Source organism: Bifidobacterium vansinderenii, assembly GCF_002234915.1.
In the GTDB taxonomy this organism is placed as follows: Bacteria; Actinomycetota; Actinomycetes; order Actinomycetales; family Bifidobacteriaceae; genus Galliscardovia; species Galliscardovia vansinderenii.
The window spans coordinates 173,015-284,302 of record NZ_NEWD01000004.1 but is presented as its reverse complement, the minus strand read 5'-3'; the positions used below and the strand labels follow the sequence as shown (position 1 = coordinate 284,302).

121 protein-coding genes and 3 tRNA genes (1 of these 124 running past the window's edge) are annotated in these 111,288 nt (G+C 62.4%); 79 read left to right on the top strand and 45 right to left on the bottom strand.

Going from position 1 to position 111,288, the window contains the following annotated elements; translation table 11 throughout:
- The 30 genes from Tam10B_RS02375 to Tam10B_RS02260 form a co-directional block, all read right to left on the bottom strand.
- A protein-coding gene (locus Tam10B_RS02375; RefSeq protein WP_158214105.1) for a phage portal protein crosses the window boundary here: on the bottom strand, positions 1–112 show its 5' portion. Its footprint begins 1,391 nt before the window's first position; the window shows 112 of its 1,503 coding nt (coding positions 1–112); the start codon lies at positions 110–112; its stop codon lies beyond the left edge, outside the window.
- Positions 96–764 carry a terminase gene (locus tag Tam10B_RS02370; protein WP_093959658.1) on the bottom strand — a complete coding sequence of 223 codons (669 nt, stop codon included), beginning with the start codon at positions 762–764 and terminating at the stop codon, positions 96–98. Before Tam10B_RS02370 ends, Tam10B_RS02375 begins: the two co-directional genes overlap by 17 nt.
- On the bottom strand, positions 739–1,866 hold the full coding sequence (locus tag Tam10B_RS02365; RefSeq protein WP_093959657.1) for a terminase: 1,128 nt from the start codon (positions 1,864–1,866) through the stop codon (positions 739–741). The genes Tam10B_RS02370 and Tam10B_RS02365 overlap by 26 nt, the downstream gene beginning before the upstream one ends.
- Complete coding sequence (locus Tam10B_RS02360; RefSeq protein ID WP_093959656.1) at positions 1,863–2,318, bottom strand: hypothetical protein; 456 nt, start codon at positions 2,316–2,318, stop codon at positions 1,863–1,865. Before Tam10B_RS02360 ends, Tam10B_RS02365 begins: the two co-directional genes overlap by 4 nt.
- Positions 2,319–2,691: 373 nt before the next feature.
- Positions 2,692–3,084, bottom strand: a complete 393-nt coding sequence (locus Tam10B_RS02355; RefSeq protein WP_093959655.1) for a hypothetical protein — start codon at positions 3,082–3,084, stop codon at positions 2,692–2,694.
- A 21-nt stretch (positions 3,085–3,105) separates the two neighbouring features.
- Positions 3,106–3,192, bottom strand: a tRNA-Ser gene (locus tag Tam10B_RS02350).
- Between the two features lie 153 nt (positions 3,193–3,345).
- Positions 3,346–4,137 carry a hypothetical protein gene (locus Tam10B_RS02345; RefSeq protein WP_143248503.1) on the bottom strand — a complete coding sequence of 264 codons (792 nt, stop codon included), beginning with the start codon at positions 4,135–4,137 and terminating at the stop codon, positions 3,346–3,348.
- A gap of 215 nt (positions 4,138–4,352) precedes the next feature.
- Positions 4,353–4,544, bottom strand: a complete 192-nt coding sequence (locus tag Tam10B_RS02340; protein WP_093959653.1) for a hypothetical protein — start codon at positions 4,542–4,544, stop codon at positions 4,353–4,355.
- Complete coding sequence (locus Tam10B_RS02335; RefSeq protein WP_093959652.1) at positions 4,541–4,732, bottom strand: hypothetical protein; 192 nt, start codon at positions 4,730–4,732, stop codon at positions 4,541–4,543. Before Tam10B_RS02335 ends, Tam10B_RS02340 begins: the two co-directional genes overlap by 4 nt.
- 22 nt (positions 4,733–4,754) lie before the next feature.
- Positions 4,755–4,976 (bottom strand): hypothetical protein, encoded by a 222-nt coding sequence (locus Tam10B_RS02330; RefSeq protein WP_093959651.1) that lies wholly within the window; start codon positions 4,974–4,976, stop codon positions 4,755–4,757.
- The gene (locus Tam10B_RS13195) at positions 4,976–5,128 is read right to left on the bottom strand and encodes a hypothetical protein (RefSeq protein WP_158214104.1); all 153 of its coding nucleotides are present in this window, start codon (positions 5,126–5,128) and stop codon (positions 4,976–4,978) included. The genes Tam10B_RS02330 and Tam10B_RS13195 overlap by 1 nt, the downstream gene beginning before the upstream one ends.
- Positions 5,122–5,379: a hypothetical protein gene (locus Tam10B_RS02325; protein WP_093959650.1), complete on the bottom strand. Its 258-nt coding sequence runs from the start codon at positions 5,377–5,379 to the stop codon at positions 5,122–5,124. Before Tam10B_RS02325 ends, Tam10B_RS13195 begins: the two co-directional genes overlap by 7 nt.
- Positions 5,376–5,579 (bottom strand): hypothetical protein, encoded by a 204-nt coding sequence (locus Tam10B_RS02320; protein WP_093959649.1) that lies wholly within the window; start codon positions 5,577–5,579, stop codon positions 5,376–5,378. Before Tam10B_RS02320 ends, Tam10B_RS02325 begins: the two co-directional genes overlap by 4 nt.
- The gene (locus Tam10B_RS13190) at positions 5,576–5,725 is read right to left on the bottom strand and encodes a hypothetical protein (protein ID WP_158214103.1); all 150 of its coding nucleotides are present in this window, start codon (positions 5,723–5,725) and stop codon (positions 5,576–5,578) included. The genes Tam10B_RS02320 and Tam10B_RS13190 overlap by 4 nt, the downstream gene beginning before the upstream one ends.
- Positions 5,722–5,925 carry a hypothetical protein gene (locus Tam10B_RS02315; protein ID WP_093959648.1) on the bottom strand — a complete coding sequence of 68 codons (204 nt, stop codon included), beginning with the start codon at positions 5,923–5,925 and terminating at the stop codon, positions 5,722–5,724. Before Tam10B_RS02315 ends, Tam10B_RS13190 begins: the two co-directional genes overlap by 4 nt.
- Positions 5,922–6,191, bottom strand: coding sequence for a hypothetical protein (locus tag Tam10B_RS02310; RefSeq protein ID WP_093959647.1), 270 nt, complete (start codon positions 6,189–6,191; stop codon positions 5,922–5,924). The genes Tam10B_RS02315 and Tam10B_RS02310 overlap by 4 nt, the downstream gene beginning before the upstream one ends.
- On the bottom strand, positions 6,188–6,343 hold the full coding sequence (locus Tam10B_RS13185; protein WP_158214102.1) for a hypothetical protein: 156 nt from the start codon (positions 6,341–6,343) through the stop codon (positions 6,188–6,190). The genes Tam10B_RS02310 and Tam10B_RS13185 overlap by 4 nt, the downstream gene beginning before the upstream one ends.
- A complete protein-coding gene (locus tag Tam10B_RS02305; protein ID WP_093959646.1) occupies positions 6,340–6,603 on the bottom strand; it encodes a hypothetical protein in 264 nt (87 codons plus the stop codon). The genes Tam10B_RS13185 and Tam10B_RS02305 overlap by 4 nt, the downstream gene beginning before the upstream one ends.
- A complete protein-coding gene (locus Tam10B_RS02300) occupies positions 6,600–6,797 on the bottom strand; it encodes a hypothetical protein (protein ID WP_093959645.1) in 198 nt (65 codons plus the stop codon). The genes Tam10B_RS02305 and Tam10B_RS02300 overlap by 4 nt, the downstream gene beginning before the upstream one ends.
- Entirely contained in the window at positions 6,788–7,393 is a 606-nt protein-coding gene (locus Tam10B_RS02295; protein ID WP_093959644.1) for a 3'-5' exonuclease family protein, read from the bottom strand. Before Tam10B_RS02295 ends, Tam10B_RS02300 begins: the two co-directional genes overlap by 10 nt.
- Before the next feature lie 16 nt (positions 7,394–7,409).
- Positions 7,410–8,564, bottom strand: a complete 1,155-nt coding sequence (locus tag Tam10B_RS02290) for a helix-turn-helix domain-containing protein (RefSeq protein WP_093959643.1) — start codon at positions 8,562–8,564, stop codon at positions 7,410–7,412.
- Complete coding sequence (locus tag Tam10B_RS02285; protein WP_198947498.1) at positions 8,561–8,917, bottom strand: hypothetical protein; 357 nt, start codon at positions 8,915–8,917, stop codon at positions 8,561–8,563. Before Tam10B_RS02285 ends, Tam10B_RS02290 begins: the two co-directional genes overlap by 4 nt.
- Positions 8,914–9,072: a hypothetical protein gene (locus tag Tam10B_RS13180; RefSeq protein ID WP_158214101.1), complete on the bottom strand. Its 159-nt coding sequence runs from the start codon at positions 9,070–9,072 to the stop codon at positions 8,914–8,916. The genes Tam10B_RS02285 and Tam10B_RS13180 overlap by 4 nt, the downstream gene beginning before the upstream one ends.
- On the bottom strand, positions 9,069–9,371 hold the full coding sequence (locus tag Tam10B_RS02280; RefSeq protein ID WP_093959642.1) for a hypothetical protein: 303 nt from the start codon (positions 9,369–9,371) through the stop codon (positions 9,069–9,071). The genes Tam10B_RS13180 and Tam10B_RS02280 overlap by 4 nt, the downstream gene beginning before the upstream one ends.
- A complete protein-coding gene (ssb, locus tag Tam10B_RS02275; protein WP_093959641.1) occupies positions 9,371–9,922 on the bottom strand; it encodes a single-stranded DNA-binding protein in 552 nt (183 codons plus the stop codon). The genes Tam10B_RS02280 and ssb overlap by 1 nt, the downstream gene beginning before the upstream one ends.
- Positions 9,923–9,924: 2 nt before the next feature.
- Positions 9,925–10,077, bottom strand: coding sequence for a hypothetical protein (locus tag Tam10B_RS13175; RefSeq protein WP_158214100.1), 153 nt, complete (start codon positions 10,075–10,077; stop codon positions 9,925–9,927).
- On the bottom strand, positions 10,074–10,247 hold the full coding sequence (locus Tam10B_RS13170) for a hypothetical protein (protein ID WP_158214099.1): 174 nt from the start codon (positions 10,245–10,247) through the stop codon (positions 10,074–10,076). The genes Tam10B_RS13175 and Tam10B_RS13170 overlap by 4 nt, the downstream gene beginning before the upstream one ends.
- Before the next feature lie 81 nt (positions 10,248–10,328).
- Positions 10,329–10,565 carry a helix-turn-helix domain-containing protein gene (locus Tam10B_RS02270; RefSeq protein WP_093959640.1) on the bottom strand — a complete coding sequence of 79 codons (237 nt, stop codon included), beginning with the start codon at positions 10,563–10,565 and terminating at the stop codon, positions 10,329–10,331.
- Positions 10,562–10,831, bottom strand: a complete 270-nt coding sequence (locus Tam10B_RS02265) for a hypothetical protein (RefSeq protein WP_093959639.1) — start codon at positions 10,829–10,831, stop codon at positions 10,562–10,564. Before Tam10B_RS02265 ends, Tam10B_RS02270 begins: the two co-directional genes overlap by 4 nt.
- Complete coding sequence (locus Tam10B_RS02260) at positions 10,828–11,148, bottom strand: hypothetical protein (RefSeq protein ID WP_143248502.1); 321 nt, start codon at positions 11,146–11,148, stop codon at positions 10,828–10,830. The genes Tam10B_RS02265 and Tam10B_RS02260 overlap by 4 nt, the downstream gene beginning before the upstream one ends.
- 69 nt (positions 11,149–11,217) lie before the next feature.
- Between Tam10B_RS02260 and Tam10B_RS02255 the strand changes: the two genes are divergently transcribed.
- The 3 genes from Tam10B_RS02255 to Tam10B_RS02245 are packed head-to-tail and all read left to right on the top strand — an operon-like array spanning position 11,218 to position 12,607.
- Positions 11,218–11,547: a hypothetical protein gene (locus Tam10B_RS02255; RefSeq protein WP_143248501.1), complete on the top strand. Its 330-nt coding sequence runs from the start codon at positions 11,218–11,220 to the stop codon at positions 11,545–11,547.
- 40 nt (positions 11,548–11,587) lie between these two features.
- Positions 11,588–12,154: a hypothetical protein gene (locus Tam10B_RS02250; protein ID WP_093959636.1), complete on the top strand. Its 567-nt coding sequence runs from the start codon at positions 11,588–11,590 to the stop codon at positions 12,152–12,154.
- A 48-nt stretch (positions 12,155–12,202) separates the two neighbouring features.
- Entirely contained in the window at positions 12,203–12,607 is a 405-nt protein-coding gene (locus tag Tam10B_RS02245; RefSeq protein WP_093959635.1) for an ImmA/IrrE family metallo-endopeptidase, read from the top strand.
- A 43-nt stretch (positions 12,608–12,650) separates the two neighbouring features.
- Here the strand turns inward: Tam10B_RS02245 and Tam10B_RS02240 are convergent, their stop codons facing one another.
- Both Tam10B_RS02240 and Tam10B_RS13165 read right to left on the bottom strand, forming a co-directional pair.
- Positions 12,651–13,202, bottom strand: a complete 552-nt coding sequence (locus Tam10B_RS02240) for a GNAT family N-acetyltransferase (RefSeq protein WP_233133542.1) — start codon at positions 13,200–13,202, stop codon at positions 12,651–12,653.
- On the bottom strand, positions 13,199–13,357 hold the full coding sequence (locus Tam10B_RS13165) for a hypothetical protein (RefSeq protein WP_158214098.1): 159 nt from the start codon (positions 13,355–13,357) through the stop codon (positions 13,199–13,201). Before Tam10B_RS13165 ends, Tam10B_RS02240 begins: the two co-directional genes overlap by 4 nt.
- Positions 13,358–13,749: 392 nt before the next feature.
- Here Tam10B_RS13165 and Tam10B_RS13160 point away from each other — a divergent pair, with 392 nt between their 5' ends.
- Entirely contained in the window at positions 13,750–13,896 is a 147-nt protein-coding gene (locus tag Tam10B_RS13160; protein WP_158214097.1) for a hypothetical protein, read from the top strand.
- Complete coding sequence (locus Tam10B_RS02235; protein ID WP_408606622.1) at positions 13,893–14,075, top strand: helix-turn-helix transcriptional regulator; 183 nt, start codon at positions 13,893–13,895, stop codon at positions 14,073–14,075. The genes Tam10B_RS13160 and Tam10B_RS02235 overlap by 4 nt, the downstream gene beginning before the upstream one ends.
- Positions 14,076–14,104: 29 nt before the next feature.
- Here Tam10B_RS02235 and Tam10B_RS02230 read toward each other — a convergent pair whose 3' ends face one another.
- Positions 14,105–15,517 (bottom strand): tyrosine-type recombinase/integrase, encoded by a 1,413-nt coding sequence (locus tag Tam10B_RS02230; RefSeq protein WP_093959633.1) that lies wholly within the window; start codon positions 15,515–15,517, stop codon positions 14,105–14,107.
- Positions 15,518–15,718: 201 nt separating this feature from the next.
- Positions 15,719–15,805, bottom strand: a tRNA-Ser gene (locus Tam10B_RS02225).
- A gap of 769 nt (positions 15,806–16,574) precedes the next feature.
- On the opposite strand from Tam10B_RS02225, the gene Tam10B_RS02220 reads away from it, so the two are divergent.
- The 7 genes from Tam10B_RS02220 to rpsI all read left to right on the top strand — a co-directional run bounded on the left by Tam10B_RS02220 (position 16,575) and on the right by rpsI (position 23,010).
- Positions 16,575–17,561, top strand: a complete 987-nt coding sequence (locus Tam10B_RS02220; protein WP_158214096.1) for an NAD(P)-dependent oxidoreductase — start codon at positions 16,575–16,577, stop codon at positions 17,559–17,561.
- A 122-nt stretch (positions 17,562–17,683) separates the two neighbouring features.
- On the top strand, positions 17,684–18,328 hold the full coding sequence (locus tag Tam10B_RS02215; RefSeq protein ID WP_093959631.1) for an IMPACT family protein: 645 nt from the start codon (positions 17,684–17,686) through the stop codon (positions 18,326–18,328).
- 5 nt (positions 18,329–18,333) lie between these two features.
- On the top strand, positions 18,334–19,011 hold the full coding sequence (locus Tam10B_RS02210; protein WP_093959630.1) for an AbrB family transcriptional regulator: 678 nt from the start codon (positions 18,334–18,336) through the stop codon (positions 19,009–19,011).
- A gap of 108 nt (positions 19,012–19,119) precedes the next feature.
- Positions 19,120–21,291 carry a 4-alpha-glucanotransferase gene (gene malQ / locus Tam10B_RS02205; protein ID WP_093959629.1) on the top strand — a complete coding sequence of 724 codons (2,172 nt, stop codon included), beginning with the start codon at positions 19,120–19,122 and terminating at the stop codon, positions 21,289–21,291.
- 125 nt (positions 21,292–21,416) lie between these two features.
- Entirely contained in the window at positions 21,417–21,860 is a 444-nt protein-coding gene (locus Tam10B_RS02200; protein ID WP_269843559.1) for a very short patch repair endonuclease, read from the top strand.
- A 185-nt stretch (positions 21,861–22,045) separates the two neighbouring features.
- Positions 22,046–22,495 carry a 50S ribosomal protein L13 gene (gene rplM / locus Tam10B_RS02195; RefSeq protein WP_093959627.1) on the top strand — a complete coding sequence of 150 codons (450 nt, stop codon included), beginning with the start codon at positions 22,046–22,048 and terminating at the stop codon, positions 22,493–22,495.
- Positions 22,496–22,524: 29 nt separating this feature from the next.
- Entirely contained in the window at positions 22,525–23,010 is a 486-nt protein-coding gene (gene rpsI / locus Tam10B_RS02190) for a 30S ribosomal protein S9 (RefSeq protein ID WP_093959626.1), read from the top strand.
- Between the two features lie 127 nt (positions 23,011–23,137).
- Here the strand turns inward: rpsI and glgX are convergent, their stop codons facing one another.
- Complete coding sequence (gene glgX, locus Tam10B_RS02185) at positions 23,138–25,747, bottom strand: glycogen debranching protein GlgX (protein WP_093959625.1); 2,610 nt, start codon at positions 25,745–25,747, stop codon at positions 23,138–23,140.
- Between the two features lie 452 nt (positions 25,748–26,199).
- Between glgX and adhE the strand changes: the two genes are divergently transcribed.
- Together adhE and Tam10B_RS02175 are read left to right on the top strand one after the other, a co-directional pair.
- Positions 26,200–28,878, top strand: a complete 2,679-nt coding sequence (gene adhE / locus Tam10B_RS02180) for a bifunctional acetaldehyde-CoA/alcohol dehydrogenase (protein ID WP_233133547.1) — start codon at positions 26,200–26,202, stop codon at positions 28,876–28,878.
- 385 nt (positions 28,879–29,263) lie between these two features.
- On the top strand, positions 29,264–30,124 hold the full coding sequence (locus tag Tam10B_RS02175; protein ID WP_093959623.1) for a GRP family sugar transporter: 861 nt from the start codon (positions 29,264–29,266) through the stop codon (positions 30,122–30,124).
- 161 nt (positions 30,125–30,285) lie between these two features.
- On the opposite strand, the gene budA is transcribed toward Tam10B_RS02175, so the two are convergent.
- Entirely contained in the window at positions 30,286–31,053 is a 768-nt protein-coding gene (budA, locus tag Tam10B_RS02170) for an acetolactate decarboxylase (protein ID WP_093959622.1), read from the bottom strand.
- Between the two features lie 126 nt (positions 31,054–31,179).
- Positions 31,180–32,115, bottom strand: coding sequence for a YwiC-like family protein (locus tag Tam10B_RS02165; protein WP_233133541.1), 936 nt, complete (start codon positions 32,113–32,115; stop codon positions 31,180–31,182).
- A 492-nt stretch (positions 32,116–32,607) separates the two neighbouring features.
- Between Tam10B_RS02165 and rpsJ the strand changes: the two genes are divergently transcribed.
- The 36 genes from rpsJ (at position 32,608) to Tam10B_RS01985 (ending at position 58,760) form a co-directional block, all read left to right on the top strand.
- Positions 32,608–32,916 (top strand): 30S ribosomal protein S10, encoded by a 309-nt coding sequence (gene rpsJ, locus Tam10B_RS02160; protein WP_006288664.1) that lies wholly within the window; start codon positions 32,608–32,610, stop codon positions 32,914–32,916.
- Positions 32,917–32,933: 17 nt separating this feature from the next.
- On the top strand, positions 32,934–33,581 hold the full coding sequence (gene rplC / locus Tam10B_RS02155) for a 50S ribosomal protein L3 (protein WP_093959621.1): 648 nt from the start codon (positions 32,934–32,936) through the stop codon (positions 33,579–33,581).
- Positions 33,582–33,586: 5 nt separating this feature from the next.
- Positions 33,587–34,246: a 50S ribosomal protein L4 gene (rplD, locus tag Tam10B_RS02150; RefSeq protein ID WP_217625577.1), complete on the top strand. Its 660-nt coding sequence runs from the start codon at positions 33,587–33,589 to the stop codon at positions 34,244–34,246.
- Positions 34,247–34,251: 5 nt separating this feature from the next.
- Positions 34,252–34,548, top strand: a complete 297-nt coding sequence (gene rplW / locus Tam10B_RS02145) for a 50S ribosomal protein L23 (RefSeq protein WP_093959619.1) — start codon at positions 34,252–34,254, stop codon at positions 34,546–34,548.
- A gap of 30 nt (positions 34,549–34,578) precedes the next feature.
- Positions 34,579–35,409 (top strand): 50S ribosomal protein L2, encoded by an 831-nt coding sequence (gene rplB, locus Tam10B_RS02140; RefSeq protein WP_093959618.1) that lies wholly within the window; start codon positions 34,579–34,581, stop codon positions 35,407–35,409.
- 15 nt (positions 35,410–35,424) lie between these two features.
- Complete coding sequence (rpsS, locus tag Tam10B_RS02135; RefSeq protein ID WP_033490666.1) at positions 35,425–35,703, top strand: 30S ribosomal protein S19; 279 nt, start codon at positions 35,425–35,427, stop codon at positions 35,701–35,703.
- Positions 35,704–35,725: 22 nt separating this feature from the next.
- Complete coding sequence (gene rplV, locus Tam10B_RS02130; RefSeq protein WP_093959617.1) at positions 35,726–36,085, top strand: 50S ribosomal protein L22; 360 nt, start codon at positions 35,726–35,728, stop codon at positions 36,083–36,085.
- Positions 36,085–36,882: a 30S ribosomal protein S3 gene (rpsC, locus tag Tam10B_RS02125; protein WP_093959616.1), complete on the top strand. Its 798-nt coding sequence runs from the start codon at positions 36,085–36,087 to the stop codon at positions 36,880–36,882. The genes rplV and rpsC overlap by 1 nt, the downstream gene beginning before the upstream one ends.
- Before the next feature lie 5 nt (positions 36,883–36,887).
- Positions 36,888–37,307, top strand: coding sequence for a 50S ribosomal protein L16 (rplP, locus tag Tam10B_RS02120; RefSeq protein WP_093959615.1), 420 nt, complete (start codon positions 36,888–36,890; stop codon positions 37,305–37,307).
- Positions 37,307–37,561: a 50S ribosomal protein L29 gene (gene rpmC / locus Tam10B_RS02115; protein WP_093959614.1), complete on the top strand. Its 255-nt coding sequence runs from the start codon at positions 37,307–37,309 to the stop codon at positions 37,559–37,561. Before rplP ends, rpmC begins: the two co-directional genes overlap by 1 nt.
- Before the next feature lie 2 nt (positions 37,562–37,563).
- Positions 37,564–37,824, top strand: a complete 261-nt coding sequence (gene rpsQ / locus Tam10B_RS02110) for a 30S ribosomal protein S17 (protein WP_093959613.1) — start codon at positions 37,564–37,566, stop codon at positions 37,822–37,824.
- A 91-nt stretch (positions 37,825–37,915) separates the two neighbouring features.
- Positions 37,916–38,284, top strand: a complete 369-nt coding sequence (rplN, locus tag Tam10B_RS02105; protein WP_093959612.1) for a 50S ribosomal protein L14 — start codon at positions 37,916–37,918, stop codon at positions 38,282–38,284.
- Complete coding sequence (rplX, locus tag Tam10B_RS02100; protein WP_093959611.1) at positions 38,285–38,620, top strand: 50S ribosomal protein L24; 336 nt, start codon at positions 38,285–38,287, stop codon at positions 38,618–38,620.
- The gene (gene rplE / locus Tam10B_RS02095) at positions 38,617–39,189 is read left to right on the top strand and encodes a 50S ribosomal protein L5 (protein ID WP_093959610.1); all 573 of its coding nucleotides are present in this window, start codon (positions 38,617–38,619) and stop codon (positions 39,187–39,189) included. The genes rplX and rplE overlap by 4 nt, the downstream gene beginning before the upstream one ends.
- A gap of 1 nt (position 39,190) precedes the next feature.
- A complete protein-coding gene (locus tag Tam10B_RS02090) occupies positions 39,191–39,376 on the top strand; it encodes a type Z 30S ribosomal protein S14 (protein ID WP_033493929.1) in 186 nt (61 codons plus the stop codon).
- An 81-nt stretch (positions 39,377–39,457) separates the two neighbouring features.
- Positions 39,458–39,856: a 30S ribosomal protein S8 gene (rpsH, locus tag Tam10B_RS02085; protein WP_093959609.1), complete on the top strand. Its 399-nt coding sequence runs from the start codon at positions 39,458–39,460 to the stop codon at positions 39,854–39,856.
- 17 nt (positions 39,857–39,873) lie between these two features.
- Positions 39,874–40,413 (top strand): 50S ribosomal protein L6, encoded by a 540-nt coding sequence (gene rplF, locus Tam10B_RS02080; RefSeq protein WP_093959608.1) that lies wholly within the window; start codon positions 39,874–39,876, stop codon positions 40,411–40,413.
- A gap of 1 nt (position 40,414) precedes the next feature.
- Positions 40,415–40,786, top strand: a complete 372-nt coding sequence (gene rplR, locus Tam10B_RS02075; RefSeq protein ID WP_093959607.1) for a 50S ribosomal protein L18 — start codon at positions 40,415–40,417, stop codon at positions 40,784–40,786.
- Positions 40,783–41,514, top strand: a complete 732-nt coding sequence (gene rpsE / locus Tam10B_RS02070; RefSeq protein WP_093959606.1) for a 30S ribosomal protein S5 — start codon at positions 40,783–40,785, stop codon at positions 41,512–41,514. Before rplR ends, rpsE begins: the two co-directional genes overlap by 4 nt.
- A complete protein-coding gene (gene rpmD, locus Tam10B_RS02065; protein ID WP_093959605.1) occupies positions 41,514–41,696 on the top strand; it encodes a 50S ribosomal protein L30 in 183 nt (60 codons plus the stop codon). The genes rpsE and rpmD overlap by 1 nt, the downstream gene beginning before the upstream one ends.
- A gap of 2 nt (positions 41,697–41,698) precedes the next feature.
- The gene (gene rplO, locus Tam10B_RS02060) at positions 41,699–42,163 is read left to right on the top strand and encodes a 50S ribosomal protein L15 (RefSeq protein WP_093959604.1); all 465 of its coding nucleotides are present in this window, start codon (positions 41,699–41,701) and stop codon (positions 42,161–42,163) included.
- A 129-nt stretch (positions 42,164–42,292) separates the two neighbouring features.
- The gene (gene secY, locus Tam10B_RS02055; protein ID WP_093959603.1) at positions 42,293–43,630 is read left to right on the top strand and encodes a preprotein translocase subunit SecY; all 1,338 of its coding nucleotides are present in this window, start codon (positions 42,293–42,295) and stop codon (positions 43,628–43,630) included.
- A gap of 1 nt (position 43,631) precedes the next feature.
- A complete protein-coding gene (locus Tam10B_RS02050) occupies positions 43,632–44,198 on the top strand; it encodes an adenylate kinase (protein ID WP_093959602.1) in 567 nt (188 codons plus the stop codon).
- Between the two features lie 282 nt (positions 44,199–44,480).
- Positions 44,481–45,527, top strand: coding sequence for a LacI family DNA-binding transcriptional regulator (locus tag Tam10B_RS02045; protein WP_093959601.1), 1,047 nt, complete (start codon positions 44,481–44,483; stop codon positions 45,525–45,527).
- Positions 45,528–45,882: 355 nt separating this feature from the next.
- Positions 45,883–49,332, top strand: coding sequence for a glycoside hydrolase family 2 protein (locus tag Tam10B_RS02040; protein ID WP_158214095.1), 3,450 nt, complete (start codon positions 45,883–45,885; stop codon positions 49,330–49,332).
- Between the two features lie 96 nt (positions 49,333–49,428).
- The gene (locus Tam10B_RS02035; RefSeq protein WP_093959599.1) at positions 49,429–50,886 is read left to right on the top strand and encodes an MFS transporter; all 1,458 of its coding nucleotides are present in this window, start codon (positions 49,429–49,431) and stop codon (positions 50,884–50,886) included.
- A 251-nt stretch (positions 50,887–51,137) separates the two neighbouring features.
- Positions 51,138–51,356 carry a translation initiation factor IF-1 gene (gene infA, locus Tam10B_RS02030; protein ID WP_004268611.1) on the top strand — a complete coding sequence of 73 codons (219 nt, stop codon included), beginning with the start codon at positions 51,138–51,140 and terminating at the stop codon, positions 51,354–51,356.
- 10 nt (positions 51,357–51,366) lie between these two features.
- Positions 51,367–51,480 carry a 50S ribosomal protein L36 gene (gene rpmJ / locus Tam10B_RS02025; protein WP_093959598.1) on the top strand — a complete coding sequence of 38 codons (114 nt, stop codon included), beginning with the start codon at positions 51,367–51,369 and terminating at the stop codon, positions 51,478–51,480.
- Positions 51,481–51,621: 141 nt separating this feature from the next.
- Positions 51,622–51,993, top strand: coding sequence for a 30S ribosomal protein S13 (gene rpsM / locus Tam10B_RS02020; protein WP_093959597.1), 372 nt, complete (start codon positions 51,622–51,624; stop codon positions 51,991–51,993).
- A gap of 89 nt (positions 51,994–52,082) precedes the next feature.
- A complete protein-coding gene (rpsK, locus tag Tam10B_RS02015) occupies positions 52,083–52,481 on the top strand; it encodes a 30S ribosomal protein S11 (RefSeq protein ID WP_093959596.1) in 399 nt (132 codons plus the stop codon).
- Positions 52,482–52,560: 79 nt separating this feature from the next.
- Entirely contained in the window at positions 52,561–53,556 is a 996-nt protein-coding gene (locus tag Tam10B_RS02010) for a DNA-directed RNA polymerase subunit alpha (protein ID WP_093959595.1), read from the top strand.
- Between the two features lie 122 nt (positions 53,557–53,678).
- Positions 53,679–54,191 (top strand): 50S ribosomal protein L17, encoded by a 513-nt coding sequence (gene rplQ / locus Tam10B_RS02005; protein ID WP_093959594.1) that lies wholly within the window; start codon positions 53,679–53,681, stop codon positions 54,189–54,191.
- Between the two features lie 151 nt (positions 54,192–54,342).
- The gene (truA, locus tag Tam10B_RS02000) at positions 54,343–55,257 is read left to right on the top strand and encodes a tRNA pseudouridine(38-40) synthase TruA (protein ID WP_093959593.1); all 915 of its coding nucleotides are present in this window, start codon (positions 54,343–54,345) and stop codon (positions 55,255–55,257) included.
- 174 nt (positions 55,258–55,431) lie between these two features.
- Positions 55,432–57,594 (top strand): circularly permuted type 2 ATP-grasp protein, encoded by a 2,163-nt coding sequence (locus tag Tam10B_RS01995; RefSeq protein ID WP_093959592.1) that lies wholly within the window; start codon positions 55,432–55,434, stop codon positions 57,592–57,594.
- A gap of 183 nt (positions 57,595–57,777) precedes the next feature.
- The gene (locus Tam10B_RS01990; RefSeq protein WP_093959591.1) at positions 57,778–58,584 is read left to right on the top strand and encodes a transglutaminase family protein; all 807 of its coding nucleotides are present in this window, start codon (positions 57,778–57,780) and stop codon (positions 58,582–58,584) included.
- Between the two features lie 87 nt (positions 58,585–58,671).
- Positions 58,672–58,760, top strand: a tRNA-Ser gene (locus tag Tam10B_RS01985).
- Between the two features lie 67 nt (positions 58,761–58,827).
- Here the strand turns inward: Tam10B_RS01985 and Tam10B_RS01980 are convergent.
- On the bottom strand, positions 58,828–59,700 hold the full coding sequence (locus tag Tam10B_RS01980) for a hypothetical protein (protein ID WP_143248500.1): 873 nt from the start codon (positions 59,698–59,700) through the stop codon (positions 58,828–58,830).
- A gap of 265 nt (positions 59,701–59,965) precedes the next feature.
- Here Tam10B_RS01980 and nusA point away from each other — a divergent pair, with 265 nt between their 5' ends.
- The 7 genes from nusA to Tam10B_RS01940 all read left to right on the top strand — a co-directional run bounded on the left by nusA (position 59,966) and on the right by Tam10B_RS01940 (position 70,832).
- Positions 59,966–60,994 (top strand): transcription termination factor NusA, encoded by a 1,029-nt coding sequence (nusA, locus tag Tam10B_RS01975; RefSeq protein ID WP_093959589.1) that lies wholly within the window; start codon positions 59,966–59,968, stop codon positions 60,992–60,994.
- Positions 60,995–61,297: 303 nt separating this feature from the next.
- On the top strand, positions 61,298–64,183 hold the full coding sequence (gene infB, locus Tam10B_RS01970; protein ID WP_093959588.1) for a translation initiation factor IF-2: 2,886 nt from the start codon (positions 61,298–61,300) through the stop codon (positions 64,181–64,183).
- Between the two features lie 172 nt (positions 64,184–64,355).
- Positions 64,356–64,889 carry a 30S ribosome-binding factor RbfA gene (gene rbfA / locus Tam10B_RS01965; protein WP_093959587.1) on the top strand — a complete coding sequence of 178 codons (534 nt, stop codon included), beginning with the start codon at positions 64,356–64,358 and terminating at the stop codon, positions 64,887–64,889.
- A gap of 70 nt (positions 64,890–64,959) precedes the next feature.
- A complete protein-coding gene (locus Tam10B_RS13475) occupies positions 64,960–66,402 on the top strand; it encodes a tRNA pseudouridine synthase B (protein ID WP_408606621.1) in 1,443 nt (480 codons plus the stop codon).
- A gap of 151 nt (positions 66,403–66,553) precedes the next feature.
- Positions 66,554–67,726, top strand: a complete 1,173-nt coding sequence (locus Tam10B_RS01950) for a riboflavin kinase (protein ID WP_093959586.1) — start codon at positions 66,554–66,556, stop codon at positions 67,724–67,726.
- Between the two features lie 182 nt (positions 67,727–67,908).
- A complete protein-coding gene (locus Tam10B_RS01945; RefSeq protein ID WP_158214094.1) occupies positions 67,909–68,778 on the top strand; it encodes an SDR family NAD(P)-dependent oxidoreductase in 870 nt (289 codons plus the stop codon).
- A gap of 341 nt (positions 68,779–69,119) precedes the next feature.
- A complete protein-coding gene (locus tag Tam10B_RS01940) occupies positions 69,120–70,832 on the top strand; it encodes a hypothetical protein (RefSeq protein ID WP_093959584.1) in 1,713 nt (570 codons plus the stop codon).
- A gap of 132 nt (positions 70,833–70,964) precedes the next feature.
- On the opposite strand, the gene Tam10B_RS01935 is transcribed toward Tam10B_RS01940, so the two are convergent.
- Entirely contained in the window at positions 70,965–71,531 is a 567-nt protein-coding gene (locus Tam10B_RS01935; RefSeq protein ID WP_093959583.1) for a hypothetical protein, read from the bottom strand.
- 455 nt (positions 71,532–71,986) lie between these two features.
- Here Tam10B_RS01935 and Tam10B_RS01930 point away from each other — a divergent pair, with 455 nt between their 5' ends.
- The 4 genes from Tam10B_RS01930 to Tam10B_RS01915 all read left to right on the top strand — a co-directional run bounded on the left by Tam10B_RS01930 (position 71,987) and on the right by Tam10B_RS01915 (position 78,006).
- On the top strand, positions 71,987–73,213 hold the full coding sequence (locus Tam10B_RS01930; protein ID WP_093959582.1) for an aspartate aminotransferase family protein: 1,227 nt from the start codon (positions 71,987–71,989) through the stop codon (positions 73,211–73,213).
- A 188-nt stretch (positions 73,214–73,401) separates the two neighbouring features.
- Positions 73,402–74,544: an iron-containing alcohol dehydrogenase family protein gene (locus tag Tam10B_RS01925; protein ID WP_093959581.1), complete on the top strand. Its 1,143-nt coding sequence runs from the start codon at positions 73,402–73,404 to the stop codon at positions 74,542–74,544.
- Between the two features lie 68 nt (positions 74,545–74,612).
- Positions 74,613–76,070, top strand: coding sequence for a DEAD/DEAH box helicase (locus Tam10B_RS01920; protein ID WP_093959580.1), 1,458 nt, complete (start codon positions 74,613–74,615; stop codon positions 76,068–76,070).
- 418 nt (positions 76,071–76,488) lie between these two features.
- Entirely contained in the window at positions 76,489–78,006 is a 1,518-nt protein-coding gene (locus Tam10B_RS01915) for a polysaccharide deacetylase family protein (RefSeq protein WP_093959579.1), read from the top strand.
- Positions 78,007–78,154: 148 nt separating this feature from the next.
- Here Tam10B_RS01915 and Tam10B_RS01910 read toward each other — a convergent pair whose 3' ends face one another.
- A complete protein-coding gene (locus tag Tam10B_RS01910; RefSeq protein WP_093959578.1) occupies positions 78,155–80,044 on the bottom strand; it encodes an SCO7613 C-terminal domain-containing membrane protein in 1,890 nt (629 codons plus the stop codon).
- Positions 80,045–80,245: 201 nt separating this feature from the next.
- On the opposite strand from Tam10B_RS01910, the gene Tam10B_RS01905 reads away from it, so the two are divergent.
- Positions 80,246–82,063, top strand: coding sequence for a proline--tRNA ligase (locus Tam10B_RS01905; RefSeq protein WP_198947497.1), 1,818 nt, complete (start codon positions 80,246–80,248; stop codon positions 82,061–82,063).
- 117 nt (positions 82,064–82,180) lie between these two features.
- Here Tam10B_RS01905 and Tam10B_RS01900 read toward each other — a convergent pair whose 3' ends face one another.
- A complete protein-coding gene (locus tag Tam10B_RS01900; RefSeq protein WP_158214093.1) occupies positions 82,181–82,846 on the bottom strand; it encodes a single-stranded DNA-binding protein in 666 nt (221 codons plus the stop codon).
- 782 nt (positions 82,847–83,628) lie between these two features.
- Positions 83,629–85,701: a M13 family metallopeptidase gene (locus tag Tam10B_RS01895; RefSeq protein WP_093959575.1), complete on the bottom strand. Its 2,073-nt coding sequence runs from the start codon at positions 85,699–85,701 to the stop codon at positions 83,629–83,631.
- Between the two features lie 198 nt (positions 85,702–85,899).
- Between Tam10B_RS01895 and map the strand changes: the two genes are divergently transcribed.
- Positions 85,900–86,676 (top strand): type I methionyl aminopeptidase, encoded by a 777-nt coding sequence (map, locus tag Tam10B_RS01890; RefSeq protein WP_093959574.1) that lies wholly within the window; start codon positions 85,900–85,902, stop codon positions 86,674–86,676.
- Between the two features lie 494 nt (positions 86,677–87,170).
- Positions 87,171–88,457: a citrate synthase gene (locus Tam10B_RS01885; RefSeq protein WP_093959573.1), complete on the top strand. Its 1,287-nt coding sequence runs from the start codon at positions 87,171–87,173 to the stop codon at positions 88,455–88,457.
- A gap of 656 nt (positions 88,458–89,113) precedes the next feature.
- Here the strand turns inward: Tam10B_RS01885 and dapD are convergent.
- Complete coding sequence (dapD, locus tag Tam10B_RS01880) at positions 89,114–90,097, bottom strand: 2,3,4,5-tetrahydropyridine-2,6-dicarboxylate N-succinyltransferase (RefSeq protein WP_093959572.1); 984 nt, start codon at positions 90,095–90,097, stop codon at positions 89,114–89,116.
- A gap of 217 nt (positions 90,098–90,314) precedes the next feature.
- Between dapD and Tam10B_RS13685 the strand changes: the two genes are divergently transcribed.
- The 5 genes from Tam10B_RS13685 to Tam10B_RS01860 all read left to right on the top strand — a co-directional run bounded on the left by Tam10B_RS13685 (position 90,315) and on the right by Tam10B_RS01860 (position 95,834).
- Positions 90,315–90,446, top strand: a complete 132-nt coding sequence (locus Tam10B_RS13685; protein WP_258185403.1) for a hypothetical protein — start codon at positions 90,315–90,317, stop codon at positions 90,444–90,446.
- A gap of 280 nt (positions 90,447–90,726) precedes the next feature.
- On the top strand, positions 90,727–91,857 hold the full coding sequence (prfB, locus tag Tam10B_RS01875) for a peptide chain release factor 2 (protein ID WP_093959571.1): 1,131 nt from the start codon (positions 90,727–90,729) through the stop codon (positions 91,855–91,857).
- A 119-nt stretch (positions 91,858–91,976) separates the two neighbouring features.
- Positions 91,977–93,335, top strand: a complete 1,359-nt coding sequence (ftsE, locus tag Tam10B_RS01870; protein WP_093959570.1) for a cell division ATP-binding protein FtsE — start codon at positions 91,977–91,979, stop codon at positions 93,333–93,335.
- A complete protein-coding gene (ftsX, locus tag Tam10B_RS01865; protein ID WP_093959569.1) occupies positions 93,332–94,255 on the top strand; it encodes a permease-like cell division protein FtsX in 924 nt (307 codons plus the stop codon). Before ftsE ends, ftsX begins: the two co-directional genes overlap by 4 nt.
- Before the next feature lie 70 nt (positions 94,256–94,325).
- Positions 94,326–95,834, top strand: a complete 1,509-nt coding sequence (locus Tam10B_RS01860; protein WP_233133540.1) for a CHAP domain-containing protein — start codon at positions 94,326–94,328, stop codon at positions 95,832–95,834.
- A gap of 279 nt (positions 95,835–96,113) precedes the next feature.
- Here the strand turns inward: Tam10B_RS01860 and Tam10B_RS01855 are convergent, their stop codons facing one another.
- On the bottom strand, positions 96,114–97,790 hold the full coding sequence (locus Tam10B_RS01855; RefSeq protein ID WP_158214092.1) for a DUF4153 domain-containing protein: 1,677 nt from the start codon (positions 97,788–97,790) through the stop codon (positions 96,114–96,116).
- Positions 97,791–98,822: 1,032 nt separating this feature from the next.
- Here Tam10B_RS01855 and Tam10B_RS01850 point away from each other — a divergent pair.
- The 9 genes from Tam10B_RS01850 to Tam10B_RS01810 all read left to right on the top strand — a co-directional run bounded on the left by Tam10B_RS01850 (position 98,823) and on the right by Tam10B_RS01810 (position 107,628).
- Positions 98,823–99,380, top strand: a complete 558-nt coding sequence (locus Tam10B_RS01850; protein ID WP_233133539.1) for a DUF2975 domain-containing protein — start codon at positions 98,823–98,825, stop codon at positions 99,378–99,380.
- Positions 99,381–99,587 (top strand): helix-turn-helix domain-containing protein, encoded by a 207-nt coding sequence (locus Tam10B_RS01845; protein WP_093959567.1) that lies wholly within the window; start codon positions 99,381–99,383, stop codon positions 99,585–99,587.
- A 181-nt stretch (positions 99,588–99,768) separates the two neighbouring features.
- On the top strand, positions 99,769–100,266 hold the full coding sequence (gene smpB / locus Tam10B_RS01840) for an SsrA-binding protein SmpB (RefSeq protein WP_093959566.1): 498 nt from the start codon (positions 99,769–99,771) through the stop codon (positions 100,264–100,266).
- A 92-nt stretch (positions 100,267–100,358) separates the two neighbouring features.
- Complete coding sequence (locus Tam10B_RS01835) at positions 100,359–101,273, top strand: ABC transporter substrate-binding protein (RefSeq protein ID WP_233133538.1); 915 nt, start codon at positions 100,359–100,361, stop codon at positions 101,271–101,273.
- A gap of 160 nt (positions 101,274–101,433) precedes the next feature.
- Entirely contained in the window at positions 101,434–102,381 is a 948-nt protein-coding gene (locus Tam10B_RS01830; RefSeq protein WP_093959565.1) for an ABC transporter substrate-binding protein, read from the top strand.
- A gap of 178 nt (positions 102,382–102,559) precedes the next feature.
- Complete coding sequence (locus tag Tam10B_RS01825) at positions 102,560–103,543, top strand: amino acid ABC transporter permease (RefSeq protein WP_093959564.1); 984 nt, start codon at positions 102,560–102,562, stop codon at positions 103,541–103,543.
- A 22-nt stretch (positions 103,544–103,565) separates the two neighbouring features.
- Positions 103,566–104,384 carry an amino acid ABC transporter ATP-binding protein gene (locus Tam10B_RS01820; RefSeq protein WP_093959563.1) on the top strand — a complete coding sequence of 273 codons (819 nt, stop codon included), beginning with the start codon at positions 103,566–103,568 and terminating at the stop codon, positions 104,382–104,384.
- Between the two features lie 234 nt (positions 104,385–104,618).
- On the top strand, positions 104,619–106,511 hold the full coding sequence (glmS, locus tag Tam10B_RS01815) for a glutamine--fructose-6-phosphate transaminase (isomerizing) (protein WP_093959562.1): 1,893 nt from the start codon (positions 104,619–104,621) through the stop codon (positions 106,509–106,511).
- Between the two features lie 265 nt (positions 106,512–106,776).
- On the top strand, positions 106,777–107,628 hold the full coding sequence (locus tag Tam10B_RS01810; RefSeq protein ID WP_093959561.1) for a pseudouridine synthase: 852 nt from the start codon (positions 106,777–106,779) through the stop codon (positions 107,626–107,628).
- A 245-nt stretch (positions 107,629–107,873) separates the two neighbouring features.
- On the opposite strand, the gene Tam10B_RS01805 is transcribed toward Tam10B_RS01810, so the two are convergent.
- Positions 107,874–108,896 (bottom strand): LacI family DNA-binding transcriptional regulator, encoded by a 1,023-nt coding sequence (locus Tam10B_RS01805; RefSeq protein ID WP_233133537.1) that lies wholly within the window; start codon positions 108,894–108,896, stop codon positions 107,874–107,876.
- Positions 108,897–109,140: 244 nt separating this feature from the next.
- Between Tam10B_RS01805 and Tam10B_RS01800 the strand changes: the two genes are divergently transcribed.
- Positions 109,141–111,243, top strand: a complete 2,103-nt coding sequence (locus Tam10B_RS01800) for a beta-galactosidase (RefSeq protein WP_093959559.1) — start codon at positions 109,141–109,143, stop codon at positions 111,241–111,243.
- Positions 111,244–111,288 lie beyond the last annotated feature (45 nt).

Genomic DNA, 111,288 nt, shown 5'->3' with positions numbered 1-111,288 from the left:
CGCGACGCCCTTTGACGTAGCCCATGTGCTTGTCGATGTCGGGGCGGCGCAAGGCTATCTTTCTGGCGAGCAGGTTGGTAATGGCGTTGATCTGTTCAGCGGAGTATGCCACGTGGTCTCCTTGTGCTTGATGCGCTGTAGATGAAGTTGTGCTTGCGTTCTCCCCAGCCTGCGGTTCTGGCGTCGCATGCCGCTTCATGAGCGAGGACGCTGGTCACCGCGGCGTCGATCTTTCGATCCTGTTTGGGTTTGCCGAGTCCGTAGCGTTCGAGACTTTTGCTGATCTTCCTGGCGTTGGCCATGTGGGTGGTGGTAATCGGGCAGCCGTCATGGTGGATCGTGCCGTTTGCCACATCGGCCTCGAATCTGCGCAGGGCCTCGTAGACGGCTCCGACTCGGCTGGATCCGCTCATGACCCATGGCAGGTACTTTCTGGGCCCATATCTTCGATCCCATGCTTCGATGTCGGATTCCCACGACACTTCGTCCCTGAATCCGGGATCACAGTAGGCTCGGATGATCTTGTACCGTTGGTTGATCTCCTCCCACGCGGCGTTGATCTCACCTCGGGGGATTCTTCCTCCCCAGACTTTGGGATTCCAGATGGTTGCTCTGCGGTCGTCTCCGTATCGTGGAGTGAAGATCAACCCGTTCAGGGTTTCGGCCTTGATGCATGTCCAGTCATCGTTTTCACTGCCATCGAAACCGCAGCAGATCTCGGTGCCGTCAGGGGGATTCTCAAGCCATATCTGGTGTGCCTGCATAAGCCTTTGCCCACACTCCTTCGTCAAGCCACGCTCCGGCGCCCTGGACAAGTCGGTTGCCGAAGAACCGTTCGGCCTGATTGGGATCGGTTCGCATCAGGGCGACGGCCTCGGCGTCGATCGAGTCGATACTCACCCACGGGGATCCCTCGTAGACGGTGCTGAGGATTTGACGGCGTTCGCGCTTGTTGAAGAAGCTAAACTGGCTGCCATCCTCGTGCCTGAGCCGCGGATCCAGATCCGGGTTGCGGTAGAAGATGAACACATCCTCTGCCTGCGCTTCCCAGATGCGTTGCGCATAGCTGTTTTCGCTGGGATCCCATGCGTTGGTCCACGCGTGGGTTCTCCCTCCCATACCGGCTGCGCCTCGTCGCTGGGTATCCGCGACCTTGATCATGCCGTTGGAATCGGTGTAGAGTCCGGCCTCATCCTGTTCCGCGTCACTGATCGGGTTGCCGAGTCGTGATTTCGCGGAGCTGGTCACGATATCTATACGGTCGAGGTCGAGTCCGTCGTCTTCGCCGTCGATTCCTGGTTGCAGAATCCTGATGAAATTGTCTCGGACCAGCAGCAGATGCTTCAATGGGCCGAGCTGGATCATGGCCTGCAGGGGACGGTAGGCGTTCTTGACCTGATCCTCCGAGTTGGCGGTCATCTGGATCAATGGCGATGGGTGCGGACGGCCTTTGGGTTCTCCCGCTTGGTAAGGGAATTCGAACCCGCAGGGGCATCCCCAGTCCGAACAGCGGTAGCAGTCGCCTGGCTGGGCCCATCCGTCGAAGATCACGGGGCCCTTGGCCTCGTCCGCGACGAAGGCGGCTTCGGTCGGACCCTTTCCGGTTTTCTGCGGTCCTACCGTCAACGTCTGGCGGTAGGTGAATGCCTGATTGAGCACCATCGGATTGTCGATGGTGACTTCCTCCGGAGGAACGTATTCGGCGTCGTCACGGATCCGCAGCCGATTGGCGAGGATCCAGAACTGCCAGTCCGACAGTTGGAAAGGTCGGCCTCGTAGCGGGCCGTCCGGCTGTCGGCAGTGGGCGGTGATCCAGGCATCGTTGAGATCGCCAAGAGTGGGGAAGTCGATGACGAATTCGTTCATGACGCCCTCAGACGACGTTTGCGGACGGTCATGCCGTCGCCATTTGCCTGCTGTTCCGTAATGTCGCGTTCCATTCGCCGTTGGGCGAACTCGTCCGGCGCGATTTTCCAGCCCAATGAGGCAAGCCCTGCGGCGCTCATGCCGATCCGGTCGGCGTAGCGTGGGATCAGTGCACGATCGGCGGCCTTGGCGGTCGATGTTTCACTGATGACCATCAGCCGACAGTACATGGCCACGTCGTAGACCATGTACTGGTATTGGGGCAGGCTCCACGCACATGCCTGCGAGGTTTTCCAGAGTTCCCGCCAGAGTTTCCTCTCGCGGCGTTTGAACGATTGGCTGCCTTCCTCGTCGTAGACTCGGCCGTCATCGTTGGTGACGTTTTCGATTCGATAATCAGCCAGCGGAAAGCGCGGCGGCTTGCCGTCGTATCCGCTGTTGGGCAGCGACATCAGCGTGTATCCCGCTCGTTCCGATGTCCGTGAGTTTGGATTCTTGGGAGGGCCGCTGCGAGCCCTTGCACCTCCGCTCGTCATGATCGTTCACCTCATTCGTTCGGGCCTTTCGCCCTCGCCATTGGATGATTCGGAGTGGCCGTTTCGGCCTCCTCCGAGGAATGTTTGAACGCCGCGCACCTTGGAGACACCTCACCGGCGGTCCGGCCTCCCCGAGCGTTTACCCCCACCCCCCATGGGGTGAAACCGCTGGTATTTCAACGTTTTGATTGATTTTTCCGAGGCGTTTGCTTGGTTTGTATGACGCTTCCGGTCCTGTCGTGTGCCGTGCGCGTGTGTTGTTGTTTCGGTTCGCTTTGCGCGCCTGTTGTCATTGCGCTCTGAAGCCTGAAGGACGTGTCAGGCCGGTCTTGGTGTCGTGGCATCGGGCGCACAGGCCGCGACCGTAGCGCGGATCGTTCGGGTTCAGGCCCAGCTCTATGAGCTCGGTCCTCTCGTATGGGTAATGGTCGGCCACGGTGCTGGGCCGAGCGCACATGCCGACATGCTTGCCGCAGCCGCCATGGTCCACGGCGCCGGGGCATACGCACCGGGGATCCCGTGCCAGTACCTGCCTGCGGAATCCCTGATGGCCTGCGGTATTGTATGGGTTCCTGATCCGGGTGCGGCGGCGGTCCTTCCTCCTCCGGCACTCGAGGCATTTGCTCTCGGTGTCGTCGATGATGTTCGCGCAGCCCGCTGTCGAGCAGACCTTCCATCCCATGGCTAGCCTTCCCGTGGTGTGTGGAGGATGGTGAGGGATTCGAACCCCCGGAGGATACGCCTCGCCTGTTTTCGAAACAGGTGCCTTCGACCGCTCGGCCAACCATCCGGCGTGTCGCATCCCCGCTGACTGCCGACGGGGAGGTGACACGGTGTCCAATTGAGAGAAAGGGTGCAATACGCAGAGAACCCCGGATCCACAAGGGATCTCGGGGTTCTCATACTTATCGCTGAAGCGAGTATATCACAGGTGCGTGTAGGCCTACTCCCGCTTAGAATCCATTTTCGACTCGGCGAGCTCGATCAGCCGCAGGATAGGAAACTCACGATAGCCGTTCTCGAGCCTCGGTGCCGTGATTCTGCCCGAGCGGATCCAGTTGTTGACGTCATCACGCGTGACGTCGATCCCGGTTTCCCGGCTCACCCACACGGCGGCCCCGGACGGGGTCTGCGTGGTATGCAGCGCGTCCAGTCTGGTCCGCGCCGCCCGGCGCACCGAGGGCAGATGCAGCAGACTGTCGCACCTGCCACATACCGCCCACTCCTCGCCCTGAACGGCATGGACCATCGCCCCGCACACGTCGCACACCCCGACAAGCCTGCGCAGCCGCGGCCGACGATCGGTCACCCGCTCCAGCCGCCCATTGATCCGAATGAGCCCCTCGAGATGATCCGCCGCATCGGGCAGTCCCGCCAGCGTGTGCAGATTCGCGCCCAGCCGCGGCAATGCCCGTTGCCAACGGCCGCCGGGCAGCCCGGCCACGGTGCAAATCCCATCGATCAGCCGTTCGGCCTCGGTCTCGAGATCGGCCGCGGACACGTCGATGCCCAACGGCGCGAACGAACCCCTCCCGCCGCCGCGCTCACGCAGATGCACCTCGCGGCGGATGACCAGCTGCAGGACGGTCAGGTGCTGGCGCAGGAGCGTGAGCTGCCTAGCGTAGGCGTGCATGCACTGCCGGCAGATCGTCATTCCGTCAGCGAGCGCGTTGGCGGTGCATATGGGGCAGGTGTGGTGTGTGGTGTTGATTGGGGTGGGGTGGTGTGCAGTCATGGTTGTCCCTCCCGTGCTTGTGTGTATCGGCCTCTGCCCTCGGGCGGGGCGTTTTCATATGGTCCGGATTTCGGGTGGTTGGGTTGGTGGTGGGCTGCTGGTAGTTGGTGTGGGTTGTGGTGTCTCCTGGTGTGGTGTGGGGGTGAGGGCGATGATGGTCAGGAGGATGAGGTTGATGATGAGGCTCCCGGTGCACAGGATCGTGAGGAATCGGGTCATCGTGGTTTTCTCATGCTGGCGGGTGGGCGCATTTCCTCCTCGAGCACGCGGATGATCTCGTGTCCCATGCGACGGTAGCCGACACGGGCCCGTGGATCCTCCACGTGCTCTGCTGAATCCTCGATCATCGCATTGACCTGGTCAATCACGTGCCGGTACGCGCGGTCGCGCTGCGTGATGTTCGTCATCTGCCGTCCCTCCCTTTCGGCGGGTCGTACAGGGGGCAGCCGGCCAGGTTCGAGCCGTCCTCGTCGATGAGTCGATGCAGCGCATACGACAGTCCGTCGTGCCGGCCAGTCGTGAACGCGTCGTCCGCCCCGTATTTGCTGTTCTTGAGTATTTCCCGGTACAGGGTCCTCTGCAGAAGCGTGGTCATTGGTTTCCCTTCTTGGTGGTGTTCATGCGATCAGGGTCAGGATCCATCCCGCAAGCTGATAGCAGACGTACAGGATCCCCGCGATGCCCAGCTCGGATATGGCGACGAGGATAAGCGCGGTGATCCAGTCGTCAGGCTGCGGATGCCCTGGGCATACGGCCCACAGGTTGGCGAGCAGCCGGGTCGGCAGACCGACCACGAGACAGAGCAGGACGGCGAGCAGCAGGGTAAGCAGGATGACCATCAGTCCTCCTCCGGTCGTGTGCGGTCGTACGGATTGATCGGAGGATGATAGGCGCCCATCCTGTCCGGGCCGACCATGTGTTCTGGTGTGTGTGCGTGGTATCCCTCGTCCCATGCGATGGCCATGAGGCGACGTTGCGTTTCGGTCAGCATGATTCCTCCGTGTCGGTGTCGTAGGGGTTGGCGAGTGGCTGGTCCGCGTTGCCCTGGGCCCAGCGGATGCCGGCGTTGCAGCCGATGAACCAGGCTCGGGCCATCTGCTCCCTGTCATGCTCGGCAAGCCATTGGGCGAACCGCTGGGCGCGCAGGTCGATGTCGTCAGGATCGCCGGACCATGCATGGCTGTAGTCGTGGAGGATGCTCGACAGACTGATTTCCTCGTCCTGTGTGGTGTAGATGCTCATGATTCCTCCATGCCTGCGAGCGCGGTGTGGATGGCTTCGGTGATGGCGACGAATTCCTCGTAGGTGAAGCCTTGGGGGATGAGGATGGTTCTGGTGCTGATGGGGTGGATGTCGTCGACGTCGTAGCGGAGCTTGTTTTCCGGATCTTTGAAGGCGATGTCGGTCAGGGTGCCGCGGATTACGTTTATCGGGAAGCTCATTGCTGGTCCTTTCGTGTTTCGTAGGTGCCGATCAGTTCGGCGAGCTGGTCGTGCGGGATGAACGGGATATTTTCTTGGATCTCCTGGATGGTCAGGCCTGCCCGCCACCAGCGGATGATGATGCGGGCCACGTGCTCGCCGATCATGCGTCCTCCAGCATGCTGATGTCGGTCTCCATGCCCTGCTCGTACACGCCGTCGGCGAGCGCCTGGATGGTTTCCCAGTCGGCCTCTCCGTCGTCTCGCTGGTTGGGGGTGATGGTCAGGTCGAGACGGTCGAGCGTGTCGCTGATGGCGTGGGCGAGTTCGGTTTGGGTGTAGATGCGGGCCGTCTGGTCGTTGTTCATGCGGTCTCCTCGATAATCATTGCGGTGTGGAGTGCGTTGAGCGCGTGGAGGGCCTCCTCGCGCCAGGTCTGGCGGATGGGTTCGGGCAGGCGATCCCAGTCGTCCGGGTCGCCGGGACGGTAGCGCATGCGGCTGAAGTCGGCGAGCGCGTGGGCCATGGCGTCGATCTCGGGTGGCGTGGGTGGGCGTAGGGCGCCATTGGTGTAGGCGAGACGCTGGTACGGGTCCGGGTAGAGGCGGTTGGCCTCGTCTGAGATGATGCTCATTGGTTCTCCTCTTGGTGTTGTTTTTGCCATGCGACGCCGGCGGCGAATGCCTGGGCCTGCATGACCGCGAACTCGAGCCGGCTTATCTGGATGGGCTCGTACGGGTGGTCGGGGATGGGATAGCGTTCGGTCAGGATGTCGCGCATGCTCATAGCTGCTCCCTGATGCAATCCAGATACCATGCGAATCCCTTGTGGCCGTTGACCGCGCGGTTCCACACGCGGATCCCGGTACGCAACGCTTTGTCCGTGGGGATCCGGGAGGTGGTGTGCATCGTGTAGAAGCGCACATGGCAGGACGGGCACTCGTACCGCCACTTCCACCCGTACGGGGCGGGGATGCGCGTGACACGAATCCTGGTATGGCAGAACGGGCATGGGCTCAGCCGGTGGTATTTCCTCGGGGTTGTCATTGGTTCTCCTTCCTGCGGCGTTCGCATTCGTCGAGCGCCTGATCCAACTGGTCGGCGAGCGCCTCGGCCTGTTCCGGGGTGATGCGCCAGGATGTGAGCTCCCTGGCTTTGCTGCCGCGGGAGTGGGTGAGGTCGGTTTTGAGGATGACGCAGTTGCCGTGCTGGCTGGCCTGCGCGGTGACTTTCAGCTGCATGGGGTCACCTCGTGGAATCCGAGGGGGCCGATGAGCATGGCTTGGCGCAGGAGCCTGTAGACGCTTATCTCCCTGTCGAGGCACTGGTCGCTCCTGTGATCGGTCTGGGGCGTCTGGTCGAGGATCCTCTTGGCAGTGTCGGGGGACAGGTGCTCGAGCAGTGCGAACGCGGACTGTACGTCCATCCAGTGGTAGTCCAGCAGGCCCAGGGCGTCGGGTGCCGTACGGGTGAGCCAGCGCATGTCGAACTGCGGGTTCCATCCAGCCGGACGGAGGACCGCCTCACCGGCCTGTGCGGCGATGAACGCGGTCAGACCGAGTCCCGCGAACCGGATGTCGCCCAGATGCGGGGCCACTGCGTCGACCGCCTGGATCAGCCCGTTGACGGTGTGCGTGTGGCGCCAGCCGGCGTCCATGGTCTTCAGGACCGTCTCCCAGTGCTCGGGGCGGGCCAGCACGTGATGGCGGGAGAGCTCCACGCCACTCAGGTCCGTGACCCTCACGCTCGCCTCCAGCAGGTGATCACGCACGGGGTCCAGTCCCGTGGTCTCCACGTCCACCCACAGCAGACGGACGGGCTTGTCGGTTTCATTCATTTCGTTGGTTTCCTTCCTAGGCGATCTGCATGAGCTCGTCGGGCGCCAGTCGGCCGGTCAGCACGCCGCGGATCTCGCTCGGATCCTTGCCCTCGTTGAGCATGTCCGCCGCCAGCTGGCGTGCCTGCGAGCGCGGCGAGCTGCCGAATCGGCCTCCTACGCGGTCGGTGGGGAACCGGTGTTCGATCGGCTGGATGATGGCGGTGACGTGCTGGCATCCGGCCGTGTGCTTGTGTTCGCTGGTTTCGTGGCGGGCGGGGATCGGGGTCGGCTTGTCGGGCTTGTCCGCGGGTTCGGGCCACAGGGGGCGGTCGGTCGGGTCGACGGGGCGTCTGGTCTGGGTGTCGCGGTGGTGCTGTGCGCGGATCGTGTCCCAGTTGCGGTCCAAGGCGGTCAGGCTGCGGACGGTGGACTGCCACCAGTCGTGCATGACCGCCCAGCGGGCCATGGCCTGGATGGTGTCCAGGTCCGTCCGGTCGAGCAGTCGGCGTGCGGCCTGCAGTTCCCGGCGGCGGCTTTTGGCGTTGGGCTGGATGTGCTGGCCGGCGAGCAGGGCGCTCATCCAGTCGGCGAGCATGGTCTCCGGTTTCGTGGGGTTGGTTTCGGCGGGCGGGTTCTCCCCGGCAGGGGAGATGTCCCCGTAGGGGACAGAAGGGTTATTACGTACTAGGGATGTACTGTCTGTCACCGGTGACACCTGGGTGGTGTCATGGGTGACAGGGGGTTTCCGCTTGAAACCGGGTGTCGTTTTGACAGTGGGTTTGGTGGAACCCACGTTCTTTTTGACACCGGGTTTGCGGGGTTTACCCACTGTCTTTCTGACACCGGGTTTCCTACCGCCCTTCGCCTTGTCGGGGTCGTCCCGAAGGTCCAGCTTCCGCTCGCGGGTCATGACCAGATCCCACACGACGGGACGGTGGAACTCGTCGAAATGGCTCACCAGACGCTGGTCGCCCCTACGGATCAGCCCCTCGCCCTCCAGGTACTTCATGGCGCGGCGTACCGTGGACTCGCTCATCTCGAGCCACGCGACCAGCTTCGATACCGGGGGATGCGCGTCACGGCCCTCGTCGTCCACGAGATTCGCGAGCGCGATCAGCACCAGTCTGGCGGACTGGTTGCTTCCCACGGGCGCCTTGCGCAGCGCCCAGTCAACGGCTCCGACACTCATGACTCCTCCTTGTTGCCCTCGTCGTCGAGCAGCAGTGTGTGGAAACGGTCGCCGATCCGGTATCGGACCGGTATCAGGGCGGGATCATCCCATCCATGGACGAGCCAGCCCTGTTCGTAGGATTCGGCCGGATGCGCGTGCACCCAGCCGTGACAGCCCGTCGAGCCGGATCCGCACAGGAGGATCAGATTCGACGGGCGATTCAAGAGTTTGGGGTTCGGCTGCTGGCTGCGCAGTTGCCGGTGATGCCGGCTGCCACCAGTGGCATACAAGGAAACGCCGCAGCGGACGCACGACCAGTTGTCGCGCTCGTCCACCACGGCCTTCAACCCCTCGGAGGGCTCACGGCTCATACGTGCCTCCTGGCCAGCAGATCCTCCAACCGGGACGCCTGATCTTCGGTGAGGAACAGGCTCATGTGCGAGCCCTGCTCGGCCGAGGACGTGACGAACCTCGCGTCGTCCATGTCCACCAGGATCCCGTCCGTGGTCTTCTGCACCGCGATCATCTCGCGCCTCCAATCATCGTGTCGAGTATCTGGATCGCTTCGGGGATCCACCCGTTGCCCGCGATCAGCTCCGCACGCGACAGGGATGCGGGCGTGCCGTGCTTGCCCTTGTGGTCCAGGTCACGGCCCAGCCGGTGGATGACGCTCTTCGCCACATCCGCCGCGGGCCCCGGCCTCAGCGTGCCGTTCGTCTTCCTGGCCTGAATGTCCTCGAGATCCCTGAGAGCCTCGCGGATCAGATCACGCTCCCAATCCACAAAACGACGCGACTTCCTTTGCGGTTCCGTACCGAACACCATCAGAACTCGGGCTCCTCTCCATACCCGGAGCCATACGTGGCACCGGCCGCCCACGGCTCCTGACTCTCCTCGCCAGCCGGCTGCTGCGGCTGCTGACGGTTACGCGCGGCTCCCGCGAACCCACCCTGATAGCCGGGCTGCGGGGTAGCGGATGCAGGCGCCGAGGCGTTGGATCCGCTGGTCTTCTCGCATACGGCGATCTGGTTCGACAGGTCCGGGCCAATCGCGGTCACACGCAGCTCCGTCACGGTACGGTTCGTGCCGTCCTGCGCCTGATAGGAATGCTGTCCCAGACGGCCCTGCACCACGACTCGCTGCCCCTTCGACAGGGATTGCGCGATGTTCGTGGCCAGCGTCCAGGTACGACCGTCCCACGCGCTGCAGCGCAGGAACATGGGCTCGCCGTCAACCCATTGGCCGGCACGCGCGTCCCATGTGCTGGGGGTCGATGCGACCGTGAAGTTCGCGACAACGCTGCCGCTGGGAATGGTTCTGAGCTCCGGATCGGCTGTAAGATTGCCGACCACGGTGACGATGGTCTCTCCGGCCATGGTTACTCCTCTCCAAGAAAATGAACGAGAACGATGAAATAGGCGATCATGATCAGAACGAACCCGGCGAGGACCAGCATGCCGTCAGCATTGTGGGTGCCAACGGCCAGCATGATCAGCCCGAGTACCCCGATCGGGATGGCGAGCAGGGTCACAGCGAATCCACCAGACGATCCAGCAGGCCGGACCTGTCGATGACGATCATGGCCGCGGCCAGACACAGGACCATGCTGACGGTGCAGGGGATCCCGTCCAGCAGGATCGTGGCCAAAAACAACAGTGGAGTGACACAGGCGGCGATGCCTGCAAGAATCTTGTCTCTCATGATTGGACTCCAAAAGATAGAATCCCCGCCGTCTAACCGATCAGAAGGCATTGGCAACCTCAACGGCGGGGAAGAACCGGGTTACTGGACGAGCGCCTTGACGCTCTGCGGGTTGATCATCCACTGACTACGCCTTGAGCGCTTGCTCATCCGCTTGCGGGCCTTGATGTCCCCGCAGGCGATCATGTCGTAGACGGTCTTGCGGTTACGGATGCCCAGCAGCAGCGCGGTCTCGGTGACCGAAAGACTGATCCTCCGATCGAGATCCTCGACCGTGAGCTGACGAGTCGTGTCAGTGACGTGAACTGCCGTGGTCATCGTTGGGCTCCCGATTTGTAGTCGCGCTCGTACAGCGGGTCGAGCCTGCCCTCCGTTTTGCCTTGCCGGGCCGCGGCCATGGCGCGATCCATGCCGGCCGCGACCGCCGAAGCCAGCGTCTTCTTGGACGTGGTCAGCTCCTCGGGTACCTCCACGCTCAGCAATCCCTCCCCGCCATTGACGGACAGGGTTGCCCGGATCAGAACCTCGACCTTCTCGGGACGATCCTCCCTGTAGGCGACCAGATCAAAAACGAGATCATTCATCGAATACCCTCCTTGTCAGCGAGCGCCTTTTTGTGCTGCTCGTAAGCCTCCGAGAGAATTTGAATGGGATCGACTCCGATGGCTTCGGCTGTGTCGAAAAATGCGCCGATGCGGATGTCGTCGCTTTGAAGACGTTTGGTTACGGCATCGCGTCCTACGTTTGTACGCTTTGCGATTTCATTCTTTGGCAGCCCGCTGCGAACCGATGCGGCGCGGAGGGCGTCCATGGCCTTCATGGCGATGACACTTGTAATCATGGCTATATGATTACACATGTCATCACTTGATGGCAAATGCGGTGTGTCGCTTGCTATCATTTGAGTATGCCTAGCAGAAGTTATCAATGGAGCAATCTGGACATCGCGGCCTCGGAAGCAGTCGATAGAATGATCGACTCTGCTGGGCTCAGCAACAGAGAGATCGATCGCATTACCGACGGAGGGCTCTCCTACGGGAGGGTCAGGGATATTCGCAAGAGAACTAAGGCTCCCGTCCGGTTATCTGAATTTTTCTCTTTGTCTGAACTTTGCGGAGTGGATCCGATCGCTCAGTTGAAATTAATCCGTGAAGAAGCTCGCAGGCTCGATAAGGTTGCAAGCGCGGAAGATGTTGAATCTATTGCCGATGAGATCGCGTCCAACCCCGAGGCATTCGACCTGGCCGCCGACAAGGAATCCGACAAGGAAGCCGAACGAGAAGGCGGCGACGGCCGATAACCCAACCCCTCAAAAATAGAATACAGAGAAAGGGAATTCAATGAAGAAGACCATCGCCATCATCGCGAGCGCGGCAATGCTGATCGGGCTCGCGGCATGCGGCAGCACCACCGCGTCCGAGGAGCCGACTCCGACGAAGACGCCGACCACCGCCACCCCCACCAAGACCGCGGAAAAGAACGAGCGCGGCCACCTCGTCAAGCACATCGGCGACACCGCCATGTACACCAAGTCGCAATCCTCCACCGAGCCGCTGGCCGAATGGACCGCGACCGACATCACCATCGACTACCAGTGCACTGCCGACTACTCCGAGCAATCGCACAACGGCCACTATGTCGCCGTTAACTTCGACGTGCAGACCCAGCCGGAATTCACGCAGTCAAGCCTCTATCTCGGCGCCATGGGCGGATGGAAATACATTCAGAAGGACGGCACCATGTGGAACGGCATTCCCGAAGCCGAGACCGTCTGCATGCCTCAGGAGGAACAGCTCCCCGGATCGATCGGCGCCGGGGTGAAGGCTCAGGGCAAGGTCCTCTTCGACCTGCCCACCACCGACGGATATCTCGTATACGACGACACCTGGGAGTATCCGCTGTCCTGACATGGGGCGGGGAGAGCGACGGACAATCCGGACGACAGTGAGGTTTGAATGGCGTCCATAACGATCGATGATCTCTACCGGGAGGCCGAAATGCTCGGCGTGCGCATTCGCGAGCGCAGGCTTCCGGAGCACTGGTGCGGTGCGTATGTCGATGACTATCGGCTGATAGTGCTGGATGAAACGCTGCTGGATCATCAGAGGCTGTGCACTCTGGCGCATGAGCTGGTGCACGCGCGGTATCACGATCGTTCGTGCAATCCGCTGTCGTCCGGAATGTTGGAGCGGCGAGCGCGACGGGAAAGCATGCTGAGGCTGATCGATCGGGAATCGTATCGGATGGCTGAGCGCGTGTATGACGAGGATGTCTACGCTATCGCGTGCGAGCTTGGCGTCACGGTACGTATGGTCCGCTGCTATCAGCGGTATCTCCATGATCAGGGTACCGTGGCATGAAAAAGGCCCCGGCGTTCGATATCGGGCGTCGGGGCCTTTTTTCTCAGTCGTTGAAGACCATGGAATGGTATAGTCGCAGTCTTGAGGTTTTCTCCGGGGTGAATTCCTTTGACCAGATCTCGTAATCGGGATCGTCCGGATCGGTGCCCTCGTTGACGAAACCGTGATCGGAAAACAGTTTGATGCTTGCCGTGTTCGCCGGGGCGATCTGGGTCATGACATATGGGGTGCGATCGTAGGAGGCGGCATCGTTCGCCATGTATCTTAGTGCCGCCTCCAGCATCAGCGAGCCGAGGCCCCTGCCCCGCGTGGAGAGTTCTCGCGCGATGTAGGAGATGGCGTAGGCGCCCTCCTGCTCCGGGGTCGTTTCGATGACGACGCCGAATTCGCAGAATGCCAGGATGCTGGAGGTTCCCTCGATGTCGAGGACCATTCGCGTGCACCAGTCCGGGGTTTCCCGGACGTCGATGTCGCGAATGTATCGCTGGACCTCCATCGCATACTCCGGCGATCCCGGTTCCGTGCACTGGAATCGCCGGAGCGCATGCTGGTCGTCGCTGTTGCAGAGACGGCTCTCGACCATTGCCAATCTCATGCGGCGAGGCCCTTTCGGCCCAGTCTCGATGCCTTGTTCTTGGCGGCTCTGTGGAGGCGTGCCCATTTGTCCTCGGTCTTGGTCGGAGTCCGGTCGTTGGCCGGCGGGGTGTAGGCGGGCATGCGCTTTGCCGTTGCCGTTGTCGTTGTCTTCATGGCGTCCCCTTAATTTAAGGTCTCTTTTTCTGGTTTGGGTATGACGTATCCGAGGGTTGCCATACGTGTTGTTCTGCGGGGAATGCCCTTTAATCTTACCCGGAACACGCCGGATTGGATTCCCTTTGTTTCTGATTTGCGTAAATATACATACTTTGTTATTATATAAATGTAAGGAAAACACCAAGAGAAAGGAGGAACCGGATGGAGACACTGGAGACCATCGCCCTCGTGCTCGGCATCATCGCCGACACGATCGCCATAGCCTCGGCCATCATCGTCATCGCCACCAAGCGCGACGAGAAACCGAAGCACAAGAAGTAAACAAGGGGTTCCGGCTAGACCTAGTAGCCAGAACCCCGTACCTCCAGAATACTCCACCCGGACACATCATGACCACCAGAAAACTGCTCGCCCTCGCCGGACTGGCCTTCGGCGTCGCAGGCCTCGCCATGGGCGCCGCCGACTGGCCTCTCCCCGCCGGACTGTTCGGCCTCGCCGCCGGCATCATGTGCATCGCCGCCGGATGGGCGAAATGATCCGCTACCTCAGCCTGACCGAGGTGGCGGAAAGACTCGGCATTACCAAGGGAGCCCTCGCCCGCTACCGGCTGCCCGAACCCGACGCCATGGTCGGCCGGGCGCGCGGCTGGCTCCCATCCACCATCGACGAATGGAACGCCGCTCGTCCCGGACACGGAGGACGTCCCCGAAAATGACGGGGTGGGCGCCGGCCCATCCCGTCACTCTATGAAAGCAGCGCCGTCATGGCCCGCACCTGCAGCTCGCGCGGCAGACGCGTGATGAGGCCCACAGCCTGTTCGGCCGGCATGGACTTGAGCACAAGCGTCCGGGCCTCATCGTCCATGCCGGCGAGCGCCGTGATGATCGGATCCGCGTCGGTATTGGCAGGGTTGACCATGTTGTCCGCGGCGCTTTCGTCGAGGCTGGCCGTGATGGTCCGGTCGACGCGTTGGACGACCTGTTTGGCGTGGCTGGCGGAGTGCTGCTGGTAGATGCTGACGGTCTTGATGTCGGCGTGGCCGCCCCATGCCATGAGTTCTCCGGGGCTGGCGCCGTGTTCGGCCATGCGGGTGAGGGCCGTGTGCCGTAGGTCGTGGAATGTGATGTCGTCCTGCTTGGCTTTTCTGACGGCCTTGCCGAACACGTTGCGCAGACTCTGCGGGGAGAGTATGCCGCCGCCTCGCTGCGGGGTGAAGATGAAGTCGTCGGGTTTGGGGCCGACGAAGCGGCGCAGGTGCCGTTCCAGTGGTTCGATGAGGTTGTCGAATATGGGGATGTCCCGTTTGCCCTGTTCGCTTTTGGGGTCGCCGACGATGAGTCGTCTGGGGGAGCCGGGCCTGTCGTAGACCTGCTTGACGGCGCGGCGGATGTGCAGGACGTGGTTTTCGAGGTCGATGTCCTGTCGTTGCAGTCCGCAGATCTCTCCCTCTCTGGGGTCGAGTTGTCCGGCGATCTCCACGGCGAGGGCGAGCCGTTCGGGCATCATGTCTGCGATGGCGTGGATGGTTTCGGGCTCCAGTACCTTGGGTTCGCGGCGGCGCTTGGGGTTTTTGGGGCGGAGTCGTGCCGGGTTGCGGTCGAGGAGCGTGTCTCCCTGTGGGTTGATGGGCTGTTCGGAGGCGGTGCGCAGGATCGCGTGCAGGGTGGCGTATGCGCGTCGTCGTGCGGTGGTGTTGGTCCCGTCCTCTCCGATGGGGAATGTTCGGTACCAGTTTTCCACGTCGGTGACGCTGATCGAGGTCATGGGCTTGTTGCCGAACGTGGGGTCGAGGTGGATTCGGAGGTGTTCGCGGTACTTGTTCTTGGTGGTTTCGGCGATGGGGGATCCGTCGGCCTTGAGGCGTTCGTCGATCCACCGTTCCGCATAGTCGTGGAACGTGATGGAGTCGCGCTGTCGCTGGATTTTCTTCTTGGCGGGGGATTCCCATGTGCCGAGTTCGATGGACAGTTGCGCCTGTCGGAGCCATTCCTCGAGTTCTCCGGAGCGGTCCGGCGCGACGGTCTTGGTGATGCGTTTCGGCAGTGAGTGGTCGCCGGCGAGCGCGTCTGGCGGGGTGGGGTAGGATCCTTCCAGGTACTGGCGTCCTTTTTTGGTGACTGTGCGTATTGCGCCGAAGCTGCGCCGCGTCCGTGCCATGGCTCTCCCGTCGTATGGGGGAACCGTGGCGGGGTGGTTTTCTTCCCCTGTTTGTTCCCCTGTTAGGAATGGATTATAACGGGTTTTCTCTGGATATTACTGGACAGGTCTACCGATGGAGAAATGTCGTATGAGAGCTTGAAAACACTGGCTTTTCGTTGAAAACAAAAGGCTCCCGGAATTTCTTCCGGGAGCTGCTTGCGGAGTGAGGGGGATTCGAACCCCCGAACCGCTTGCGCAGTTAACACCTTAGCAGGGTGCCCCTTTCGGCCGCTCAGGCATCACTCCGTGTTGCGTCGTTTGAGCGCAACAGATCAATACTGTACCACGACCTGCTGATTTTGCGAAATCTGGCATGTCTGCGGTGGTGTCGGGTGACGAAGCGGCGTTACGGAGCCGTGCGCCGGCCGTGTGCCAAGTGTGCGCCAGCCGTGCGCCAAAACGTGCGTCAAGCATGTGCCGGCCGTGTGTCGAATCTTGCGCCGGCCGTGCGCCCAAACTTGTGCCGACCGTGTGTCGACAAGACAGTAAATCGCGTTCAGGGATGCAGGTGTGAATGACGACGTATGCGAAAGCCGCTCGAATGAGCGGGGACGGAGGTACGCCGTTGTCCGCCCGTCTCCGCGTCTCACAATATCTCGTTTTCGCGCCGTCATGTGGACGTGATTCTTGCACGTATGTCATGCCCGAGTCCGCTGATTCATTCAAGAGAACACAATCGAACGAAGTCGCACATTTTATTGATCAATCGATTCGTCGGCATCAAGCGGATGTTATTGCTCACATGATTTTTGAAACGAACATGTCCGTCAGGGGATAATCAGTTGACGATATGGCAAACAATTTTGGATACCGTCGTGTCGTGGGCGTGTCGTCCGTACACGTCCGATCGACCGCTTTGCAAGCCCGCGTAGTTTTCCCCAAGTATCTGCGTAATATACACGAACAGGAACCCGGATGTCCTGACGGACGCGCCGGCGATACACTGGCAGCGGGTCGACAGTGGACCGGCGACGGTTGCAAGTCGCGCGAAAAGGCACATGGAAAAGGGGAGACGATGATCATCGAACGGAACATGGAACGTACCGATCTGCCTCTGGTGGTGATCCCCGCCTGCTTCCCGTCCATGGTGCCCTATCTCGAACGAGGTCTGGACGAGATCGCCGCCAAGGCGCGTGTGCGCATGCATACCGACATGACCCTCGATCGTGACGAGATCATGCGGCGTCTTGACGGCGCGAACGTGGCCATGACCACCGGCATCCATTTCACCGACGACATGCTCGACGATCTCGCCCCGACCATGCGATGCATCACATTCGGCGGCACCGGCATCGCCAATTTCGTCGGCGTCGACCATGCGCACGATCTCGACATCATGGTGTGCAACGCCGTGCATTACGGTGACAACGCCGTGGCCGAACACACGATCGCCCTGCTGTTCGAAATCACCCATAAGGCCGGACGGCTCGACGTACGCACCCGCGCCGAAGGCTGGCCGGGATCCGACATCACCGAAATCGGCGGACTGACCATGGGCATCATCGGATTCGGCGGCATCGGACGCCGCGTGGCGGAGCTCGCCCACGGTCTCGGCATGAACCTGACCGTCTGGGCGCGCCACCCCGACGACGATGCCCTGCGGAAGCTCAACGCTCGGCGCGCATCGAGCATCGACGACGTATTCTCCACGGCAGACGTGGTCAGCCCCCATCTGGCCCTCAACGACGCTACGCGAGGCATCATCACCGCGCATCATCTCGGCCTGCTTCGCCCGGGCAGCATCTTTCTCAACACGGCCCGCGCGGAACTCGTGGAACCTGGCGCTCTCGAACAGCGACTGCGCAGAGGCGACGTCTTCGCCGGACTCGATGTTTTCGCCCCCGAACCGCTGCCCGACGACGCGCCCCTGCGCGACTGCCCCAACACCGTGCTCACTCCGCATGTGGCGTGGCGCAGCGGCAAGGCTCTTGACGGCATCGTGCGGCAGAACATCCGATCCGTCATCGCATTCCTCGACGGCGAATCGTACAACGCCGTCTGAGCCGCACGACGAACCCCGCCTCGCACGACGAGAACCCAGCCCGGCAGAAACGTCCGCCCGGCAGCGACGATCCGCCCGGCCCTGCCGTATAATCCGTCCAGTTCTACCCCGAAAGCCTACCTATGCGTACGATCCTCAACACCCCCGATTCGCCGGCGCACGACTCGCTGGTGGAGAAGAAGTCCGAATTCATCGGCGATGCCTGCCACATCGATTCGCAGGACGAGGCGCTTGCGTTCGTGCAGACGATCCGTGACCAGCACCCCAAGGCCCGTCATGTGGCGTTCGCCGCCATGTGGGGTGGCTCCGACGGCCGGCTGGGGGAGCGGATGAGCGACGACGGCGAGCCGAGCGGCACCGCGGGCAAGCCCATCCTCGACGTGCTGCGTCAGGGAGGGCTGACCGACTGCGTGGTGTGCGTGACCCGATACTTCGGCGGCATCCTGCTTGGATCCGGAGGACTGATCCGTGCGTATTCGTCGGCCGCGTCGCTGGCGGTGAAGGCCGCACAGGGAGCGAACATCATCCCGTGCGTGCAGTACGAGACGGTGGTGGAATACCCGCAGCTGGCCATGATGCGCCAGCTTGTCTCCCAGCTCGACGGCACGGTGGACGACGAGGAGTTCACCGACTGCGTGACCATGCTGGTCTCCGTGCCCCAGCCGTCGGCCGACGAGTTCGAGGCGCGCGTGGTGGAGACGTTCAACGCCACGGTGCTGGTGGAGCGCCGCGGCAGCTTCAACCGGCCCATCGCGGACCGCGGCTAAGCTGGATGCCCATGACCGAAGAAACCCCGCAGCCCGCACAGTCTGAACACGCACAGTCTGGGAACGAATCCCACGCCGACCCTACCGAGCACGAGCCGCTCACCGTCACCTACGAACGTCTCCGTCACTCCGAAGATCCGAAGGAGCTCGGCGAATTCGCCCGCCGTCCACTGCCCGACCGCTCCGACGCCGCGGCGTTCTCCCGCGCCACCGCACTGCTCGAGGCCGTGGCCGGCAACCTGCACACCGATGTGTCGGACCGTGTGTTCCTCGCCGAGACCATGCCGTTCCCGAACGTGCTGGTCAAGCTCAGCGTGGATCCCGATCCGTCCGTGCGCGAGGCCGTGGCCAAGAACACGGCGGACAAGAACTGGCTGGTCGGACGCCTGACCAAGGATGACGTCGACGAGATCCGCGAGGTCGCGTTGCGCAACCCGAACACGTCGTGGAAGATGCGCATGGAAGGCGCGGAGGATCCGCGCAACAGCGCAGATATCCTCGACTACCTTTCTCGCTTCGGCGCGGACGACGATATGCCCGGACCGGCCGTGCTCACGTCGATGATCCGTCGGGCCGTGGCCCTCAACCCCAACACGAGCGCCGATACGCTCGCCCGTCTGGCGGACGATCCCTCCGACGAGGTCCGTCACGCCGTGGAACGTCGCAACGGCACCGCACAGTAAAACGACACCGCACGGTAAAACGGCGGCATACAGTAAAAAAGCCGTTTCGATAGGGTAAAAACGGAATGTCAAACGATGTAACCGGCGTTTCAGGGTTAAGCTGAAACTATGGAACAGCGAGAAGAAACCAAAGAACGCCTGTCGCGCCCGCTGATTCAGTTGGCGAAGATGAAGGGTGTGGCCACGTTCTACGTCGGCCAGCAAGGTGAATACGTCGAGATCGACGATGACGTCCTGGTCGATGTGCTGCGCAGTCTCGGCGTTGACGCTTCGAACAACGAGGCCATCCTCGATTCCCTGCGCAAGGCCGACGCCGAGCGCTACAGCCGTCTTGTGCCGGCAACGTTGCTGCACATCGCCGGTCAGGAAAGCAAGGTCAAGGTCAACAACGAGGTGTTCGACGTTCCGTCGGCCAAGCTCATTCTCGAGGACGGCACCGAATACTCCGAACCGATCAAGTGCGTGGCCGGCGACGGCGCCATGGCCAAGGCGATCGGAGACAAGTTCATCGTCAATTCCGCACTGGTGATCCCGGCGGGCGTGCCGCTCGGATACCACAAGCTGATCGTCACGGTGGGCAATCGCACCGAAGAGGCGACGCTGATCAGTGCCCCGGCGAAGATCGACCTGCTCGACCCGATGAAGAACGGTCACCTGTGGGGTTGGATGGCCCAGTTCTACTCCGTGCGCTCGCAGGACTCGTGGGGCGTCGGTGATTTCGCCGACCTCAAGACCATGCTGCGCGACGCCAAGGAGAAGACCGGCGCCGACTTCATGCTTATCAATCCGGTGCACGCCGGCGAGCCGTGCACGCCGCTGACGCCGTCGCCGTACCTGCCGATCTCGCGCAGGTTCGTCAATTTCACGTACATCAACCCGCAGAGCGTTCCCGAGTATTCGGAGCTGTCCGACGAGGCAAAGTCCGAGATCGATCGTCTGCATGAGACGGTCGGCGCGTTGAACGAGAACGCCGAGAAGATCGATCGCGACGCCATGTGGAACGCCAAGATGCCGGCCCTGTGGACGATCTTCAAGGCCGGTCGCACGCCCGAACGTCAGAAGGAGTTCGACGCGTTCAAGGCCCAGGCCGGCGAGGACCTCGAGGGTTACGCCACCTGGTGCTTGGCCTACGACAAGTGGGGCGCCCCCACCGGCGAGCCCGGATCGTGGGTGAAGACCTTCAACCGCAATTCTCCCGAGGTGGCCCAGCTGCGCAGCCAGTACCCCGATACGCTGGACTTCTATCGCTGGCTCGAATGGATCGCCGATGAACAGCTGGCCGACGCCCAGCAGACCGCCCAGGACGCGAACATGGCGATCGGCCTGATGAGCGACATGGCAGTGGGCGTGCATCCGTACGGCTCCGACGTGTGGTGGAACCCCGAGCGCTTCGCCTACGGCGCCACCGTGGGCGCCCCGCCGGACTTCTACAACCAGCAGGGTCAGAACTGGAGCCAGCCGCCGCTCAACCCGAACTATCTTGCGGCCACCGGCTACAAGGCCTACCGCGACATCGTGGCCGGCATGTTCGCCCACGCCGGCGCGGTGCGCATCGACCACGCCATCGGTCTGTTCCGTCTGTGGTGGATCCCCGAGGGACGCAGCGCCAAGAAGGGCGCCTACGTGTACTACGACTCCGCGGTCATGCTGGGCATTCTCGCCCTCGAGGCCACGCGCGCCCATGGCGTCGTGGTGGGCGAGGACCTTGGCGTGGTGCCCGAGTACATGGCCCACTCGCTGGCCGAACACGGTCTGCTCGGCTGCGCCATCGAATGGTTCGAGCAGCGCGATGGCAAGTTCCGCAGGCCGCAGGATTGGCGTCCGCTCACCCTTGCCTCGGTGACCACGCACGACATTCCGCCCACCGCTGGCTACCTCACCTATGAGCATGTGAAGCTGCGCAGCCAGCTGCATCTGCTCACCGGCAGCGAGGAGGAGTTCATGGCCGACGCCAAGCGCGAGCACGATGCGCTGCTGTCCATGCTCGCCGACGGCGGCTTCATCAAGCGCGGCTGGCTGAACAACGAGGCCGAACACGAGCAGGATCTCATCGAAGGCATGCACCGTGCGCTGTGCGCGGCCCCGTCGAAGCTGCTGTGCGCCACCATCACCGACGGTGTGGGGGAGAAGCGCACGCAGAACCAGCCGGGTACGAACAACGAGTATCCGAACTGGCGCATTCCGCTCGCCGACGGCGACGGTCACGTGGTGGGTGTGGAGAACCTGTTCTCCAACGAGCGCGTGCAGTCCCTCGCGGCCGTGATGCGCGGCGAGAAGTGAGCTCCACAGACTCCGTTCGATCGATGAAGGCGGGGACCCGCAAGGCCGCACAGGCCGGGTCTCCGCCTTCGTCCGTTCGGGCAAAACACAAATCGAAGCGTGCGGAGAAACATGCAACGAAACACGTGAAAAGGCGTGCGGACGGCCGTCCCGAGAAATACGAACGCGGCACCCGCAGTTACACGATGTCGCACATTCGCGGCAAGGACACGTCGATCGAGGTGATGGTCCGCCGGTATCTGTTCTCCCGAGGTCTGCGATTCCGCAAGAACGACAAGCGCTATCCCGGCCATCCCGACGTCGTCCTGCCGAAATGGCACGCCGTAGTGTTCGTCAACGGCTGCTTCTGGCATATGCACGAAGGCTGTTCAAAACATACGATGCCCAAGTCGAACGTGGAATTCTGGACGGCGAAGCTCACCCGCAACCGTGAGCGCGACCGTCGTCAGCACGCCGAGCTCGAGGCCATGGGATGGCGTGTGATCGTGGTGTGGGAATGCGAGCTCGGCAAGGCCGTGCGCGAGAGCCGTCTGGAGCGACTTTACGCCGAAATCACCGGCGTGTCGTGATCTTGCGCTTATTTTGACGAACGCGAAAAACGCGGTATGCTAATTGATTGTTGTGTTTCCCAGGGGTCCTTCAAAGCGCTGTCCCACTCGCCATTAGGACTTTCAGGGAGCCCACGGATAATGCGGCATGACGGATCTGACCAATCCACGACTGCCCGGAACACAATAGATAGAAAAGGTATATCGTGAAAACTTTCACTCCGAAGGCTAACGATCTGACTCACGAGTGGTACGTCATCGACGCCACCGACGTGGTGCTTGGCCGTCTCGCGACCACCGCCGCTACTCTGCTGCGCGGCAAGAACAAGCCGACGTACGCTCCGCACGCTGACGGCGGCAACTTCGTCGTCATCGTCAACGCCGAGAAGATCGCCCTGTCCGGCAACAAGCTGGGCAAGAACCTGTACACCCACTCCGGCTTCCCGGGTGGTCTGCGCGCCGATTCCTACGGCGAGCTGCTGCAGAAGGATCCGGCTCGCATGATCAAGGCCGCGGTCAAGGGCATGCTCCCGAAGAACCGCCTCGCCAAGGTGCAGCTCGATCGTCTGCGCATCTACACCGGCCCGGAGCACCCGCACGCCGGCCAGCAGCCCGTCCAGTACGAGATCTCCCAGGTCTCTCAGCAGGCTAAGTGATCTAGGACCGAAAGAAGGAGTAACCGATTATGGCTGAAAACACTTCCGCGGTCCAGGAGACCGAGACGGAGCTCACCGAGTACACTTCCGAGACCAACGCCGGCGCTGGCACCGGTACTTCCACGATCGCCCCGGGCTACGGCACCGGCCGTCGTAAGGAAGCCGTCGCCCGCGTGCGTCTGGTTCCCGGCACCGGCAAGTGGACCATCAACGGCCGCTCGCTGGAAGAGCACTTCCCGGGCAAGATCCAGCAGCGTGAGGTCAACTCTCCGATCGTGCTGCTGAAGCTCGAGGGCAAGTTCGACGTGATCGTCCTCGTTGACGGTGGCGGCACCACCGGCCAGGCCGGCGCCATCCGCCTCGGCGTGGCCCGCGCTCTGAACGCCATCGACCGCGACGCCAACCGCGCCGCCCTGAAGAAGGCTGGCTTCCTGACCCGTGACGCCCGTGCGGTGGAACGCAAGAAGGCCGGTCTGCACAAGGCTCGTCGCGCTCCGCAGTACTCCAAGCGCTAAAGCTTGCGGTATTGCATGTGTATGCTGCCTTCGGTGGTGTGCACGGCGCACAGCATACGGAAAGCCCCTGTCTCCCATGTGGAGGCAGGGGCTTTCCCTGTTTTCCCGTGTCTGCGGGGACGTTCCGTTATGCGCCGATCTGCTGGAACAGACTGATCGACAGACCGGTGACCAGCCACGGGTCGTTCTCGCGCTGGGGCTCCTGCACGCTAGATGCCTCGGGGACGCCGGCTCCGTCATTGGATTCGTTGACGGTAGCGCGCTGCGACTGTCGTCCCGCATCCTTTACCCGTTCGTTGATCGAACCATCGGAATGATCGGACATATCCCCACCGTCGGCGCCACCGTCACCATCGTCATCAAACGGATCATTGTGCTGTTGCACCAGACGCTGGATGGCCTCGGTCGGCACGGTCTGTGTCCACGTCACGATGTCGTTGTCCTCCTTCGACGCCTTGCGTGCGCGCGCCGAATACTGGTCGAATGCCTCATCCACGCCGTCGTGCTCGCTCAGATGAATCGGCGACGTGTCGTCCACCTCTCCGGAACTCCACATCATGCGCCATTCGCAGTCGGCGGGCAGCGTGAACTCGGTCTCCTCGTCCACGCCGTTGATCACGATGGCCACGTCCGGCACCTCGTCGGAGACCAGACGCATGGTGAAGCTGCGCTGCGTGTTGTTGAACCAGTCGTGTTCCATCGGCGTGGTGCCGTCGGGCAGGAACCACTGCACATGACTCGACGGTTTGGGCAGGCCAAGCATGGACAGTCTGGTGAAGAACTCCTCGTGATGGTACTGGTCGATGGACTTGCGCAGCGCTATCAGGTCGTGCGTGAGCTCCAGGCGCTTGAGCTGCGGCGTGCGCTTGGAGGAGAACAGCCAGTCCCAGTTCAGCCAGCCGATGTTGCTGTCCTGGCAGTAGGCGTTGTTGTTGCCGTGCTGGGTGTTGCGGAATTCGTCGCCGGCGAGCAGCATGGGCGTGCCGAGGCTGGTGAGCACGGTGGCGAGCAGGTTCATGGCCGCGCGTTCGCGCTTGGCCTCGATGACCGGGTCGTTGCTGGGGCCTTCCACGCCGAAGTTCACCGAGTGGTTCACGCTGGAGCCGTCGCGGTTGTCTTCGCCGTTCGCCTCGTTGTGCTTGGTGGAGTAGCGGGTGAGGTCGGTGGTGGTGAATCCGTCGTGGCAGGAGACGAAGTTGATCGACGCGATGGCGCCGCGTCCGGGTTCGGTGGCGAACAGATCGGCCGATCCGCACAGTCGGGTGGCCATCTCCTGCATGCCGATGGCGTTGCCGTGCCCACGGGAGAGGCTATCGACGTCGGTGAGCCAGAATCGTCGTGTGGAGTCGCGGAAACGATCGTTCCATTCGGCGAACGGCACGCCGAACTGTCCGGTGCGCCAGCCGCCTTCGCCGATGTCCCACGGCTCCATGATCATCTTGAGATTGCCGAGGATCAGGTCGCTGCGCAGCGCGTAGAGGAACGGATGATGACGGCTGAACGAGCCTTCGAGACGGGCCAGTGACGCGCCGAGATCGAAGCGGAATCCGTCCACGCCGATGCGCTTGGACCAGTATCGCAGCGAATCCACCGCATAGTTGATCACACGGGTGTTGGTGAAGTCGAGCGTATTGCCGCAGCCGGTGGTGTCGACGAGCATGCCGGGGTTGTCGCCTCTGCGGCAGTAGTAGCTCACGGCGTCAAGTCCGCGCCAGCTGTATGACGGTCCGTCGAGCGCGCCTTCGCACGTGTGGTTGTAGACCACGTCGAGGATCACCTCGATGCCGCCGGCGTGCAGCGCGCGCACCATGTCGATGACTTCCTGGCGGACCGCTGCCGGTCCCTTGCGCTGCGCGGCCTTGGTGGCGTATGAAGGTTCCGGTGCGAAATAGCCGAGTGTGGAGTATCCCCAGTAGTTGACGGCCCCGCGTTCGGCGAGTCCGATCTCGGTCTGCTTGGCGAAGATGGGCAGCAGCTCCACCGAGGTGATGCCGAGGTTCTGCAGATAGGCGATGGTGGTGGGGTGGGCGAGTCCTGCGTAGGTGCCGCGAAGCTCCTCGTCCATCCATGGCGCGTTTTTGGTGAAGCCCTTGACGTGCAGTTCGTAGATCACGGTCTTGCTCCACGGCACATGCGGATGCTCGGGATCGCCTTCGTGCTTGTGCGTGTCTCGGTCGTCAATGACCACTGAGCAGGGCATGTGCCCGAGCGAGTCGAGTCGGCTTGGCGGCCCGTCGTATGCGCCGTCGACGTGTCCGTTGGTCACCGTGCACTCGTAGGGGAAGATCTCCGGGCCGATGTCGACATGTCCTTCAATGCCCTTGGCGTAAGGGTCGAGCAGGAACTTGTATGGATTGAACTGCACGCCGCGGCGCGGATCCCATGCGCCGTCGGCGCGGTAGCCGTACCTCATGCCGTTGCGCACCTTGGGCAGATGCACGTACCACATGCCGTAGTTGGGGCCCTTCATGCGGAACAGGGTCTCGCGACAGTACTGCTTCTCGAGAATGCGGGAGCAGATGGGGAACTGTCGGATCTGCTCGTGGAACGGCATGGTCGAATTCTTGGGCAGCTCGGTGGCGACGTTGTAGAAGTCACTGGGCTGATCCAGGGACTCGATCACGCTGAGCCACACTTGATCGGCGGTGTCGGACCAGACCACGGCGTCTGCCCCTCCATCGTCTGTGAGAAACATGCCAGGTCGTGTGGCATAACGATGCAAAGATGTCTTTTCCATACCTCAATTATCCCCGTTTTGATTTCACCGGGGGAGTATGTGACGACACGCAGGCAAACGGCTCGTTGATGGCAATTGATCAACAATGATCCCTTATTGAAGATCATTGGAATTGCAACGATATCAAGTAATGGTCGTGGAGACTTCATCTCTTTTGGAAAATACTTTTATAAAACTTTGCGTTTTCGGTTGGCGTGTTGCCGAGGGAGGTGTTATCGTGATGTACATCACATCCCGCGGTGTGATGAATTCCGAAAACGTCCGCAAAACGAACATCATTTTTGTGATCTTTTGCGCCCTTTTTTGGATAGGTACACACGTCGGCACACGATCAGAGACTCGATTGGGTGCCACCGCACAGACACGTATTTATTTGGATACCCGATCAAGGAGGACACGTGGCAGCATCCAAGAAGGCGGAAGCCGCTCCCGCCGCAGCCCAGGTCACTGACATCAACCCTGCCGAGCAGGAGGTCGATGCCCTCGTCAAGAAGGCGCTGGTCGCGCTTGACAAGTTCGAGCAGCTCGACCAGAAGCAGGTCGATCACATCGTGGCCAAGGCCTCCATCGCCGCTCTGAACAAGCACCTGGTGCTTGCCAAGATGGCCGTAGAGGAGACCGGTCGTGGTCTGGTGGAGGACAAGGCCACCAAGAACATCTTCGCTTGTGAGCACGTCACCAACCACCTCGCCCGTCAGCGCACCGTGGGCATCATCCACGAGGACGACGTCGAGGGCATCACCGAGATCGCCGAGCCCGTCGGCGTGGTCGCCGGCGTCACCCCGGTCACCAACCCCACCTCCACCGCCATCTTCAAGTCCCTCATCGCTCTGAAGACCCGCTGCCCGATCGTCTTCGGCTTCCACCCCGGTGCGCAGAAGAGCTCCGTGGAGGCCGCCCGCATCGTGCGTGACGCCGCCATCGCGGCCGGTGCTCCCGAGGACTGCATCCAGTGGATCGAGCACCCGTCCATCGAGGCCACCGGCGCGCTCATGAAGCACCCCGGCATCGCCACCATTCTCGCCACCGGCGGCCCCGGCATGGTCAAGGCGGCGTACACCTCCGGCAAGCCCGCCCTCGGCGTGGGCGCCGGCAATGCCCCGGCCTACGTCGCCCCGGACGCCGACATCGTGCGCACCGCCAACGACCTGGTGCTTTCCAAGCACTTCGACTACGGCATGATCTGCGCCACCGAGCAGGCCGTGATCGCCGACAAGTCCGTGTACGAGCCGCTGCTCGCCGAGATGAAGCGCCGCAAGGCCTACTTCGTCAACGCCGAGGAGAAGGCCAAGCTGGAGAAGTACATGTTCGGCGTCACCGCCTACGAGTACGAGGGCCAGAAGACCAAGCTCAACTCCGTGGTGCCGGGCAAGTCCCCGCAGTTCATCGCCCACGCCGCCGGATTCGAGATCCCGGAGGACGCCACCATCCTCGCCGCCGAGTGCAAGGAAGTCGGCGAGATGGAGCCGCTGACCATGGAGAAGCTCGCCCCCGTTCAGGCCTTCCTGCGTTCCGACAACAAGGAAGAGGCCTTCGAGATGTGCGAGAAGATGCTCCTGCACGGTGCCGGCCACACCGCCGCCATCCACACCAACGATGAGGCTCTGGTCCGCGAGTACGGCAACCGCATGCACGCATGCCGCATCATCTGGAACTCCCCGAGCTCCCTCGGCGGCATCGGCGACATCTACAACGCCATCGCCCCGTCGCTGACCCTCGGCTGCGGCTCCTACGGCGGAAACTCCGTCTCCGGCAACGTCCAGGCGGTCAACCTCATCAACATCAAGCGTGTCGCTCGGAGGAACAACAACATGCAGTGGTTCAAGATCCCGGCCAAGACCTACTTCGAGCCGAACGCGATCAAGTACCTGCGCGACATGGGCGGCGTGAGCCGCGTCGTCATCGTCTGCGACAAGGTCATGCTCGACCTCGGCGTGGTGGAGAAGGCCATCCAGCAGCTGCGTCTGCGTCCGAACCACGTCGACTACCGCATCATCGACTACGTCGAGCCGGAGCCCTCCGTCGACACCGTCGAGCGTGGCGCCGCCATGATGCGCGACGAGTTCCAGCCCGACACCATCATCGCCATCGGTGGTGGTTCCCCGATGGACGCCGCCAAGATCATGTGGCTGCTCTACGAGCACCCGGAAATCGAATTCTCCGACATCCGCGAGAAGTTCTTCGATATCCGCAAGCGCGCGTTCAAGCTGCCCGAGCTGGGCAAGAAGGCCCGCCTGGTGTGCATCCCGACCTCCTCCGGTACCGGTTCCGAGGTCACGCCGTTCGCCGTGATCACCGATCACAAGACCGGCTACAAGTACCCGATCACCGACTACGCGCTGACCCCGTCCGTGGCCATCGTGGATCCGGTGCTCGCCCGCACCCAGCCGCGCAAGCTGGCCTCCGACTCCGGCTTCGACGCCCTGACCCACTCCTTCGAGGCTTACGTCTCCGTGTACGCCAACGACTTCACCGACGGCATGGCGCTGCACGCGGCCAAGCTGATCTGGGAGAACCTGGAGACCTCCGTGAAGGAAGGCCCGGCCAACCCGCTGGCCCAGGAGAAGATGCACAACGCCGCCACCATGGCCGGCATGGCATTCGGCTCCGCGTTCCTCGGCATGTGCCACGGTATGGCGCACACCATCGGCGCCCTGTGCCACATCGCACACGGTCGCACCAACTCCATCCTGCTGCCGTACGTGATCCGCTACAACGGCCAGATCCCGGACGAGCCGACCAGCTGGCCGAAGTACAACAAGTACGTGGCCCCGGAGCGCTACCAGGAGATCGCCAAGAACCTTGGCGTCGATCCCGGCCGTACCCCGGAGGAGGGCGTCGAGAACCTGGCCCGCGCCGTCGAGGACTACCGCGACAACAAGCTGGGCATGGACCGCTCCTTCAAGGCCACCGGCGTTGACGAGGAGTACTTCTGGAGCGTGCTCGACCAGATCGGCATGCGCGCCTACGAGGATCAGTGCACCCCGGCCAACCCGCGTATCCCGATGATCGAGGATATGAAGGACATCGCCATCGCCGCCTACTACGGCGTCTCGCAGGCCGAGGGCCACGCCAAGCGCGTGGAGCGCGAAGGCCTCAAGGCCGTCGAGGAAGCCTCCCAGCGCGACTAGTCCGCATCTGATCGGTTCGTCATGCGGCTGACCGATCCAACCTAACTCAGGGTCCTAGGAATCCCAAGATTCCCGGGACCCTTTTTTCGTCTCCTTCGGCTCCCCTCCCCACCGGAGGGGAGCTGTCGGCGCAGCCGACTGAGGGGAGGTGCTCAAAAAGGTCCTAGGCTCTCATTCCCCAACCCGTCTGAAGGGGGTCGTAACAGTTTCAGGGCCACCCCATCCTCATGTTTCACGTGAAACACGCTCCTTCCCAATCTGTTTCACGGCGCCATCGGCATGCAAGCCCATCTCTCTATCCATTTCTCGAGACCAAAATCTTCCATCTTCCACCCACCCCTTTAGACTCTCGTTGGAACGATCTAAAAGGAGAGGAAACACAACCATGGATCTTGTATTGGCCGCCATGCCCTCGCTGGTGTGGGGCATCTACGCGCTGATCATGCCGGTGATCGGCGGTACATCGCGGCACCAGACGTTCGGCGTCACCATCGGATGCCTGCTGTTCGCGCTGATCGCCTTCCCGTTCGTGCCGCACACCTACACGCCGCTCACGGTGCTGATCAGCTTCCTGTCCGGCATCTTCTGGACCATCGGCAACTATGGACAGATCTGCGGATTCAAGGAGATCGGCGTCTCCAGCACCATGCCGATCTCCACCGGCGAGCAGCTGGTCGGCACCAGCCTGGTCGGCGTGCTGTTCCTGGGCGACTGGGCGTCCACGCAGGCCAAGGTGCTGGGCTTCCTGGCGATCGCGCTGTTCATCGTCGGCGTGGCCTTCACGTCGTATGTGGAACGTGGCGACGGCGACGAACGGGCGAACAACATGATCACTGGTCTGACGGTCATCACGATCTCCTCGCTGGGATTCATCGCCTACGTCTCGGTCATTCAGCTGTTCTCGATCAACTCGTTCGACGCGATGCTGCCGCAGGCCGTGGGCATGTTCGTCGGCGGACTGGTCATCGGCGCGCGCGAGCCGGGCAAGTTCTCCAAGAAGACCCTGGTGCTCATGCTGCCGGGCATCCTGTGGGCCATCGGCAACCTCATTCTCATGATCTCCAACAGCCGACTTGGCGTGGCCATCAGCTTCCCGATGTCGCAGATGGGCCTCATCATCTCCACCATCGGTGGCATGGTGTTCCTCCACGAAAGCAAGACCCGCAAGGAGAAGATCTCCGTCTGCATCGGTCTGGTGTTCGTGGTCGTCGGCATCGCCCTTGTGGCCCTCACCAAGACCATGTGAGTGATTCAGCGGATCGCATGGTCTTACCGGCCACGTGATTCCATGCGACTGACCGGATGAATCCCACCAGTCAACACGGCTGTCATCCGGTCCTGCCGTCAATACGCCGCGTTGTGTGACCTCCTCCCCATCGAGGAATCACGCAACGCGGCGTATTTGTTTTAATCCTTCCGTGGCTCCCGTTCAGCCTTCGCCAGCGCCGCCGCGATCGGATCATTCGAAAAGTCGTGGCTGCGGTAATCCGGGTCGTCCACCGGCAGATGCTGCACCAACGTGTCGAACACCTGACTAAGGATGTCGCCGCGCTCCAGCACGGCGTCAAGCACATGCCCGCCGATCGTATGGTCGTCGGACAGAAAATGCTCATGGAATCCAGCCACGGCGGCCCCGTTGAACATGAGCGGCGAGAAATAGCCGAGCATCGTGCCCTTCACATCATGACCGAGGAACATGGCCTGCTGATCGGCCACCTGCTCCAGTGTGGGGTAGGGGGCCTGCTGCTTGATCACGGCCCTCGTCTTAATGAAACTGAACGTGCCGTGCACGATCACGGAGAAGAACGTGTTCGCCCGTCCGTTGGCCGCCACGATCTTCTTGTTCAGCTCCTCCAGACCGATGTCAGAACGCTGGCACTGGTACTGGAACGCGGCGCGATGCACGCTGGCGAACGGCAGGGTGAAATCGTCGGGCACCACTTCGGCCACACCACTCGGACCGACCTTGTACGCGATGCCGTCGAGGATGATCAGTTCGCCGTCCAGTCCCTCGCCCGTGCCGATGCCGGTGTCGCCGTGCGTGAGAAGTTCACCGATCGTGGTGGTTCCTTCCAGAAGACCGGGCACGAGCTGGGCAAGCGTGCCGTGCTGGTAGAGCACGTTCGCGTCGCGCTCGGTGATCGGTTTGATGTTCGAAGCATGGGATTGTGTCACGAATCCACCCTACGACGGATTCCCCGTTCCGGTCCATCCCGTTCCACCGGTTTGCCGGCCGGGATCTGGGTATTTCTGTACCGGTTATGCCCAGAAACTGATTCCCGATGACCGGATACCTAGTTTTTAACCGATGCGTGGCGGGACTACGGTGACGGTCAGGACGCAGGCCAGCAGAATCGTGACGAGTTCGGTGAGACCCACGACCACGGGTTTGATTTTTCGATGACGGGCGAGTACGGGGAGTGTGACCGCACGGATCAGCAGAACCAGACCGAGACTGCCAAGCCAAGGGGAGACTGTGAACCCCGCGACGGTCAAGGTGGCGTGCCAGATCCACGACGCAGTTAGATATACACGACTGCCGCGCTCGCGAATCATGGTTTTGACGAAGAGCACGGATCCAAACTCGTAGAGTGCGAAGACCGCGGCGGCGATGAGACCGGCGTGGGGGAGTGGGATGGCCAGCCAAGCCGAGATCGACCAACGGTCCGGCGAGAAAAGATCGATGCCATGTGATGACAAGGATTGTGTGGCCGATGAATGTGGTGAGAGTGACGGATCGCCGATCCAGCAGATGACCACAGTCATGGAGCAGGCGGCCAGAATGACGGCGATGTTCGCCCAGATCGATCGTTCCTGGCGTTTCCATGCAGCGATGAATGACAGGGCTGCGAGTACGGCAAAGAGTGGTGACCACAGCAGGACCGCCGGATACAGAAGTATGAAGGGGACGCCGATTGCGGCCAGCACCGCCATATATACGATCATCGGCGGCAGATACCGGCGTGAGCGTCGTGACTTGAGCCAACGGGCCGTGGCGTACTGCACGCAGTAGCAGAGGATCCAGCACGCCAGCAGCCAGATGGTGGTGACGCTGGCTCCGACCAGTCCGAGGCCGGTCAGAGCGGGGAGGATCGCCATCGCCCATGCTCCCGGCTGTGAGGGAATCCAGTCGCGCATGGTGAGCGGGCGTACGGTACGGGGCGTTGGCGATGGGTTCGGGGCGGCTGGGACCGGCACTGCGGCTCGGTTCTGATCGTTGGCTGCGGAATCTGACATGGATTCCACCGTAAGGCATGTTCCCCCGTCCGGTCCAGAGTCTTACGGCCCGTAGGCGATGCGAGCGCGATTTTTGAGCGTGAGGCCTTGGGAAACAAGGCGTGAGGGCGTGCGGCTCGTCCGCCGAGCCGTGAGGGAGACAGTCCAGCTGAGCCGTGAAGCGGGCAATCCGGTGGATTGTCCGTAGGCGATGCGAGCGCGATTTTTGAGCGTGAGGCCTTGGGAAACAAGGCATGAGGGCGTGCGACACGCCCGAATTCTGCTAGGGGCATGGGTTGTGCTTTAATAAAGAAGTTGCCTGTTTTGGGCTCGCAAAATTGTTTACTCAAAAGCGAGCATGGCACGGCTCCCGGGAGGGTTGCCGCATGGCCATGCACTGATACGGTTAGGCCGCTTCACGGGAAGGGATTCCGAAGTGGGCCGCGCCTTGACGTGCCCTCAGAGAAACAGGCTGGTAATAGTCAAGAAATTCGCAAGAAAGGGCGGACGGCAATGGCGGGACAGAAAATCCGCATCAGGCTTAAGTCCTATGACCATGAGGTCATCGACCAGTCGGCGAAGAAAATCGTCGAGACGGTCACGAACGCGGGCGCAACCGTAGTTGGCCCGGTTCCTCTGCCGACCGAGAAGAACGTGTTTGTCGTTATCCGTTCTCCTCACAAGTACAAGGATTCCCGCGAGCATTTCGAGATGCGCACTCACAAGCGCCTCATTGACATCGTTGACCCGACGCCTAAGGCCGTCGATTCTCTGATGCGTCTCGACCTGCCGGCGGACGTGAACATCGAGATCAAGCTGTAAGGGAGGAGGGAACCGTCATGAGCAACAACATCAAGAACGCGCTGCTGGGCAAGAAGCTCGGCATGTCTCAGGTGTGGGACGAAAACGGCTTCTTCGTGCCCGTCACGCTGGTGGACGTTTCCACCAACGTGGTCACGGCTGTCAAGACCGAGGAAACCGACGGCTACAAGGCCGTGCAGATCGGCTACGGCCAGATCGATCCGACCAAGGTGACCAAGCCGCTCGCCGGTCACTTTGCCAAGGCCGGTGTGACCCCGCGTCGTCACCTGGTGGAGTTCCGCACGGAGGAAGCTGAAGACTTCCAGCCGGGCCAGGAGCTGACCGCTGAGGTGTTCGCCGAGGGCTCCAAGGTCGACGTCACCGGCACCACCAAGGGTAAGGGCTTCGCCGGTACCATCAAGCGCTGGGGCTTCAAGTCCTACCGCCGCACCCACGGTTCTCACAAGAACGAGCGCCGTCCCGGCTCCGTCGGTGCATGCGCCACCCCGAGCCGCATCCTCAAGGGCAAGCGCATGGCCGGTCGTATGGGCCATGTCACCAACACCACGCTGAACCTGACCGTCGTCTCCGCCGACGTTGAGAACGGCGTCATCGCCATCAAGGGCGCCATCCCCGGCCCCAAGGGCGCCATCGTCGTGGTTCGTTCCGCAGTGAAGGGAGCCTGATCATCATGGCTATTTCTCTGAACATCACTAGCGCTGAAGGCCAGAACGGCACCGTCGAAGCTCCTGAGGAACTGTTCGGCATTTCCGCTGAGGAAGTGCGCAACCACATTCCGCTGGTGCACCAGGTTGTCATCGCGCAGCTCGCGGCCGCCCGTCAGGGCACCCACGCCACGAAGAACCGCGCGAAGATCTCCGGCGGCGGCAAGAAGCCGTGGAAGCAGAAGGGCACCGGTCGTGCTCGTCAGGGCTCCATCCGCGCCCCGCAGTGGGCTCACGGCGCCATCGCCCACGGTCCGCAGCCGCGCGATTACTCGCAGCGCACCCCCAAGAAGATGAAGGCTGCTGCCCTCCGTTACATGCTCTCCGATCGCGCCAACGCCGGTCGCGTGCATGTGGTGGACTTCGGCATCGGCGAGACCCCGTCCACCAAGGCTGCCAAGGCCGCTCTGGATCCGGTCATCGCGACCCGCTTCACCACCATCGTGTTCTCCCGCGAGAACATCAACGAGTGGCTGTCGGTCCGCAACCTCGCCTACGTGCACCCCATCTTCGCCGATCAGCTCAACACCTATGATGTGGTGACCGCTGAGGACGTCGTCTTCACCAAGGAAGGCTTCGAGGCTTTCGTGGCCGCGAAGACCGCCAAGGCTGAGAAGGAGGCCTGATTCCAATGGCAGCAATTCACAAGCCCGCACACGACATCATCATCAAGCCTGTCGTCTCCGAGAAGAGCTACGCCAACTCCGACATGGGCCAGTACACCTTCGTGGTGGCCCCGAACGCGAACAAGGTGCAGATCAAGCAGGCTATCGAGCAGATCTTCAATGTCAAGGTGACGAATGTCAACACCCTTAACCGCGCCGGCAAGCGCGTCCGCACCCGTGCAGGCTTCGGCCAGCGCGTGAGCGAGAAGCGCGCCATCGTTACCGTCGCCGAGGGTCAGACCATCGACATCTTTGGTAACTGAAGGCTAGCCGAGAAAGTTAGGAACTAAATTATGGCTATCCGTACATACAAGCCGACGTCTGCAGGCCGTCGTAACGCTTCCGTTTCGGATTTCTCCGAGATCACGCGTTCCACGCCTGAGAAGTCGCTGGTCCGCAAGCTGAGCAAGACCGGTGGTCGCAACTCCTACGGCCGCATGACCTCCCGTCATCGCGGTGGCGGTCACAAGCGCCAGTACCGTCTCATCGACTTCCGTCGTTGGGACAAGGACGGCGTGCCCGCCAAGGTTGCCGAGATCGAATACGATCCGAACCGTTCCGCTCGCATCGCCCTGCTGCACTACGCAGACGGCGAGAAGCGCTACATCATCGCCCCCGAGGGCATCAAGCAGGGTGACCGCATCGAGACCGGCGAGAACGCCGATATCAAGCCGGGCAACAACCTGCCGCTGAAGAACATCCCGACCGGTACCGTGGTGCACGCCATCGAGCTGCGCCCGCTGGGTGGCGCGAAGATCGCCCGCTCCGCCGGTGCCGCCGTGCAGCTCGTCGCCAAGGACGGCGCCTACGCCCAGCTGCGTATGCCGTCCGGAGAAATCCGCAACGTCGACGCCCGCTGCCGTGCGACCGTCGGCGAGGTCGGCAACTCCGAGCACGCCAACATCGAGCTTGGTAAGGCCGGTCGTGCCCGCTGGATGGGCAAGCGCCCGATCACCCGTGGTGAGTCCATGAACCCGGTCGATCACCCGCACGGTGGTCGTACTCGCGGTGGCAAGCCGCCGGTGTCTCCGTGGGGCAAGGGCGAGGTTCGTACTCGTCGTCCGAAGAAGGCTTCGAACAAGATGATTGTTCGTCGTCGTCCGTCCGGCAAGAACCGCAAGTAAGGGAGTGTCGAAAAGATGACTCGTAGCATCAAGAAGGGCCCCTTCGTCGACGCCCATTTGCAGAAGAAGGTCGACGAGCAGAACGAGAAGGGCACCAAGAACGTCATCAAGACGTGGTCCCGCCGTTCGATGATCACCCCTGATTTCATCGGACACACGTTCGCAGTCCACGATGGCCGCAAGCACGTCCCGGTGTTCGTCACCGAGGCCATGGTCGGTCACAAGCTCGGTGAGTTCGCCCCCACGCGCACCTTCAAGGGTCACGTGAAGGACGACAAGAAGGCACGCCGCTAAAGGCGAGGAGAGTAAAGACGTTATGGAAGCTAAAGCAATCGCTCGTCACGTCCGCGTGACGCCGCGCAAGGCTCGCCGCGTCGTCGACCTCATCCGAGGCAAGCAGGCGACCGAAGCGGTGACCATCCTCAAGTTCGCTCCGCAGGACGCGGCCGTTCCGGTCCGCAAGGTCCTGGAGAGCGCCATCGCCAACGCCCGCGTGAAGGCCGACAAGGCCGGCGAAGCGTTCCGCGAGAACGATCTGGTCGTTAAGGAAACGTTCGTCGACGAGGGCGTTACCATGAAGCGATTCCGCGCACGTGCCCAGGGCCGTGCCGCTCGCATCAACAAGCGCACCAGCCACATCACGGTTATCGTCGCCGACAAGGAAGGAGCCCGATAATGGGTCAGAAGATCAACCCGTTTGGGTACCGTCTGGGCGTGACCGAATCCCACCGCAGCCGTTGGTTCTCCGATTCCAACAAGCCCGGTGAGCGTTACAGCGACTTCGTTCTCGAAGACGACAAGATCCGCAAGGCCCTGAACGCCGATCTCGAGCGCGCTGGCGTGTCCCGCATCGTGATCGAGCGCACCCGCGACCGCGTGCGTGTGGACATCCACACCGCTCGTCCGGGCATCGTCATCGGCCGTCGTGGCGCCGAGGCCGACAAGGTCCGCGCCAAGCTCGAGAAGCTGACTGGCAAGCAGGTCCAGCTCAACATCTTCGAGGTCAAGAACGCCGCCATCGACGCCCAGCTCGTGGCTCAGGGCATCGCCGAGCAGCTCACCAACCGCGTGACCTTCCGTCGCGCCATGCGCAAGGCCCAGCAGGACGCCATGCGCGCCGGTGCCAAGGGTATCCGTATCAAGCTCTCGGGCCGTCTTGGCGGCGCCGAAATGAGCCGTTCGGAGTTCTACCGCGAAGGCCGCGTGCCGCTGCAGACGCTGCGCGCCCTCATCGACTACGGCTTCTTCGAAGCCCGCACCACCTACGGCCGCATCGGCGTGAAGGTGTGGATCTACAAGGGCGACATGACCGAGCGTGAGTTCGAGGAGCAGCAGGCTCAGCAGAACAACGGCCGTGGTCGCCGCGGTGACCGCCGTCCGCGTCGTGGCTCCCGCAACAACGCCCAGGCCAAGGCCGCTCCGGCTCAGGCCGAGGCCAAGGAAGCCGCTCCCGCCACGGAAGCAAAGGAGTAACCCAGATGCTTATTCCGAAGAGGACTAAATATCGCAAGCAGCACCGTCCGGTCCGTAAGGGCATGTCCAAGGGCGGCAACGAGATCGCTTTCGGCGATTTCGGTATCCAGGCGCTGGCTCCGGCTTACGTGACCAACCGCCAGATCGAGGCGGCTCGTATCGCCATGACCCGCTACATCAAGCGTGGCGGTCGTGTGTGGATCACGATCTTCCCTGATCGTCCGCTCACCAAGAAGCCGCTCGGTACCCGAATGGGTTCCGGTAAGGGCACCCCGGAGTTCTGGATCGCCAACGTGCGTCCGGGCCGTGTGATGTTCGAAATCGGCGGTGTCTCGGAGGATGTCGCACGCGAGGCTCTGCGCCGCGCTGTGGACAAGCTCCCCATGAAGTGCAGGATCATTGCTCGTGAAGGTGGTGACAACTGATGGCAGTCGGTACCGCTGATTACACCATTCAGAATCTCAACGCTAAGACCAACGCGGAGATCGAAGAGGCCCTCAAGGCCTCCAAGGAAGAGCTGTTCAACCTGCGCTTCCAGAACGCGACCGGTCAGCTCGACAACACTTCGCGTCTCAAGGCCGTGAAGCGTGACATCGCCCGCATGTACACGGTTCTGCGTGAGCGCGAGCTCGGTATCTCCGAGGCTCCCGCGGAATCCGAGAAGACTGAGGAGAAGTAAGCATGGCTGAAGAGCGTAACTTCCGCAAGGTTCGCCGTGGCTATGTCGTGTCCGAAGCTATGGACAAGACCATCACGGTCGAGATCGAGCAGCGTTCGACCCACCCGCTGTACGGCAAGGTCGTCCGCACCACCAGCAAGGTCAAGGCCCATGATGAACACAACGAAGCCCACGTTGGCGACCTTGTGAGTATTATGGAGACTCGGCCCATCAGCAAGACGAAGCGCTGGCGTCTGGACGCCATCGTGGAGCGCGCCAAGTAAATAAAGTTCGGCAAGGCTCGCCCAACACCTGGGCGGTTGGAAACGACCGCCCAGGTGTTGGGGGAGGACCAGCTCGGCTTAAGGAGAATCAATGATTCAGCAGGAATCGCGACTTCGTGTCGCCGACAACACGGGTGCCAAGGAGCTCTTGACCATCCGCGTGCTCGGTGGTTCGAAGCGCCGCTATGCAGGCATTGGCGACGTCATCGTTGCCACTGTCAAGGACGCCATTCCCGGCGGATCGGTGAAGAAGAGCGACGTGGTCAAGGCCGTGGTCGTTCGTACCGTGAAGGAAACCCGCCGCGCCGATGGCTCCTACATCAAGTTCGACGAGAACGCCGCTGTCATTCTCGGTTCCGGCCGTGAACCCAAGGGCACTCGTATTTTCGGACCGGTCGGTCGTGAGCTGCGCGACAAGCGCTTCATGAAGATCGTGTCCCTCGCCCCGGAGGTGATCTGAGTGGTAGCAAAGATCAAGACCGGCGATGAGGTCAAGGTCATCCGTGGCAAGGATCGCGGTAAGGAAGGCAAGGTCCTCCGCATTCTGCCGAACGATCGCCTGATCGTCGAAGGTGTTCAGATCGTCAAGAAGCACGTCCGCGCCACCCAGCAGGGCCAGCAGGCCGGCATCGTGTCCGTCGAGGCTCCGATCCATCGCTCCAACGTGATGGTCATCGATCCTGAGACGAAGCAGCCGACCCGCGTCGGCGTCGTCGTCAAGGAAGAAGCCCGTGACGGCAAGGTGAAGACGGTGCGCGTGCGCGTCGCCAAGAAGTCCGGAAAGGAGCTGGCATGACCGATACCACTATCGAAGCGCCGGCCACCCCGCGCCTGAAGCAGTTCTACAAGGACAGCATCATCCCCGAGCTGGAGAAGGAGTTCAAGTACTCCAACCCCATGCAGGTCGCCCGTGTGCAGAAGGTCGTCGTCTCCATGGGCGTCGGCGCTGCCGCTCGTGACTCCAAGCTCATCGAAGGTGCCGTCAAGGACCTCACCGCCATCACCGGTCAGAAGCCGAAGATCACCAAGGCCAAGAAGTCCGTCGCGCAGTTCCACCTGCGTGAAGGCCAGGCCATCGGTGCGTACGTGACCCTCCGCGGCGATCGTATGTGGGAGTTCCTGGACCGCCTGCTGACCCTGGCCCTGCCGCGCATCCGCGATTTCCGCGGCATCAACGGCAACCAGTTCGACGGCAACGGCAACTACAACTTCGGTCTGACGGAACAGACCATGTTCCTGGAGATCAACCCCGACGAGATCGATCACCAGCGTGGTATGGACATCACCGTCGTGACTTCGACCAAGGACGACAAGGAAGCTCAGGTTCTCCTGAAGCACCTTGGCTTCCCGTTCAAGGAGAACTGATATGGCAAAAACCGCTCTGAAGAACAAGGCGGCCGGCAAGCCCAAGTTCAAGGTGCGCGCCTACACGCGCTGCCAGGTCTGCGGTCGTCCCCATTCCGTGTATCGCAAGTTCGGTCTGTGCCGCGTCTGCCTTCGTGAGAAGGCCCACCGCGGTGAGCTGCCCGGCGTTACGAAGTCCAGTTGGTAAATATCGACGCTGAAGGTCCGCTGCTTCATCTCGTCTGAGATGTTGCGGCGGAAACCACGGCGAGGAAGGGCATAAGCCCACATGACAATGACAGATCCCATCGCAGACATGCTCACGCGTCTGCGCAACGCGAGCGCGGCAAAGCACGAGACCGTGGATATGCCGTACTCCAAGTTCAAGGCTGCTATCGCCGAGATCCTGAAGCGTGAAGGCTACATCAAGGACTTCACCGCCAAGGAAGCCAAGGTCGGCCAGACTCTCGAGGTCACCCTCAAGTACGGTCCGAACGGCGAGCGCAGCATCGAAGGCATCAAGCGCATCTCCAAGCCCGGTCTTCGTCGTTACGCGAAGTCCGACGCCCTGCCCATGCCGCTGGGTGGCCTTGGTATCGCCATCATCTCGACCAGCTCGGGGCTGATGACCCAGAAGGAATGCCTCAAGGAAGGCATCGGCGGCGAGATCGTCGCCTACGTGTGGTGAGAAAGGAGAGCTGACACATGGCATCGCATATTGGTAAGCTCCCCATCGCCATCCCGGCTGGGGTTGAGGTCAAGCTCGAGGGCCAGGCGTTCTCCGCCAAGGGTCCGAAGGGCACCGATTCCTACACCATCCCCGAAGGCATCACCGGCGTCGTCGAGAACAACGAGATTGTTCTCACCCCGGCTGATGATCTTCGTCCCACCCGCGCCAAGCACGGCCTGAGCCGCTCGATCATCGCCTCGATGGTCAAGGGCGTGCACGAGGGCTACGCGAAGCGTCTGCAGATCGTCGGTACCGGTTACCGCGTGGTGGCCAAGGGCAAGGGCCTGGAGTTCTTCCTGGGCTACTCCCACACCATCACCGTGAACCCGCCGGAAGGCATTGAGTTCGAGATCGTGAACCCGAACGAGCTCATCGTCAAGGGCACCGACAAGCAGGCTGTCGGCCAGGTTGCAGCGAACATTCGCAAGCTCCGCGCTCCGGAACCCTACAAGGGCAAGGGCGTCAAGTACGCGGATGAGCGCATTCTGCGCAAGGCTGGAAAGGCTGGTAAGTAATATGTCCGTCAAGATTTTCGGTAAGGGTAAGAAGGTCGCTCGTCTGCGCCGTCACGCCCGTCTGCGCAAGAAGGTCGTCGGCACCCCGGAGCGTCCGCGTCTGGTCGTCACCCGTTCCAACCGTCATATGACCGCTCAGATCGTGGACGACACCAAGGGCTTCACCCTGGTGAGCGCCTCCACGATGAACGCCGACTTCCAGGGCTTCGAGGGCGATAAGACCGCCGCCGCCAAGAAGGTGGGCGAGCTCGTCGCCGAGAAGGCCAAGGCCGCTGGCATCACCGCCGTCGTGTTCGACCGCGGTGGCAACAAGTACCATGGTCGCGTCGCAGCCGTTGCTGAAGGCGCCCGCGAGGGAGGTCTGGCACTGTGAGCGACAACGAAGTGAAGGAAACCCAAGTGGCTGAAGATTCGAAGAACGAAACCGAAGCCGCCTCCAAGAACGAGGATCGCAAGGGCCGCCGTGGCGGTCGTGGCGAAGGTCGTCGTGGCGAGCGTCGCAACCGTCGCGAGGAGAACCGTGGCGACGAGCTGATGGACCGCGTGGTCACCATCAACCGTGTGGCCAAGACCCACAAGGGTGGTCGTACGTTCAGCTTCGCCGCTCTCGTGGTCGTCGGTGACGGCAACGGCACCGTCGGCGTGGGCTACGGCAAGTCCCGCGAGGTCCCGGCTGCTATCGCCAAGGGCCAGCTCGACGCCAAGAAGCACATGTTCACTGTTCCGCGCGTGCGTGGCACCATCACCCACCCGGTGATCGGTCACGACGCCGCCGGCACCGTGCTGCTGCGTCCGGCTGCTCCGGGTACCGGTGTTATCGCCGGTGGTCCGGTCCGCGCCGTCCTGGAGTGCGCTGGCATCTCCGACATCCTGACCAAGTCCATGGGCTCCTCCAACGCGATCAACACCGTGAACGCCGTTGTGGACGCCCTGAAGCAGCTCGAAGAGCCCGAAGAGGTTGCCGCCCGTCGTGGCCTGAGCCTCGAAGAGGTTGCTCCCGAGTCCCTGCTCCGCGAGCGTGCCGCCGGCATCGCCGAGGCCCGCAAGGCTCGTGAAGAGGCTGCTGCCGCCAAGGCCGCTGAAGAAAAGGACGGTGAGTGATGGCTAACCTGAAGATCACGCTGGTCCGTGGTTTTGCCGGCAAGACCGAGGTGCAGAAGGCTAACGCCCAGTCCCTCGGCCTGCGCAAGATCGGCCAGTCCGTTATCCGTGAGGACACCCCCGTGTACCGTGGCATGATCGACAAGATCCGCCACATGGTCACCGTTGAGGAGGCAGACTGATTATGGCTGAGAACAACGAAGAAGTCACGATCATCCGCATGCATGACCTGCGTCCTGCCCCCGGCGCCAACAAGGACCGCATCCGTGTCGGTCGTGGTGAAGGCTCCAAGGGTAAGACCTCCGGTCGTGGCACCAAGGGCACCAAGGCCCGCTACTCGGTTCGTCCGGGCTTCGAAGGTGGACAGCTGCCGCTGTACATGCGCCTTCCGAAGCTGCGCGGCTTCAAGAGCCCGTTCAAGAAGCAGTTCCAGGTCGTGAACCTCGCCCGTCTCGCTGAGCTCTACCCGCAGGGTGGCGAAGTGACCGTCGAGGATCTGGTGGCCAAGGGTGCAGTCCGCAAGGGCTTCCCGGTCAAGGTCCTCGGTGACGGCGAAGTGGCTGCCGCCTTCACCCTCAAGGGCGTGAAGGTCTCCGCTTCCGCGAAGTCCAAGATCGAAGCTGCCGGAGGCTCCATCTCCGAGGAGTAATTCCCCGGGAGAAGGCTTCTAAGCTAATGCAATGACCCTCCCCACTCAACTGTGGGGAGGGTCATTGCGTATGTGTACACTGTGTGTCTGTGCGTGTCACGCGCATGAACACCAAGGGAGGAACACCCAGTGAGAACGCTTATTCAGGCTCTCCGTACCAAGGAGTTGAGGAACAAGATCCTCTTCGTCTTCGGTATCATCATCATCTACCGAATCGGATCGTTCATTCCGACACCGGGCGTGGACTACACCGCGGTACAGGACTGCGTGGCCGGCACCACCAACGAGGACTTCATCGGTCTGGTCAACCTCTTCTCCGGCGGCGCGCTGCTGCAGCTGTCGATCTTCGCGTTGGGCATCATGCCGTACATCACCGCATCCATCGTGGTGCAGCTGCTGCGCGTGGTCATCCCGAGGTTCGAGGCCCTGCACAAGGAGGGTCAGTCCGGCGAGGCCAAGCTCACGCAGTACACGCGTTACCTGACCATCGGCCTGGCCGTGCTGCAGTCCACCACGATCCTCGTGACCGCCCGCACCGGCGCCCTGTTCGGCTACGCCTGCGACGGCACCAAGATCATCCCCGACAACTCCGTGTGGAACCTCATCGTCATGGTCCTGATCATGACCGGCGGCACCGGCCTGATCATGTGGATGGCCGAGCTCATCACCGACAAGGCCATCGGCAACGGCATGAGCGTGCTGATCTTCATGTCCATCTGCTCCGGCTTCCTGCCCCAGCTGTGGGAGATCGGCTACGGCACCAACGGCGCCGACGGCGACTGGACCAAGTTCGGCATCGTCGTGGGCACGCTCGTCGTGATCCTGATCTTCGTGGTGTACGTGGAGCTGGCCCAGCGCCGCATCCCCGTGCAGTACACGCGTCGCATGATCGGCCGCAAGATGTACGGCGGCACCAGCACGTACCTGCCGCTGAAGATCAACATGAGCGGCGTGATCCCGCCGATCTTCGCGTCCTCGATCCTGGCCGTGCCGACGCTGATCGCGCAGTTCGGCAAGACCGACCAGTCGTGGGTCAAGTGGATCAACACGAACCTGGCGGACACCACGAGCGTGTGGTACATCGCGCTGTACGCGCTGATGATCGTGTTCTTCTGCTTCTTCTACACGTCGATCACGTTCAACACGGACGAGACGGCGGACAACATGAAGCAGTACGGCGGCTTCATCCCCGGCATCCGCGCCGGCCGCGCCACCAGCCAGTACCTCACCTACGTGATGAACCGTCTCAACACGGTGGGTGCGGTCTACCTGCTGTTCGTGGCCCTGATCCCGACCGTGCTGATCATGGCGCTGAACCTCAACGCCAAGCTGCCGTTCGGCGGCACCACGATCCTGATCATCGCGGGCGTGGGTCTCGACACGCTGCGTCAGGCCAAGGCCCGCACCGAGCAGTTCCAGTACGAAGGCTTCCTTCTGGAAGACGAAACCAACACAGAAAGCAAGTGATATGCGACTCCTCATCATGGGCCCGCAGGGCGTAGGCAAGGGAACCCAGGCGGCCAAGCTGGCCGAGCACTACGGCATCCCGACCATCTCCACCGGCGACATCTTCCGCTTCAACATCAAGAACAAGACGGAGCTGGGCGTGGAGGCCCTCAAGTACATCGACAAGGGCGAGCTGGTTCCCGACGAGCTGACCAACCGCATCGTCGAGGACCGTCTGGCCCAGGACGACGCCAAGAACGGCTGGATCCTCGACGGCTACCCGCGCAACGCCTCCCAGGTGGAGGCCCTTGACGGCATCCTCGCCAAGCTGGGCACCCCGCTCAACGCCGTGGTGGCGCTCGACGCCGACCACGACGTGCTGATGGAGCGCATGAAGAAGCGCGCCGAGATCGAGGGTCGTTCCGACGACACCCCGGAGGCCATCGCCAAGCGCCTTGACGTGTACGCCAAGGAGACCGCCCCGCTGCTCGACACCTACGCCGAGCGCGGCCTGCTGGTCAAGATCGACGGCGTGGGCGAGATCGACGCCATCCAGGCGAACATCGTCAGCGCCCTCGACGCCCGCTGATTCGGTTCGGCCGTTTCGACGCCGATCGATAGTCACCGATAGTCGATAGAACCGTCGCATCCCGTTATGGGGTGCGACGGTTTTTGCTTTCGATGGGCATACCAGGGTGCTCCCTCCGGGGGGGGCTGTCACGCACAGCGTGACTGAGGGAGGGAACGCATCCGTGTACCTGCCATATTCAGGTACGGCAGGTAAAAGTCATAGGCGACTATTGTTTGACGTAGTCGCAAATCCTTCTCTATATTGGGGGTAATCCATTACCAACGAAGGGACCGTGATGCTATGACAGCAAAGCGTGTGACCATGGCGGACGTCGCCAAGGAAGCCGGCGTCTCCATCAAGACCGTGTCGAACGTCATCAACGGTGTCGGCAATGTTCTGCCCAAGACCCAGAAGAAGGTCAATGCCGCGGTGTCGAAGCTGGGGTACCGCGTCGACGCGGCCGCCCGGTATCTCAAGACCCGCAGGCATCAGACGATCGGTCTTGCAATCGGTGGATTCGACAGTCCCTTCTATTCGCAGCTGCTGGAGGGCGTGATCGAGGAGGCCCACGCCCATGGATTCACCGTCACCATCAGCACGTACAACCATCTTGACGGCGGCGTCGACGCGCTGCTGCGCGAGGCTCCGTATTCCAATGCCGACGGGTGGATCGTCTACGCTAATCATCCTCTCGGCGATGGCGGCGCGGCCTTGGATATCGACTATCCGATCGTGCAGTGCGGCAACTACACCGCCTATGGCAAGGCCGACCTGATCACGCTGGACAATCAATCCGCGTTGAAGGACGCCACGCAGGCGCTGATCGATCGCGGCTGCACGCGGATCGGAGCATTGTGCGCGCCGCTGGGCATCGACCGCGATACCTATCACAAGCGGGACGCGGTTCCCGGCGCTGCAACCATAACAAGGCTGGAAGGGTACATCTCCGCGCTGCAGGACAACGGCATGGACGTGAACTGGGACTACATTCCCGCGGGGCGGCGCTGGACGATCGCCGGGGGAGCCTCCGCGATCGTGGACATGCTCGATTCCGGCGTGCGGCCGGATGGCATCGTCTGCTACAACGATTCCGCAGCATTCGGCGCGCTGTACGAACTGCAGCTGCACGGAGTGCGCGTGCCAGACGACGTGCAGGTGATCGGATTCGACAACATCACCGAAAGCGCGTACTCCTCGCCATCGCTCACCACGATGGATCCGATGTGGAAGGACTACGCGAAGATGTGCGTGCTCCGTCTGATCGAGCGCATCAACGGCGACGACTCGCCATACGCCACCATTGCGCTGCACCCGCGTCTGGTGGAGCGCGACTCCACCCGCCGGTAGATGGTCAACGTCTCGCGCAATCTGTTCATTTCCACGGAGTCTCCCGGTCGTCCCTTTTGATAAATCAAGCAGAGGCCGTCAACCAGGTGATGTTGAACAGACATCTATAGGTAAACGATGGAAGTATATAGACGAAAAATATAGTCGATGATCGTGGCTGAATCGTATATGCATTCATGATTGCTCTATCAAGAATTGCACTATTCTGCGTTTTATATAGGGAAAAGAGTTGTTCTTGATGCTGCAGGTTGAAAATTACAACGTTGTAATGGCATACTTAAGTCAGTTGTCATCTTCCAACAATGTAGCGGACGATGACGGCTGTTCATGGAAGAACGAGGAACGCGAGGCAGTCATGGTGGATGTGGAAATGCAGCAACACGATGCGTTTCATTCGAGCGGCAATAATCCGAACGAGGATCACGCAGTCCGCTTCCCAGACGACGTCGAATTATCCAGTCGCTTCTACTTCCATCACGGCTGGCATTTCCTGCTGGCCGACGTCTATCCGATGCGCGACGCGATCGATCGGTGGAAGGATTCCAAGGGCCGTCGCTTCTACGAGCCCGACTACGACGAGGACTCCGCATCGCCGGACACGTCTCGGACCGATGCCGAAGGCCGGCTGGTCGAATGGCAGGACGTGACGCTGCCGCACACCTTCAACGACGTCGACCTGTTCCGCGACCGTATCCTCGACGCCGGCGATCGGCAGAAGCGCTGCGCCGCGTTCTACCGCGCGTGGCTGACCGTGCCCGAGGCGCATCGCGGCGAGAAGACGATTCTGGAATTCGAAGGCGTTCGTCAGTCCTGCTATCTGTATGTCAACGGCACGCTGGCCGGATACGTGGAGAACGGCGTGGCTCCGTTCGGCATCGACGTGACCGATCTCATCGACGACGGGAATCCGAATCTCATCGCCGTGGCGGTGGACAACACCAGCGCCCGCGGACTGCCGTACTATGCCGCGGAGACGCCGAACGAACCCGGCGTCGAACCGGGCAGCTATCTTGCGCGCGGCGAGGGAGACATCCCCGACGGCTACCACGAGGGCGTCGGCTACTTCTGGAACACCAACGAATTCAATCCCACGCTCGGCGGCCTCACCCGCCCCGTCGTGGTGCACTTCAAGCCGAAGACCTACCTGACGCTGCCGCTGTACTCCAATCTGCGCACCAAGGGCACGTACGTGTACGGCACGGACTTCGACCTGCGCAAGTCGGCCGCGCAGGTGGCCGTGGAATCCGAAGTGCGCAACGAACAGGGCATTCCCGTTCGCGCTCGCCTGCACGTAAGCGTCAGAACGATCGACGGCGACGAGGTGACGTCGTTCGACTCGGAGGAACGGACGATCGAACCGATGGCCGCCGCCGCGCAGCCGCTCAGCATCGCGCCGCAGGACGCCTACACGTGGAACGCCGACGAGGGCCGATACGTTCCGGTGGACGACGAGGACGCCGTGACCCCGACCCGGACCGATTCGATTCCGACCGCGACCCTGTCCGCACGATCCGAGTCCACGTCCCTACGCCTGTGGAACCTTGACGATCCATACCTGTACCGGGTCGTCGTCACCCTGATCGTGGACGGTTCGCCTGCGGACGAGACCGTCGTGGAGACCGGATTCCGCGCCATCGGCTACGACAAGGACCGCGGCGTGCTGATCAACGGCGTGCCGGTCTGGCTGCGCGGATACGCCCAGCGTTCCGCCAACGAATGGCCGGCCATCGGCATCGCGCCCGAATGGCTCAAGGACGAGGATTGCGAACTCCTGCGCCGCAGCAACGCCAACCACGTCCGCTGGATGCACGTGGCGGCCCCGCCGGCCGACGTAAGGGCCACGGACCGGCACGGCGTCGCCATCGCCCAGCCGGCCGGCGACAAGGAGAAGGAGAACTTTGGCAGGCAATGGGATCAGCGCGTGGAACTCATGCGCGACGTGATCATCGCCTTCCGCAACCATCCGAGCATCCTGTTCTGGGAGGCCGGCAACAACTCACTGCACCGGAACCACATGCACGAGATGCTGGAACTCAAACGACTGCTCGACCCGCACGGCGGACGATTCATGGGATGCCGCACACTGAACACCGACGAGGTGGTGAACGAATCCGAATACGTGGGCACCATGCTCAACCGCCACGCGGCACGGTTCATCGCGGAACACGGTCCGATCATGGAAACCGAGTACGCGCGCGAGGAAGCCCCCGGCCGCGTATGGGACAACTACTCGCCCAGGGACTACGACTACCGGAACAAGTGGATAGGCGTCGGCGGGCGCAAGGCGAACGGACTGGACTTCTACGATCTGACCGCCGAGGACCTCGCCCTTGCCGACGCCCGCGGATACGCCGAATTCTTCAACGACCGGCTCGGCGGCGCCTCCGGACGCGACCTGTACTCCGGCTGCGCGGCCCTGTGCTGGACCGACTCCGTGCAGCACGGCCGGCAATCCTACAGCGAAAACGCCAGGATGTCCGGCCGGGTGGGGCCGTCGCGCGTGGAAAAGGAAAGCTTCGACGTGTTCCGCGTGATGCAGAGCGAAGACCCGGCCGTCAAGATCCTCGGACACTGGAACTATCCCAAGCCGGACGGTACCAACTACCGGTACGAGAAGAAGCGGTTCAACGGCAGCTACTGGGAGGGCACCGGCGAATACGCCTACCGGGATCCGACCGACAAGACCGTATATGTGATCGGCAGCTACCCCGTGGCCCGCGTGGAACTCGTCGTGGACGGCGAGACCGTGGGGGAGTGCCACACCCCGACCGACACGTTCGTGTTCCCGATCGAACACGTCGACGTGACCCGCGGTCACGAGGTCAAGGCGGTCGCCTACGGCTACGACGGCGAGGTCTGCGCGCACGACGTGATCGAAACGGCCGGCGCTCCCGCAGCACTCAGACCGCATCCGCATACGTCCCCCGACGGATGGCACGCCGACGGCGCCGACATCGCCTACGTGGACATCGACATAACCGACGCCGATGGGCGGATCTGCCCGCTCGCCGACGATCGCATCGACTTCCGTCTCGAAGGCGAGGGCGAATTCCTCGGCGGCTACAGCGAAGGCCGATTCAACGACAGAAAGGACAGGCGACCCGACGACAGCGTGATCCATAAACCATGGACGTACGCCGTATGCGGCAGGACCAGGGTGTTCATCCGCGCCACGCGTACGGCAGGCACGGTCACGCTCGTGGCCAGCGCCGCAGGACTGCCCGAAACCCGCATCGATCTGACCTCGGTCCCCGCCGACCTCTCCACGCTGACCGACGCCGAACCCTCGCGCCGATACGGGTTCCCGGCCGAACGGCCGCCCCATGCACACCGGGAATTCGAGCCCATCGCGCTCGCCGACCGCTGCAAGTACGTGCCACCGACCGAGGACTTCTGCAAGATCCTCATCGACGGTCAGGAGCCCGACTCCCGGTCCGTGCCCACGGTCAACAAAAACGGTGCCGTATGGGGCAACGTGATCGTGGTGCTCGAACGCATGCGCATGCAATGCGGCGACCGGTTCTCCTACGACTGGGCGCCGGACGGTTCGACGCTGACGCTGCGGTCCGGCGGACACGTGGTGCAGGCCGAGGTGGGGCGCACCCATCTGCTGGTGGACGGCAAGGAGAACCTGATGGACGGCGAACCGTACCTTTCGCCCCGCGGCGACATGGTGATGGAGGTGTCGGCGCTCGTCGGCTGGGTCGAGGACGTGACCGTGCAGTACGACGAACGCGTGCACGTGCTGCGCGTCGACACCGGCGCGCTCGACGGAGGCGACGCCTTCACCGCGGCCGGCAACTGACCTGTCGGCACGATCGCGAAGCCGCTACGCCCCCCAGACAATCAGGCAATACGAACGACAAACAACAAATACAGATCACAGATATAGGAGTGCACAATGACGTCACAGACATCGCCCGCCGTACGACGGGAACGACCCTTCGGGATGCGTGACAAGATCGGCTATATGTTCGGCGACTTCGGCAACGACTTCATGTTCAATTTCTCCGGACTGTTCCTCGTGGTGTTCGAGACCAAGGTGATGGGCATTCCCGGCACCATCGTCGGCGGCATGTTCTTCATCGCCAGGCTTATCGACGCCGTGGCCGACGTGACGGTCGGTGTCATCGTCGACAAATCCAAGTCCACGCCAAACGGCAAATACAAGGTCATGATGATGCGATTCGCCGGGCCGGCCGTCATCGTATCGTTCCTCATGTTCCAGACATTCACCATCGATTCGCCGATGTGGGCGCGCATCGTCTACATGTACATCACCTACATCATCTGGGGCATCCTCTACTCCACGGTGAACGTGCCCTACGGATCCATGGCTTCCGTGGTCTCGCCGGAACCCCACCACCGCGCGGCCCTTTCCACGTTCCGCTCCACAGGTTCCGTGCTTGCCGGACTTATCGTCACTACCGTCACGCCGCTGGTCATCTACACCTCCGACGCCGAGGGCAACCAGATCATCCGCGGCGGAGACCACACGCACATCTTCGCATTGGTGTCCGGCATTTTCTCCATCTGCGCATTCATCTGCTACATCCTGTGCTACAGGATGACCACCGAGCGAGTGAAACTGGCCAGCCACAAGGAGACCCCCAGGGGCGAGCGCAAGTCCGTGGGAGCCATGGTCAAGTCCGCGTTGTCCAGCCGCGCGCTGCTTGGCCTGTGCTGCAGCGCCATCTTCATGCTGTTCGCATCATCCTTCGGCAATTCCGTGAACACGTTCCTGTACACCGACTACTTCAACAGTGCTGCCTTCCTGTCGATCTACAGTCTTCTGAGCTCCTTGGTGATGCTGTCATGCGCCCCGTTCTGCACGGCGCTCTCGCGCAGACTTGGGCATAAGTTCATCGGTGGATTCGGATGCCTGTTCTCCGGATCGGTCATGGTCTTCCTCTTTTTCACCCACACCAAGAACGCACCGTTCTTCATCACGCTGAATATCATCTGCATGCTGGGCATGGGCGTGTTCAAAATGCTGATCTGGGCCATGGTCACCGATGTCATCGACGACATCGAAGTGACCCGTAACCTCCGCGAGGATGGTACCTGCTACTCCGTCTACTCGTTCTCCCGCAAGGTTGGCCAGGCGCTCGCCGGATGGTTGTCCGGCTTGGTGCTCAGCATCATCGGCTACCAGTCCGGTGCCACCGCCGTGCAAAGTGAATCGGTGACCAACGGTCTGTACATGTGTGCCACGTTGCTGCCCGGACTCATGTATCTGGTCGCCGGTCTGTTCATCACGTTCGTCTACCCGTTGAGCAAGAAGCGAGTGGACCACAACGCCGTCGTGCTCAAGGCGGCTCGTGAGAACAAGGCCGTTGCCGCCGAATCGGAGGCATGATCGAGACACTGTCGTTTCTTGTTCCCTGCAACGATGCGCCCGGCGGAATCCTCCCGTTCCCGCCGGGCGCATTCGCGTTTCCGGACCGCGATCGAGGCATCGGCGGCCATGGCGCGACGAGTCGCGTATAATGGTGATTCGTATGCGACACGCCGCGGTGTCATGCAGTTTCAGTTCTGTTATACTCAGAGTTTGGTGTGTCTTCGGGCATATCTTTAAGTAATTGTAGCCAAGGATCGGATCAGGAGCTCATGGCAAAAGACGGTGTGATTGAGGTAGAAGGTCGTGTTGTCGAAGCATTGCCGAACGCAATGTTCCGTGTCGAACTGGAAAACAAGCACATCGTTCTGGCGACCATCTCCGGAAAGATGCGGAAGAACTACATCCGTATCCTCCCGCAGGATCGCGTCGTGCTGGAAATGAGCCCGTACGACCTGAACCGCGGCCGCATTACCTACCGTTACAAGTAAAAGGAAAACCATGAAGGTCAGCCCCAGTGTGAAGAAGATCTGCGACAAGTGCCGCGTGATCCGTCGTCACGGCCGCGTCATGGTGATCTGCGAAAACCCGCGCCACAAGCAGCGTCAGGGCTGAGAGCAGACCCAGCGGCAATAATCAGGCGCTAAATCACAGCGTACGCACCACCATATGCGGCGTTGAACCCCAGGTGCGGAGGCCTGGGCCGTGAGCTCGGACGATTTGGCGTAAGACCTCCGATGAACAGAAGGAATCGCAATGGCACGTCTTGCCGGAGTCGACATCCCCAATGAGAAGCGCATTGAGATCGCCCTCACCTACATCTTCGGTGTGGGACGCACTCGTGCGAAGGAAACGCTCGCAGCGACCGGTATCAACCCGGACACCCGCGTCAAGGACCTCTCCGATGAGCAGCTGATCACGCTGCGTGATTACCTCGAGGGTAATTACAAGATCGAGGGCGATCTGCGTCGTGAGGTGGATGCGGATATCCGCCGTAAGATCCAGATCAATTGCTACCAGGGCATGCGCCACCGTAAGCACCTGCCTGTGCGTGGCCAGCGTACCAAGACCAACGCCCGTACCCGCAAGGGCCCGAAGCGCACGGTCGCCGGTAAGAAGAAGGCCTGATCTTTCATCAGGCACGCGCCTAGGCCACGAGAGTTCGCTCTCATCGCCTAGACCATAGGAAATATTCGTAATCTAGGAAACGAGGATCCATGGCAGCTGCGAAGCAGGCCACGCGCAAGCCCCGTCGTAGGGACCGTAAGTCGGTTCCCGTCGGACAGGCGCACATCAAGTCCACATTCAACAACACGATCATCTCGATCACCGATCCGTCCGGTGCCGTCGTCTCCTGGGCGTCCGGTGGCGATGTCGGCTTCAAGGGCTCCCGTAAGTCCACGCCGTACGCCGCTGGCATGGCCGCCGAGGCCGCTGCCCGCAAGGCCATGGAGCACGGCGTCAAGAAGGTCGACGTGTTCGTGAAAGGCCCGGGTTCCGGTCGTGAGACCGCCATCCGCTCCCTGCAGTCCGCAGGCCTTGAGGTCGGTTCCATCTCCGACGTCACCCCGCAGGCTCACAACGGCGTTCGCCCCCCGAAGCGTCGCCGCGTCTGAAGCACTGACTAGAAAGTAAACGTCCAACCCGCGAGAGCCGGTGCGTGCACAACCGGTTCGAGCTGAAAGGATAAGAAAAGTGCTTATTGCCCAGCGTCCGACCCTGACTGAGGAAGTCCTTAATCCCCAGCGTTCGCGCTTCACCATCGAGCCGCTCGAGCCTGGCTTCGGCTACACGCTCGGCAACTCGCTCCGTCGTACGCTGCTGAGCTCCATCCCCGGAGCCGCAGTGACGAGCGTGCGCATCGACGGTGCCCAGCACGAGTTCACCACGCTTCCGGGCGTGAAGGAGGATGTCGCTGAGATCCTCCTGAACCTCAAGAACCTCGTGCTGACGAGCGAATATGACGAGCCCGTCGTCATGTACCTGCGCAAGAACGGCGAGGGCGAGGCCACTGCCGGCGACATCACGCCTCCGGCCGGCGTCGTCATCTCGAACCCGGATCTCCACATCGCCACCCTCGCCGAGGACGGCTCCCTGGAGATCGAGTTCACCGTCGAGCGTGGCCGTGGCTACGTTCCTGCCCAGATGAACAAGCAGGAGACGGGCGAAATCGGTCGCATCCCGGTGGATTCCATCTACTCTCCGGTGCTCAAGGTCAGCTACAAGGTCGAGGCCACCCGCGTGGAGCAGCGCACCGACTTCGACAAGCTGATCCTCGACGTGGAGACCAAGCCGGCCATCTCCCCGCGCGACGCCGTGGCTTCCGCGGGTTCGACCCTCGTTGAGCTCTTCAGCCTCTGCCGCGAGCTCAACAACCAGGCCGAAGGTATCGAGGTTGGTCCGGTTCCGGTTGTGGAAGAAGCCAACCCCGAAATGGCGGTTCCGATCGAGGAGCTGAACCTCACCCAGCGCAGTTACAACTGCCTGAAGCGCGAGGGCATCTCGACGATCGGCGAGCTGGTCGCCCACACGGAGCAGGATCTGCTCGACATCCGCAATTTCGGTATGAAGTCCATCGACGAAGTCAAGGAAAAGCTGCAGGGCCTGGGCCTGTCGCTCAAGGCTTCGCCGCTGGGTCTCGATACCATCAATCTCGAAGGAGGCACGTTCTTCTCCCCGGAAGATGAGTGATCGCCCCGGCGAACTCGCCTGACGGGAAGACGAACGTCTTCCTTGAACAATAAGCCCCGTGCCATGCAGACGTTTGGGCCTCTGCCCTCCTGCGCCGGCACGGGACATAAGGAGTAATTACAATGCCTACACCCAAGAAGGGCCCGCGCCTGGCTTCCAGCCCCGCGCATGAGCGCCTGATGCTCGCCAACATGGCGACCAGCCTCTTCCAGAACGGCCGCATCACCACCACGCTGCCCAAGGCCAAGCGTCTTCGTCCGCTCGCCGAGCGCCTGATCACGTTCGCCAAGCGTGGCGACCTGCACTCCCGCCGTCGCGTGATGCGCGTCATCCGCAACAAGTCCGTGGTGCACATGCTGTTCACCCAGATCGCCGAAATGATGGAGCAGCGTGAGGGCGGCTACACCCGCATCACCAAGATCGCTTCCCGTCACGGTGACAACGCCCAGATGGCCGTCATCGAGCTCGTCACCGAGCCGCTGAGCGCCAAGAAGGCCACCGTTGCCGAGGCTGAGGCCGCCACCAAGGTTGCCGCCGAGAAGGAAGCCGAAGCTCCCGTCGCCGAGGCCACCGAGGCTCCGGTCGAGGCCGCTGCTGAGGCTCCCGCCGAGGAGACCGCCGAGAAGGCCGAGTGAATCACTCGCCGCAAGGCTAGGGCTCTGAACTAAGGCTCACAAGGTCGGAATTCGTTCCACGTGAACGGGTTCCGACCTTTTTGTTTGCCGTTTTACCGCGTGACCGCGGCGTATCCCTCCCTCGGTCGCCCCCTTTCGTCAGCATGGACGTATGCGTTTGAGGATTGATCTGGGATATGACGGCGGTGGATTCTACGGTTGGGCGCGGCAGCCCGAACTGCGTACCGTGCAGGGGGAGATCGAGGCGGCGATCCGCAAGGTGCTGCGCGTGCGCGCCGACGATCCCGATTCCCCCGAAATCCGTCTGGTGGTGGCCGGCCGCACCGACACCGGCGTGCACGCCCTGCATCAGGTCTGCCACATCGACCTTCCCGAGGACGTGATCGCGCGGGCCGTGGGCCACATGGACGTGACCCCGGAGATCGCATTGGAACGACGACTGCAGCGCGTGCTGCCCGACGACATTGCCATTCATCGCGTACGGCAGGCACCCGGCGGATTCGACGCACGGTTCTCCGCGCTCGAACGCACCTACGTGTATCGGGTGTGCGACAACGGACGGTTCGTCGATCCCCGTACCCGAGGATTCGTCGTCGCCATCGACGAGACGCTCGACATGGACGCCATGAACCGGGCGGCGGCGCTCACCATCGGTCTGCACGACTTCGGCTCGTTCGCCACGCCGAACCCGGGCGGTACCACCATCCGCGAGGTCAAGTATGCGCAGTGGCGTCGTGTGGATCCGGGCGTGATGCTGCACGGGGGAGCGGCCGACGGCGGATACGGCGAACCGGTGCCGTACGCGGAGTCGGGCCTGCTGTGCTTCACCATCGTGGCCGACGCCTTCGCACGCAACATGGTGCGATCACTGGTCAACGGATGCATGCAGGTGGGACGCGGACGCAAAAGCGTGGACTGGTTCGCGCAGAAGATGGCCGAACCCAAACGCGAGGGGTCTACCGGACCGGCCGCGGCCAAGGGCCTCACCCTCGAATACGTGGCCTACCCGCCCGACGACCAGCTCGCCGAACGCGCCCAGGCCATCCGCGCCGTGCGCACGCTGTGATTGCGACGACCGAGGGGAGCGCACCCCACCCACAACCCCGAAGCATATTGGAAACATTAGTGTGGGCTTCCGTTAACGGCGCGCGGCTAGGGTGAGACTGTTCTTACGGGAAGGCCGCATCACGCCTTCTCAGGTATGGCATGAAGCTATGGCGTGCAATGGGAGGAATGGGTAGTGATCGAGTCAAAAGCGCAGAAGATGGCCTCCGAGCTGGTGGACCGCAGGGCTGCGATCAATCGTGAGCTGAGCCGCAACGGCGTGCGGTTCGGCATCTACAAGAACGGCCAGTACCACGATCAGCTGTTCCCCTACGATCCGGTGCCGCGCATCATCGAATCCGACGAGTTCGACGAACTCGACCGTGGTCTGAAGCAGCGTGTGAACGCGCTGAACGCTTACCTCAAGGACATCTACTCCGACAAGCGCATCGTGCACGACGGGGTGATTCCCGAGGAGTACGTGTACACGTCCGAAGGCTACTTTCCGCAGGTCAACGGCGTGACGCCTCCCGGCGGCGTGTTCGCGCACATTGCCGGCGAGGATCTGGTGCAGGGCGAGGACGGCCGCTGGTGGGTGCTCGAGGACAATCTGCGCATCCCGTCCGGCGCCAGCTACCCGCTGTTCGTGCGCGACATCGAACGCAGGATCTCGCCGCGACTGTTCCGTGACGTGCGCGTGCGTGACAACCGCGCCTACCCGACGATGCTGCGCCGATCCATGGATTTCGTCTCCACCGAGGGCATCGCCGTGGTGCTCACGCCGGGCCGGTTCAACTCCGCGTTCTTCGAACACGCCTACCTGGCCGAGAAGACCGGTGCGGTGCTCGCGTTCCCCGAGGACCTGGAGGTGGAGAACAATGAACTGTACTTCATCGACTACTCCGGCAGGAAGCATCGCGTGGGCGTGGTCTACCGTCGTCTGTCCGACGAATACCTGGATCCGTTCGCGTTCAACGCCGACTCGGTGATCGGCGTTCCGGGACTGCTTGGCGCCTACCGCGCTGGCAACGTGGCCATCATGAACGCGCCGGGCAACGGCGCGGCCGACGACAAGGCCATCTACTACTTCGTACCGGCCATGATCCAGTACTATCTGCACGAGGATCCGATCCTGCACAACGCGCCCACCTACATGCCCATGTTCAACGAGGACCGCAAGACGGTGCTCGACCGTCTCGGCGAACTCGTGATCAAGGACGTGGCCGAGGCCGGCGGCTACGGCGTGGTGTTCGGCTCGAGCCTGGACGCACGCCAGCGCGAGGAGCTCGCCGACAAGATCAAGGCCGAGCCGCGCCGGTTCATCGCCCAGGAGGTCATCCAGTTCCGCGACATTAACGTGGTGGATCCGAACACCGGCCGCATGGAGCCGCGCAAGGCCGATCTGCGCGCCTTCGTGGTCACCGGACCGGACACGCACGTGTGGTATTCGGGTCTGACCCGCTACTCGTCGATCCCGGGCCAGATGATCGTCAACTCGTCGCAGGGCGGCGGATTCAAGGACACGTGGGTGCTCGCCGGCGAAGGCGAGTCGTTGAAGAACGACTGGGCCAACGAGCGCATCATCGCCGACTCCGAACGTCACAGCCTCGCGCTGCTCACCGCGTCCAAGGCCGACAACCTGTACTGGCTGGGCCGCTACACCGAACGCGTGTTCACCACGCTCACCCGGTTCTTCCCGTTCTATGATCAGGTGATGGACACCGACGTGGACGCGTTCCGCCCGTTTGCCCGCGCGCTCGACCTGCCGGAGGACTTCGAGGACTTCGACGCGTTCATCCACACGTTCCTTTACGACAAGAGCAACCCGAACTCGGTGCGCAGCGCCATGGACTGCGCGTTCAACAACGCGGTGATCCTGCGCCCCGAACTCACGTCCCGCGTGCTGCAGTACGTGGAGATGGCGCTGAGCAGCATCGCCGACGCGACCGCGCTGAGCTCCGACGCCGAGGACATCTACGCGCAGCGCGACGTGAACGACGATCTGCTCGCCTTCTGGGGTGCGATCGAGAACTCCACGATCGACCAGACGCTCAAGGCGTTCCTGTTCATTGGCAAGTATCTGGAGCGACTCGACCTGTACACGCGACTGTCGGTGTCCTCTGCCGAACTCAAGGCGCCGATCCGCAAGCTCGTCAACTACGCTATGACGCTCGACGGCCTGCCGGTGCCCGAATGCTTCGCCTCCGGCCTGCGCTGGCTCATCGGCCAGCTGCCGCAGCGCGGATACGCCGAGCTTGCGGAAACGCTCAAGAAGTTCCAGGAGGGATTCAGCGACCGCGTGACCGCCGAAACGTTGCGTCCGCTCACCGAAGTGAACACCATGAACCTGGCCCGCTAGCCGCTCTGGTTCGTCTCTGGCTCCCCTCTTTTTCTCTTCCCTAGCTGAGGGGAGGACCGAGGGGAAGCTTCCGAACCGCCGCCTCGCGTACCGGATGTGCACATCTGGAACACGAGGCACGTTCGTTTTCACGGGGAACTAGAATGAAAAAGGTTTGCGTCCGGCGCCCCAAGGAGAGAATCGTTGAAGAAACTGTATTTTGATTACGAGATGAAGCTGTCGTTCAGCTCGCCCGTGACCGATCATCGTTTCCAGCTCAGGTGCATTCCCGCCACGGGCCCGCGTCAGCAGGTGGTCGACACCAAGGTCGTCATCGATCCGCATGTGGAGGCCGAAACCGCCATCGATTCGTTCGATTCCGTGGTCATGACCGGCTTCATTCCCGAACCGCACACCCACTTCAACTATCGGGTGACCGGCATCGCGTTCGTCGACAATGCCAATATCAAGCCCGAGATCTACAAGCCGCTCTATCGTTTCGACTCGGCGCTCACCGTGCCCGGTCCGGCCGTCAAGGCGCTGATCGAACGGTGCAAGGACCGTCTGCGGTCCGAATACAATTCCGGATCCCCGATCGCCGTCGGCCAGGTGGTGATGGACGAGGTGTACAAGGCGTTCACGTACACGCCCAAGTCCACCACCGTTCGCACCACGGCCGAGGAGGCGCTCGCCCAGGGCAAGGGTGTGTGCCAGGACTACGCGCACGTGATGCTGTCCGTATGCCGCCACGTGGGTCTCACCGCTCGCTACATCGCCGGTCTGTTGGGCGGCGAGGGGGCCACGCACGCATGGGTCGAGGTGTATCACAAGGATCGTTGGATCGGACTTGACCCCACGCACAACCGTATGGTCGACGACAACTACATCACCATCGCCCACGGTCGTGACTATCGCGACTGCATGCTCGACATCGGTGTGTTCTGCGGTAATAATGTGCAGCAGGACCAGTGGGTCAATGCCTCCGTTCACGAGCAGGGCCCGCAGGTCTGAATCGTGCGCGACACTTCGACGACGCGATGATTTTGCATTGTCCGCAAAACGTGGCATACTAGTCAAGTTGTCTTTTGCGACAACGATGGATAAGTGTCCGAGCGGTCGAAGGAGCACGCCTCGAAAGCGTGTGAGGGCAACCCCCTCCGCGAGTTCGAATCTCGCCTTATCCGCCAACGAATCCCGGGATCATACGATTCCGGGATTTTTGTTTTCACGGCCGTCTTGTGACGGTCGGACGAACTACTTCAGCAGCGCCGTCTCCAGTGCGGGGTAGCCGAGATCGAGCGCCGTTGCGATATGTGCGGAAACAAGAGTGGAAATCACGGCGAGATCATGGGCTTCCGCATCGGTACGGCTCGACGACGCATCATCCGCAGTCGAATCGGAAGACGATCCCGACGATGAGGCGGAATCGGACTGCTTTCCGGTGCCGGCGCTCACCGCGTCCAATTCCTCCAAAGCGCAGTTCATCTCCACGACGGCGGAAGTGGCGGCCTTCAGCCCGTTCGTCGGATCGACCGTCTCGTCGGGATTGGCGATCAGCGAATCCACGGCATAGACCTTCTGTCGCGGATCCGACTCGTGCGCAACCACGGTGGCGAGAATCTGCGCGTTCGACTTGCGCTGATCGCTGAGCTTGTACATCGTGGCGTCCGCGCCATGACGGGCCGCAAGAATCTCGAACGCGAACCCGGCCCGATCCTCGGCCAACGACAGTCCCGCGGCGGTAGACGTGTCGACATGCAACGTCAGATCGTCGTCCAACGACGCCGACGACGCGGTGACGACACCGCCGATGCCGGTACGATCGGCCAGCGTATTCGCGGCATGGAAGGCCAGAGCACTGCGCACGGTACCCTCCGCGAAACGCTGCGGACACTCCACCGCGGCCGTATGCCACCGCGACTGCGCATCCGCGGCTGAAAACAGACGAAGATACGACGGCAACGCCGACTGATAGCGTTCCAGATCGCCGAATCCCAACGACAGTGCGCGCTCGCAGACGCTGAGATCGGACTCGTCGGTGCCGCGTCCGCTGATGCCGGGCACCGCGGCCGAGGCGGCAGGGGAGGGGAGTGCGGCAAGCAGACCCAGACAGCACATCAGCGACACGAACGCCGTGAGTATCGATGCGAATACGTTGGTAAAAGACGTGCGACGACCGAAAACTCGACGAATGCCGCGAACGGTACGACCACCATGGGCATCGGGAACGACAATTCCCCCTCGCAGGTCGCGTTCTCCGCCGCGGCCGGCCCCATCCCCGAATTCGCCGTAAGCGCATAGTGGTGTCTGCATGAAACGTTAGACTAATAGCCGTTGCAGACCATTTCGCGGGCAGGGTGCCCGCTATAACTTCATATGGGAGGTCTTGGGCATGGAATTGGACTTGGCAGGAATGCATCAGCTCGCTGCTGAGCAGGGAATAGATGCCGAGACTCTGGATAACGCACTGGCAGAAGCCCTGCGTCTCGCTTACCTGAAAACCCCTCATGCGGCGAAGCACGCCCGCGTGGAACTCGACGCCCGCGCCGGATCGTTCACGGTCTGGGCTCAGGACGAGATTCCTCAGGAACCCACGGAAGACAACCCTCATCCCGCTCCCCAGCTGGGTGAGGAGTACGACGACACCCCTCGTGATTTCGGCCGTCTCGCCGCCGCCACCGCTCGTCAGGTCATTACGCAGCTGTTCCGTCGCGCCGCCGATGAAAAGGTGTTCGGCGCGTTCTCCGGTCAGAAGGGCAACCTGATCACCGGCGTCGTGCAGCAGGATGCGAAGGATCCGGCCAACGTGCATGTGGCCGTGGGCGACGTGGAGGCGATTCTGCCTCGTCGTGAGCAGGTGCCGGGCGAGCGCTACCGTCACGGCGAGCGCCTGCGTGTGTATGTGGTGAACGTGGCCCGTGGCCTCAAGGGCCCGGAGATCATCGTGTCCCGTTCGCATCCGGAGCTGGTTCGTCGTCTGTTCGAGCGTGAGGTGCCGGAACTGGCCAGTGGCGCGGTGTCGATCATGTCGATCGCGCGTGAGGCTGGCGCTCGTACCAAGATCGCGGTGCGCGCCAATGCGCAGGGCGTGAATCCGAAGGGCGCGCTGATCGGCCCTGGTGGTTCGCGTGTGCGTGCGGTGATGGAGAACCTTGGTCAGGAGAAGATCGATATCGTCGACTGGTCGGCGGATCCGGCGCAGTTTGTCGCCGCCGCGCTGTCCCCGGCGCACGCCACCGAGGTGCAGGTCGTCAGCGAGAAGAACAAGACGGCGATCGCGTTCATCCATGACGATCAGCTGTCGCTGGCCATCGGCAAGGAGGGGCAGAACGCCCGTCTGGCCGCCAAGCTCACTGGCTGGAAGATCGGCATCGAGTCCGAGGAGGCCCGTGCCAGGAAGGCCGAGCAGGGCGAGCACTGAGCGACAGTGATCGCATCAGCGGCATGATATGAATTCGGGGTGGTTGTCGTCATTCACGGCTGCCGCCCCGATCGCGTATCGTGCCGTACGGTATGCGCGACACATCGGCGTTTTTCGCCGCCGTTGCAATCCATAGGGCTGAGTATGCTTGCAGCGGTACCTGAAACGGAGGGTGTAGTATGCCTTCTTTCAGCAAAGAACGAGGTAACACAACCATGGTCGCACGATGAGACAGGACATGTTCACCATCAGTGATCATTGATCGCGCGGAGCCATATGCGCGGTCGGGAATAGGAGATATTGGTGCCCAAAGCACGCGTATATGAATTAGCCAAGCAGTTTGGTGTTGACAGCAAGACCGTCCTTGACAAGCTCAAGGAAATGGACGAGTTCGTGAAGTCGGCCTCGTCCACCGTGGAAGCGCCCGTAGTGCGCAAACTCAAGGCTGCGTTCCAGCCTTCCTCTGAAAAGTCCGACAAGGGCACGCCGGCCAGGCCGCATGCCAAGCCGGCCCCGAAGCCGATGGCGAAGAAGCCGGTCCACTCCGGCGAAGACCGTCCGGCAGCCCCTCATCCCGCCCCGCATGCGCCGGCAGCCGCCAAGCCCGCGGCCCCGCACGCTCCGGCGGCCACCCCCAAGCCTCACGCAGCGGCGCCGACTCCGTCGCCGCGTTCCGCACACGCTCCGACCCCCGGTGATCATCGTGGCGCCCGTCCCCGTCCGCAGGGCGGTCGTGGCGCGGCCCCGCATCCTGGCGATCGTCGCGGTGCCTCTCCGCAGAACCACGGTGGACGCCCGCAGCCGGGTCGTTCTCAGAACCCGCGCGGACCGCGCCCCCATGGCGGCGTTCAGCCGGGCGGCAACGCCCCCGCCGGCGAGCAGCAGCGTTCCGCGGCCCCCACTCCGGGTCCGCGTCCGGGCAATAATCCGTTCAGCCGCAAGCAGGGTATGAGCGTGCCCACTCCGGGTGATATCCCGCGTCCGCATCCGATGGCCCGTCCGACGGTGAACAACAACCGTCGTGGCGGTCGCCCCGGTCAGGGCGGCAGGCCGACTCCGGGTGCTCGTCCGGGTCGTGGCGGTCAGGGCAGGCCGAACCAGTGGGGTCACAGCCGTCCCGGTCAGGGTGCCGGCAACGGCGCTCCGCGTCCGGGTGGCAACCGCTTCGGCGGTGCTCCGCGTCCGGGTGCCGGCAACGGTACGCCGACCAACGGTCCCCAGCAGGGTGGAGGTCGTGGCGGCCGCGGCGGTCGCGGTGGCGCTGCTGGCGCATTCGGCCGTCAGGGCAGCCGTTCCTCCAAGGCACGTAAGGCGCGTCGCGCAAGGAGGCATGAGTTCGAGGAGATGAAGGCACCCGTCATCGGCGGCGTGCGCATCCCCTCCGGCAACGGACAGACCATCAAGCTTCGTCAGGGCGCGTCCCTGTCGGATCTGGCCGAGAAGATCAACGTCAACGCGGCGTCCCTGGTCACCGTGCTGTTCCACCTGGGCGAGATGGCCACGGCCACGCAGTCGCTCGACGAGTCCACGTTCCAGATTCTGGGCGAGGAGATCGGCTGGAACATCAAGATCGTTTCCGCCGAGGAAGAGGACAAGGAGCTGCTGCAGCAGTTCGACATCGACCTCGACGAGGAAGAGCTGCAGGACGACGAGGATCTCAAGCCGCGTCCGCCGGTGGTCACCGTCATGGGCCACGTCGATCACGGTAAGACCCGACTGCTCGACACGATCCGCAAGACCAACGTCATCGCGGGCGAGGCCGGCGGCATTACGCAGCGCATCGGCGCCTATCAGGTGTCCGTGGACCTGAACGGCGAGCACCGCAAGCTCACGTTCCTCGATACCCCTGGCCACGAGGCGTTCACCGCCATGCGTGCCCGTGGTGCCGAGCTCACCGACGTCGCGATCCTCGTGGTCGCTGCCGACGATGGCGTGATGCCCCAGACCGTGGAGGCCATCAACCACGCTCAGGCCGCCAACGTGCCGATCGTGGTCGCCGTGAACAAGATCGATAAGCCGGGTGCCAACCCCGACAAGGTGCGCGGTCAGCTTACCGAGTTCGGTCTGGTGCCGGAGGAATACGGCGGCGACACCATGTTCGTCGACATCTCCGCCAAGCAGAACATCAACGTGGACAAGCTCCTCGAAGCCGTGCTGCTGACGGCCGACGCCACGCTCGACCTGCGCGCCAACCCGGATATGGACGCCCGCGGTGCCACCGTGGAAGCCCGACTCGACAAGGGTCGCGGCGCCGTGGCCACCGTGCTCGTGCAGCAGGGTACGCTTCACGTGGGCGATGCCATCGTGGCCGGCACGTCGTACGGTCGCGTCCGCGCCATGCTCGACGAGAACGGCAAGCAGATGAAGGAAGCCACGCCCTCCACCCCGGTGCAGGTGCTTGGTCTCACCTCCGTGCCGACCGCCGGCGACCTGTTCCTGGTCGCCCCGGACGATCGCACCGCCCGCCAGATCGCCGAGAAGCGTCAGGCCACCGAACGTGCCGCCCAGCTGGCCAAGCGCCGCAAGGTCGTCTCGCTCGAGAGCCTCAAGGAGCAGTTCGCCAAGTCCGAGATCGACATGCTCAACATCGTCATCAAGGGCGACTCCTCCGGTTCCGTGGAGGCGCTGGAAGACTCCCTGATGAAGATCGAGGTGTCCGACGAGGTCGGCATCCAGGTCATCCACCGCGGCGTCGGTGCCATCACGCAGAACGACGTGAACCTGGCCACGGTCGACAAGGCCGTGATCATCGGCTTCAACGTGCGTCCGAACCGTCAGGTGGCCGACCTCGCCGAGCGCGAGGGCGTGGAGATCAAGTACTACTCGATCATCTACAAGGCCATCGAGGATGTTGAGGCGTCCCTCAAGGGCATGCTCAAGCCGGAATACGAGGAGGTCGTCACCTCCCACTCCGAGATCCGCGAGATCTTCCGTTCCTCCAAGTTCGGCAACATCGCCGGCGTCATGGTGCAGGACGGCGAGGTCAAGCGTGGTACGAAGTGCCGTATCCTGCGCAACGGCGTGGCCACGGTCAACGACCTGGAGATCTCCTCGCTGCGTCGCTTCAAGGACGACGTCACCTCCGTCAAGGAAGGCTACGAGGCCGGTATCAACCTGGGCAACTTCAACGACATCCAGGAAGGCGACATCATCGAGACCTTCGAGATGCGTGAGGTTGAGCGCCAGTAGTGTTTCACAGGCTCCCCTCCCGGAGGGGAGCTGGCCGCCGGAGGCGGTCTGAGGGGAGGCTGAACGCCGTTAATCGTCGACGTTCGCCGCTTCACCTCAGACCGTTTCCCCAGCCGGCTCCCCTCCGGAGGGGAGCCGATTTGTATCTATTCGTTAGAAAGAAAGGGACATCATGTCCGGAACCAATCCTCGCGCAGTGCGCATCGCGGGACTGATCAAGCGCGTGGTCGCGCAGTCCCTCGAGCGTGAACTGCATGACCCCCGTCTCGCCGGCGTCACCATCACCGACGTTCGCGTGACCAACGATATGCAGATCGCTCGTATCTTCTGGACCCAGCTGGGTGACGACGGCAAGGAGAAGGGCCAGCGCCGCCGCGCAGCCCAGGCTCTCAACCAGGCCAAGGGACGTCTGCGCTCCCACGTGGGGCACAAGGCCGGTCTGCGCCTGACTCCCGTGCTCGAGTTCAAGTATGACGACGTGCCGTCCGAGGCCACCGAGATCGAAGACATCCTCACCGTGGCGCTCAAGCGCGACGCCGAGCTCGCTAAGGCCCGCGAGAACGCGCAGTACGCCGGCGAAGCCGACCCGTACCGTCACGACGAGCCGAAGACCGACGATGACGAGTTCGACGAGGACTCCGACGACGTCGAGGCCGACGACTCCGAGGACGAGACCCCCGAGGCCGACGCCCACTTCATGGCCTGAGCCCATTCGCATCGGCTCTCCTCAGAGAGGAGAGCCGGCGGTTATCTACAACGAGCAAGAAGGATTGATATTGGCAGCGCGTTCTTCTAAGACCTCGGACATCTCCGGCATCCTGGTGATCGACAAACCGCAGGGCGTGACCAGTCACGACGTGGTCGCCGCCGTGCGCGGCGCGTTGCACATGCGTCGTGTGGGTCATGCCGGCACGCTCGACCCGATGGCCACCGGCGTGCTGGTTGTCGGATTCGGCTACGCCACGCGACTGCTCAACTACATCGTCGGCGCGGACAAGACGTACGAGGCGACGATCCGTCTCGGTCAGCGCACCACGACCGACGACGCCGACGGCGAGGTCCTGCCGTGGGGGAGCGGCACGTCGCAAAGGCCCGACGATGCCGTGGACGACCTTGCAACCGCATCTGTCGGCGAATCCTCCGAAGTCGATGACGAGTCGGCCGATCATGAGCCGACACAGGACGAGGTCACCGTACGTTTAAGCGCACTGACCCGCGAGACGGTCGAGCGGACGATCGCCGAGCATTTCCTCGGCCGTATCGAACAGGTGCCCAACACGTTCTCCGCGATCAAGATCCACGGCCAGCGCGCCTACGATCTGGCACGCGAGGGCAAGGACGTGAAACTCGAGGCGCGCCCGATCACCATCCACGACTTCACGATCCTCGACTACGATGTGCCCTCGCCCGTTTCCTCCGTACTTCCGCAGAATGACGCCGTCACGCCGAACGACCTGACTGTCCTCAACCCATCTGTGCTCCCTCCGGGGGAGGGAGCTGTCACGTCGAACAACGCGACTGTCTCCAACCCATCCGTGATGCCGGGAGGCATCGTCGCGTTGAACGCCGTTACTGCCTCCGATTCTTCTGTGCTCCCTCCGAGGGAGGGAGCTGTCACGTCGAACGACGTGACTGAGGGAGGGATCACACCTCCCGCCGAACGCAACACCCCCCACCTCGACCTCACCGTGCGCGTCACCTGCTCCTCCGGCACCTATATCCGCGCTCTGGCCCGCGATCTCGGACGTGAACTCGGCGTCGGCGGCCATCTGACCCGCCTGCGCCGCACCCGCGTGGGCTCCTTCGATGCCGGTGCGCCGAACGTGGTCACTGCGCACACGGAGAACCGCACCTTCACCAACCGCGACGGCGAGACCATCACCCGAGCCAAGGCGATTCTCGACATTCCCGAAACGACCGTGCCTGACAAGGATAAGCCGTCGTTGAATACCGACGGTCACGCCGATCGCCGCACGGCACTGCTCTCCCGCATGATCGACATGCCACACGCCGCGCGTCTGACCATGCCGTGCCTCGACATCACTGCCGCTGAAGCACAGGAACTGCGGTTCGGACGTCGCATCGAGCACAAGGTCACGGAACCCACGGCGGCCATTGCGGGAGACGATCTCGCCGCCATTATCGAGCGCGCCAACTCCCATCAGTCCAAGCCGGCCGTCGTGTTTCCGGCGGTGTCGGCTGCATCGGCAGGGGAGTAGCGGATGATCGGCCTGTGGTCGGAAGGCCGCTGCCGAGCCGTTATCGTAAGCTTGAACATCGGAAAACAGGAAGCGTGTGAAACACGCAGCGTGAAATGTGCCACGTGAAACCAAAACATTGTGGGCACACGGCAATACGGAATGAGGAACCATGAAGATCACCACACTGATCCCCGACACCGAAGGCATGCTGGCATGGCCGCCGTTCGGACAGAACAAGCGAACCGTCGTGGCCGTCGGCAGCTTCGACGGCGTGCACAAGGGACATCAGGCGGTGCTCCGCCGCGCGGTCGACCTAGCCAAGAGCTACGGCGCCATCTCCGTGGCCATCGTATTCGATCCGCGTCCGTCCGTCGTGCACGAGTATGCGGCCGCGCATGACGGCGCGGAACTGCCGAACGATCAGGAGTATCCGGACACCGACGCGCTGACCGGCATTGACCGTCGACTCAAGCTCATCGAGGAGACCGGCATCGAACACGCGCTCGTGGTGCGCTACACCCTCGAGTTCGGCGCCAAGTCGTACCAGTACTTCCTCGGTCAGATGGTCGGCAAGATCGGCCTGCACACGCTGGTCATCGGCAAGGACGGTCGCATGGGCGCCGGACGGGTCGGCGACGTGAAGGCCATCGACTCTGTCGCTCAGGCCACGCGCATGTTCCAAGTGGATGTGGTCGACGACCGCGGTCCCGGCGAAGTGCGCATCCCTCTGGACGAGAACGCCTCGCCCGAGGCGGCCGCTGCGCTCGCCCGCGTGAACGACCCCGACTCCGGACTCACCAAGGCCGAGCGTCGTGCGCTGAGCAAGAAGACGCCGAACCGTCTGGTGCGCGCGTGGAGCTCATCGTACGTGCGGTTCCTGCTGTCGCAGGGCATGGTGAAGGCCGCGGCCGACATTCTGGGCCGTCTGCACGCCGTTGAGGGCGTGGTGATCGGCGGCAAGCAGCGCGGACGCACGCTCGGATTCCCCACCGCGAACGTGGCCAAGGACGTGCACGGCTACATGCCCGCCGACGGCGTGTACGCAGGTTGGCTGATCGACACCGATCCGCAGACCGGCGAGGAGCGTCGATACGCCTCCGCCATCTCCATCGGCACCAAGGAGACGTTCGACGAGCCCGAGGCCCGCGTGCTCGAGGCGTACGCGATCGCCCCGGTCGACGCCGACGGCAACGCGGAATGGCTGGATCTGTACGATCACACCGTGCGCGCCGAATTCGTGGAGTTCCTGCGCCCGCAGGTGCACTTCGACTCCGCCGAGGCGCTGGTCGCCGAACTCAAGCGCAACGTGGAGCAGACCAAGACCATCTGCGCGCAGGCCTGAGCCATCGACTGCGGGCCCTGAGCCATCGGGTACGGGCCTCGGTGCGATCACGTGGGCCGGGTTCAGTCACGTGGCTCGGGCGGTCCGCGTGACCGGTACCCGTGCCACGTGACCGCACACCGGCGCATGTGCATAGACTGGTGCATACCAATGAAATGGCGAGGAACAAAGGAGTGCTGGCCATGAGGAACATCATCGTCGTCACCGGGGCATCAAGCGGCATGGGCCGTGAGTTCACGCATCAGATCGCCTACTGGGCGTCGGTCGGCCGCGTGGCCGCCGACGAGATCTGGGTGATCGCCCGACGTCGCGAACGACTCGAGGAGCTTGACCGTGCCGTGCCGATCCCCGTTCGTCCGCTGGCACTGGACCTCACCGATCCCGACGACATCGACGCCTACCGTCAGCTGCTCGCCGAGGAACGGCCGAACATCACGATCCTTGCCAACTGCGCCGGATTCGGTGCGATGGACCACTTCGAAAACGTGCCGCTGCGGACGCATCTGAACATGGTCGACCTCAACATCAAGACGCCCATCGCCATTGTCACGCACAGTCTGCCGTACATGCGCGCCGGCGCCCACATGATGAACCTGTGCTCGATCAGCGGATTCCTGCCCTGCCCATACATCAACGTGTACGCGGCCACCAAGGCGTTCATGGTCAGCTGGTCGCGCGCGCTCGGCCGGGAACTCGCCTACCGGGGTATCAAGGTCACGGCGGCCTGCCCGTACTGGGTGCGCACCGAATTCATCGAACGGGCGCAGGGGAGCGGCGGTGCCGGGATCCGCAAACGGTCGGGTGGAAACTCGTCTGTGCTCTCATCCCCATCATCCAAGGAGCAGCCGTTCACCAACTTCATCGGCATCATGGACGCGGATGCCGTGGTCGGGCACATCATCAATGACATGTTCCGCGGTCGCGCTCTCTCACTGCCGGGTCTGCCGGCCAAGGCTATCTTCGCCGCCACGAAGCTGTTCCCGGCCCGCACGCTCATGTGGTCCCAGCTACGCCTCCAGCACCTCGACGGCTCGCCCCAAGGACACGAGTAGCTCAGGCACCTGTGCGCTCCCTCCGTGGAAGAGAGATATCGGGCGGATGTATGACTGAGGGGGCACGAGATTCACAATTTCTGATTGCGGGACTGGTGGAATCGCAATGAAAATCGACGTACCGTTCAACCGCCTTACCGCTTAACTGCTCTTTCCGACGTGTCGTGGCAGTTCTTAGGTTGGAGTCCAACGGACATCGACTTCTACGCCGTTCATCACTCCTCGAACGGCTTTAGCTGCTGTAAAAACTATGGTTGAAGCATTGTTTTCCTCTTCGGATTGCGGGCTTGCTACCCATTATGCTTAAGATTAGTTGCTAGTTCAACTGAGGGAGAAGAACAATGGCGTTGAATACCACGCAGCTGGAGCGCTACTACAACGCGTCCATCGGAGAAGTGTATGGGGCGATGAAACATTATCTGGAATCAGATCAGTCTCGTTTTGTCTTGAAGAATGTCGATGATCTGTCCTGCTCGTGCACGTTTTCATCCGGTATCAGCATGACTACGTGGGGTGAGAATCTGACGGCTTCGGCTGTACCTAGCGGAGATGGTGTCCTTGTCAAACTGACTGTGGCCGGCAAACTCGGATCCACGGCAGCTGGCTTTCAAAACGCGCACAACGTTGCAATCGCGGATGAGTTCTTCTCTGGGGTATCTGCAACTCTTTCCGCGGACAGAACGGTAGAAGTGTCACAGAATCCTGAGCAACAGGTAACGGCTAAAGCAGATACGACATTATCCGAAGATTCTACGGAGCGTCAGCAGCCATCTCTGATGCAGGAGAATCCTATGGTCTCAGAAAGAGAGACTGATTCCGCGGAATCCCTTACTTCGGCAGCGATACCAGTAGCTGCCGAGTCCGGTACCCCTACCACGCAAGAGAATCATTCACTGAAGAACAAAGGAATATGGGATAGACATAAGCTGCAAATCACAATTGCCGCAATTGTAGTGGTGGCCGTTGTAGTGGTTTCCACAGTTGCGTTTGTCGCGTTGCGGAATAATCAAAGTGATGATGATCTTGTTGTCCAGAAAGTGGCTTCTGCTTGTAACCAAGATAATAAGGTTGCAGTCTTAACTGAAGGAAACTACTCGAATAAGCCTGCTTTACAAATGGTGTGGAGAAATACGGATGACATGAAAATAGTAGAATGCATCGCTAACCATACTAATATGGATGACGATATAGTGTATGAAATTGGTGATTCGCACACATCCAAAGATAATTCATCAAGAGTATGGGGTAACTGGGTCATTTCGTGGACCGTCGACGACGAAACGGAGGCGGTTGATATGACGATTCGATATTTGGGGGATGATTCTGCTGCTAAATCCAAGGCTAAAGAAACGTCCTTGGCTAATGAGCAGCAGAGGAAATCAGCAAATGCCCAGTCTCTAGTGTTTGATTTAAGCTGTTATGAATCCGCCTCTGATTCAGATACGTCGACAGGGACAAGGATTGCTGGAGTAACCAGTAGCAATTACGAGGATACCGTCTGGAAGAAGGATGTACTTGTTACTTGCCATACGACAGGCTCATATCCAGCTGGTACTGCGGATAATATGAGCGAGGACGAAAAGGAAGCGATGATAGATGCTTATGGGACGGTGAATAAAGATATTAGCTCTTTGGGTGTTCTGTATAGTCTTTGTGCTTCTACTGCATTTGTAGAAATGGGAATGCAGACGATGACCTCCGACCAAGCAAAAGAATTGGTAGCAGCACTTACGTTGTGTCCCAGCCATCCACGAGCAGATGAGATAAAGCAGAAAGCCGAAAAGGATACGGCTAGAGAATCGGAAGTTGCTTCTAAGCGTCAGCAGGGGATGATCAAGGATGATGGAACCTATAAGGTTCCATCTGAGATGTCTACTGGTACTTGGAAAACCATGAGTGAAAAGGTCTCGAATTGCTACTGGGAAATGCAGGATGCAAATGGCCAAATTTATGACAATAATTTTGTGTCCGCAGGAATTGCTCAGACAATCACGATTCCTAATGATGTAGCCGGGTTCAGTTCCCGAGGATGTGGTGTCTGGGAGAAACAGTAGTGGTATAGATACGCTCCCGTAAATGCGTGAATAGCGCGAGAGCCGGCCCCCAAGATACTCGGGGCGTCCGGCTCTCACTTCCATTTCCCCAGCGGGGTTGGCTTACTTTGAAGTATACACGGCCTGACGATGTCAGTCACCGTCGATAAGTACGGTTCGCACACAGCTGAGGAAGCTGCCGTACCTCTCCGTGCCGGTTCGGGCGTCGCCATAGGCCCCCAGCAGCTGATCGGGGAGCCAGAGCCTTGCGTCGGTTTCACCCGCTTGGAGTTCGACGCGAATTGCGCTGATGAATCCGCGGCTGCGCAGACCGTCGATGAAACGGATGTCGTTTCTATCCTGCGAGGCTTCGCGCCGTTCAAGCACGAGCGTGTCCACGCCGTATTCTGTTTCCAACAACGGGAGAAGACATTCCAAACATTTGCGTCGGGCTCGTTCGGCGGTATTCCAACGGTCCATGGGCACGGCGGCTACGATGACATGATCAAGGTTCATGGCGTCGATTGCGTCAATGACTTTGCCTCGCAATGAAGGTCGCATATCTCGCCAATGTAGTTTCTTTGCGCCTTTGGGCTTGAGTGAGGCCAGCCTTTGCCGGGTCAGGGTCTCTGCATCGTCGCAAACGCATGCTCCCATCAGGTACATGGGTGAGGGAACGCCGGTTTTCCTGACGCTTTCATCTCCCCAAGCGGTTGCCATGTTTTACCTCTTCTGCGTGATACGGACAATGGTTCGATGGTACCGAATATTGATGCTGAGAGACGCAGGCGCGGCACTGTGCCCCATGGACCAGAATGCAAAACGCAAAATGCCGAAGATATGTCCCAATTTCTAGAAGTCTCACATTATTGCAAGCTTGTGCACGATATCAACTTTCGGTGAGTGCCACATTTCCGGTTCCGTTATGGTTTTTTTTGGGGGGGGCGGAAGATCATGCTTCCGCGCCAAGTTTGGACATCAAGTCCAATCCAGTTGTCGTTATTGGACGATCCACCATCATGCCGTCATGCGTGCGTCACACAATCACGCGCGGAGGGAAACACGCAAACCTTAGAGTTTGAGCCGTACAGCAACGGTACGGCACCGCCATCCGACCATTCGCGACCCACTCATGATCGCGGCCGGGACAGCGCCATGGCGATAAGGAGCATGAGATGAAGCTTGCGGAAACTGGACTCTCCCAGGATGAGCTCAAGGGACTCGTCAAGAAGTACATGATCGAAACCTACGAACGCTACGACTTCGTCGCCGAACGTGCCGAAGGCATGTACATCTACGACCCGGACGGCAACGCCTACCTTGACTTCTACGGCGGCATCGCCGTGAACAACGCCGGCAACTGCAACCCCAAGGTCGTGGCCGCCATCCGCGACCAGGTCGGCGACATCATGCACACGTTCAACTACCCGTACACCATCCCGCAGGCGCTGCTCGCCAAGAAGGTGTGCGACCTGTCCGGATTCGACAAGATCTTCTACCAGAACTCCGGCACCGAGGCCAACGAGGTGGCCATCAAGCTCGCCCGCAAGTACGGCATCGACCACTTCGGACCGCACAAGTACGAGATCCTCTCCGCGCTGCACTCCTTCCACGGCCGCACGTTCGGCGCCCTGGCCGCCACCGGCCAGCCCGGCTCGCTCGCCCAGGACGGCTTCGGCCAGATGACCCCGGGCTTCGCCTACGCCGAGTTCAACAACCTCGACGACTTCAAGGCCAAGATCACCGACAACACCATCGCCATCATGGTCGAACCCGTGCAGGGCGAAGGTGGTGTGCACCCGGCCACACAGGAGTTCCTCGAAGGCCTGCGCAAGCTGTGCGACGACAAGGGTCTGCTGCTCATCTTCGACGAGGTGCAGACCGGCTGGGGCCGCACCGGCTCCCTGTTCGCATGGCAGGGCTACGGCGTGGAGCCTGACATCTTCACCATGGCCAAGGGCCTTGGCGGCGGCGTCCCGATCGGCGCCATGGTCACCAAGGACCCGATCGCCGCATCCCTGACTCCCGGCACGCACGGCACCACATTCGGCGGTTCGCCGATGTGCACCGCCGCCGCGCTTGCCGAGGTCGACGAGATCGTCAGCCGCAAGCTGCCCGAGAACGCCGCCACGATCGGCAAGTACTTCATCGAGAAAGGCAAGACTCTGCCACACATCAAGGAGAGCCGCGGCCGTGGTCTGCTCGTCGGCTTCGAATTCGACGGCACCGTCAACGCCGTGGACATCAAGCATGCGGCACTCAAGCGCGGACTGCTCACCACCGCCATCGGCGACAGCATCATCCGCTGCATCCCGCCGCTGATCGTCACGAAGAAGCAGGTGGATCAGGCACTCGAGATCCTCACCGACTCCGTGAACGCCGTCGCCGCCGGCAAGGAGTGACGCCGATCATCGCATCGATCATCATGCCGTGAGCGGAGGGATCCGCATATGCCATGGGGTTTCTCCGGCCGAATAGATCGTATAGATCGTATAGATCGTATAGGCCGGGAACCCCACGCTTGTCTCTCCATTCACGCCGGTCTATGCTGGAAACCGTGGCGACGACGCCGCAGATTGAAGGGACCATCATGCTCAAGTTTTCCGTACCGCAGAACATCATCGTCGACTATGGTGGCGTGAGCCGACTCGGCACGTACGCCGGCGAACTCAAGATGACAAACGCGTTGATCATCGCCGACCCGTTCCTGGCCGACGCGCCCCTCGCCAAGCAGGCCACCGATTCCCTCGACGAGGCCGGCATCAGCCACGTCATGTTCACCGATGTGAAGCCCAATCCCACCGCGGTGTGCGTGGACGAGGCCGTCGCGCTGTTCAAGGAGCACGACTGCGACTCGATCATCGCCATCGGCGGCGGCTCATCGCTCGACGTGGCCAAAGCCGTGGGCGTGGTCGCCAAGTTCGGCGGCGAAATCGGCGACTACGAGGGCATGAACACCGTGCCCGGCCCGATCGTGCCGTTCATCGCCATCCCCACCACCGCCGGCACAGGCAGCGAGGTCACCTCGTTCTCCGTGATCACCGACGAGGCGCGCAACTACAAGCTCACCGTCGGCAGCAAGCTCCTGCTGCCCGCCTACGCGATCCTCGACCCGGGCGTGCTCGCCACCGTTCCCGCCCGCGTGGCCGCCGCATGCGGCACCGACGCCATGGTGCACGCCATCGAATCGTTCACCAACACCGTGGACAGCACGTTCTCCGGCATGTACTCGCTCGAGGCGCTGCGCCTGATCGGCAAATACCTCAAGCGCTTCTACGCCCGCCGCGACGACGCCGAGGCCGCGCGAGGCATGATGGTCGCCGCCACCATGGCCGGCATCGCATTCGAATCCACCAGACTCGGACTCGTGCACGCCATGAGTCACCCGATCTCCGCGTTCTTCCACGTGGCGCACGGCGAGGCCAACGGCCTGCTGCTGCCCAGCGTGCTCGAATTCAACGCGCTGGCAGACAAGGGCCAGTACGAGCTCATGCACGAGGCGCTGTTCCCCGACGTCGAATACACCGACACCGACGACTTCGTCTACGAGATCCGCTCCCTGCTAAGCGCGATCGGCATCCCCGACACGCTCGAAGCGGCTGGCGTGGACCGTCCGGACTTCCTCGCCGTGGTGGACCGCATGACCCACGACGCCATGGCGTCCGGCAATATCGCCGTCAACCCGCGCGCCGTCACCCCGAGCGATGTGGAGGCGATCTACAGGGCGCTGTAGCCGTACCGGGCGCTGTTCCCGTTCGCGCCCCGCATCACCGCCTCCGGGTGCGGGTACCATAGCGATCTATGCTGCAATCCGAAGCCCTCGCCATCCTCAACGCCGGCGCCAACGTGTTCCTCACCGGTGCGCCCGGCGCCGGCAAGACCTATGTGCTCAACGAGTTCGTCGCCGCGGCGCGCAAGGCGGGCGCTTCGGTGGCGGTCACCGCGTCCACCGGCATCGCCTCCACGCACATCAACGGCCAGACCATCCACTCGTGGAGCGGCGTCGGCGTGAGCACGTCCCTCGAAGAGGCCACGCTCAAACGCATCCGCACACGACGCCGCAAGGCCATCGACGCCACCGACATCCTGGTGATCGACGAGGTATCGATGATGCACGCCTGGCTGTTCGACATGGTCGACCGCGTCTGCCGAGAACTGCGACGTGACCCGCGGCCGTTCGGCGGACTGCAGGTCGTGCTGTCCGGCGACTTCTTCCAGCTGCCACCGGTCAGCCGTTCGGGACGCAACAACGACGTGGTGGCACCCACCGAGGAGTTCCTGCGATCACGCGAGGAGTACGCGCGGCGAGGACTGGACCCGGAAGGGTTCGTCACCGAATCGCTGGTGTGGGAGTCGCTCGCGCCCACGATCTGCTACCTGACCGAACAGCATCGTCAGGACGACGGCCAACTGCTCACCGTGCTCACCGACATTCGCGACGGCGGCGTGACCGACGCCGATCGCACCGTGCTGGGCGGACGCATCGGCATGATGCCCGAACCGGGCGTGGTGGCCACGAACCTGTTCCCCACGAACCGTCAGGCCGACGCGCTCAACGATCTGCGGCTGAACGAGATCGACGACGAACCGCACGGCTTCCACGCCACATCGGCCGGCAGCGCGCAACTGGTGGAACGGCTGAAGAAGAACATGCTCGCCCCGGAGCATCTGATCCTGAAGACCGGCGCCGCGGTGATGGCACTACGCAACGACGCGGACCGGCAGTACGTGAACGGTTCGATCGGCACGGTGACCGGCTTCTCCGACGAGAGCAAGGGCGGCTGGCCGATCGTACGGTTCGAGAACGGCAATATCGTGACCATGAAACCGGCCGACTGGGAGATGATGGACGGCGAGAAGGTACTTGCATCCGTCAGTCAGGTGCCGCTGCGCTGCGCGTGGGGCATCACGATCCACAAGTCGCAGGGCATGACGCTCGACCGTGCCGTGATGGACCTGCGTCGTACATTCGCGCCCGGCATGGGCTATGTGGCGCTCTCCCGAGTCGAGGCGCTCGACGGTCTGTACCTGCATGGCCTGAACGAACGTGCGTTCCTCGTCTCGCCCGACGCCGTGATGTTGGACTCCCAACTGCGCGAGGCCTCCGACGATGCCGCCGCGCATCTGGCTGCCAACGGCCCGGACGCGTTCAATCCGGTTCTGCTTCGGCGCGCGGCCGCGGATGCTGAGTTCGGTGGTGCGGCATCCACTACGCCCGCCAACCCTGACGACGAATTTGCTCAGGACGCCCTGTTCTGAAGTCTCATCTGGGGCGGTACCGGCTGAAGCGATACTCTGATCCGCGCTGCACGGCGTTAATGAACGGCTATCTGCCGTTTGTGAGGTTCTTCGCATGGGTTGACAATACCTAACCTTGATTTGTGAGGTCCTTCGCCAAGTAGAGACTGTCGTTTATATTGCATTTTTCGATAGTTTGTTGTGGAAAGCTGTCTTGGTGGCCCTTAATCACGGTGCCTATGAAGCGAGCCCGCCGAACAAAGGACCTCATAAATGCGGGTTAGGTGGCGGAGATGTCGCTGATCTGTACCACAACTACGAGATAGGTCGTCATGATGCCAATCGCGGTGCGGTCTTGGTCTGCCGTCATTCTGGTTGATATGGTGAAAAGAAATTGTGTCCCCGGCAGCTCGCTACGCTGACGAAGGAGGGGGATCTCATGAGAGATGAGCATGACGCGGACTCCGCCGACATCAACTCGGGCGACTTCGATTCATTGGCCAGTCAGTGGGCGGACGTCACCGGTCTCTCTGACGGCGGCACCGATGACATGGCCTCGGAAGACCGGCACGATGCTTCCGCAGACATCACCGCTTCTGCCCGGCGCCTGCCCCACAGCCGTCCAAAGCCACTACTCATCGCGTTCCTCTCCGTGTTCGCCGTGCTTGCGCTGATCGCCGGCGTCACGATCGCCCGTGGCGTGGCCGATTTCCGTGCGCAGGCGCATGCCGAAGCGTTGCGTTCCTGCCAGAGCGCGCAATCGAAATACGCCACCACGGTCACCACCTACACCGCCACCATGAAAGCCGCGCGCGAACTTGGCAAGACCCCGTCCGACGACGTGGCCAACACCAAACTGCTCGACATGCTCAACGATCTCGCCGGCACCAATGACAGCTCCGTGATCGGCCTGGACCTCAATGCGCTCAACGAAAGCCAATGCTCGGGCAGCGCCGGCATCGACGACCTCAATACCCTTGCCGGATCGTTCAATGACGCCATCACTCCCATGTTCAAACGCACCGGCGAAGTGCAGTATGCGGCCGACAATGTGAAGGCCAGCATCGAGGATCAGAAGTCCGTCAACGTGCGGACGCGACTGTCGTATCTCGTGTCCACCGCGCAGACCGTGCTCGACGTGTCCGCAGGTAAGGTCGATGAATCGTTGCGCACCGCGCTATCTGGTGCGATCGATGCGGCAACGGCGTTGCAGAAGACCAACAATCTGACCGCGGAATCCACCAAGGGCGTGATGGCCGATCTGCAGTCCGCCACCGACGCCGTGCGCGACGCGATGCCGCTCGACTGCCGGCTGAGCAAATGCGTGGCGCTCACCTTCGACGACGGGCCGGACAAGACGAACACGCCTAAGGTGCTCGACGCGCTCAACAAGGCCGGCGTGCCCGCCACGTTCTTCGTGCAGGGACAGAACATCACCGGCAGCAACGTGGACCTGCTCAAACGAACAGCCGCGGAAGGACACGAAATCGGCAGCATGTCGTGGTCGCATACACAGCTGCACGCACTGTCGGCCGGCGACCTCAAAACTAGTCTTGACAAGACCTCCGATGCGATCGAAAACGTGACCGGCAGTCGTCCGACGCTTCTTCGGGCACCGGACGGTGCGTGGAGTGACACTGTGCTGAACCAGGCCAAGGCCGATGGTATGAGTCTGGTGCTGTGGAACATCGATTCGCAGGATTGGAAAAGCCGGGACGCCAACGCCACTGTGAAGCAGGTGGTGGATACCACGTTGAGCGGGTCCATCGTTGACCTACACGACACGTATGGCAGTACGGCCAGGGCGATTCCGCAGATCGTGAAGCGGCTGCAGGACCAGGGATATCATTTCGTGACCGTGAGCAAGCTCCTCGAAGGCGGCGCCCGACCCGGCGAGATCTACTACTCCGCAGGCGATTCCGACGCCTATGCCGGTGGAGTGCTCGCAGACCGGTAGGTTTCGTCCCGCATGTGTTACGCCTCTCAAGAAGAGGATGCGGCGGTTCGGGGAGGGATGAGACTGCGATAGGGGCTGGACCCCTCCCTCTGTCATGACGTTGTCATGACATCTCCCTCCCTTGGAGGGAGAACGGGGGATACGACGGCTACCGGAGCTGCGAGATTCTGGTGACCAGTGTTTTCGCCGCTCCCAGGCTGCGCTCGTAGCGGGCGGCCACGATGATCAGGACGATGCCGCCGACCGCCAGCCATACCCACCAGAACGCCAGCGAAAACATGACGATCCATGACCACAGCAGTACGATCACGTGCAGGATCAGCGTTGCCGCACCGGCGATGATCGGCGCCTGCCATCCGAGCAGCGCGCCCGCGATCAGCACGGCCAGCGCGATCACGAACAGCAGAATCTCACGCACCGGGAACGGGTGACCGGAGCTGGTCGGTGTCATGCCGTCGGGCGACGTACTGTACATGATCTGATCGCGCGCCCACCGTTCATTCCACGAGACCAGCAGCATCGGCGCGAGCAGCGTCGTCAGGCCGGGCCAGAGCGCGGGCCAGCTGCGCAGTGCGGGGCGTCGTCTCATCCACATCGTGCCGACGATGAGCGCCGTCACGCCGAACAGCGCGGTGGGCACATCCGGCGGCAGTGGACGATAGTCGTTCGTCATCGACAGTCCCATCATGCCCACGCCCATGATCACCGTGATGATGGTGAGAATCCAACGGTTCGCGTCGGTGATCGTGGTGCGTACGCGTTGCGGGGACCGCGGATCCGGCATCGGTTGGGTGGCCTGCATCGGCGGAACAATCTGAGGGGTGGCGGCGCGCACCCACATCAGCGTGGCGATGATCATCGGGACCACGTAGGCGGCCAGTGACGTGACGGCCGCGAATCGTACATGGTTCGGATTCGCGAAATCACCGAAGCCGATCACCATCAGAATGAAGGACGACTCCAACGTCATCAGCAGTCGTTCCGCATCCGGCAGTCGTGGCGCGGGCAGCAGATACGTTGCGATGAGTACGGCGGACATCAGCGTGATGACCGCCAGACTCTGCCCGGTGCGGCCGAGCAGACCGGTGCTGCCGATCATGGCCAGTCCCATGGGCGTGAGCAGGCTGGCGGCCAATGAATAGGCACGGGTAGGGGTCGTTCGTTTCGCTGTTGCCAGATGCAGTGCCACGGCGATTGCGGCGACCATGAGCAGTAGAAGTCCCGTGACCAGATCCCGTAGATGCAGTCGAGGTATCGGCCCGAGTTTGCTGGCCAGTACGCTTGCGGTGACCAGCGCGAAGAACGACGCCCATGCCACGCCTTCCGCGGTGACGCGCGTTTTGCCGCCGATCGCAACGGATACGGCGAGTCCGATGAAGCCGGTGACGGCGATGCATATCGTGCGGGCGTCGTTGCCGAACAGCGGGTAGGTGAGGAATGCGAACACGGATACGGCGAGTCCGATGAGTCCGACTCCAAGCACCAGCAGCAGGATCTGCACGGCGGAAACGCGGAAACGTCTGGGGAGCGCCGCAGCCGCTGGGTCACTTGCCGGGGATTGTGTGAACGGGGTTTGTGGGGCCGTGGCTGGAGCCTGCGGTTGGAATCCGAGGGGTTGCGGTCCGAGGGGTTGCGAAGGATCGGGAAACGCTGCCGCCGCTGATCCCGCAGGCGTGGTCCGTGTCACCGCGGTCGTCGTCGACGAACGGATCTCGTCGATCAGTCGCGCCCGTTCGTCGAGCAGATCGGCCGCCGAACGGCCCAACTCCAATACCGTGGCACAGCGCGGATCCTCAAGATCGAGTCCGGTCGGCGTGAACCGTCCTCGAACCGGTGAGAAATCATCGGGGTTCAGCGTGGCATCACGGAGCTGCGCGGTGCTTGTCGGCCAAGCGCACGGTTGTGGCTGCGTGACCGGTTGCGGCTGCGTGACCGGTTGCGGCTGCGTTTCCGACATCGGCTGAGGCACAGCCGTCTGCCGCGTGCCATCGTCGGACGTCAATGCCGCGGATTCGAATTCGGGGACTGGGTCGGGCATGGGAGCCTCCTTCGTCCACTCCATTGTGTCCACAACATCGTCGTCATGACAAGGCCGACATCGATATTGCGCCGTCGATCGTCGTTCATCAAGCCGTCGGCCGCCGTCGATCATCGGCGCCTGTCATCGATAACCACGCCGTCGTCATGATGAAAATCCGTGCCGTCGATGATGTCCGTGAAACCGAATACCTTGGAACACATGACTTCCAATACCCTTCGTATGTCTACTATGTTCCTGCGCACTCTGCGCGAGGATCCCGCCGACGCGGACGTCGATTCCGCGAAGCTGCTGCAGCGTGCCGGCTACATTCGCAAGGCCGCCCCCGGCATTTGGACCTGGCTGCCGCTGGGCCTGAAGGTCCTCAACAAGATCGAGGCGATCATCCGCGAGGAGATGGCCAGCATCGACGCCCAGGAGGTGCACTTCCCCGCACTGCTGCCGCGCGAACCGTACGAGGCCACCCACCGCTGGGAGGAGTACGGCGACAACATCTTCCGCCTGAAGGACCGTCATCAGGCCGACTACCTGCTCGCGCCGACGCACGAGGAGATGTTCACCCTGCTGGTCAAGGACATGTACTCCTCGTACAAGGACCTGCCCGTCACCCTGTACCAGATCCAGACCAAGTACCGCGACGAGTTCCGTCCGCGCGCCGGCCTGATCCGCGGCCGTGAGTTCGTGATGAAGGACGCCTACTCGTTCAGCATCGACGAGGAGGGCCTGAAGAAGGCGTACTACGACGAGCGCGGCGCCTACGAGCGCGTCTTCCAGCGTCTCGACCTCAAGTACGTGCCCGTGTTCGCCATGTCCGGCCCGATGGGCGGCTCCGCGTCCGAGGAGTTCCTCGCCCCCATGCCGATCGGCGAGGACACGTTCGCGCTCGCTCCGTCCGGTAAGGCCTGGAACGTCGAGGCCCTGCACACGCCCGAACTGCCGGAGATCGATTGCTCCAACACCCCCGCCGCCGAGAAGCGTGCTACGCCCGACGCCAAGACCATCGACAAGATGATCGAGCGCGGCAACGCCGACAAGCCTCGCGACGACGGCCGCGAATGGCAGGCCTCCGACATCCTCAAGAACGTGGTCATCGCCGTCAAGCACGCCGAGGACGCGGATCATGATGAGCCGTGGCGCGAGGTGATCGTGGTCGGCGTTCCCGGCGACCGCACCGTGGACATGAAGCGTCTCGAGGCGCAGTTCGCCCCGGCCGAGCTTGAGGAAGCCAATGAGGAGGATCTGAAGAAGCACCCGGAGCTGGTCCCCGGCTACATCGGACCGATGGTCTTGGGCCCGCAGGCCAAGGCCGCCGGTGTGGAGGATCCGATCCGCTACTTCGTGGACGCCCACGTGGTCAAGGGCTCCGCATGGTTCACCGGCGCCGACGAGAACGAGGTCGACTACTACAACCTCGTCTACGGCCGTGACTTCCAGGCCGACGGCACCGTGGAGGCCGTTGAGGTTCGCCACGGCGACATGAGCCCGGACGGCTCCGGCCCGCTGAGCTTCGAACGCGGTGTGGAGATCGGCCAGGTGTTCCAGCTTGGCCTCAAGTACTCCAAGGCGCTGGACCTCAAGGTTCTCGACCAGAATGGCAAGGCCGTGCCGGTGTGGATGGGCTGCTACGGCATCGGCGTCTCCCGCGTGCTGGCCTGCATCGCCGAGACACATCACGACGAGCGCGGTCTGGCCTGGCCGACCGTGATCGCCCCCGCTCAGGTGCACGTGGTGGCCACCGGCAAGAACGCCGAGGCGTTCGAGGCCGCCGAGAAGCTGGTCACCGAGCTGGAGGAGCGCGGTCTCGAGGTCATCTACGACGATCGCAAGAAGGTCTCCCCGGGCGTGAAGTTCAAGGATGCCGAGCTCATCGGCGTTCCGGTGATCGCCGTGGCCGGTCGCGACACCGTGAACAACGGCACGATCGAAGTGCGTGATCGCAACGGCGAGAACAACGTCGCCGTGCCGGTGGCCGAGGCCGCCGACGCCATCGCCGATCGCGTCAAGACGCTGCTCGCCTGAGCACGATGACCGACGGTCGCTGAACCACAGCGACAGTCGACAGACATACAAAGGGGCCGACCGCATTCTCGCGGCCGGCCCCTTCATCGTTCTATTCCAAACCGGTTGAGTGTTGTTCTAGACCCCGACCGGGGCTGGGGCAGATTGGGGATCGGCTTGCTGGGGTGGGGCTGGGTAGGTTTGGCCGACGCTCTGTCCGCCGCTGGGATTCGGCCAGCCGCCGTTGCCTTCGAAACCGTTGAACTCGTCGTTGCCGTCTCCCATGGTCGGATTGTCGTACGGATCGACGCCGATCCTGCCGCCGCCGTTGCCCGCGTTGGGCGATCCATTCGGAGCGGAGGCGCCGTCCGGCCCGTTGCCGTCCCCGTTGCGTGGTCCGGGCCAGCCGCCGTCATTGCCTCCCGATTGATATCCGCCGCCGTTGCCGGGATTCCTGACGAACATCGATCTGCCTTTGGTCAGGTCATGTCCCACGGTGGCGGCCTCGATGACCAGATTGGTGCGAGTCATACCGTCCCGTTCCCATTCCTCGGTGGCCAACGTGCCCGATACGATCACCGCATCCCCTTTGTGCAGTGATTGCATCGCGTTCAAAGCCAACGACCGGAAGGCCTTGACGGTGATCCACGTCGTGGTGGCCTCCTGCCATGCGTTGGTTCGTCTATTCCAAAACGAACGGGTGGATGCCAGTCGAAAGGAGCACGCCGGCGTGCCGCCCTCCTGGCCGAATCGTGTCGGATCTGCGCCCACATTTCCGGTGATGGTGATCTGTGATTGTGCCATGGCTGATGCCCCTTTCCTTGTTCGCATCGGTTGCGTCGTCTGCATTGACGTGATGCGATGCACGTTGGCCCGTCACCGCAGCGGAGCAGGATCCACGGGCGTGAATCGGCGTGTGCTTTATCGGCATGTGCCTGAGTGAGGAGAAGGAGTTCGCCCATGATTCCGGTCACCGCAGCAACGGTGATATCCACTGTGCGCCGGTCGTGTGCGAAAAGGAAAGCCGTGTGGGGAATGTGCATCAACGTGCCCCACCGTCGAAAAAAATGTGGATAACTTCGCACGCTGGGTGATCCCCCCGTGTGCTCCCTCCCTGGGAGGGAGCTGGCGCGCAACAGCGCGACTGAGGGAGGGGTCATATTCCGTAAAGGTGCCGATCCCTCCCTCTGTCATGACGTTGTCATGACATCTCCCTCCCGTGGAGGGAGAACGTCGGTGACGTCGGTTGGTTTCCGTGTGCTCCCTCCTTGGGAGGGAGCTGGCCGGCTGCAGGCCGGTCTGAGGGAGGGGCTCATATTCCGTTAAGGTGTTGGATCCCTCCCTCTGTCACGGACGGGCCGTGACATCTCCCTCCCGTGGAGGGAGAACGTCGGTGACGTCGGTGGTTTCCGTGTGCTCCCTCCTTGGGAGGGAGCTGGCCGGCTGCAGGCCGGTCTGAGGGAGGGCTCGCATTTCGTAAAGGTGTTGGATCCCTCCCTCTGTCACGGACGAGCCGTGACATCTCCCTCCCGTGGAGGGAGAACGCTGGCCTTCCACGGGAGGGAGAATTTCGGGGTTGAGACGAACTACCAGATGCGGACGCGCTGGTCGGGGGCCAGCCACATCTTGTCGTTCTCGGTCACGCCGAACGCCTTGTAGAACAGATCCACGTTGCGCACGATGCCGTTCGTACGGAACTCGGCGGGGGAGTGCGGATCGATCTGCAGATACTGTTCGGCCAGCTCGTCACGGTTCTTGCCGCGCCAGATCGACGCGTACGAGAGGAAGAAGCGCTGCGTGCCCGTGAATCCGTCGATCACCGGAGCCTTCTCCAGCGCCTTGGACACGGCCTCGGCAGAACCGTTCGGCGCGCCCAGTGAGATCGCGTACGCCTTGATGGCGATGTTCACGCCGCCAAGATCGCCGATGTTCTCGCCGATCGTCAGCGCGCCGTTCACGTGCGGCGCCTTCTCCGGGTGTCCGGCGGCCGCGTACTTCTCGGCCAGCTGCGCGGGAACGAATCCGTTGTACTGCTCGATCAGCGCCTTGGTGCGGTTCTCGAAGTTCGCACGGTCCTCGGCGGTCCACCAGTCGTGCAGCTTGCCGTCGCCGTTGTACTTGCTGCCCTGATCGTCGAATCCGTGGCCGATCTCGTGGCCGATCACCGCGCCGATGCCACCGTAGTTGGCCGCATCCTCGGCGTTCGGATCGAAGAACGGCGGCTGCAGGATCGCCGCGGGGAACACGATCACGTTCATCGTCGGCTCATAGTAGGCGTTCACCGTCTGCGGGTTCATCAGCCACTCGTCCTTGTCCACGGCCTTGCCGGCCTTAGACAGCTGATAACCGGCCTCATAACGGAACGCGTTGCGCAGGTTCTCGACCAGCGACAGGTCGTCGGACACGCTCAGCGCGCCGTAGTCGCGCCAGTGGTTCGTGTAGCCGATCTTCGGGGAGAACTTCGACAGCTTCTCCAGCGCCTTGCCCTTGGTCTCCTCGCCCAGCCAGTCGCTCGCCTGGATCGACGCACGGTAGGCGCTGATCAGATTGGCGACAAGCTCCTCCATACGCTGCTTCGACGAATCGGGGAAGTGCCGGCGCACGTACTCGCGGCCCACGTCCTCGCCGCTGATGCCGTTGACCAGCGACACCGCACGCTTCCAACGGTCGCGCTGCTTGGTGGTGCCGGAAAGCACCTTGCCATAGAAGTCGAAGCGAGCCTGATCGAACTCGTGGCTCAGGTAACCGGCCCAGCCGATCAGCAGGTGCACGCGCGCCCACAGCTTCAGATCGTCGAGATCGGTCTCCGCCCAGAAGCGGTTGATGCCCGTCAGGAAGCTCGGCTCATGCACGATCGTCTTGGCGAGTACGGCATGCATGTCGATCGGCAGCAGGCCGGCGGCCACCGTCTGATCGTACGCATTCTGCCACGCCTGCGCCCACGCCTCGATGTCGAAGTCGGCGAGCGTGGACTTCAGATCCGCGTAATCGGTGGGGTTGTAGGTCTTGTCCTCGTCGCGCGTGGCCACCACGTCCCAATGATGACGGGCGATGCGCTTCTCCACGTCGAGGAAACGCTCGGCCGTGCGGCTCGCCTCGTCGCCGGTGGCCGCGTACTTGGCGAGCTGCAGCAGGTTCGCCACCATGTCCACATAGGCGGCGCGCACCTGCTCGTAGCGGTCCTCGCGGTAGTACGCCTCGTCGGGCAGCGCCAGACCGGCCTGCTCCACGTGCGCCACGTTCACATCCGGATCGCCCGGGTTCGGGTAGACCATGAGACCGATCAGATCCGGGCCGCCGGCCGGGTTGAGCGCACCCAGCACACGGGTGAGTGCGGCCTTGTCCGCGGCGGAATCCACGGCATCCAGATCGGGACGAAGCGGTTCGATGCCCGCCGCGTCGATCGCGTCCTGGTTCAGGAACGAACGGTAGAGCACGGCCGACTTGATCGCCGGACTGTCCTCGTCCTCGAGAATGTCACGAACGTCCTTCTCCGCGTTCTCGGCGAGCTTGTCGAATGCGCCGAACCGCGCACGATCCTCGGGAAGTGAATACGTGTCGATCCACGGACCGTTGACGTAGCGGAAGAAATCATCGGAAGGCTTGATCACGGAGGAGAACGATGCCGGATCGATGCCGGAAATAAGCGTGTCTGTCATGACTCCAGAGTAACGATCCGGTCATACTTATGACTTCGATATTCCGTACGGCTGATGTTTCACACGACGTTTTGTGCGATCGATCACAGGCGGCCACTGGCATGAGAACGGTTATCAACGCATGCCGAGACGTTGCAGTACAGTGACGATGAGTACAGTGGATGAGAACTGTAGCAACCTGTAGAAAGTGAATCAGCAGTGATCGAACTCAAGACACCTCAGGAAATCAACGAAATGCGCCCCGCAGGCAAGTTCGTGGCGGGAATCCTCTCCGACCTCAAGAAGTCCACCAAGGTGGGCACCAACCTGCTCGAGATCGACGACTTCGTCAAGCGTCGCATCGAATCGCGCAAGGGCGCCGAATCCTGCTACGTGGACTACGCCCCCGACTTCGGCACCGGCCCGTTCGCCCACTACATCTGCACCTCCGTGAACGATGCCGTGCTGCACGGCGTGCCCTACGACTACACGCTCAAGGACGGCGATCTGGTGTCGCTCGACCTGGCGATCAACGTGGATGGCTGGGTGGCCGACTCCGCCATCAGCTTCGTGGTGGGCAACGACCCCGACCCCGAGGATCTGCGACTGATCAAGTGCACCGAGGAGGCGCTCGCCGCCGGCATCGACCAGGCCCGTTCCGGCAATCGTCTGGGCGACATCTCCGCCGCCGTCGGCGATGTGGCGCACTCCTACGGCTACACCGTGAACCTCGAGTTCGGCGGCCACGGCGTGGGCCGCATCATGCACGGCGACCCGCACGTGCCGAATGACGGCAAGGCGCACCACGGCTACAAGCTGCGTCCGGGTCTGGTCATCGCCATCGAACCGTGGTTCCTCAAGAGCACCGACGAGATCTACCAGGATTCCAAGGACGGCTGGACGCTGCGCTCCGCCGACGGCTCCCGCGGCGCCCACAGCGAGCACACGATCGCGATCACCGACGGCGACCCGATCATCCTCACCGCCCGCGACTAGTCTCCAGTCCCACGCGATTCCGCCGGCTTCCCCCTGAGGAAGCCGGCAGTCGAATCTCACTCGATTCCTTTGGCTTCCCCTTGAGGGGAAGCTGTCGGTCGAAGACCGACTGATGAGGTGATACACGGCCGGATACCGGATACACGGCGGATATATGTCATCGACAGACCGATTCGATATATTCGCATTCCAGCCGTTTTGCACTCACCTCATCAGTCGACTACGTCGACAGCTTCCCCTCAAGGGGAAGCAATACAAGATACAAGGACCGTGTAATGGGAGGCTTGCGGGCACGGTCTCCCAAAAATGGGCATTACGCGGCATCGGCGTCGCGCATCCTGTAACCTAAAACGACATTACGACTCGTACACTTCGTGAGTCGGACGATCCGTACGTTTTCAACGTTCATTTCGATGTACGGTCACGCGTCGGCATGCGAATATCGCAGATATGTAGACGGTGATGGGCGGGTCGCATAGTTTTAGGGAGGGCAAATGTCTACAGCAAAGCTGGAGGTGGAATCCACCGCGTACAACCTGCCGGTCGTGAAGGCCACCTGTGGTCCCGACGGCATCGTGGTGTCCAAACTCCGCAACGACGGTTGGGTCACGCTGGACCCGGGCTTCCTCACCACCGCCCAGTGCGAGTCCAAGATCACGTTCATCGACGGCCATAACTCAGTGCTGCGCTACCGCGGATACCCGATCAGCCAGCTGTGCGAGCATTCGAACTTCCTCGAGGTGGCGTGGCTGCTGCAGTATGGTGAACTGCCTACCGCGGCCCAGTATTCGAAGTTCCGTGAAAACATTCTGCGCAAGACCGTGGTGGGTGAGGAGTTCCGCGCGTTCCTTGGCTCGTTCCCACGCACATCCCACCCGATGAGCGTGCTCGCCTCGGCGGTGAACGCGCTCGCCGCCTACCACCCCGACACCGTGGACATCAACGACCCCGATCAGCTCAACGAGGCGGCGGCCAACATCATGGCCAAGGTGCGTACGATCGTCTCGCACATCCACCGTCGTCGCCGTGACGAGCCGATGCTGTATCCGGATTATCTGCGCGGTTATGTGGATGACTTCCTGCGCATGAGCTTCGCCGTGCCGTACGTCAAGTTCGAGTCCGATCCGCTCATGGTGGACGCTCTCGACAAGCTGCTCATCATCCACGCCGATCATGAGCAGAACTGCTCCACGTCGGTGGTGCGCATCGCCGGCAGCGCGCACGCGAACCTGTATTCGGCCGTGGCTGCGGGTATCAACGCGCTGTCCGGCCCGCTGCACGGCGGTGCGAACGAGGCCGTGCTGCGCCAGCTTGAGGAGATCATCGAATCCGGCAAGAGCGTCAGGGAGTTCGTGGAGGAGGCGAAGAAGGACGGTCGTCGCATCTCCGGTCTGGGCCACCGCGTGTACAAGTCGTACGATCCGCGTGCGGCCATTGCGAAGAAGTACCTCAAGCAGATCATGGAGCAGCGCGCCGACGTGTTCGCCGGTGAGCAGGAGCTGCTCGACGTGGCGTTGGAACTGGAGGACATCGCCCTGCACGACGACTACTTCGTGTCGCGTCACCTGTATCCGAACGTCGATTTCTACACCGGTCTGATCTACCGTGCGATCGGATTTGACCCTCAGATGTTCACGACGCTGTTCGCGCTGGGCCGTATTCCGGGTTGGATTGCGCAGTACCGCGAGATGCTCGCCGATCCGGCCACGAAGATCGGCCGCCCGCGTCAGGTATACACCGGCGAGCCCGAGCGCGCCTACGTGCCCATCGACCAGCGGTAGGCTTTGCGGTTCGCTTGCCGATTAACAACGGACCCGCAGCAGGGATCTTCCCTCGCTGCGGGTCCGTTTCGTTATTGTGACAAACCCACAGTGTACGGGGTCGCCTGCTGCGGGTTTGTTTGGTTGTGATGACAAACCCGCAGCGTGACGTGTGCTTGGCTGCGGGTTTGTTCGGCTTCGGCACCAGACCCGCAGTGTAGTGGCTCCTCCGCTGCGGGTCTGGTGCGGATCGCATACGTACCCGCAGCTGGAGATCTCGCGGCGGGCCGATTGCCCCTTGTCTCCGGAAAGAGGGTGCATGGGAGTTAAGGTCGGGCACCGGTGTTCTCCCTCCGTGGGAGGGAGATGTCATGACGGACGTCATGACAGAGGGAGGGCCCCAGCGCCTATATGCGTCGCGATCCCTCCCTCAGTCCGACTGCGTCGTCCAGCTCCCTCCCCAGGAGGGAGCACGGATAAAAAATTCGGGGATGCGTGCGTCGTCAAGGCGCCGAAGGCGAAGGCGTATTCACATACGTCGAGTCTTCGGCAACGCGGACGACGCTCCATCCCCGAATTTTTTAGTTCTTGTGCCGAGCCGTTAGGCGGAGAGTCCAGTGGACTCTCCGTAGGCGAGGGGAGCGGCCGCAAAGGCCGCGCACGGCTGCATGAGAACGTTAGTTCTTATGCAGCGCGGCGTTGAGTTCGATACCCTTCTTGCGGCTGCGTGCCTCGATGGCGCCGCTGACGGAGTTGCGGATGAACATGATGTTGTCCTTGCCGGAGAGTTCGGCGCCCTTGACGACGTCGAGCGGCTGGCCGGCGGCCACCTTGGCCTTGTCGTAGATGGTGACCTTGGTGCCGGCGGTGACGTAGAGGCCGGCTTCGACGACGCAGTTGTCGCCGAGGGAGATGCCGATGCCGGCGTTGGCGCCGAGCAGGGAGTGCTCGCCGATGGAGTTGCGCAGCTTGCCGCCGCCGGAGAGGGTGCCCATGATGGAGGCGCCGCCGCCGATGTCGGAGCCGTTGCCGACCACAACGCCCTGGGAGACGCGACCCTCGACCATGGAGGTGCCGAGCGTGCCGGCGTTGAAGTTGACGAAGCCGGCGTGCATGACGGTGGTGCCTTCGGCCAGATGGGCGCCCAGACGCACGCGGTCGGCGTCGCCGATGCGCACGCCGGACGGCACGACGTAGTCGATCATGCGGGGGAACTTGTCCACGGACAGCACGTTGACGTCGGCGGTGGGCAGCGGGCTGCCGGCGGCAGCCTTGAGCACGTCGAGCTTGCGCAGGGCGAAGTCCTCCACGGCGAACGGGCCGTAGTTGGTCCACACGACGTTGTTGAGCTTGCCGAAGATGCCGTCGAGGTTGAGGGTGTTCGGCTTGGCGAGGCGCATGCTCATGAGGTGCAGGCGCAGGTAGGCGTCGGCGGCGTCGACGATCGGCTCGTCGAGTGCGGAGACGGTGAACACGGGCACGCGGCGCACGCCACGGGCGTCGGCCTGATCATGGACGAGCGCGCCGAAGTCGTGGTTGGGACGCTTGTCGTCGGCGGGCGCTTCGCCGAGCTCGAGCTGCGGGTACCACACGTCGAGGGTGTTGCCGGCGGCGTCGACGCTGGCGAGTCCCCAGCCCCATGCCTTGCGTGATTCGGTCATTTGTGCTCCTTCGGATTGGATGCGAATCGAATCGGCCGGCCATATCCGGTGATATGCCGACCGGCCGTGTGCGAACCCGATCCGCGCATGAATATGCACGGGCCGCGCATACGGATTCCGCTCTTAACAATAAATCCTCCCGTCTACCCGTCCGGCGAACGTCTCACGGCCGCAAAACGCTGTGTTTTGTGAGGGGGAGCCGTTACAATGGCGCTTTGTGAACGAATACCGGAAAGAACGCGAGCAGCAGGCGCGTCGTCGTCGCACCGTCGCACGGGCGGTGAGCGTCGTCGTGGCCGTCGGCATGCTCGGCAGTCTGGTTATTCCGGCGTTGTACGCCGGTCTTTGACGCGTCGATCTCGTAGACGTCATCGAGCCCATCGGCAGCGTTTCACGTGGAACGATCCCAAGTGGCGGAACGGTTCCACGGGAAATACGCGCAATGTCGTGACCGGTGTCGGACACGCTCCGACAGCCGTTCGACACCGTCCGATGCGGAGACGACGACTAATGATTCTCCTTGTTCCCACCAGCCGCGACATGCCAGTCGTCGCGGTTTGTGCAAGGCCTGTTAAATCAGGAAGACCGACCGGCAATGAACGACCAGCATGATTGTAAGGTGAACAACGATGGCAGAATTTGATTTTTCCCAAGGCATCAGCGAACTGCGTGCCAAGTACGACATGATCGCCACCGCGATCGATCTTGATTCCCTGCGCTCGCAGATCAAGGATCTCGAGAAGGAGGCCAGCGCGCCCGGCCTGTGGGATGATCCCGAGAACGCGCAGAAGGTGACGAGCCGTCTGTCCGCTGCGGAATCCCAGCTCAAGCGCATCGAGGGCGCCGGCTCCCGCATCGACGATGTGGAGACTCTGGTGGAGCTCGGTCAGGAGGAGGGCGACAAGGACACCCTCGACGAGGCCGAGTCCGAGATCCAGACGCTGGGCAAGGATCTGGCCGATCTGGAGATCCAGACGCTGCTCGACGGCGAATACGACGAGCGTTCCGCCGTGGTGACGATCCGCTCCGGCGCCGGCGGCGTGGATGCCGCCGACTGGGCGCAGATCCTGCTGCGCATGTACCTGCGCTGGGCCGAGCGTCACGGCTACAAGGCCAAGGTTATGGACACCTCCTACGCGGAAGAGGCCGGCATCAAGTCCGCCACCTTCCAGGTGGACGCCCCGTACGCCTACGGCCGTCTGAGCGTGGAGGGCGGCACCCACCGTCTGGTGCGCATCAGCCCCTTCGACAACCAGGGCCGTCGTCAGACCAGCTTCGCCGCGGTCGAGGTGGTGCCGCTGGTCGAGGCCACCGATCACATCGACGTGCCCGATAGCGACATCCGCGTGGATACGTACTGCTCCTCCGGCCCCGGCGGCCAGGGCGTGAACACCACGTACTCCGCGGTGCGCATCACCCACCTTCCCACCGGCATCGTGGTGACCATGCAGGACGAGCGCAGCCAGATCCAGAACCGCGCGTCCGCCATGGCCGTGCTGCAGTCCCGACTGCTCGTGCTCAAGCATGAGGAGGAGGCCAAGAAGAAGAAGGAGCTCGCCGGCGACATCAAGGCCAGCTGGGGCGATCAGATGCGTTCCTACGTGCTGCACCCGTACCAGATGGTCAAGGATCTGCGCACCGGATACGAGACCTCGCAGACGCAGGCCGTGTTCGACGGCGAGATCGACGAGTTCATCGACGCCGGCATCCGCTGGCGCCACCAGCAGCGTCGTGAGGCCCAGGCCGAGGCCGCCAACTAGTCGATGAGCCGGCCGTCGGCAGCACGCTGGCGGCCGGCTTCGAATATTCGAATATCGGTATGAAAATCGGTAGAGATTGAGTCTGATCGATCATTGATTGATCGGGGTAGGGGATACCAATGGCACTGATTTCGCTCAAGGACGTTACCAAAATATATCCGCGCGGATCGCGTCCGGCGCTTGACGACATCACGCTCGACATCGATCGCGGCGAGTTCGTCTTCCTTGTGGGCGCGTCCGGCTCCGGCAAGACCACGCTGCTGAGCCTGCTGCTGCACGAGGAGCTGGCCACCGAGGGCGACATTCGCGTGGCGGGCAACGATCTGCGTCGTATGCGCAACCGTCAGGTGCCGCAGTATCGTCGATCCATCGGATTCGTGTTCCAGGACTACAAGCTGCTGGCCAACAAGACCGTGTACCAAAACGTGGCGTTCGCGCTCGAAGTGATCGGTACGCGCCGGTCCACGATCAAGTCGCTCGTGCCGCAGGTGCTGCAGACCGTGGGCCTGACCGGCAAGGAGGACCGTCTGCCGCACGAGCTGTCCGGCGGCGAGGCGCAGCGCGTGGCCATCGCCCGCGCCTACGTGAACCATCCGCAGATCCTGCTGGCCGACGAGCCCACCGGAAACCTGGACCCCACCACGTCGGTGGGCATCATGGAGGTGCTTGAGGCGATCAACCGCACCGGCACCACCATCGTGATGGCCACGCACAACGAGGAGATCGTCAACTCCATGCGCAAGCGCGTGGTGGAGCTGCACAACGGCAAGATTGTGCGTGACGAGGCCCAGGGATCCTACGATTCCGCCACGTACTTCCCCGATGCGGAAGTGGAGGCCAAGGCGCAGAAGGCGCTCGGTGTGGACGGCCGCACCCAGCTGCGTGCACGCGCCGAGGGCACGACCGATGCCGAAGACTCGCAGTCGAAGTCTGCTGCCAAGTCCGTCGATCGACTCGACGACAAGACCCGTTCCGTGACCGAAGGCGTGCTGGCCGCCGCCGAGGCCGTGAACAACGTGACCGCCGGCGACGAGGGCATCGCCCGACTCGCCAATTCCGTACACTCCGGCCGAACCGGCCGCTACGGTGAGGCATTCGCCCCCGTGGAGACCACGCTCACCTGGGGCAGGGGCATCGTCATCGACGACAGCACCGTCATCAACGACGACGGGAACACGACGAACGCCCCCGCAATCGACGACAACACCGACGATCGAGCGGAGAACGTGCCGGCCGCATCGGCGCCCGCCCAGCCCGACAACGATCCCGACGCCAAATTCAAGCCCAGGCGCGCGCCGGCCCCGCCCGCCGCACCCAAGCCCAGCCAATCGGCATCGTCCAAGCCCAAGGCGAACGGCACGAAGAAGAAGTCCGCGCCCAAGCCGCCCACCCCGCCGGCCCCGCCCGCACCTCCGCGCGGACGTCGCGGAAACGGCAACCAGAACCATACGAACGACCAGCAGGAGAGCACACGATGAGATTCCGATTCGTCCTTTCGGAGACCTGGACCAGCATCAAGCGCAACGGATCCATGATCCTGTCCGTCATGCTCGTCACCTTCATCTCGTTCGTGTTCATCGGCGCCTCCGTGCTCATGCAGGCGCAGATCACCAAGGCCAAGGGCACCTGGTACGACAAGGTGGAGGTCGTGGTGTGGCTCTGCCCCGACGGCACCAGCCAGTCCGCCAACTGCGCGTCCGGCAAGGCTCCCACCACCGAAGAGATCATGGACATCCAGGACACGATCAAGGAGGAGCTGCACAACGAGGTCTCCAAGATCACGTACGTGAGCAAGCAGCAGTTCTTCGACGACACGTTCACCAAGCAGTATCCGGGCGGCGTGTACCAGGGCCGCACGCTCACCGCCGACGACATGCAGGACTCGCTGCGACTCAAGCTCACCAACGCGGAGAAATACCAGCAGGTGTCCGAAGTGCTCTCCGGCAAGACCGGCGTTGAAGAGGTGCAGGACCAGCGACAGATCTTCGAACCCGTGTTCGCCGTGCTCAACCGCGGCACCGCAGTCACCGTGGTGCTCGCCGCCGTGATGGTGCTCGTGGCCATCATGCTCACCGGAACCACCATCCGCATGTCCGCCGCGTCGCGCAAGAACGAGACGGAGATCATGCGACTCGTGGGCGCATCCAACTGGATCATCCAGCTGCCGTTCATCCTCGAGGGCGTGATCGCGTCGCTCATCGGATCGATCCTGTCGTGCGCGGCGCTCGCCGGCATCGTCAAGATCTTCGTGGAGGGGTCGCTCGCCCAGACGATCACGTGGATGCCGTTCGTGAACATCGGCACGGTGCTGCTGATCTCGCCTGCACTGATCGCTGGGGCCATACTGTTGTCGGCCGTGGCGTCCCTGATTTCGCTGAGAAAGTATCTGAAGGCCTGAGATCGGTCTGAAATCAGGCATTCTCAGGTTCATGGGTTATTATTGTGCGCCGAATGCGTAAGGAGACGTTATGACCGTAATGCGTAGAAGCACCAAAGCCATCGCGATCGTCGCAGGCTTGGGGATGGCCGCGTCGATGGCGCTGGCGTCGCTCGGCGTTCCGGCCCAGGAGGCCAACGCCGTTCCGTCGTATAGTCAGCTGTCGGAAAGCAAGGCCAAGCAGAAGAGCCTCGAGGCGCAGCTCAGTGGCGTAAGCAGTGATCTGGCACAGAAGATCATCGAGCTCGACGATCTGACCAACAACCAGATTCCGGCCGCCATCGAGGCCGCCGACAACGCGGCCAACGCCGCCGAGGCGGCCCAGGGCGAGGCCGACGCCGCTGCGTCCAGGCTTGAGGCTGCACAGAAGGACAAGGCCGATCTTGAGGAGAAGATCCAGCAGACCGGCGAGGACTACGACGACGCGCATGCCGCCGTGGCCCAGCTGGCCCGCGACAGCTTCCATGGTTCGGCCGCTTCCGACACCATGAGCGTGGTGACGGGTGCGAAGAGCACCGATGACTTCATCAAGACCATGCAGTCCGATGCGGCCGTGACCCGTTCCGAGTCCACTGCCGCCAACGAGGCCGCGACCACCAAGAGCACCCAGATGAATCGTAAGGATCGTCTGGACGCCATCGAAAAGCAGATCACCACGCTGAAGACCGCGGCCGAGACCAAGGCCGCCGAGGCCAAGCAGGCCGCGGCCGACGCCCAGGCCAAGACCGCCTCGCTCAACGACCTGCGCAACAAGGGCGATCAGCAGCGCGCCGAGCTTGAGTCTCGTCAGAGCGAGCTGAAGACCGCTGCTGCGCAGCAGGCCGCGCAGACCGTGATGATCCAGTCGCAGATTGACTCCTATAACCAGCAGATCGCCGCGCAGCAGGCGGCGGCCAAGCAGAGCGCCCAGCAGCAGATCAATGGCAACAGCGGCGGTCAGGGCACGACCCGCCCGTCGAGCGGTTCGTCGTCGTCCAGCAGCAGGCCCAGCAACAGCGGCTCGTCTTCCTCGGGCGGCAGCAGCTCCGGTGGTTCTTCGTCGTCGGGCGGTTCGTCCTCGAGCGGTGGTTCGTCGTCCGGTGGTAGCTCCTCCGGTTCGTCCTCTTCCGGCGGCGCCTCCGGCATGAACTACTCTGTGCCGGGCAACTGCGCCGCGGGTGCCTCCTACTGCTACGGTCACAACACCGGCAATGTCGGTAACGTGTACGAGTACAGCCAGTGCACCTGGTGGGCGTACGTCCGCCGCTCCCAGCTCAGCCTGCCGGTTGGCTCCTACATGGGCAATGGTCAGGACTGGGGCAACAGCGGCCGTCGTCTCGGCTACCTGGTGAACACCACGCCGCACGTGGGCGCCGCGATCTCCTTCCGCGCCGGTCAGAACGGCTCCAGCGCCGTGTACGGCCACGTGGCCATTGTGGAACAGGTGCTGTCCGACGGTTCGATCGTCACGTCGAACTGCGGCAAGTCGATGAACGGCAAGATCTACTACCAGACCATCCGCAACGCTTCGAGCGGCGCCTACACCTACGTCCACTACTGATCGAACGGCTCCCGGCGTTCTCCGTATGGGGAGCGTCGGAGACCTAGCCTCCACGGCCTCTCCCTCAGTCCGACTGCGTCAGCCAGCTCCCTCCCGAGGAGGGAGCACATGGGTTGGGCCCGTCCCCCAGCGTTCTCCCTCCGAGGGAGGGAGATGTCGCGACGAATGTCGTGACAGAGGGAGGGGTCCGTTCCCTTACCGTTTCCAAAAACCACAAAACTCGCATACCCAACGGCACCCGGGGGTGACTGGGCATGCGAGTTTTGTGGTTTTCTGTGATTACGGCAGCATCACGGTGAAGCCGTGGGTCTCGTTGTAGGCCTGAATCAGGGAGGCGGGGTCGGCGTAGCCGACCGCCACGTACCAGACGACGAACAACAGCGCACATACGGTGATCAGCGGAATCCTTGGCTGCATCATTTTGGCGATGCACAGGGCAAGTACCATGGCGAGCAGGCCGATGAACGCCATCGAAATGAACCGCAGCCAGGTCAGGCCATACGCGCCGATATAGAGGGCGAGTCTGGTGGCGGCCGATGCGAGCAGTATTCCGGTGGCGGCGATCAAGCCGATCAGCATGCCGGTGATCGTGCGGTTGCGCTGCGGTCTGGAATGCAACGTGGGTGTGAGCGCGGACGCTGGCGTAGGCATAGACGCTGGTGTCGGCGTGCCGTGCGTGTGGACGCGCGCATACGTGAGCACGAGCCCGAATCCGGCCAGATTCACAGTGGCGACGAACAACAGTTGGAAGAATCCGCTGCGTGCGTATTCCGCGTAGGTGAGACCGTCGGGCAGTCCGGCGCCGGCGAACAGGAACGTGAACTGCACCGAGCAGAACACTGCATACACGATCAGCACCGCGCCCAGCACGATCATGGTGATCGTGGGATCCAGCGAGAACCGGACGTCAAGGGAATACAGGGCGCGGAGATCTCCGGCGAAGCGGGAGGGGCGGCGAGAGTGCGAGAAAGCGCCGGAATCCTCGGCGGCCGATTCTCGAATTGGTGATTTCTCCGTGGGTGGTTCCTTGGTGAGTGATTCCGCGGCGTTCGTCGGTACATCATTCGGCCCCAGATTAACCAGCAGCGAATAGAGGAACGGGATCGGCACCACGATCGCCGTGCCGTGAAACAGAATCGCGTTGACATTGACATCGCGGACCATGCGTGACAGTCCGTAGGCGAACACCATGTCAGCGCTCGCCAGCAGTGCCAGCAGTACGCCGATCAACGGAATGCAGATCAGCAGGGCGATGCCGATCCTGGCGAGCATCGGTCGTTTGCCGCGGTTGGCGATGTTATTGACGAGTCGTCCGAGCGTTGCAGCGAACGCATTGATCCGATTGAACGGCTGCACTACCCAGCCGGACAGCCAGCGCAGCACAAGGCCGAACGGATGCGTGGGGGAGAACAGGCCGCCGACCAGCTGCGCGTGCAGCATGAGCAGGGCGGGCACGACGATCAGGCCAGTCAGCATTTCGTACTCGTCATTGGCGATGAACGGCAGGCCGTCGGTAGGGGCGAGTCCGTATGAGAGCCACGGTTGGGGATCGATGCCGGCCATGTCCGACCGATTCCACGCGACGATGGAGTTGCGCTCGGCGATGATCAGCCAGATCGTGAGTGCAGCGATGGCGGCGGCGGTGAACCATGCGAACGGATTGCGTCGGGCGGTGCGCCAGTTGAGAGTGGTGATGATCGCAACGCATGCCAGCCAGAAGACACCGAGCAGAATGATGACGTGCCGCGCGGCGAGGTTGGCGACGACGAGCCGGTCGAAGAGGACGGGGATGAGGATGGATGCGGCGAGCGTGAGGATGATTCGGCGTGGTAGTGGGGGAGCGGGGTTGGTTGTGGGATGTGGTTGCTTTGGGGTACTCCCCTCAGTCGGCGTTGCCGACAGCTCCCCTCCGCGGGAGGGGAGCCTAGGGGTGTTGGGGCTTGATGGGATGGGCATGGTGTCTCCTTTGGATGGTGTGGCTGTGGCTCCCTCTCTGAGGGGAGTGCTTCCCCTTGAGGGGAAGCTGTCGGCCGTAGGCTGACTGATGAGGTGAGCCGTCGGAAATGGCATGGACCGGCATCGGCGTTAGCCGATTCCGATATCGGGACGGTCGATCACCTCATCAGTCCGCTGCGCGGACAGCTTCAGCGGCAAGTGTCGACGGACTGCGTCCGACGTTGTTTTGCTCGCCTGTCGGCTCGCCCGAGTCCTGCAAACGTCGCCGACGTTTGCCGTACGGACTCGACCTACGGGGAAGCCTGGAGGGTTGGCTGGCTGCTGTTCTGGGAACCACGGTAGGTATCGAAAAAACGATAGATCGATATCGAAATTCGATTCTTCACGGAATTTGCATATCGAAAAACGATAGGTTATTATCGAGTTGCGATTAATGGGGGTTGGGCGTGATGGTCGGTCACCTCATCAGTCCGCTGTGCGGACAGCTTCAACGGCAAGTGTTGACGGACTGCGTCCGACGTTGTTTTGCTCGCCTGTCGGCTCGCCCGAGTCCTGCAAACGTCGCCGACGTTTGCCGTACGGACTCGGCCTACGGGAAAGCCGGCTGTGTTGGAGGGTTGGCTGGCTGCTGTTCTGGGAACCACGGTAGGTATCGAAAAACGATAGATCGATATCGAAATTCGATTCTTCACGGAATTTGCATATCGAAAAACGATAGGTTATTATCGAGTCGCGATTAATGGAGGTTGGGTGTGATGGTCGATCACCTCATCAGTCCGCTGTGCGGACAGCTTCAACGGCAAGTGTTGACGGACTGCGTCCGACGTAGTTTTGCTCGCCTGTCGGCTCGTCCGAGTCCTGCAAACGTCGCCGACGTTTGCTGCGCGGACTCGGCCTTCGGGGAAGCCGGCTTTGCCGAAATAATCATCGACGTAAAGTTGGCTCTCTCTTGCTCGTCTGCAGGGACTCGGCCTTCGGGGAAGCCGGGCCTGTGGAGGAGTCGGCTTTGCCGGGAAAGGAAAAGGAACGTAAATGCAAGAGGTGAACGAAAAGAATGCTGGGCGGCGAGGGCGGTCGGGCGTTGTTATCGCGGTGCTCAAGGGGTTGATCGTGCTGTTCGAGCTGATCTGCCTGTGGGGGCAGTTCGTGGTCGTCGTCATGTCCGCCGACGTCGTGACGCTCTACCCGGAACTCGCGCCGGCGCGCTGGCCGTACGCGATCGCCGGCCTCCTCGGCATCGCCTGCTTCGAGGTCGCGCTCGTCCCGCTCTGGCAGCTCCTGACCCTCGCCAAACACCGCGATGTCTTCTCCGGCAAGGCCGTCACGCGCACCGACGCCATCATCGGCTGCGCGCTCGCCGAAGCGGCACTCGTATTATTCGTACTGCTTTACGGGTCGCTCGCGCACTCCGAATACTACGATCCGGCGCAGGGCGTGTCCGTCGACATCGCCATGGGCGCCGCCGCCATGAGCGTCGCATGCATCGTGGCGCTGCTGCTCATCGCCGCGTTCGTGCTGGTCATGATCGTCATGCGATCACTGCTCAGGGACGCCATCGCCCAGCGTGACGAACTCGCGGAGGTGATCTGAATGGCCATCCGCGTGAACCTCGACGTCATGCTCGCCAAACGCAAGATGAGCGTGAACGAACTCGCCGAGCGCATCGGCATCACCCCCGTCAACGTATCGGTGCTCAAGAACGGCCGAGCCAAGGCCATCCGATTCTCCACGCTCGACGAGATTTGCAAGGCGCTCGACTGCCAGCCTGGCGACGTCCTCGAATACGTCGAGGACTGAAACGGCCGGTTTTTCGGCGAACCGGCGGGTAAGATGCTATGTTGAACTGCGAATGAACGCGGGCGGCGCATTGAACGAGCGCGTCGAACCGTCGATGAACGACGAAGACCGAAACGCAGACTGAAGACGCAGACTGAAGACACGGACTGAAACACAGACCAGAAGGAAGAACGAAGCAATCATGGCGAAATCCGACATCACGGCGAAGGAACAGGGGCTCAAGCCCATCGCGGTGAACCGCAAGGCGCGTCACGACTACGCAATCGAAGACAAGTACGAGGCCGGCATCGCACTCTCCGGCACCGAGGTCAAGTCGCTGCGCGAAGGCCGCGCATCGCTGGCCGAGGCGTTCGTATCGATCGACCGTCGCGGCGAGATCTGGCTTGAGAACGCCAACATCCCCGAATACCTCAACGGCATGTGGACCAACCACGCGCCCAAGCGCAAGCGCAAGCTGCTGCTGCACGCCCAGCAGATCGCCAAGCTCGCCCGCCAGACCGAAGCCAAGGGCTACACGATCATCCCGATCAGCCTCTACTTCAAGAACGGCCGCGTGAAGGTGGAGATCGCGCTCGCCAAGGGCAAACGCGAATACGACAAGCGTCAAGCGCTGCGCGAGGAACAGGACAAGCGCGAGGCCCAGCGCGCCATGCGACTGCGCAACCTGCGCCACGGCTGATCGACGCAATCCGTCGTCGGCCCCGCTGCCGTCTGGCCGACCGACATCCGCAACCAACCATTCGTAACCTCCCGCGACTTATGATGAACCCTATGAGAAGACTGAAGACCGCGCTCGCCGTTGCCCTTGCCGCCCTGATGATCGTGCCGCTCGCCGCATGCGGCACCACGGACGCCACCGACTCCGACCCCGACATCGCCCGCAGCTACAACGTGGACGGCATCCAGAAGGACGACGCCATCGCCGCCATGCTGCCCGAATCCGTGACCGACGACGGCAAATTCACGGTCGGCGTGAACATCACGTACGCGCCCGCCGAATTCCTCGCCGCCGACGGCAAGACGCCGGTGGGCTACGAGATCGACCTCGACAAGGCACTCGCCAAGATCTTCGGACTGGATCTCGATATCCAGAACTCCACGTTCGACACAATCATTCCCGCCGTCGGCAGCAAGTACGACGTGGGCATCTCCGGCTTCACCGTAAACAAGGAACGCATCGAGGCCGTCGACTTCGTCACGTATGCGCAGGCGGGTCTCACCTTCGCCGCGCGCAAGGGCAACCCGACGCATGTGAACGTGAACGATCTGTGCGGCACGCGCGTGTCCGTACAGGTGGGTGTGGTGGCCGAGACCGAGATGTACAAGATGCAGGATGCGTGCCAGGCCGCCGGCAAGAAGCGCATCGAGATCCTGCCGTACCGCAACCAGACCGACGTGACGACCGCGCTGATCGCCGGACGTGTGGACCTGATGTACGCCGACACCCCGGTGACCGGCTACGCGGTGGCACAGACCGGCGACCGCCTGCAGGTGATCGGCGAGAACGAGGGCGTGGCGCCGATGGGCGTGGCCATCAAGAAGGGCGACGCCGCGACGGTCAAGGCCGTCAAGGCCGCGCTGGACAAGCTCCGCCAGACCGGTGACTACGAACGCATCATGAAGGCCTGGGGCGTGGAGAACGTGATGGTCGACAAGTTCGAGGTGAACCCGAAGGTGGAGAGCTGACGCGCCGTCTGCGTCTGCCATCTGCCGTCTGTCGTCGGCGTGGCGATAGTTGTCGCAAGTTTGGCTGGTGTCCATAAAAGTTTGGTTGGTAGCCTCCTCGTAACATAGTCAACCTAGGTTCGGATCTTGGATTCGTTGACATCTTTGAGAGGAAGCAACCATGTCCATCCAGACTCGACTCAAGGCCATCGCAGCGGCCACCATCGCCGCCGCCACACTGTTCTCCATGGCCGCCTGCGGCACGTCGGATTCCGCTGATTCCAGCAGTTCCAGCGGTTCGGGCAGCTCCTCCGCCGCCACCAAGGGCTACGACGTGAGCAAGATCCAGAAGGACGACGATATCGCCGCCATGCTGCCCGACTCCGTCAAGTCCGACGGCGTGCTCAAGGTGGGCACCGACACCTCCTACGCCCCGGCCGAGTTCCTGGCCGAGGACGGCAAGACCCCGGTCGGCTTCGATGTGGACCTCACCAAGGCGCTGGCCAAGGTGTTCGGCCTCAAGCCCGAAACCACCACCGCCACCTTCGACTCCATCATCCCGTCCGTCGGCTCCAAGTACGATTTGGGCATCTCCTCGTTCACCGTGACCAAGGAACGCCTTGAGGCCGTCGACTTCGTCACCTACTTCAAGGCCGGCTCCACCTTCGTGGTGAAGAAGGGCAACCCGGAGAAGATCGACTCCTCCGACCTGTGCGGCAAGAAGGTGGCCGTGCAGACCGGCACCACGCAGGAGGAGGAGATCAACTCCGACAACGACGCGTGCAAGGCCGCCGGCAAGTCCGAGATCACCATCCAGTCGTCCAAGCTGCAGACCGATGTGACCACCGCCGTGGCCACCGGCAAGGCCGACATCTTCTACGCCGATTCGCCCGTCGCCGGCTACGCGATTGAGCAGACCGGCGACTCGCTCGAGGCTCTTGGCGAGGACGTGGGCGTGACCCCCGAGGCCGTGGCCATCAAGAAGGGCGACGCCGACACCGCCAAGGCCGTGCAGGCCGCCATCCAGAAGCTGATGGACGACGGTACCTACAAGAAGATCCTTGACACGTGGGGTGTCTCTTCCGGCGCCATCGACAAGGCCGAGATCAACCCGGCCACGGAATCCTGACCGATTCCGAAAAACCCGTTGTGAAACACGGATGACGGAATCGTGGGTTACACTCACTTCCCATACGTGTATCAGCAAAAACAAGTCACCCGTGAGGTCCCGGCCCCATCCGATAGGGGGTCGGGGCGCGCGGGTGACCATAGTCGTTTTTCCGAGAAAAGAGAGAAAGCCGAAACCAATGGCAACCAACAAGAACGAGTCCGACGGACTCAACATCCCCAACAGGATCAACGCGCTGCCGGTCAAACGCATCGGACCCGTGGTGGCTGGCGTGATCGTCGCGCTGCTTGCGGCCATGCTGGTCTACGGCATGATCGTCAACCCGAACTTCGAATGGCCCGTCGTCTGGAAGTACCTGTTCAACGAGAACGTGCTCGCCGGCATCGGCTGGACGCTATGGATCACCGTGCTGTCGATGGTCATCGCCATCGTGCTGGCCATCATCCTGGCCATCATGCGCAAGTCGATCAACCCTGTGCTGCGCGGCGTGAGCTGGTTCTTCATCTGGTTCTTCCGCGGAACCCCTGTGTACACCCAGCTGGTGTTCTGGGGTCTGATCTCCGTGCTGGTGCCCAAGCTGGGACTCGGCATTCCGTTCACCTCCGTCACGTTCTGGTCCGTGGACACGCAGGACGTGATCACCGCGTTCCGCGCCGCCGTGATCGGTCTGGCGCTCAACGAGGCCGCCTACCTGTCCGAGATCGTGCGCGCCGGCCTTGAGGCCGTGGACCCCGGCCAGGCCGAGGCCGCCGAAGCGCTCGGCATGCGCCGCTCGCTCATCATGCGTCGCATCATCCTGCCGCAGGCCATGCGCATCATCATCCCGCCCACCGGCAACGAGACCATCGGCATGCTCAAGACCACGTCGCTGGTCCTCGCCGTGCCGTTCACCCTTGATCTGCAGTTCGCCACCAACGCCATCGCCAACCGAATCTACAAGCCGATCCCGCTGCTGATCGTGGCATGCTTCTGGTACCTGCTCATCACCTCCATTCTCATGGTCATCCAGTCCCGTCTCGAGAAGCACTTCGGCAAGGGCTTCGATGCCCGCCCGATCGGCACCAAGGGCAAGCAGCCGCCGCTGCCCGGCAAGACCGAAGGCGAGCCCAAGGACGACATCCAGAAGCAGAACCAGGCCACCATGGCCGGTCTGACCGCGTGACGAGGAGAGGACGAAGACGAAAATGAAGAACACCGCGAACAGCAACGACTACGTTGCCGCACAGACGGGCGTGACGCCCGCCGTCCAGGCCAAGGGCGTGCACAAGGCGTTCGGCTCCCTGCACGTGCTCAAGGGCATCGACCTGACCGTGATGCCCGGCACTGTGACCGTGATCCTGGGCCCGTCCGGCTCCGGCAAGTCCACGTTCCTACGACTGATCAACCAGCTCGAGACGCTCACCGGCGGCGAGATCGACGTGGACGGCGAGATGATCGGCTACAAGTGGGTGGACAAGAACGGCCAGCGCGTGCTGCAGACGCTCGACGACAAGCAGATCGCCGCACAGCGAGCCAAGCTCGGCATGGTGTTCCAGCGCTTCAACCTGTTCCCGCACATGACCACGCTCGAGAACGTGATGGAGGCGCCCGTGCACGTGGCGCACAAGTCCAAGGCCGAGGCGCGTGAGGAGGCCATCAAGGAGCTGCAGCGCGTGGGCATGGGTGAACGACTCGACTACTACCCGATGCAGCTGTCCGGCGGCCAGCAGCAGCGTGTGGCCATCGCCCGCGCGCTCGCCATGCACCCCGACATCATGCTGTTCGACGAGCCGACGTCCGCGCTCGACCCCGAGCTGGTGGGCGAGGTGCTCAACGTGATGCGCTCGCTCGCCAAGGCCGGCATGACCATGATCTGCGTGACGCACGAGATCGGATTCGCCCGTGAGGTGGCCGATCAGATCGTGTTCATGGACGGCGGCGTGGTCGTGGAGAAGGGCGGCCCCGAGATCATCGACAACCCCACAGAGCCGAGGTTCAAGGACTTCCTCAACCACGTGCTGTAAGGGTGAATCCCTCCCTCAGTCCGGCTACGCCGGCCAGCTCCCTTCCTTGGAGGGAGCACGAAGCCATTTACCCGCGTGCTCCCTCCAAGGGAGGGAGCTGTCGCGCGTAGCGCGACTGAGGGAGGGATCCCTGTTCAGAACGCCCCGATCTCCCATCCCCACCCTGTATAGGTTCGGCCAAGGTCGCGTTTTGCGCTGAGCGTTCGCAACATGAACCCCGTACACTGGTGTTCCATGTGTGGAATCGTTGGATATGCAGGAAACATTTCAACCGCGTGCGGCAAGCCCCTTGAGGTCTGCCTTCAGGGCTTGCAGCGCCTCGAATATCGTGGATACGACTCGGCCGGTGTGGCACTGACGGCACCCGGCATGGACCATGTGGAGGTCCGCAAGAAGGCGGGTCGTCTCTCCAATCTCATCGAAGACATCAAACGCAAGCCCATGCCGGCCGCGACCGTGGGCATCGGCCATACCCGCTGGGCCACGAACGGCGTGCCGAGCGATGTGAACGCCCACCCGCATACGAGCCGCGACGGCAAGGTCGCCATCATCCACAACGGCATCATCGAAAACGCATCCCAGCTTCGTCTCGATCTGCAGGCCGAGGGCTATCGTTTCTCCTCCAGCACCGACACCGAGGTGGCCGCCAAGCTGCTTGGCAAGATCGTCGACAAGATCATCGAGGACGAGGGCAAGCCGGATCTGTTCAAGGCGATTCGCCGTCTGGCCCGCATGCTCGAAGGCGCGTTCACCATCCTCGCCACCGACTGCCGTCAGCCGGACATCGTCGTCGGTGCCCGTCACGACTCCCCGCTGGTCGTGGGACTCGGCGACGGCGAGAACTTCCTCGGCTCCGACGTGGCCGCGTTCGTCGCCTACACCAAGCGCGCCATGGAGATCGATCAGGATCAGGCCGTGTGCGTGTCCGCCGACAAAGTGGTCGTCACCGACTTCATGGGCAACGTCGTGGAGGATCCCAAGACGTACACCGTGGACTGGGATGCGTCCGCCGCGGAGAAGGGCGGCTGGGATTCGTTCATGGACAAGGAGATCCACGAGGATCCCGCGGCCGTGCAGCGCACCCTGCTGGGCCGTCTCGACAAGAACGGCGACATCAACCTCGACGAGGTACGCATCGAGGAGCACGACTTCAAGGCGATCGACAAGATCATCGTGATCGCGTGCGGCACCGCCGCCTATGCGGGCATGGTGGCCAAGTACGCGATCGAGCACTGGGTGCGCATCCCCGTGGAGGTGGAGCTGGCGCACGAGTTCCGCTACCGTGACCCGATCCTCACTCCGCGCACGCTGGTCGTGGCGATCTCGCAGTCCGGCGAGACCATGGACACGCTCATGGCGCTACGCCACGCGCGCGAGCAGGGCAGCAAGGTGCTGGCCATCTGCAACACGCAGGGCGCCTCCATCCCGCGCGAATCCGACGCCGTGCTGTACACGCACGCCGGCCCGGAGGTGGCCGTGGCGTCCACCAAGGCGTTCGTGGCGCAGATCACCGCCGCCTACGTGCTGGGCCTGTACTTGGCGCAGATCAAGGGCGCCATGTTCCGCGACGAGATCCAGCAGACGCTCGACTCGCTCAAGGACATGCCGCGCAAGATCCAGTGGGTGCTCGACACGCAGACCTCCACGATCCAGAAGGCCGCCGAGCAGATGGTGAACGCCAACTCGTTCCTGTTCCTGGGCCGCCACGTGGGCTACCCGGTGGCCATGGAGGGCGCGCTCAAGCTCAAGGAGATCGCGTACACGTTCACCGAGGGCTTCGCGGCCGGCGAGCTCAAGCACGGTCCGATCGCGCTGGTGGACGAGGGCGAGCCGGTGGTGTTCATCGTGCCGCCGGAACGCGGCCGCAACGTGCTGCACGCCAAGGTGATCTCCGGCATCGAAGAGGTGAAGGCCCGCGGCGCGTACATCATCGCCGTGGCCGAGGAAGGCGATCAGGATGTGGAGAACTATGCGGACGTGGTGTTCTGGCGTCCCAAGTGCCCCACGCTCATGAGCCCGCTCGTCGACGTGGTGCCGCTGCAGCTGTTCGCCATGGACATGGCCAAGCTGAAGAACTACGACGTGGACAAGCCGCGCAACCTCGCCAAGTCCGTCACCGTGGAGTAAGCCTTCCTCTGTTGCCTTCCCCTTGAGGGGAAGGTGGCCGACGAAGTCGGTCGGATGAGGTGACGTGCGCCCGAATTACCAAATTCACAGCGCGAAAAACCCGATATTCGGAATTCACAGTGCCAAACACCCGAATCCGCCCTGGATTGGCGGGCGTTTGACGCTGCGAAAAGCGAATATCGGGTTTTTCGCGCTGCTTTGTGGGACAGAGTGGGACAGGATGTGACGAGCCGTGACAGATCGTGAAGTCTAGGAGAGCAATCGTATGAGCAGGATCGCTAAACCGCATCGATGGGTGATCGACGAGCCAGACATTCCGTTCGAGTTCACCGTGCTGTATGAGGACGAGCGGATCATCGTGATCGACAAGCCGCACTTTCTGCCCACCACGCCGCGCGGCATGTGGTATCGGTCCACGGCGCTGATCCGTCTGCGCGAACGGTACGATGAACCGCAGATCACGCCCGCGCACCGGTTGGATCGCGACACCGCCGGTGTGGTCGTGTTCGTGCGCGATCCCGCGGCGCGCGGACGATACCAGATGCTGTTCCAGGAGCATCGCACGACCAAGACGTACGAGTGCGTGGCGCCGGCACGACCGATCACAAGACCGCGGTTCGGTACGATCGAACGGTTGGATGCGCCGCGAGTGTTCCCGCTGCGACGCCGTTCCCGCATCATCAAGGACCGGGGGATTCTGCAGGCGTACGAGGAGCCGGGGCTGGTCAACGCGGAGACCGTGATCGAGATGGGTATGCCGGCTGTGGATACAGCGGATACGACTGCCGAGCCGATTGCTGGATCGACTGCTGAAACGGTTGGATCGTCTGTCGGAACGGTCGGATCGACGGTCGAGAATGCGGCCTCTGACTCCCGTTCGACGATGATGCGTGCATACACGCTGCGGCCGCGTACCGGCAAGACACATCAGCTGCGCGTGCATATGAATTCGTTGGGTCTGCCGATCAAGGGCGACCCGATGTACCCAAGGATCGTCGACCGTGCCTACGACGATTTCTCGAACCCGCTGCAATTGGTGGCGCGCACGCTCGAGTTCGCCGACCCGTATACGGGGGAGAATCGTCGATTCGTCTCGCAGGTGCCGCTGGACTTGTGAGGGGTGGATCCCTCCCTCAGTCCGGCTGCGCCGGCCAGCTCCCTCCGCGGGAGGGAGCACGTGGGTGCTGGGGCGGTGTGTTCTCCCTCCGTGGGAGGGAGATGTCGTGACGTATGTCGCGACAGAGGGAGGGGTTCGGATTCCTGTTGGTTGTGGATGCGTGTGAGGGGTGGATCCCTCCCTCAGTCCGGCTGCGCCGGCCAGCTCCCTCCCGTGGAGGGAGCACGTAGAGACATGGGGATGAGCTACTGCAGCGTGGCGACGGAGTCGCGTTCGATCAGGGTGCAGGGGACCAGCTGATGCGTGATCCCGCTGCGACGCCCCTCGATCACCTCCAGCGTCTGCTCGAACGCCATGCGCCCCACCTTGGAGAAGTGCAGACGAACCGTGGTGAGATTCAGTCGCGGCACCACGCTTTTGAGCGAGTCGTCAACACCGATCACGCTGACATCCTCCGGGACGCGCTTGCCGGCCGCCTTCACGCCCAGCATCACGCCATTGGCCATGTTGTCGTTGGCCGCATACACGGCGGTGCAACCGGGGGTGGCCGCCAGCTGCAGTCCGGCGTCGTATCCGCTTTCAGCCTGCCAGTCGCCGTGGATCACACGTGGGGGAGTGATGCCATGCGCCTCAAGAGTTTCACGCCAGCCGCGTTCGCGCTCGCCGTTGGCGATGGAATCCTCCGGTCCGGAGACATAATGCACGTTGCGGTGCCCGTGCTCGAGGAAGTATTCCACAATCGTCCGGGAGCAGCCGTACTGGTCGGAATCGATGGTGGAACAGGTGGCGGAATCCGCGGTGGTGATCAGCGTGACGTCGATCGTGGGCGGCGGAGTGAACGTGTCGAAATCCAGCGGCTTGTGTTCCAGGATCACGATGATCGCGTCGACGGGCATGTCCTTCATCTTGCGCACGGCCTCGGCGAGCGTGGGCTTGTCGGCCCAGTTCATCATGCCGATTGTGACGGCGTATCCGTGTTCGGACGCCGCGTTGGTGATGCCTTCGAGTGCACGCAGATTGCCGGTGGATCCGAGGTCGAACGTGATCACGCCCACGGCGTTGAACCGACCTCGTTTGAGTGCCCGTGCGGCGAAGTTCGGCCGGTATCCGAGCTCCTTCATGGCGGCGAGCACCTTGTCGCGGGTGTCCGGCTTCACGGCGTCGCTGCCGTTCGACACGCGGGATACGGTCTGCGCGGAGACACCGGCCAGTCGGGCCACATCCGTCATGGAGACGATTCGTGCGGAGGATTTCCTCGTACCTCTCATGATGAACTCCTCCGATGGCCGATCTCAATGATTGCGTTCACATTGTTCATCGTATAACGATCGTCGGGGAAACGCAGTGTCGAATATCGACCCCCCGTCGCTCGTCGTCGTTGGCTGTAGTCCTGAGCGGGCACTTATGCCATCCGTCGCGGGACATTGCTGCGGAATCAAACGTTTGACTTGTCGAAGATCGTTGAAAATGCAATAATGGTTACGTAAACATCCATTGATGAATGGAGGCGTAATGACGCGCACAACATCGTCTGCGCGCAGGGAATTCCGGTGGCCGCAGCCGCTCGCCGGAAACAAGCCCCGCATCTGGTACGGCGGCGACTACAACCCCGACCAGTGGCCGGAGGACGTCTGGGACGACGACATCCGCCTGATGAAGCAGGCCCATGTCAACTTCGTATCCCTCGGCATCTTCTCCTGGGCCAACATCGAACCCGAGGAAGGCGTGTGGAACTTCGCCTGGCTCGATCGCATTATCGACAAGCTCGGCAAGGCCGGCATCGCCGTCGATCTCGCATCCGCCACCGCATCCCCGCCGCCGTGGCTCACCTCCGCCCACCCCGAGGTGCTGTGGCAGGACTATCGCGGCGACACCTGCTGGCCCGGCGCACGCCAGCACTGGCGCCCCACCTCGCCGATCTTCCGCGACTACGCGCTCAAACTGTGCCGCGCCATGGCCGAACACTACAAGGACAACCCGTACGTAGTGGCCTGGCACGTGGGCAACGAATACGGATGCCACAACCGATTCGACTACTCCGACGACGCCATGCGCGCCTTCCAGGAATGGTGCCGCGAGCGCTACGGCACGATCGACGCCGTGAACGACGCGTGGGGCACCGACTTCTGGTCGCAGCGCATGACCGACTTCAGCCAGATCATCCCGCCGCGTTTCATCGGCGACGGCAACTTCATGAACCCCGGCAAGCTGCTCGACTTCAAGCGGTTCTCGTCCGACGCGCTCAAGGCGTTCTACGAGGCCGAGCGTGACGCGCTCGCCGAGATCACGCCGGACATGCCGCTGACCACGAACTTCATGGTCAGCGCGTCGAACAGCGTGATGAACTACGACGACTGGGGCAGCGCGGTGGACTTCGTGTCCAACGACCACTACTTCACGCCGGGCGAGGCTCATCTCGACGAGATGGCGTACGCGGCGTCGCTCACCGACGGCATTGCGCGCAAGAACCCGTGGTGGCTCATGGAGAACTCCACGTCGGCGGTGAACTGGCGTCCGATCAACTACCGCAAGGAGCCTGGTCAGACCGTGCGCGACGCCATGGTGCATGTGGCCATGGGCGCCGACGCCGTGGGATTCTTCCAGTGGCGTCAGTCGCGTGCCGGCGCCGAGAAGTTCCATTCGTCGATGGTGCCACTTGCCGGTGAGGATTCGCAGGTGTATCGCGACGTGTGCGCGCTGGGCCGTGACCTCGACAGGCTGGCCGATGCCGGACTGCTCGGCTCTCGCGTGGAGCGGGCCAAGGTGGCCGTGGTGTTCGACTACGAGTCGCAGTGGGCCACCGAGCACACCGCGACGCCGACGCAGCAGGTGCGGCACTGGACCGAGCCGCTCGACTGGTTCCGCGCGCTGCTCGACGTCGGTGTGACCGCCGATGTGGTGCCCGTTCGCGGCGATTGGGACAAGTACGACGTGGTGGTGCTGCCGAGCGTGTACCTGCTGAGCGAGGCCGATTCCGAACGTTTGCGTACGTATGTGAACGGTGGCGGCAGGGCGATCGTGACGTACGCGACCGGCATCTCCGACGAGCGTGACCACATCTGGCTCGGCGGATTCCCCGGATCGATCCGCGACGTCGTGGGCGTGCGCGTGGAGGAGTTCGCTCCGTTGGGCGACGACTTCCCCGGCACGCAGTCGTCGGTCGAGCTGTCGAACGGCACCGCGGCACACGATTGGGTCGACGTGATCACGTCCGTGGCGGACGGCGCCCGCGTGCTTGCCACGTACGAGGATGATCCGTGGACCGGTCTGGACGGCATGCCCGCGATCGTGGCCAACGAATTCGGCAAGGGGCGTACCGCATACGTCGGATGTCGACTCGGTCGTGACGGGCTGGCGGCCTCGCTGCCGGACGTACTGGACGCTCTTGGCGTGGCCGATGCGGCCGATGCCGACGCCAAGGTGCTGCGCGTCGTGCGCGAGGGTGAGGCGGGGAAGCGGTTCGCGTTCCTGTTCAACCGCACCCGCGGCAAGGTCACCGTGCCGTTGGACGGCGAACTGGTGATCTCGTCGAAGACGGCCGTCGTGGGCGACGGTGATGCGGCCGAAATCGAACCCAACGGATTCGTGGTGGCGCGCTCGCTGCCCACGGACTGACTGCCGTACAGGCTGATACGGACTGACGATCCGTGCTGATGCCCA

What these genes read in the sequence shown, in the direction of transcription:
- Tam10B_RS02370 (WP_093959658.1), bottom strand. Translation starts at nt 764, where the DNA reads ATGCAGGCACACCAGATATGGCTTGAGAATCCCCCTGACGGCACCGAG.
- Tam10B_RS02365 (WP_093959657.1), bottom strand. Translation starts at nt 1,866, where the DNA reads ATGAACGAATTCGTCATCGACTTCCCCACTCTTGGCGATCTCAACGAT.
- Tam10B_RS02360 (WP_093959656.1), bottom strand. Translation starts at nt 2,318, where the DNA reads ATGTCGCTGCCCAACAGCGGATACGACGGCAAGCCGCCGCGCTTTCCG.
- Tam10B_RS02355 (WP_093959655.1), bottom strand. Translation starts at nt 3,084, where the DNA reads ATGGGATGGAAGGTCTGCTCGACAGCGGGCTGCGCGAACATCATCGAC.
- Tam10B_RS02345 (WP_143248503.1), bottom strand. Translation starts at nt 4,137, where the DNA reads ATGACTGCACACCACCCCACCCCAATCAACACCACACACCACACCTGC.
- Tam10B_RS02340 (WP_093959653.1), bottom strand. Translation starts at nt 4,544, where the DNA reads ATGACGAACATCACGCAGCGCGACCGCGCGTACCGGCACGTGATTGAC.
- Tam10B_RS02335 (WP_093959652.1), bottom strand. Translation starts at nt 4,732, where the DNA reads ATGACCACGCTTCTGCAGAGGACCCTGTACCGGGAAATACTCAAGAAC.
- Tam10B_RS02330 (WP_093959651.1), bottom strand. Translation starts at nt 4,976, where the DNA reads ATGGTCATCCTGCTTACCCTGCTGCTCGCCGTCCTGCTCTGTCTCGTG.
- Tam10B_RS13195 (WP_158214104.1), bottom strand. Translation starts at nt 5,128, where the DNA reads ATGCTGACCGAAACGCAACGTCGCCTCATGGCCATCGCATGGGACGAG.
- Tam10B_RS02325 (WP_093959650.1), bottom strand. Translation starts at nt 5,379, where the DNA reads ATGAGCATCTACACCACACAGGACGAGGAAATCAGTCTGTCGAGCATC.
- Tam10B_RS02320 (WP_093959649.1), bottom strand. Translation starts at nt 5,579, where the DNA reads ATGAGCTTCCCGATAAACGTAATCCGCGGCACCCTGACCGACATCGCC.
- Tam10B_RS13190 (WP_158214103.1), bottom strand. Translation starts at nt 5,725, where the DNA reads ATGATCGGCGAGCACGTGGCCCGCATCATCATCCGCTGGTGGCGGGCA.
- Tam10B_RS02315 (WP_093959648.1), bottom strand. Translation starts at nt 5,925, where the DNA reads ATGAACAACGACCAGACGGCCCGCATCTACACCCAAACCGAACTCGCC.
- Tam10B_RS02310 (WP_093959647.1), bottom strand. Translation starts at nt 6,191, where the DNA reads ATGAGCATCATCTCAGACGAGGCCAACCGCCTCTACCCGGACCCGTAC.
- Tam10B_RS13185 (WP_158214102.1), bottom strand. Translation starts at nt 6,343, where the DNA reads ATGAGCATGCGCGACATCCTGACCGAACGCTATCCCATCCCCGACCAC.
- Tam10B_RS02305 (WP_093959646.1), bottom strand. Translation starts at nt 6,603, where the DNA reads ATGACAACCCCGAGGAAATACCACCGGCTGAGCCCATGCCCGTTCTGC.
- Tam10B_RS02300 (WP_093959645.1), bottom strand. Translation starts at nt 6,797, where the DNA reads ATGCAGCTGAAAGTCACCGCGCAGGCCAGCCAGCACGGCAACTGCGTC.
- Tam10B_RS02295 (WP_093959644.1), bottom strand. Translation starts at nt 7,393, where the DNA reads ATGAATGAAACCGACAAGCCCGTCCGTCTGCTGTGGGTGGACGTGGAG.
- Tam10B_RS02290 (WP_093959643.1), bottom strand. Translation starts at nt 8,564, where the DNA reads ATGAGTGTCGGAGCCGTTGACTGGGCGCTGCGCAAGGCGCCCGTGGGA.
- Tam10B_RS02285 (WP_198947498.1), bottom strand. Translation starts at nt 8,917, where the DNA reads ATGAGCCGTGAGCCCTCCGAGGGGTTGAAGGCCGTGGTGGACGAGCGC.
- Tam10B_RS13180 (WP_158214101.1), bottom strand. Translation starts at nt 9,072, where the DNA reads ATGATCGCGGTGCAGAAGACCACGGACGGGATCCTGGTGGACATGGAC.
- Tam10B_RS02280 (WP_093959642.1), bottom strand. Translation starts at nt 9,371, where the DNA reads ATGGTGTTCGGTACGGAACCGCAAAGGAAGTCGCGTCGTTTTGTGGAT.
- ssb (WP_093959641.1), bottom strand. Translation starts at nt 9,922, where the DNA reads ATGGCCGGAGAGACCATCGTCACCGTGGTCGGCAATCTTACAGCCGAT.
- Tam10B_RS13170 (WP_158214099.1), bottom strand. Translation starts at nt 10,247, where the DNA reads ATGAGAGACAAGATTCTTGCAGGCATCGCCGCCTGTGTCACTCCACTG.
- Tam10B_RS02270 (WP_093959640.1), bottom strand. Translation starts at nt 10,565, where the DNA reads ATGACCACGGCAGTTCACGTCACTGACACGACTCGTCAGCTCACGGTC.
- Tam10B_RS02265 (WP_093959639.1), bottom strand. Translation starts at nt 10,831, where the DNA reads ATGAATGATCTCGTTTTTGATCTGGTCGCCTACAGGGAGGATCGTCCC.
- Tam10B_RS02260 (WP_143248502.1), bottom strand. Translation starts at nt 11,148, where the DNA reads ATGATAGCAAGCGACACACCGCATTTGCCATCAAGTGATGACATGTGT.
- Tam10B_RS02255 (WP_143248501.1), top strand. Translation starts at nt 11,218, where the DNA reads ATGATCGACTCTGCTGGGCTCAGCAACAGAGAGATCGATCGCATTACC.
- Tam10B_RS02250 (WP_093959636.1), top strand. Translation starts at nt 11,588, where the DNA reads ATGAAGAAGACCATCGCCATCATCGCGAGCGCGGCAATGCTGATCGGG.
- Tam10B_RS02245 (WP_093959635.1), top strand. Translation starts at nt 12,203, where the DNA reads ATGGCGTCCATAACGATCGATGATCTCTACCGGGAGGCCGAAATGCTC.
- Tam10B_RS02240 (WP_233133542.1), bottom strand. Translation starts at nt 13,202, where the DNA reads ATGAGATTGGCAATGGTCGAGAGCCGTCTCTGCAACAGCGACGACCAG.
- Tam10B_RS13165 (WP_158214098.1), bottom strand. Translation starts at nt 13,357, where the DNA reads ATGAAGACAACGACAACGGCAACGGCAAAGCGCATGCCCGCCTACACC.
- Tam10B_RS13160 (WP_158214097.1), top strand. Translation starts at nt 13,750, where the DNA reads ATGACCACCAGAAAACTGCTCGCCCTCGCCGGACTGGCCTTCGGCGTC.
- Tam10B_RS02235 (WP_408606622.1), top strand. Translation starts at nt 13,893, where the DNA reads ATGATCCGCTACCTCAGCCTGACCGAGGTGGCGGAAAGACTCGGCATT.
- Tam10B_RS02230 (WP_093959633.1), bottom strand. Translation starts at nt 15,517, where the DNA reads ATGGCACGGACGCGGCGCAGCTTCGGCGCAATACGCACAGTCACCAAA.
- Tam10B_RS02220 (WP_158214096.1), top strand. Translation starts at nt 16,575, where the DNA reads ATGATCATCGAACGGAACATGGAACGTACCGATCTGCCTCTGGTGGTG.
- Tam10B_RS02215 (WP_093959631.1), top strand. Translation starts at nt 17,684, where the DNA reads ATGCGTACGATCCTCAACACCCCCGATTCGCCGGCGCACGACTCGCTG.
- Tam10B_RS02210 (WP_093959630.1), top strand. Translation starts at nt 18,334, where the DNA reads ATGCCCATGACCGAAGAAACCCCGCAGCCCGCACAGTCTGAACACGCA.
- malQ (WP_093959629.1), top strand. Translation starts at nt 19,120, where the DNA reads ATGGAACAGCGAGAAGAAACCAAAGAACGCCTGTCGCGCCCGCTGATT.
- rpsI (WP_093959626.1), top strand. Translation starts at nt 22,525, where the DNA reads ATGGCTGAAAACACTTCCGCGGTCCAGGAGACCGAGACGGAGCTCACC.
- glgX (WP_093959625.1), bottom strand. Translation starts at nt 25,747, where the DNA reads ATGGAAAAGACATCTTTGCATCGTTATGCCACACGACCTGGCATGTTT.
- Tam10B_RS02175 (WP_093959623.1), top strand. Translation starts at nt 29,264, where the DNA reads ATGGATCTTGTATTGGCCGCCATGCCCTCGCTGGTGTGGGGCATCTAC.
- Tam10B_RS02165 (WP_233133541.1), bottom strand. Translation starts at nt 32,115, where the DNA reads ATGTCAGATTCCGCAGCCAACGATCAGAACCGAGCCGCAGTGCCGGTC.
- rpsJ (WP_006288664.1), top strand. Translation starts at nt 32,608, where the DNA reads ATGGCGGGACAGAAAATCCGCATCAGGCTTAAGTCCTATGACCATGAG.
- rplC (WP_093959621.1), top strand. Translation starts at nt 32,934, where the DNA reads ATGAGCAACAACATCAAGAACGCGCTGCTGGGCAAGAAGCTCGGCATG.
- rplD (WP_217625577.1), top strand. Translation starts at nt 33,587, where the DNA reads ATGGCTATTTCTCTGAACATCACTAGCGCTGAAGGCCAGAACGGCACC.
- rplW (WP_093959619.1), top strand. Translation starts at nt 34,252, where the DNA reads ATGGCAGCAATTCACAAGCCCGCACACGACATCATCATCAAGCCTGTC.
- rplB (WP_093959618.1), top strand. Translation starts at nt 34,579, where the DNA reads ATGGCTATCCGTACATACAAGCCGACGTCTGCAGGCCGTCGTAACGCT.
- rpsS (WP_033490666.1), top strand. Translation starts at nt 35,425, where the DNA reads ATGACTCGTAGCATCAAGAAGGGCCCCTTCGTCGACGCCCATTTGCAG.
- rplV (WP_093959617.1), top strand. Translation starts at nt 35,726, where the DNA reads ATGGAAGCTAAAGCAATCGCTCGTCACGTCCGCGTGACGCCGCGCAAG.
- rpsC (WP_093959616.1), top strand. Translation starts at nt 36,085, where the DNA reads ATGGGTCAGAAGATCAACCCGTTTGGGTACCGTCTGGGCGTGACCGAA.
- rplP (WP_093959615.1), top strand. Translation starts at nt 36,888, where the DNA reads ATGCTTATTCCGAAGAGGACTAAATATCGCAAGCAGCACCGTCCGGTC.
- rpmC (WP_093959614.1), top strand. Translation starts at nt 37,307, where the DNA reads ATGGCAGTCGGTACCGCTGATTACACCATTCAGAATCTCAACGCTAAG.
- rpsQ (WP_093959613.1), top strand. Translation starts at nt 37,564, where the DNA reads ATGGCTGAAGAGCGTAACTTCCGCAAGGTTCGCCGTGGCTATGTCGTG.
- rplN (WP_093959612.1), top strand. Translation starts at nt 37,916, where the DNA reads ATGATTCAGCAGGAATCGCGACTTCGTGTCGCCGACAACACGGGTGCC.
- rplE (WP_093959610.1), top strand. Translation starts at nt 38,617, where the DNA reads ATGACCGATACCACTATCGAAGCGCCGGCCACCCCGCGCCTGAAGCAG.
- Tam10B_RS02090 (WP_033493929.1), top strand. Translation starts at nt 39,191, where the DNA reads ATGGCAAAAACCGCTCTGAAGAACAAGGCGGCCGGCAAGCCCAAGTTC.
- rpsH (WP_093959609.1), top strand. Translation starts at nt 39,458, where the DNA reads ATGACAATGACAGATCCCATCGCAGACATGCTCACGCGTCTGCGCAAC.
- rplF (WP_093959608.1), top strand. Translation starts at nt 39,874, where the DNA reads ATGGCATCGCATATTGGTAAGCTCCCCATCGCCATCCCGGCTGGGGTT.
- rplR (WP_093959607.1), top strand. Translation starts at nt 40,415, where the DNA reads ATGTCCGTCAAGATTTTCGGTAAGGGTAAGAAGGTCGCTCGTCTGCGC.
- rpmD (WP_093959605.1), top strand. Translation starts at nt 41,514, where the DNA reads ATGGCTAACCTGAAGATCACGCTGGTCCGTGGTTTTGCCGGCAAGACC.
- rplO (WP_093959604.1), top strand. Translation starts at nt 41,699, where the DNA reads ATGGCTGAGAACAACGAAGAAGTCACGATCATCCGCATGCATGACCTG.
- Tam10B_RS02050 (WP_093959602.1), top strand. Translation starts at nt 43,632, where the DNA reads ATGCGACTCCTCATCATGGGCCCGCAGGGCGTAGGCAAGGGAACCCAG.
- Tam10B_RS02045 (WP_093959601.1), top strand. Translation starts at nt 44,481, where the DNA reads ATGACAGCAAAGCGTGTGACCATGGCGGACGTCGCCAAGGAAGCCGGC.
- Tam10B_RS02040 (WP_158214095.1), top strand. Translation starts at nt 45,883, where the DNA reads ATGGTGGATGTGGAAATGCAGCAACACGATGCGTTTCATTCGAGCGGC.
- Tam10B_RS02035 (WP_093959599.1), top strand. Translation starts at nt 49,429, where the DNA reads ATGACGTCACAGACATCGCCCGCCGTACGACGGGAACGACCCTTCGGG.
- infA (WP_004268611.1), top strand. Translation starts at nt 51,138, where the DNA reads ATGGCAAAAGACGGTGTGATTGAGGTAGAAGGTCGTGTTGTCGAAGCA.
- rpmJ (WP_093959598.1), top strand. Translation starts at nt 51,367, where the DNA reads ATGAAGGTCAGCCCCAGTGTGAAGAAGATCTGCGACAAGTGCCGCGTG.
- rpsM (WP_093959597.1), top strand. Translation starts at nt 51,622, where the DNA reads ATGGCACGTCTTGCCGGAGTCGACATCCCCAATGAGAAGCGCATTGAG.
- rpsK (WP_093959596.1), top strand. Translation starts at nt 52,083, where the DNA reads ATGGCAGCTGCGAAGCAGGCCACGCGCAAGCCCCGTCGTAGGGACCGT.
- rplQ (WP_093959594.1), top strand. Translation starts at nt 53,679, where the DNA reads ATGCCTACACCCAAGAAGGGCCCGCGCCTGGCTTCCAGCCCCGCGCAT.
- truA (WP_093959593.1), top strand. Translation starts at nt 54,343, where the DNA reads ATGCGTTTGAGGATTGATCTGGGATATGACGGCGGTGGATTCTACGGT.
- nusA (WP_093959589.1), top strand. Translation starts at nt 59,966, where the DNA reads ATGGAATTGGACTTGGCAGGAATGCATCAGCTCGCTGCTGAGCAGGGA.
- rbfA (WP_093959587.1), top strand. Translation starts at nt 64,356, where the DNA reads ATGTCCGGAACCAATCCTCGCGCAGTGCGCATCGCGGGACTGATCAAG.
- Tam10B_RS01950 (WP_093959586.1), top strand. Translation starts at nt 66,554, where the DNA reads ATGAAGATCACCACACTGATCCCCGACACCGAAGGCATGCTGGCATGG.
- Tam10B_RS01945 (WP_158214094.1), top strand. Translation starts at nt 67,909, where the DNA reads ATGAGGAACATCATCGTCGTCACCGGGGCATCAAGCGGCATGGGCCGT.
- Tam10B_RS01940 (WP_093959584.1), top strand. Translation starts at nt 69,120, where the DNA reads ATGGCGTTGAATACCACGCAGCTGGAGCGCTACTACAACGCGTCCATC.
- Tam10B_RS01935 (WP_093959583.1), bottom strand. Translation starts at nt 71,531, where the DNA reads ATGGCAACCGCTTGGGGAGATGAAAGCGTCAGGAAAACCGGCGTTCCC.
- Tam10B_RS01930 (WP_093959582.1), top strand. Translation starts at nt 71,987, where the DNA reads ATGAAGCTTGCGGAAACTGGACTCTCCCAGGATGAGCTCAAGGGACTC.
- Tam10B_RS01925 (WP_093959581.1), top strand. Translation starts at nt 73,402, where the DNA reads ATGCTCAAGTTTTCCGTACCGCAGAACATCATCGTCGACTATGGTGGC.
- Tam10B_RS01920 (WP_093959580.1), top strand. Translation starts at nt 74,613, where the DNA reads ATGCTGCAATCCGAAGCCCTCGCCATCCTCAACGCCGGCGCCAACGTG.
- Tam10B_RS01915 (WP_093959579.1), top strand. Translation starts at nt 76,489, where the DNA reads ATGAGAGATGAGCATGACGCGGACTCCGCCGACATCAACTCGGGCGAC.
- Tam10B_RS01910 (WP_093959578.1), bottom strand. Translation starts at nt 80,044, where the DNA reads ATGCCCGACCCAGTCCCCGAATTCGAATCCGCGGCATTGACGTCCGAC.
- Tam10B_RS01905 (WP_198947497.1), top strand. Translation starts at nt 80,246, where the DNA reads ATGACTTCCAATACCCTTCGTATGTCTACTATGTTCCTGCGCACTCTG.
- Tam10B_RS01900 (WP_158214093.1), bottom strand. Translation starts at nt 82,846, where the DNA reads ATGGCACAATCACAGATCACCATCACCGGAAATGTGGGCGCAGATCCG.
- Tam10B_RS01895 (WP_093959575.1), bottom strand. Translation starts at nt 85,701, where the DNA reads ATGACAGACACGCTTATTTCCGGCATCGATCCGGCATCGTTCTCCTCC.
- Tam10B_RS01885 (WP_093959573.1), top strand. Translation starts at nt 87,171, where the DNA reads ATGTCTACAGCAAAGCTGGAGGTGGAATCCACCGCGTACAACCTGCCG.
- dapD (WP_093959572.1), bottom strand. Translation starts at nt 90,097, where the DNA reads ATGACCGAATCACGCAAGGCATGGGGCTGGGGACTCGCCAGCGTCGAC.
- prfB (WP_093959571.1), top strand. Translation starts at nt 90,727, where the DNA reads ATGGCAGAATTTGATTTTTCCCAAGGCATCAGCGAACTGCGTGCCAAG.
- ftsE (WP_093959570.1), top strand. Translation starts at nt 91,977, where the DNA reads ATGGCACTGATTTCGCTCAAGGACGTTACCAAAATATATCCGCGCGGA.
- ftsX (WP_093959569.1), top strand. Translation starts at nt 93,332, where the DNA reads ATGAGATTCCGATTCGTCCTTTCGGAGACCTGGACCAGCATCAAGCGC.
- Tam10B_RS01860 (WP_233133540.1), top strand. Translation starts at nt 94,326, where the DNA reads ATGACCGTAATGCGTAGAAGCACCAAAGCCATCGCGATCGTCGCAGGC.
- Tam10B_RS01855 (WP_158214092.1), bottom strand. Translation starts at nt 97,790, where the DNA reads ATGCCCATCCCATCAAGCCCCAACACCCCTAGGCTCCCCTCCCGCGGA.
- Tam10B_RS01850 (WP_233133539.1), top strand. Translation starts at nt 98,823, where the DNA reads ATGCAAGAGGTGAACGAAAAGAATGCTGGGCGGCGAGGGCGGTCGGGC.
- Tam10B_RS01845 (WP_093959567.1), top strand. Translation starts at nt 99,381, where the DNA reads ATGGCCATCCGCGTGAACCTCGACGTCATGCTCGCCAAACGCAAGATG.
- smpB (WP_093959566.1), top strand. Translation starts at nt 99,769, where the DNA reads ATGGCGAAATCCGACATCACGGCGAAGGAACAGGGGCTCAAGCCCATC.
- Tam10B_RS01835 (WP_233133538.1), top strand. Translation starts at nt 100,359, where the DNA reads ATGAGAAGACTGAAGACCGCGCTCGCCGTTGCCCTTGCCGCCCTGATG.
- Tam10B_RS01830 (WP_093959565.1), top strand. Translation starts at nt 101,434, where the DNA reads ATGTCCATCCAGACTCGACTCAAGGCCATCGCAGCGGCCACCATCGCC.
- Tam10B_RS01825 (WP_093959564.1), top strand. Translation starts at nt 102,560, where the DNA reads ATGGCAACCAACAAGAACGAGTCCGACGGACTCAACATCCCCAACAGG.
- Tam10B_RS01820 (WP_093959563.1), top strand. Translation starts at nt 103,566, where the DNA reads ATGAAGAACACCGCGAACAGCAACGACTACGTTGCCGCACAGACGGGC.
- glmS (WP_093959562.1), top strand. Translation starts at nt 104,619, where the DNA reads ATGTGTGGAATCGTTGGATATGCAGGAAACATTTCAACCGCGTGCGGC.
- Tam10B_RS01810 (WP_093959561.1), top strand. Translation starts at nt 106,777, where the DNA reads ATGAGCAGGATCGCTAAACCGCATCGATGGGTGATCGACGAGCCAGAC.
- Tam10B_RS01805 (WP_233133537.1), bottom strand. Translation starts at nt 108,896, where the DNA reads ATGAGAGGTACGAGGAAATCCTCCGCACGAATCGTCTCCATGACGGAT.
- Tam10B_RS01800 (WP_093959559.1), top strand. Translation starts at nt 109,141, where the DNA reads ATGACGCGCACAACATCGTCTGCGCGCAGGGAATTCCGGTGGCCGCAG.